This is a genomic window from Cellulosimicrobium cellulans, assembly GCF_016907755.1.
GTDB classification, from domain to species: Bacteria; Actinomycetota; Actinomycetes; order Actinomycetales; family Cellulomonadaceae; genus Cellulosimicrobium; species Cellulosimicrobium cellulans_D.
Genome location: NZ_JAFBCN010000001.1, coordinates 4134051 through 4249393, shown reverse-complemented (window position 1 = coordinate 4249393; position 115343 = coordinate 4134051). Strand labels below are relative to the sequence as shown.

Sequence of the window (115343 nt, the reverse complement as noted above, 5' to 3'; positions counted from 1 at the left end):
GGCCGCCTCACGGGTGGGGGCGGCGGCGACGTGACGGGCTACCTGTCGTTCGACACGTCCGACGAGAAGGTCGTGACGCTGCGCCTCGCGACGTCGCTCATGAGCGTGGACCAGGCGAAGCACAACCTCGACCTCGAGATCTCCGCGGACGACACGTTCGACACGGTGAAGGAGCGCGCGCAGGAGCTCTGGGACGACACGCTCGGCGTGATCGAGGTCGAGGGCGCGAGCCACGACCAGCTCGTCTCGCTCTACTCGAACCTCTACCGCCTGAGCCTCTACCCGAACTCGGGCCACGAGAACACGGGCACGGCGGAGGACCCGGTCTACCAGCACGTGGTGCAGTCCTCGGCCTCCGGCAACCCCGCGCCCGAGGGCACGACGGCGACCCGGACCGGGGCACCCGTCGTGGACGGCACGGTCTACGTCAACAACGGCTTCTGGGACACCTACCGCACCGCGTGGCCCGCGTACTCGCTGCTCTACCCGAGCACGGCGGGCGAGCTCGTCAACGGCTTCGTGCAGCAGTACGAGGACGGCGGCTGGATCTCGCGGTGGTCCGCCCCGGGCTACGCGGACAGCATGACCGGCACGAGCTCGGACGTCGCGTTCGCCGACGCCTACCTCAAGGACGTGCCCGGGATCGACGTGCAGGCCGCGTACGACGCCGCGCTCAAGAACGCGTCGACCGTGCCGCCGGACGCGAGCGTGGGGCGCAAGGGCCTCGACCCCGCGACGTTCCTCGGCTACACGCCGACGTCGACGCACGAGAGCGCGTCGTGGTCGCTCGAGGACTACCTCAACGACTACGGCATCGCGACGATGTCGAAGAAGCTGCTCGACACGAGCGACGACGACGACCTGCGCCACCAGGAGTACGCGGACAACTACGAGTACTACCTGAACCGCGCCCTCAACTATGCGACGCTGTTCGACCCCACGACGCGCTTCCTGCGGGGCCGGACCGAGGACGGCTCGTGGGCACGGTCGGCGGCCGACTTCGACCCCGAGGTCTGGGGCAACGAGTTCACCGAGACCGACGGCTGGAACTTCGCGTTCCACGCCGTGCAGGACGGCCGGGGCCTGGCCAACCTCCTCGGCGGCACCGACGCTCTCGGCGCCAAGCTCGACGAGTTCTTCGCCACGCCGGAGACGGCGTCCAAGCCCGGGTCGTACGGCGGCGTCATCCACGAGATGCGCGAGGCCAAGGCGGTGCGCCAGGGCCAGTGGGGCCTGAGCAACCAGGTCTCGCACCACATCCCGTACATGTACGCCTTCGCGGGCGAGCCGTCCAAGACGGCCGAGGTCGTGCGGACCGCGCTGGCCCGCTCGTTCACGGGCAACGACATGGGCCAGGGCTACCCCGGCGACGAGGACAACGGCGAGATGTCGGCCTGGTGGCTGTTCAGCGCGCTCGGGTTCTACCCGCTGCAGGTCGGCAGCCCGACGTACGCGATCGGCTCCCCGCTGTTCACGCGCGCGACGATCCACCTCGAGAACGGCGAGGACCTCGTCATCGACGCGCCGGACAACAGCGCGGAGAACGTCTACGTGCAGGGCGTGACGGTGGACGGCGTCGCGCAGTCCGCGACGTACCTCACGCACGACCAGCTCGCCGACGGCGGCACGATCGAGTTCGACATGGGCCCGACGCCGTCCGCGTGGGGCACCGGCGCGGACGACGCCCCGCCGTCGATCACGCAGGGCGACGACCTGCCCGACCCGCTCGCGGACGTGACGAGCACGTGGACGGTCACGACCGACGAGGACGGCACCTCCGGCGACGACCTCGTCGACGACACCGCCGCCGCGGAGGTCGCCTTCGGCTCGGCCACGCCGAGCGTGACGTTCGAGGCGACGGGGACGACGGCGCGGGCGGCGATGTACACGCTCACGTCGGCCGCGGGCGACGGGACGGACCCGAGCGCCTGGACCCTCGAGGGGTCGACGGACGGGGAGGAGTGGACGACGCTCGACGAGCGCGCGGACCAGTCGTTCGCGTCCCGCCTCGAGACGCGGGCCTTCGCGATCGCCGACCCGGGCGTGTACCGCCAGTACCGGCTGCGCGTCACGGCCTCGACGGGCGCGACGACGGCGCTCGCGGAGGTCGAGCTCCTCGCGCACACCCCGAAGGTGCGCGAGCTCGCCGACGCCGTCGCCGCGGCGCTCGACGACGGCCGCATCCCGGCGAGCACGGCGGAACGGCTGGGGGCCGTCGTGGCGGCGGCGCAGGAGGCCGAGGACGCGAACGACGCGGCCGGGGTGCTGGAGCAGGTCCGCCTGCTGCGTGCCGCCGTCGACACGACCGCGACCGAGCTCCTCGACGACCGGACGCGCGACGAGCTCACGCTGCTCGTCTCGCAGTGGCTCGCGCCGAGCACCGGCCTGGACGAGATCCGCGCCCAGGTCGGAGCCCTGCAGCGCAGCGGTGACGTGGACCCCGCGACGGCGGAGGCGCTCGTCGGCCTCGTCGACGACGCGGCCGCGCAGCTCGACGGCGCCCACGCGGCGGGTGTCGCGCAGGCGCTGACCGGGCTGCGGGACGCGATCACGGGCGCGTCCCCCGAGGCGGTGACCGAGGACGCCCGCACGGTGCTCCTGCCGCTGGTCGTCGCCCTGATCGAGAACCCGCCCGCCACGCAGCGCGCGGCGAGCGCCGTCCGCACGCTCATGGACGACTACGACCCCGAGAAGGCGTGGTGGCCGTCGAGCTGGTGGAACTCCGCCGTCGCGACGAACACGGTGATCGACTACATGGAGCGCACGGGCGACCGGAGCTATCTGGCCCAGGTCGACCGTACGTTCGAGCGGAACAAGGCCCCGTTCCCCGCTGGCGAGATGTCGAGCGACGAGATCCTCGGCAGCTTCACGAGCCGCGCGATCGACGACGCCGCGTGGTGGGGCCTCACCTGGGCCGCCGCGTACGACCTGACGGGAGACCCGAAGTACCTCGACATGTCGGTCACGATCGCCGAGTACGTGCACGGCTACTGGGACACGGGCACGTGCGACGGCGGCGTGTGGTGGGACGCCGAGAAGACGTACAAGAACGCCGTGACCAACGGGCTGTACGTCCGGCTGGCCGCCGAGCTCCACCACCGCATCGACGGCGACACGGTGTGGCTGGACCGCGCGCAGACCGGCTGGGACTGGCTCCTCGCCAGCGGGATGATCAACGAGGAGGGCCTCGTCAACGACGGGCTCACGGGCGACTGCCGCAACAACGGCGGCACCGTCTGGAGCTACAACCAGGGCCTCGCGATCGGTGCGGGCCTCGAGCTCCACCGGGCCACGGGAGACGCGGACGCCCTGGCGACCGCGGAGCGCCTCGCGGACGCCGCGCTGTCCTCGGACGCGCTCGTCGTGGACGGGGTCCTCACCGAGAGCTGCGACGCCCTCGACCGGACCTGTGACGACAACGGCAAGCAGTTCAAGGGCATCTTCATGCGGTACCTCATGGACCTCAACGACGCCACGGGCGAGACGCGGTACCAGGAGTTCGTGGACCGGCAAGCAGCGACGATCTGGGCGCAGGACCGCGCGGCGGGCGACCGCCTCGGCGTCCGGTGGGCCGGAGGCGAGTCGGCGCAGCACCCGAACGTGGTCGACTGGCGCACCCAGGCGAGCGCGCTGAGCGCCCTGGTCGCCGCGACGCCGCAGGCGCCGCAGGTCCGGGTCGAGGCGCAGGTCCGGTGCCTCGCCGGCACGGCGTACGTCGCCGTCCGCGCCCACAACCAGGGCGCCGGGCCGCTCGACATCGGCGTCACGACCCCGTTCGGCGAGAAGTCGTTCGCCGGGGTCGCCGGCGGCGCGAACGGCTACCAGTCGTTCTCCTCCCGGGGGAACGCCGTCGAGGCGGGCAGCGTCACCGTGACGGCCGTCCCGTCCGGCGGCGGCCCGCGCGTCACGCAGGAGGTGGCGTTCCCCGCGCGGACCTGCTGACGACGCCCTCGGTCGGGCCGACGGGTCTCCTCGACCCGTCGGCCCGACCGCGCTCAGTCCTCCGCGAGCGGGACGGGCAGGAGGTCGGGGGCCTTGGGGAGCCGCCCGTCGCCCGACGACGTCCCCGTGAGGCGACGCTGCGCCCACGGCACGACGTGCGCGCGCAGCCACTGCGCGTTCTGGCGCGCGCGGTCGATGACCGGCGACGGCGGGAGCGGGGTGAGCGGGTCGTCCCACGCCGCGTCGTCGGGCGCGAGGCCCAGCCCGACGAGCGCGGCCTGCGCGACGCGCCGGTGGCCCTCGGGCGTGAGGTGGATGCGGTCCTCGGACCACATGCGCCAGTCCTGCAGCGCGCGCATGCCCCACAGGTCGAGCACGTGCGCGCCCTGTCGGCGCGCGATCGACCAGACGTGCGCGTTGAACACCCCCACGCGCGGGCGCGTGAGGCCGACGAGCGGCGAGCTGGAGGCGTCGAAGCCCGTGCCGAGGAGCACGTCGATCCCCGCTGCGCGCAGCCGGGCGACGGCGTGCTCGAGGTTGCGCGCGAGGCGGTCGACGTCGGCGCCCGGCCGGAGGATGTCGTTGCCGCCACCGATGAGGCTCACGAGGTCGGGCCGCAGCTCGAGCGCCGTCGGGACCTGCTCGGTGAGGATGGAGCGGAGCTTGCGCCCGCGGATCGCCAGGTTGCCGTAGCGCAGCGGGTCGGCGCCCGCCTCGACCCGCCGGAGGGCCAGGTGCTGGGCGAGGAGGTCGGCCCAGCCGCGCTGGTGGTCGTCCTCCCCGGGGTACGGGTCCCACAGGCCTTCGGTGAACGAGTCGCCGATCGCGAGGTAGCTCGTCCAACGGGGCGGTGCGGCGTCGGGGCGGGAGTCGTCGGAGGCGTCACCGGCCAGGGGAGTGGTCGTCGGGTTCTGCGTCGTCACCCGCCCATTCTGCTCCTCCCGGACCGTGCCCCAGGGGACCGCGCCGGGCCACGATCATGCGATCGCTGCCCGCCGAGCACGTGGTCATGGCCCGACGCACGGCGGGGACGCGATGCCACCGCACGCTCGGCGTCGAGACGGTTCTGGGCTACGCCGTCGGGAGGGTCCAGTCGACGGGGGTGGCGCCCTGGGCGACGAGGAGCTCGTTGACGCGGGAGAACGGGCGGGAGCCGAAGAAGCCCCGGCGGGCCGAGAGCGGGCTGGGGTGGGCGCTCGCGACGACGGGGGTGTCGCCGAGCATCGGGCGCAGCGTCGCGGCGTCGCGGCCCCACAGGATCGCGACGAGCGGGGCGTCGCGGGCGACGAGCGCGCGGATCGCGGCCTCCGTGACGGCCTCCCAGCCCTGGCCGCGGTGCGAGCCGGGCTCGCCCGGGCGGACCGTGAGCACCCTGTTGAGGAGCATGACGCCCTGGTCGCTCCACGCGGTGAGGTCGCCGTTGGCGGGCGTCGGTGCGCCGACGTCGTCCGCGAGCTCGGCGAAGATGTTCTGGAGCGAGCGCGGCACGGGCCGCACGTGCGGCTGCACCGAGAACGACAGCCCCATGGGGTGCCCCGGGGTGGGGTAGGGGTCCTGCCCCACCACGAGCACGCGCACGTCCGCGAGCGGCCGCGAGAACGCGTTGAGGATCGCCGACGGCGCGGGCAGGTACTCGCGTCCGGCCGCGACCTCCGCACGCAGGAAGTCCCCGGTCGCGTGGAGCTGCGGCTCGACGGGCGCGAGGGCCTCGGCCCAGTCGGGCGCCATGATGCTCGCGAGCGGGGGGCGGGGGCTCGGCGTCGGAGGGGTGACGGCCGGGGTGCTCGCCGGGTCGACGTCGACGGGCTGGGCGGGTGCGCTCTCCACGACCCCGAGCCTAACCGGCCCGCGGAGCGCCTCGGCAGGCACTCGGGAGACTCTCGGAAGACGTCGGCGGAGACGAATGACACGCGTGTGGTTCGTGCGTACGCTGAGAGGTGGCCGTGCGCCGGGGTGCGCAGGTCTGGTGACGAGAGAGTGCAGGGAGGGAACGATGAGCGAGGCGGCGTACGTGCTCGACGGACCCGACGCGGTCGGCGACCCGACCGTCCAGGAGGACCCGTCGTCGGGCCTGAGCGAGCGGGACCAGGAGATCCTGGCGTTCGAGCGGCAGTGGTGGAAGTACTCGGGCGCCAAGGAGCAGGCGGTGCGCGAGCTGTTCGACATGACCGCGACGCGCTACTACCAGGTGCTCAACGCGCTCATCGACTCCCCGGCGGCGCTCGCGCACGACCCCATGCTCGTCAAGCGGCTGCGCCGGATGCGTTCGACCAGGCAGCGGGCTCGCACGGCCCGCCGGCTCGAAGGTCTCTGACGTGCTGGCCGCCCTCGCCCGTGAAGTCCGGGCGAACTGGGCGTTTATCCAACGGGCCTGACCGGGCTACCCTGTCGCCGTGACGAAGAGCCGCTACCCCTACGCGCCCGACGAGTTCGACGCGCCCGCGCAGCAGGGCTCCCCCGTGGGGGTGCACCGCACGCCGCGCAGCGGGTGGAGCAAGACGTGGCCGTTCCTGCTGGTCGCCGTCGTCTTCGCCGGGCTCGCGTACGGGGGCGTCGCGCTGCTGTCGGACAACGGCGCGACCGAGAACCCGCCGCAGGCGCAGTCCACGGACCCCGCCGCGGAGGAGACCGAGGCGCCGCCCGCCGACGAGACCGAGGAGTCTCCGGCGACCGAGGAGCCCCCGGCGGCCGAGGAGCCGCCCGTCGACGAGACCCCCGCGGCGCCCGACCTCGCCACGCTCATGGCAGCCGCCGACACGTCGGCCAGCGTCCGCGTCCTCAACGCCAGCGGCATCGGCGGCGAGGCAGGCAAGGGCCGCGACGCGCTCACGAGCCAGGGTTTCACGAACGTCGAGGCCGCGGACTACGAGGGCGACCCGGACGAGGTCGCGGCGACCACGGTCTGGTACGGCGAGGACCGCAGCGACAGCGCCGCAGCCGTGGCGGCGATCCTCGGGATCCCGGCCGAGCAGGTGAGTCAGCAGACTCTCCGAGCCGGTGACGTGGTGGTCATCGTCAAGTCGGAGCTCACGCCCGTCGGCTGACGACGGCGTGGTCCGCTCGCGGCGAATCGTGGTGGCACCGGTGTGACCTGCTCGTTCGCTTCGCCGCCTGCCCGTCGCAGACACGTGTTCGACCTTCCGCGGACGCCACGGTCGGGCTAGGCTCGGGCTACCACGGGGCGGGGGTCGCCTCGCGGGCGACGATGCACGAGGAGAACGTCAATGGCTCAGGGCACCGTGAAGTGGTTCAACTCCGAGAAGGGCTACGGGTTCATCACGCCCGAGTCCGGCGGGCAGGACCTCTTCGTGCACTTCAGCGCGATCCAGACCGACGGCTACCGCACACTCGAGGAGGGTCAGGCGGTCGAGTTCGAGCTCGGCCAGGGCACCAAGGGCCCGCAGGCCGAGCAGGTGCGGCCCCTCTGACGCCGCCGGTGAGGGTCGCGTGACGGAGAACCTCGACGCCGTCGTCGTCGGTTCGGGCCCCAACGGGCTGGCCGCCGCCGTGACTCTCGCACGTGCCGGTCTGGCCGTGCGCGTCCTCGAGGCGCAGCCGACGATCGGTGGCGGCTCCCGCACGCTCGATCTCGGTCTGGCGGACGGGGTCGTGCACGACGTGTGCTCGGCCGTGCACCCGATGGCGTGGGCGTCGCCGTTCTTCGAGGCGTTCGACCTGCGCGCGCGGGGAGTGGAGCTGCTCGTGCCCGGGGTGTCGTACGCGCAGCCCCTCGACGGGGGCCGCGCGGGCATCGCGTACCACGACCTCGATCGCACGGCGGAGCGGCTGGGCGTCGACGGCGCCGCCTGGCGTGGGCTGCTCGGCCCGCTGGCGGCGGGCTGGCGCGACGTCGTCGCGCTCGCCCTCGGGGACAAGCGCTCGGTCCCCGGGCGTGCGCTGACGCCCGGCGGTGCCGCGGTCGCCGCGCGGTTCGGCGCCGCCGTCCTCGAGCAGGGGAGCGCGGCCTGGGGCCGACGCTTCCGGACCGAGGAGGCGGGGGCGCTGCTCACGGGCGTCGCGGCCCACGCGATCTCCCGTCTGCCGTCTCTGGCTGCCGCGGGGACGGCGCTCCTGCTCGCCTCGCTCGGCCACGCGCCGGGCGGCTGGCCGCTGCCGCGAGGCGGGTCGGGCGCGATCGTCGCGGCACTCCTGGACGACCTGCGCGCGCACGGCGGCGAGGTCGTCACCGGCCACCGGGTCGGTGCGCTCGCCGACCTGCCGCGTGCGCGGGCGTACGTCTTCGACACCGTGCCCGGCGTCGTCGCGGACGTGTTCGGCGACCGCCTGTCGCCGCGGGCGGAGTGGGCCTTGCGGCGGTTCCGGCACGGCGACGCGGCCGCGAAGGTCGACCTGGTGCTCTCCGGGCCGGTCCCGTGGGCGGACCCGGAGGTGGGGCGGGCCGGGACGGTGCACGTCGGCGGCACGCGCGCCGAGATGGCGCGCGCGGAGTCGGTCGTCGCGGCCGGTCGGCACGCGGTGCGGCCGATGGTCCTCGCGAGCGACCCGACCGTCGTCGACCCGGGGCGTGCCGTGGGCGGCCTGCGGCCGCTGTGGACGTACGCGCACGTGCCCGCCGGCTCGACGCGCGACCTGACCGAGGACGTCCTCGGGCAGCTCGAACGGTTCGCCCCGGGGGTCCGGGACCTCGTCGTGGCGTCCCGTTGCGTGCCCGCCGCCGAGATGGCCGCGCACGACGAGAGCTACGTCGGCGGCGACATCGCGGGCGGCGCGGTGAGCATGTGGCAGATGGTCGCGCGCCCGACGCCCCGGCTCGACCCGTACGCCGTCGGGCTGGAGGGCGTGTACCTGTGCTCGGCGTCGACGCCGCCCGGGCCGGGCGTGCACGGGCTCGGCGGCTGGAACGCCGCGCGGCGCGTGCTGCGCCGGGAGTTCGACGTCCGCGCGGAGCCCGATCTGGCGCCGACGTCGGACGTGGGCGCCAGGTAGCGCTCGCGGTCCGCGTCCACGCCTCTACCTCAGGCGACCGCGCCTCTACCTCGCCGGGTCGGCGGTGGTCGTGTCGAGCTCCACGAGAGCGAGGACGACGAGGGCCGAGCTCCAGGAGAGCGGTGCGACGGCCGCCGGGGACCCGTCCGCGAGGACCTTCTCCGGGATCGCGCCGGACGCGGTGCGGTGGTCGTCGACCCAGCGGAGCCACTCCTGGGCGTCGGCCCGGTCCTCCGGGTCCGACGACGCCGCCGCGGTGAGCGCGTAGAGCGTCGTCTGCGGCGTCCAGGAGATGCCGTCCTCGCGCCAGCCCGCCCCGGGCGCGAGCCCTCCGGCAGGGCGCAGCATCTCGGTGACGGACGCGCGCCACGCGACGTCGGCCCCCGCGAGCGGCTCCGGCTGGAACGGTGGCAGCATGAACGCGGTCGACGCGTCGCGCGCGCCGCCGGTCACGTGGCGCGGGTAGCCCTGCGACCCGAACGACCGCTCGACGGCCATGCGCAGCCGTGCGGCGGCCACCGTCGCGTCGGTGGCGCGGTCGTCCTCGCCCGACGCGGAGTAGACGTCGGCCGCGGCCTCGAGCCCGGCGAGCAGGGGGCCGGCGGTGCCGAGGGTGAGCGCCGTCGGCTCGACCTCCCAGTAGTCGCTCGACGGCGGGGGCAGCGGGTCCTCGCCGTCAACCAGGGAGAGCGCGTGGTCGGTCGCGGCGTCGACGAGGGGTCGCAGCTCCGCGGTGACCTCGCGCTGCTCGGCGGGGGGCGTCTCCTCAAGCACGACGTCGGCCGCCCACAGGACCCAGCCGACGCCGTCGGACTGGAGGCCGCGGTCGTCGGGCACGCCCGAGCCGTCGGGCAGGTAGCGCGCGTGGAACGACCCGTCCTCCTCCTGGACGCGGGAGAGGAACCCGAGGACGTCGCGGGCGTCGTCGACGTGCCCGGTGCGCGCGAACGCCGCGGCGGCGAACGACGCGTCGCGCGGCCACACGTAGCGCCACTTGGGCGAGGCGGCGGCGAGCGCGGCACCGTCGTCGAGGGTGAGGGCGCGCAGGTCGAGGAGCGCGGCCTCGCCGAGCGCGGCGAACGGCCCGTCCGCGCCGGGGACGACGCCGGACGCGAGCCACGCGCGCGACGCGGCGGCGGCGTCCTGCGCCCGCCCGGTGTCGAGGAGCGCCGACGCGTCGAGCCGGGCGCCGGCGACCTGCGCGAGCCGGTCGGCCTCGCCGTCCGCGGGGTCGACGCCGTCTGCGAGCGCGGCCGGGTTGAGCGCCGCGGGGTCGAGCACGCGGCTGCCGGGGAGGTACGTCGCCGCGGCCCCGGGGGCGAGGCGCAGGACCGCGGTGCCGCCGTCGGGCCCGGTCGAGACGGCGACGCCGTCCTGGTACAGGTCGATGTGCTCGCCCGTGGGGGCGGCGACGGCGGTCGCGGCGGTGAGGCCGAGGGCAGGGACCAGCACGAAGCCGGCCAGGGCTGCTGCGAGGCGCCACGACGGTGTTGCGCGGATCACACCGCGCATCCTAAGGGGGCCGCGCGGCACGGCGGGTTTCGCCCGTCGCGATACGGGGCAGGGCCGCGAGGGGCTGTCTTGCACTCGCACCCTGAGAGTGCCAATAATGGCGTTAGCACTCTCGTCATGAGAGTGACAGAAGTGACCAGCGCAGGCAGCCGCTCACCGCGGGTGCGGCGCAACCCACCAGGTCGACAGGTGAGGCCCGCCCCGGCGGCGTGACATGAACGCCGCCCGTCGCGGGCCGTCCGTCGCGGGCGCCGGCCGACCGCCACACGCCACCAGCGGAGGATCATTCCCCATGGCCAAGATCATCGCCTTCGACGAGGAGGCTCGTCGGAGCATGGAGCGAGGGCTCAACATCCTCGCCGACACCGTCAAGGTCACCCTCGGCCCCAAGGGCCGCAACGTCGTGCTCGACAAGAAGTGGGGCGCGCCGACCATCACCAACGACGGCGTCTCCATCGCCAAGGAGATCGAGCTCGAGGACCCGTACGAGAAGATCGGTGCGGAGCTCGTCAAGGAGGTCGCCAAGAAGACCGACGACGTCGCGGGTGACGGCACCACCACCGCGACCGTGCTCGCCCAGGCGCTCGTGCGCGAGGGCCTGCGCGTCGTCGCGGCCGGCGCCAACCCGATCGCCGTCAAGCGCGGCATCGAGAAGGCCGTCGACGCGGTGACCGAGCAGCTGCTCAACGCCGCCAAGGAGATCGAGACCAAGGAGGAGATCGCCGCCACGGCCGCCATCTCCGCCGGCGACCCCGCGATCGGCGAGCTCATCGCCGAGGCCCTCGACAAGGTGGGCAAGGAGGGCGTCATCACGGTCGAGGAGTCGAACACGTTCGGCCTCGAGCTCGAGCTCACCGAGGGCATGCGCTTCGACAAGGGCTTCCTCGCGCGCTACTTCGAGACGGACCCCGAGCGCCAGGAGGCCGTGCTCGAGGACCCGTACGTCCTCATCGTCGAGTCCAAGATCGCGAACGTGAAGGACCTGCTCCCGGTCCTCGACCAGGTCATGAAGGCCGGCCGCTCGCTCCTCATCATCGCCGAGGACGTCGAGGGCGAGGCGCTCGCGACCCTGGTGCTCAACAAGATCCGTGGCACGTTCAAGTCCGTCGCCGTCAAGGCCCCGGGCTTCGGCGACCGTCGCAAGGCCATGCTCCAGGACATCGCGATCCTCACCGGCGGCCAGGTCATCACCGAGACGGTGGGCCTCAAGCTCGAGAACGCGACGCTGGACCTGCTCGGCCAGGCGCGCAAGGTCGTCGTCACCAAGGACGAGACCACGATCGTCGAAGGTGCGGGCGACGCCGACCTGATCCAGGGTCGCGTCAACCAGATCCGTGGCGAGATCGAGAAGTCGGACTCCGACTACGACCGCGAGAAGCTCCAGGAGCGCCTCGCGAAGCTCGCCGGCGGCGTCGCCGTCATCAAGGCGGGTGCCGCGACGGAGGTCGAGCTCAAGGAGCGCAAGCACCGCATCGAGGACGCCGTGCGCAACGCGAAGGCGGCCGTCGAGGAGGGCATCGTCGCCGGTGGTGGCGTCGCGCTCATCCAGGCCGGTGCCGTGGCGTTCGAGAAGCTCGAGCTCGAGGGCGACGAGGCGACCGGTGCGCAGATCGTGCGCGCCGCGATCGACGCCCCGCTCAAGCAGATCGCCGTCAACGCGGGCCTCGAGGGTGGCGTCGTCGCGGAGAAGGTGCGCAACCTCCCCGCCGGCCAGGGCCTCAACGCCGCGACCGGTGTGTACGAGGACCTCCTCGCCGCCGGCGTGAACGACCCGGTCAAGGTCACGCGCTCCGCGCTCCAGAACGCCGCCTCCATCGCGGCGCTCTTCCTCACGACCGAGGCCGTCGTCGCCGACAAGCCGGAGAAGACCCCGGCCATGCCGGGTGGCGACGGTGGCATGGGCGGCATGGACTTCTGATCCACGCCTGACCCTCTCCCGGCCTGGCCGGGAGGTCGCAGGACATCGAAGGCCGTCGGCCGGGTTCGCCCGGTCGGCGGCCTTCGTCGTGCCCGCGGGTGGTCGTCCTGACGGACGTCGCGCCCGGGGATCGTCGCGGTACACGGACGTATAACGCGGTGTATACACGCCGGAAACGAACGCGCGGCAGGATCGCGGCCATGCACCTGACGCCCGCGGACACCGAGAAGCTGCTGCTCGCCGTCGCGGGCATGGTCGCGCGCGACCGGCGCGAGCGCGGCGTGCTGCTCAACTACCCCGAGACGGTCGCCCTGCTCACGACGTGGGTGATCGAGCGGGCGCGCGAGGGAGCGAGCGTCGAGGAGCTCATGGTCTCCGGGCGCGCGGTGCTCGGCCGCGACGACGTGATGGACGGGGTCGCGGAGATGCTGCCCGACGTCCAGGTCGAGGCGACGTTCCCCGACGGGCGCAAGCTCGTCACCATCCACCAGCCGATCGCCTGACCCGGCCCGGTCCGGCGCACGCACGAGGCTCAGCGAGAGCGAGGCGACACATGGCAGGCATCAGCACGAGCGGTCCGGGCGCGGTCCGGCTGAAGCGCGGCACCGAGGACGTGCCCGTCGTCCTCAACGCCGACCGCACCGACGACGAGCGCGTGACGCTGGTCGTGACGAACACCGGGGACCGCCCGGTCCAGATCGGATCCCACCTCCACCTGCCCGACGCCAACGCCGCGCTCGCGTTCGACCGCACCGCCGCGCACGGGTTCCGGCTCGACGTCCCGTCCGGCACGTCGCGCCGCTTCGAGCCGGGCGCCTCCGCGGAGGTCGAGGCCGTCGCCCTCCGGGGACGACGCCGTGTTCCGGGCCTCCAGCGCGGCAAGCCCGACGGCGGGGCGCTGGACCGCGCGACCGAGCCTGCCGAACCCGGGGTCGCTCCCCAGCGGCGGCCGGACGTGGGGACCGACCCAGGGCTCGGCACGCAGGTCCGGACCACCACCGAGGAGGACTGACGCATGGTCGCGATCTCGCGCGAGCGCTACGTCGCGCTGTACGGCCCGACGGCGGGCGACCAGGTGCGCCTCGGCGACACCGACCTGTGGATCGAGGTCGAGGAGGACCGCACGTTCGGGGGCGAGGAGGTGGTCTTCGGCGGCGGCAAGTCGATCCGCGAGTCGATGGCGCAGGGGTCGACGACCCGCGCCGAGGGCGCGCTCGACACGGTGGTCACGAACGCCGTCGTGCTGGACTGGTGGGGGATCGTCAAGGCGGACGTCGGGATCCGGGACGGGCGGATCGTCGCGCTCGGGCGCGCGGGCAACCCCGACGTCGCGGACGGGGTGCACCCGGACCTGCACATCGGGCCGAGCACGGACGTCGTGAGCGGGGAGGGCAAGATCCTCACCGCGGGCGGCATCGACTCGCACGTGCACCTCATCTCGCCGTCACAGGTGGTCGAGGCGCTCGCGACGGGCATCACGACCGTCGCGGGCGGCGGTACCGGACCGAGCGAGGGCACCAAGGCCACGACCGTCACGCCCGGGGCGTGGCACCTCGAGGCGATCCACCGCTCGCTCGACCGCCTCCCCGTGAACGTGCTGCTGCTCGGCAAGGGCAACACCGTGAGCGCGGAGGGGCTGCGCGAGCAGGCCTTGGCGGGCGCGGGCGGCTACAAGGTCCACGAGGACTGGGGGTCGACGCCGGCCGCGATCGACGCGGCCCTGAAGGCTGCCGAGGACTGGGGTCTCCAGGTCGCGCTGCACTCCGACTCGCTCAACGAGGCCGGGTTCGTCGAGTCGACGCTGCGCGCGATCGGCGGCCGCTCGATCCACGCGTTCCACGCCGAGGGCGCAGGCGGTGGCCACGCGCCCGACATCCTCACCGTCGCGAGCCACCCGAACGTCATCCCGGGGTCGACCAACCCGACCCTCCCGCACACGGTCAACACCGTCGCCGAGCACCTCGACATGCTCATGGTGTGCCACCACCTCAACCCGCAGGTCGCGGAGGACCTCGCGTTCGCGGAGTCGCGCATCCGCGGCACGACGATCGCCGCCGAGGACGTGCTCCACGACCTCGGTGCCATGTCCATCACGTCGTCCGACGCGCAGGCCATGGGCCGCATCGGCGAGGTCGTCACGCGCACGTGGCAGGTCGCGCACGTCATGAAGGCGCGGCGCGGCGCGCACCCCGGCGGCGCGCGCGGGCCGGAGCTGCCGGCGGACAACCTGCGCGCGCGCCGGTACGTCGCGAAGTACACGATCAACCCGGCGGTCGCGCACGGGATCGACGCGTACGTCGGGTCGGTCGAGCCGGGCAAGGTCGCCGACCTCGTGCTGTGGGAGCCCAAGTTCTTCGGGGTCCGGCCGAGCGTCGTCATGAAGGGCGGCGCGCTCGTGTGGGGCGCGCTCGGCGACCCCAACGCGTCCATCCCGTCACCGCAGCCCGTGCTCATGCGCCCGGCGCTCGCCGACGCGATCGGCGCGGACGTGTCCATGTCGTTCGTGTCGCCCGCCGCGCTCGACGACGGCCTGGAGGAGCGGCTCGGGCTCGCCCGGCAGCTCCTCCCGGTCGCGGACACCCGCGGCGTCGGCAAGGCGCAGATGAGGAACAACGACTACCTCCCGCAGATCGACATCGACCCGGAGTCCTTCGCGATCGAGGTCGACGGCGAGCTCGTCGTCCCCGCCCCCGCCGACCGGCTGCCGCTCGCACAGCTCTACTCGCTGTTCTGAGCCATGAGCGAGACGTGGGAGGTCGACGCGGAGGGACGCGCGGAGCTCATGCTCGCGCTGCTTGCGGACGCGCGCCTGCCGACCGGCGGGCACACGCAGTCCGCGGGCCTCGAGCCGGCGCTGCGGGCGGGGATGACGGCGGCACGCGTGCCCGACTACGTGCGTGCCCGGCTGGCCACCGTCACCCGGACCGAGGCGGCGACGGCGGTCGTCGCGCGGCATGTCGCGCTCGCGGCCGGTCCCGTGCCCGACGGCGCGGGGTCGCCTCCCGCGGGTGGCGCGCCGTCGGCTGGGGTGCTCGACGGTGGCTCGTCGCCCGCGGCGCGCGCGCTCGCCGACACGTGGCACGCGTGGGCGGCCCGGACGCCCTCGCCCGCGCTCCGGGAGACGTCGCAGCGGCTCGGCCGCGGCTACCTTCGGCTGCTGCGCCGCCTGTGGGCGGGGCATCCCGCCGTCGTCGCGCTGGACGAGGCGGCGTCGGTCGTCGCCGGCGAGCGCCGCGCGGAGCAGGCGCCCCCCGATCCCGGCTCCCTGGCCACGCCGGGCGACCGCGCGTCGTCGGGCCCCGGGAGCGCCCAGGGCGGCCGGGCGCGACGGGCGCCGCAGCCACCGCGACCGCTCGTGCTGGGCGTGACGGCCGCGTGCGCGGGGCTGTCCGCGCTGCAGGTCGCACGCCTCGTCGGGTATGAGGACGTGCAGACCGTCGCCGCGGCGACGCTCAAGCTCGAGCCCGTCGATCCGGTCGTCGCGACGGGCTGGGTGGTCGCGGCCCAGCCCGCGATCGACGCGCTCGCCCACGACGTCGCCCACCTGACCGACCCCCGCGCGATCCCTGCGCACGGCGCACCGCTCGTCGAGCAGTGGGCCGAGATCCACGCCCGTACCACCGAGAGGCTGTTCAGTGCCTGACAACCTGCCTGAGAACACGACCACCCGATCGCTGCGCCTCGGCGTCGCCGGACCCGTCGGCACGGGCAAGAGCTCGCTCATCGCGCTGCTGTGCCGCGAGCTGTCCGGCGTGCTGCAGCTCGGCGTCATCACCAACGACATCTACACCGACGAGGACGCGCGGTTCCTGCGCTCCGCGGGCGTGCTCGACCCCGAGCGCATCCGCGCGGTCGAGACCGGCGCCTGCCCGCACACCGCCATCCGTGACGACGTGACCGCCAACCTGCTCGCCGTCGAGGACCTCGAGGAGGACTTCGCGCCGCTCGACGTCGTGCTCGTCGAGTCGGGCGGCGACAACCTCACGGCGACGTTCTCACCGGCGCTCGTCGACGCGCAGATCTTCGTGCTCGACGTCGCGGGCGGCGGGGACGTCGCGCGCAAGGGCGGGCCGGGGATCGCCCGGGCGGACCTGCTCGTCGTCAACAAGACGGACCTCGCGCCGTACGTGGGCGTCGACGTGCCGCGGATGGTCCTCGACGCGACCGCCGCGCGCGACGGCGCCCCGGTGCTCGCTCTCTCACGCCTCGACCGCGAGTCGATCGACGCGCTCACCACGTGGGTGCAGACCCTCCTCGTGGCGCACCGCGCGGGCGCCCACGTGCCGCAGGACCCGGGACCGATGGCGCCGCACTTCCACGCGGACGAGGACGGCAACGGTGTCCTCCACACGCACGACGACGGCGACGCCGCGCACTCCCACCTGCACGACCACGCGCACGGCGACGTGCCCGCGGAGCCGGTGGCCGCCGTCGGGCGCGACTGAGGGCGACGGGGCGCTGATGGACGACGTGACGCGCGTCGGCGCGTACCGGGAGGCGGGACGCGTGCGGTGCGACCTGCGCCCCGGCGCGCTGAGCCCGCGCGTCCTGTCCACCGGTCCGGGGACCGCGCGGGTGGCGCTCGTGGCCACGCGTGCGCTGCTCCTCGGCGGCGACCGCGTGCGCGTCGAGGTGCACGTGGGGGAGGGCGTCGAGCTCGAGCTCGTCGAGGTGTCGGGCACCGTCGCGTACGCCGGGCGCGGCCGGTCGGCCTCGTGGGACGTGGACGTCCGGGTCGACGCCGGCGGGCTCCTCGTGTGGGACGCGCTGCCGTTCGTCGTGGCGGACGGGGCCGACGTCGAGCGCGCCACACGCGTCTCGCTCGCCGACGGCGGAGCGCGGGGCGAGCGGGGCGCCGTGCTGCTGCGCGAGACGCTCGTCCTGGGGCGCTCGGGAGAGGCGGGCGGCCGGCTGCGGACGAGCACGCGCGTCGACCTGTCGCCACCCGGTGCCACCCGGACGTCCCGCGGTGCCGGTGGGACCGGTGAGTCCGCGGCGCCGGACGGGTCGGGACCCCCATGGCGGAGCGACCCGGCACGGCCGGAGCACGTGCGCGAGCTCTTCGTCGAGGACCTCGACCTCGGCGACGACCGCACCCTGCCCGGAATCCTCGGCGACCTGCGCGTCGTCGACTCGGTGCTGTGCCTCGGCACCCGGCCGCCCGCGTCCGCCCCGCTCTCCGACGCGACCACCGCGCCTCGCCGCCCGCCGCTCCGGACGTCCGCTCCTGTCGGGCCGCTGCGGCTCGACCTCGACGGACCCGGCGCGATCGGCCGCCACCTCGGCGCGAGCACCCACGACGCCGGGATCGACGCCGTCGTGGCGGCCTGGACGACGGCGGTGCGTCGCGCGCACGCCGCCCGAGCCGCCGACCGACCTGGTGACGCGCCGCCGCCCGTCCGGGGCGCGCCGTCGACCACCGACCACACCGACCGCCGCACGACACTGCTGACGACAGGAGCCTGACATGCACGTCCCCGACCACTTCCTCAACGACCCCACCTCGGCGACGACCGCCGTCGTCTCCCTCGCCGCCGTCGGCTACGCCGCGTACCGGGCGCGCGAGGACCTCACCCCGCGCCGCGTCGCGCTGACGGCCGCGACGACCGGGTTCGTCTTCGCCGTCCAGATGCTCAACTACCCCGTCGCGGCGGGCACGAGCGGGCACCTCATGGGCGGGGCGCTCGCCGCCGCGCTCGTCGGGCCGTGGCTCGGCGTGCTGTCCGTGACGCTCGTGCTGCTCGTCCAGGCGCTCGTCTTCGCCGACGGCGGGATCACCGCGCTGGGCACGAACGTGCTGCTCATGGCGGTGATCGGGACGCTCGTCGGCTGGGCGGTGACCCGCGGGGTGCTGCGGCTGACGCGCGGACGGGGTGCTGCGGCGGCCGCCGGGGCGGGGGCGCTCGCGAGCGTGCCCGCGTCCGCGGCGGTGTTCGCCGGGCTGTTCGCCGTCGGCGGGACCGTGCCGGTGCCGGTGGGCGAGCTCGTCGGCCAGATGCTCTCCGTGCACGCGGTCATCGGGCTCGGCGAGGCGCTCGTCACGGCGGGCGTCGTCGGTCTCGTGGTGGCCGTGGCCCCGGGCGTCGCGGCGGTCGACGGCGCGGCACGCTCCGCTGCGAGCCGCGCCGTCGCGCCCGACGCCGTGGCCTCGCACGCTGCGGCCGCCTCGCCCCGTGCTGTCGGGTCGCTCGCGGCAGCGCCGGTCGGTGCGGTGCGTCGCGCCGTGCTCGCGCTCGGGACGGGCGCGCTGCTCGCCGCGGTCGTCGTCTCGTCGTTCGCTGCGGCGACCCCGGACGGCCTCGAGGCGACGGCCGAGTCGGTCGGCTTCGCCGACGCGGCGCGCGACCACGCGTTCGCGGGGATGCCGCTCGCCGACTACGGCGAGGCCGGCGGGATCTTCGTCGGCGTCGCGGGCCTCGTGGGCGTGGCCCTCGTCGTCGCGCTCACGGCCGGGCTCCTCACCGCCGCCCTGCGCGCAACCGCCCGCCGCCGCGCGGCGACCGCACCGGCCGCGTGACCGGATCGTGACCGCGTGACACGTGCCGTTAACAGGACGGGCAGATCGGCCGAAACACGGCGTCACTAGCGTCGACACCAGTGGGCACCACCACGGGCACATGTACGTATACATGGCTGTACACGGTGTCTGCGGCGAGCGACCGCCTGCCCGGCGGCCGCCGGCCTCCTGCTGAGAAACCTGCGGAGAACTCCGCTGTGCGAACCTCGCTGAAAGGACTCTCGTGACACCTACACGCGCCACGACCCGTCTCGCCCCGGCTGCCGCTCTCGTCGCCCTCGCGCTCACGCTCACCGCGTGCGGCGCGAAGACGGAGACCGGCGACGGCGCGGGCGCCGCGACCAGCGCCGCCGAGAGCTGCGTCGACACGTCCGGCGACACCGTCAAGATCGGCTTCCTCAACTCGCTCTCCGGCACCATGGCGATCTCCGAGCAGACCGTCGCCGACTCGCTCGCCCTCGCGGCGGAGGAGATCAACGCCGACGGCGGCGTGCTCGGCAAGCAGCTCGAGATCGTCCAGGAGGACGGCCAGTCCGAGCCCACCGTCTTCGCCGAGAAGGCGGAGAAGCTCATCACGAGCGACTGCGTCGCCGCGGTGTTCGGCGGCTGGACCTCCGCGTCGCGCAAGGCGATGCTCCCCGTCTTCGAGGCCCAGGACTCGCTGCTGTTCTACCCGGTCCAGTACGAGGGCCTGGAGTCGTCGCCCAACATCTTCTACACCGGCGCGACGACCAACCAGCAGATCGTCCCCGCGCTCGACTACCTCAAGGAGCAGGGCGTCGAGTCGATCTTCCTCGTCGGGTCCGACTACGTCTTCCCGCGCACGGCGAACAAGATCATCAACGCCTACGCGGAGGCGAACGGCATCGAGGTCCTCGGCGAGGAGTACGCGCCGCTCGGCCACACCGACTTCTCCACGATCGTCAACAAGGTGAAGTCCGCCGGTGCCGACGCCGTGTTCAACACGCTCAACGGCGACTCCAACGTCGCGTTCTTCAAGGAGTACAAGAACGCCGGGCTCGGCCCGGACACCATGCCCGTCGTGTCGGTGTCGATCGCGGAGGAGGAGGTGGGCGGCGTCGGCGTCGAGAACGTCGAGGGCCAGCTCACCGCCTGGAACTACTACCAGACCATCGACAGCCCGGAGAACGCCACGTTCGTCGAGGCGTTCCAGGCGAAGTACGGCGCCGACCGCGTGACGTCGGACCCGATGGAGGCCGCGTACACGTCGCTGTACCTGTGGAAGGGCATGGTCGAGAAGGCCGAGTCGTTCGACGTCGCCGACGTCCAGGAGGCCGCCGACGGCGTGACCTTCGACGCGCCGGAGGGCTCCGTCACCGTGAACGGCGACAACCACCACATCGCCAAGACCGCGCTCATCGGCAAGATCGGCCCCGACGGCCTCATCTACACCGAGTGGAGCTCGGGCGAGCCGATCGAGCCCGACCCGTACCTCGAGGGCTACGACTGGGCCGAGGGCCTCTCCTGACCCCGTGAGTGCTGGGTATCTGTCGCCGCCGCGCCGTCGGGACGACAGATGCCCAGCACTCGAGCGGGGCCCTGTTCGCACTCACCGGAAGGCACGACGCCCATGGATGTGCTGTTCTCGCAGCTCTTCGCGGGACTGAGCCTCGGCTCCGTCCTGCTCCTCGCCGCCCTCGGGCTGGCGCTCACGTTCGGCCAGATGGGCGTCATCAACATGGCGCACGGCGAGTTCATGATGGCGGGCGCCTACACGGCGTTCGTCGTGCAGGGGGTCGTCGGGAACGCCGGCGTCTCGCTGCTCGTGTCGCTGCCGCTCGGGTTCCTCGTCGGCGGCCTGCTCGGCCTGCTCCTCGAGGCGACGCTCATCCACCGCATGTACAAGCGGCCGCTCGACACGCTCCTCGTCACGTGGGGCGTCGCGCTCGTGCTGCAGCAGGTCGCGCGCGACGTGTTCGGCGCCCCGAACGTGGACGTCCGCGCGCCGGCCTGGCTGAGCGGTGCCGTCGACCTGTTCGGCCTGGCCGTGCCGAAGACACGCGTGTTCATCCTCGCGCTCGCCGTCGTCGCGGTCGTCGCGCTGGCGGTCGTGCTCAAGGTGACGCCGCTCGGGCGGCGGATCCGCGCCGTCGTGCAGAACCGTGACCTCGCGGAGGCCAGCGGCGTCTCCACGCGGACCACGGACCGCCTGACCTTCTTCATCGGCTCGGGCCTCGCCGGGATCGCGGGCGTCGCGCTCACGCTCCTCGGGTCCGTCGGCCCGACGCTCGGCACGAGCTACATCGTCGACGCGTTCCTCGTCGTCGTCGCGGGCGGCATCGGGCAGATCAAGGGCACGGTCATCGCGGCGTTCGCGCTCGGGCTGCTGCAGGCGACGTTCGAGTACTCCACGACGGCGAGCATCGCCAAGGTGCTCGTGTTCGTCGTCATCGTCGTCTTCCTCCAGGTGCGACCCCAGGGCCTCGTGTCGGTCCGGACGAGGAGCCTTGCATGAGCGCCGTCACCACCGGGAGCACGTCCCGGCTCACCGCCCTGTACCGTTCCTCGCGCGCCCGCGTGATCGTCGGGTTCGCCGTCGCGGCGGTCCTGCTGTTCGCCGTCGCGCCCGCGACGCTCTCCACGTTCCGCCTCGGCCTGCTCGGCAAGTTCCTGTGCCTCGCGATGGTCGCGGTCGGCATCGGCCTCGCGTGGGGCCGGGGTGGGATGCTCACGCTCGGGCAGGGCGTGTTCTTCGGCCTCGGCGCGTACATCATGGCGATGCACCTCAAGCTCGCGGACGCCGGACCGGACGGCGTACCGGACTTCATGATGCTGTACGGCTCGGGCGAGGTGCCGGGCTGGTGGGAGCCGTTCCGGTCGCCGGTCGTGACGATCCTCGCCATCGCGGTCGTGCCCGCGGGCCTCGCCGCGCTGCTCGGGTTCGCCGTCTTCACGCGGCGCGTGCGCGGCGCGTACTTCGCGATCCTCTCGCAGGCGCTCGCCGCGGCGTTCGCCATCCTGCTCATCGGGCAGCAGGCGACGACGGGCGGCACCAACGGGCTCAACGGGTTCCGGTCGTTCTTCGGGTACGACCTCGCCGACCCCGTGAACAAGCGCATGCTCTTCTTCATCGCCGCCGGCGCCCTGCTCGTCATGGTCGCGATCGCGCGCCAGCTCATGGTGTCCCGGTTCGGCGAGCTGCTCGTCGCCGTGCGCGACCAGGAGAACCGCGTGCGGTTCCTCGGCTACGACCCGGCGAAGGTCAAGGTCGTCGCGTACGCCGTCGCGGCGTTCATGGCGGCGGTGGGCGGCGCGCTGTTCGTGCCGATCGTCGGGATCATCTCGCCGGCGGACGTGGGCGTCGTGCCGTCGATCGGGTTCCTCATCGGCGTTGCGATCGGCGGCCGGGCCACCCTGCTCGGTCCCGTGCTGGGCTCGATCGCGGTGAGCTGGGCGCAGACGAGCCTGTCCGAGACGTTCCCGTCCGGCTGGATCTACGCGCAGGGCGCGCTCTTCATCCTCGTCGTCGCGTTCCTGCCCGGCGGGCTCGCCGAGCTGTTCACGCGGTGGCGTCGCTCGCGCCCGGGTGCGGTGCCCGACGGCGGCGCACCCGCCCCGGCGGGTGGAGGAGCCTCGGACGGGAGCCACCCGGGCGCGACGCGCACGGGCGAGCCGGGCACCGGCGACCCGACCACCGAGGCGCCGACCGCCGTCGACCACGACCCCGCGACCACCGGGAGGACCGCATGACCACGCAACCCACGGGACCGGCGTCCGGCTCGGGCCCCGAGGCGGCGGGTGCCGCCGTCCTCGAGACCGGCGTCGCGGGCGACGGGCTCGACCTGGAGGCCGCGCAGTCCGTCCTCGGCGTCGACGACTCGCGCTTCCGGCACGACTACCTCGAGGTCCGCGGCCTGCGCGTCGAGTTCGACGGGTTCGTCGCCGTCCAGGGCGTCGACCTCACCGTCACCGCAGGGGACCTCCGGTTCCTCATCGGGCCCAACGGGGCGGGCAAGACGACGATCGTGGACGCGATCACGGGTCTCGCCAAGGCGTCGGGATCGGTGCAGTTCGGCGGGGTCGACCTGCTCGGCAGGAAGACGCACCGCATCGCCCGCGCGGGCGTCGGGCGCACGTTCCAGACGGCGAGCGTGTTCGAGGAGCTCAGCGTCCTGCAGAACCTCGACATCGCGGCGGGTGCACGGCGCGGTCCGCTCACGCTGCTCCGGCGGCGCAGCGGGACACCCGAGGCCGTCGAGCAGGCGCTCGAGACCGTCGGGCTCGCGCACCTGCGCGACGTCCAGGCGGGCATCCTCGCGCACGGGCAGAAGCAGTGGCTCGAGATCGGGATGCTGCTCGTCCAGGACGCCCGGCTGCTGCTGCTCGACGAGCCCGTCGCGGGCATGAGCCAGGCCGAGCGCGAGCAGACGGGCGAGCTGCTCCAGCGTATCGGCGCCCAGCGGACGGTCGTCGTCGTCGAGCACGACATGGAGTTCCTGCGGGCGTTCGCGTCCTCGGTGACCGTGCTGCACCTGGGCCAGGTGCTCGCCGAGGGCACGTACGCCGAGGTCCAGGCCGACCCGCGCGTCCAGGAGGTCTACCTGGGCAGCGCCGGCGCGACCCGCGGCGCACGGCGGCGCGCCACCACGAACGCCGAGGAGGCATGATGCTCGAGCTCACCGGACTGCACGCGGGCTACGGCCGGACCATGGTGCTGCACGGCGTCGACCTCACCGTCCCGGCGGGCGGCGTCGCCGCCGTGCTGGGGCACAACGGCGCCGGCAAGACGACGCTCCTGCGGACCGCGCTCGGGCTGCTCAGGGCCCGGTCGGGGAGCGTCGTGCTCGACGGCGAGGACGTCACCCGGCTGCCGACCCACCAGCGGGTGCGGCGCGGCCTCGCGTACGTGCCGCAGGGGCAGCAGTCGTTCGGCGACCTCACGGCACGCGAGAACCTCCAGCTCGTCGCCGACACGTCGCGCGAGGGGCCGCGGCGCCTCGACGAGGCGCTCGACCTGTTCCCGGCCCTGCGCGGGCTGCTCGGGCGGCGCGCCGGACTGCTGTCCGGCGGGCAGCGCCAGCAGCTCGCCATCGCGCGCGCCCTCATCACCGGACCGCGCGTGCTCGTCCTCGACGAGCCGACGGAAGGCATCCAGCCGTCCGTCGTCACGGAGATCGAGGACGCGATCCTCACCCTCACCGACGCCGGCGGGCTCTCGGTGCTGCTCGTCGAGCAGCACGTCGGGTTCGCGCTCGGCGCCGCGCGCGACTACGTCGTCCTGCAGTCCGGGCGCGTGACGAGCCGCGGGTCGGGCGGCGAGGCGGCCGAGGAGAGCGTCCGTGCGGCGATGGCCGTGTAGGCGGGGTGCGTCGTGCGGGATGATGGCAGGACAGGACCACGACGCACGGGCCGGACGAGCAGGAGACCCCGCATGGACATCGTGACCGCGCCGGAACCCGCCGCGACCTCGCTGCGCGACGCCGTCTACACGCGGTTGCGCGCCGAGATCCTCAACGGCCGGGTGGACCCGCGCGAGCGGCTCACCGAGCCCAAGCTGAGCCGGCGGTTCGAGGTGTCGCGCACGCCCGTGCGCGAGGCGCTGTCCCGGCTCCTGTCCGACGGGCTCATCCAGCGCACCGACTTCGGGTACGCGGTCGTCGTGCCGAGCCTCGCCGAGCTGCGCGACCTGTACGAGCTGCGCGTGACCCTCGAGCTGCGCGGCGTCGAGCGCATCATCGAGAACACCGAGCTGCACTACGACACCGACGCCCTGCGCGACGAGCTCGGCCGGTGGGTCGAGCTCCGCGGCGCACCGCCGGAGCCCGACCCGAGCTTCGTGCTCCTCGACGAGCGCTTCCACACCGTGCTGTCCCGCGCCGCGGGCAACGAGCGACTGACCGAGGCGCTCGTCGAGGTCAACGAGAAGGTGCGCGCCGTGCGCATGTACGACTTCGTCGAGTCCGAGCGCATCCGCATCACCATCGACGAGCACATCGAGATCCTCGAGCTCGCGCTCGCCGACCGCCTCCCCGAGGCCCGCGCCGCGCTCCACCTGCACGTCGGCGAGTCGCTCGCCGTCGTCATGGAACGCGCGGCACGCGCGCTCTCCCGCATGGCCCTCGCCGGCTGACAGGGGTCCTGCGCCGAACAGGTGGTCTGGGCTCGGACGGGTCCTAGGCTGGGGCCGTTCTGTCCGACGGCGAGGCGCGGCCTCGTCCGCGCACCGGCCCGGGGAGGGCGATGGCTGCCACGCTGCTCGTCGCGAACCGCGGCGAGATCGCCTGCCGCGTGCTCCGCAGCGCGCGGGAGCTCGGGCTGCGCACGGTCGCGGTGCACTCCGACCCGGACCGTGGAGCGCGGCACGTCCGGCTCGCCGACGAGGCGGTGCGGATCGGCCCGGCGCCGGTCGCCGCGTCGTACGACGACGGGCGGCGGCTCCTCGACGCGGCGCTCGCCTCGGGCGCGGACGTCCTGCACCCGGGCTACGGCTTCCGTGCGGAGGACGCCGCCTTCGCCGCAGCCGTCGAGGCCGCGGGCGTCGCGTTCGCCGGCCCGACGCCCGAGCAGCTCCGCGTGCTCGGTGACAAGGCCCGCGCCCGCGCGCTCGCGCAGGAGTGCGGACTGCGGGTGCTGCCGGGGTCGCCGGTGCTCGGCGGCCTCGAGGACGCGCTCGGGTGGGCGGAGGAGATCGGCTTCCCGCTCGTGCTCAAGGACGCCGGTGGCGGGGGCGGGACCGGCGTGCACGTGTGCCGCGACGCGGCGGGCCTCGCCGCGGCGTGGCGGCGGGAGTCGTCGCGCCCCGGCTCCTCGGGGCGGTTGTTCGTCGAGCGGCACGTCGACACGGCGCGACACCTCGAGGTGCAGCTCTTCGGTGACGGTGCGGGCCGGGTCGTCTCGCTCGGGGACCGGGACTGCTCGCTCCAGCGCCGTCACCAGAAGGTCGTCGAGGTCGCGCCCGCGCCCGGCATCGACCCCGGCGTCCGGGCGGCCCTGCACGACGGCGCCCGTCGCCTCGCGGCGCGGGTCGGGCTCCGTTCGGCCGCGACGCTGGAGGCGCTCCTCGACGTCGGTTCCGGTGAGGTCACGTTCCTCGAGGTGAACCCGCGGATCCAGGTCGAGCACACGGTGACCGAGGAGGTCACCGGTGTCGACCTGGTGGCCTGGATGCTGCGCCTCGCGCTCGGCGACGCGACCGTGCTCGACGAGGTGCCGCCGTCGGGCCCCGCCGTCCGGGGGGTGGCGGCGCAGGCGCGCGTCTACGCCGAGGACGTGCGCCACGGCCGACCCGTCGCGGGCACGCTCGCGCGGCTCGACCTTCCGAGCGCGGGCGCCGGGACGGACGTCCGCGTCGAGACCGGTGCTGCCGCGGGCGACGAGCTCGGTCCCGACGCCGACCCGCTGCTCGCGAAGGTCGTCGTGCCCGCGGCGTCGCACGAGCGCGCGGTCGCGGGGCTGCGCACCGCGCTGGGTGACGTGCGCGTCGACGGCGTCCCCACGAACGTCTCGCTGCTGCGCGCGGCGCTCGACGACGCTGCCGTCGTCGCGGGCTCGGCGACGACCACCACGCTCGCCACGGTGCGTGACCCCGAGCCCTGGGTCGACGTGCTCGACCCGGGCGTCCTCACGACGGTGCAGGACTGGCCGGGACGCACCGGGTACTGGGGCGTGGGCATCCCGCCGTCTGGCCCCATGGACGACCTGTCGTTCCGCACCGGCAACCGCGCGCTCGGCAACCCCGAGGGCGCGGCGGGGCTCGAGTGCACCCTCACCGGCCCGACCCTGCGCTTCTCGCACGCGGCGACGGTGTGCGTCACGGGGGCGCCGGCGCCCGTGACGGTCGACGGCGGGCCCGTGCGGCAGTGGGAGCCCGTCACCGTCCCCGCGGGCGGCGTGCTCGCCGTGGGTGCGCCGCACGCCGTCGGGCTGCGGACGTACGTGCTCGTGGCCGGCGGTCTGGACGTCCCGGCGTACCTGGGGTCGGCGTCGACCTTCGTCCTCGGTGCCGTCGGCGGCCCGGCCGGGCGCGCGCTCGTCGCGGGCGACGCGCTGCACCCTCGTGACCTCGGTCCCGGGTCGGGGGGTCGGCCGGGCGAGCCGGTGCCTCCCGGGCTCGGCGCGGCGGGTGCCGTGCCATCCGATGCCCGACCCCGGATGGGGCACTCGTGGGAGCTCGCCGTGACGACGGGACCGCAGTCCGCGGCGCTCACCGCCGCCGCGCTCGGGCGGCTGCGGACGTCGTGGTGGCGGGTGCTGCCGCACGCGGACCGCACCGGGGTGCGGCTCGCCGGGCCGCCGCTGACGTGGGTGCGGCCCGACGGCGGGGACGCGGGGCTGCACCCGTCCAACGTGCTCGACAACCCGTACTCGGTGGGGGCGCTGAACGTCAGCGGAGACATGCCGATCCTGCTCGGACCGGACGGGCCGAGCCTCGGCGGCTTCGTGTGCGCGCTCACCGTCGTCGCCGGCTCCCGGTGGAAGCTCGGGCAGATGCGGCCGGGCGACGTCGTGCGGTTCGTGACCGTCCACGACGACGGCGCCGACCGGCTGCGTCGCGACGACGCCGCCCGGGCGGCCGCGCGCGTCCCCACCGAGGTGCGCGCCGTCCGGCGCCGTGACACCGGGGCGTTCGCCGGCGACGACCTTCGCCCGGCGGACGGGCCGACGTCGCGTGCCGTCCGCCGGCCCGCGGTCCGCTACCTGCGCGGCGGCGACGACGCGGTGCTCGTGGAGTACGACGGCGGAGCGGGGATCGACCTGCACGACCGGCTGCGCGTGCACGCCCTGGCGAGCGGTCTCGGGGCCGCGGCCCCGCGGGGCGTGCTCGACGTGACTCCGGGCGTCCGCACGCTCCACCTGCACGTCGACCCCGAGACCCTGCCCGTGACACGGCTCGTCGGGCTGCTGCGCGAGCTGGAGGAGGACCTGCCGGCGAGCGACGAGATCGAGGTGCCGAGCCGCGTGCTCCGCCTGCCGCTGAGCTGGGACGACCCCGCGATCCGGGAGGCCGTCGAGCGGTACGCGGCCGGGGTCCGTTCCGACGCGCCGTGGCTGCCGTCCAACGTCGACTTCGTCCGGCGGGCCAACGGGCTCGCGAGCGTCGAGGACGTGCGGCGCACCGTCCTCGACGCCGAGTACCTCGTGCTCGGGCTCGGGGACGTGTACCTGGGCGCGCCGCTCGCCGTGCCGGTGGACCCGCGACACCGCCTGCTCACCACGAAGTACACCCCGGCGCGCACCTGGACGCCGTCGGACGCCGTCGGGCTCGGCGGGGCGTTCCTCTGCGTGTACGGCATGGCGAGTCCCGGGGGCTACCAGCTCGTGGGCCGGACCGTCCCGGTCTGGTCGGCGCACGCGCAGCGCCCGCCGTTCCGCCCGGGCGTCCCGTGGCTGTTCCGGTACTTCGACCGGATCGTGTGGGAGCCGGTCGACCCGGACGAGCTCTCCGAGCGCCGCGCGGCCGCCCGGGCGGGGGTCCTGGAGGTCCCGGTCGAGGACGGCGTGTTCTCCGGCCGGGAGCACGCCGCGCTCCTCGCGCGGGAGGCGGACGACATCGCGGCGGTGGCGGCGGCGCGCCGCGCCGCGTTCGGGCGCGAAGCCGCGGCCTGGGCGGAGGCGGGCGAGCTCGTCGGGTCGGCCGCGCGCGCGACCGCGCGCGGCGGACCCGACGGCGGTGCGCACGACACCGACGAGGACCCCGCCGACCTCGACGACCCGGCGCGCGTCGTGCTGCGCGCCCCGCTGGGTGGTGTCGTGTGGCGCGTGGAGGCGCGGCCGGGACGGTCCGTCACGGAGGGGGCACCCGTGGTCGTGCTCGAGGCGATGAAGCTCGAGCTGCCCGTCCTGGCGCCGTCCGACGGCACCGTCGTCGACGTCCGCGTGCGCCCGGGCGACCACGTGCGCGCCGGCGACGGGCTCGCCGTCGTGCACCTCGAGGCGTGACGCGCGGAGCGCCCGCGGTCTGTGTGCCCTAGCGCGTCGTGAACAGTCGCGAGGCCTGCGACTCGGCGTCCGCATAGGTCTGGGCGGCCGCGCCGAGCGCCGCCGTGATGTCGTCGAGCGCGAGCTCGACCTGGTGCTGCGTGGTCTGCCACTGCGTCATCACGCCCGTGAACGACGTCGCCGCACCGCCGCGCCACGACGCCTGCAGGTCCGTGAGGTGGCGCATCATGGCCCCGACCTCGGCCCGGATCGCCGTGACCGACCCGTTCACCGCCGCGCTCGCCTGAGCCACGCGTGCGCTGTCGACCTCGTAACGGCTCATGTCGTCCTCCGTCGTCTCGTCGGCCCGCAGACCGCCCTGCACACGGCAGGTGCCGGTGCGACGACGACGCTAGCCACGAGACGCGCGGCGCTGCGGGCAGCGACGGCGTCCCTGTGGACGACGGATCAGGAGGTGGGACCTGTGGACGGCGTCGACGCCTCTGCCAGCTTGACCTGCTCCTTACGCAGCCGCTGCAGCTCCGCGTCGAGGTTCTGTCGCGCGGGCTCCTCCCACGCCGCCCCGAGCGGGCTCGAGAAGAGCGAGCGGCGGTCGAGCAGCTTCGTGAGGATCGCGATGCGCGCCCGCACGTAGTCCGGCTTCGGGATGTGCGCGTACTCGTCGCGCACGTCCTTGAGGTACTCCTTGTAGCGCTGCGGCTCCGCGGCGAGCATCGCGAGGTCGGCGTCGCACAGCACCGCGCAGTCGAAGTCCGAGGCGTCCGGCGCGTGCCGCACGAGCGCGTTCACGAGGTACGCGACGCGGCGGACCGCCGGCTCGGGGACCCCCAGGCTCGTGAGCTCGGTGGTCGCGAGCGCGGCGCTCGCGGACTCGTCCTCGCCGCCCTTGTTCGCGTAGGTCGCGCGGCCCTTCGCGTCGAAGATCGCGCCGTGGTACCAGGCTGCGAGGCGCACCAGGTCGGGGTCGTGCGTCTCCTGGGAGAGCTCGTCGACCCGGCCGAGCACGTCGGCGAGGTGGCGCAGGTTGTGGAAGTGGCGGTCCGGCAGGTCCCAGCGGTCGAGCAGCCCCTGCCCGACGGCGCGGACCTCGTCGTCCGGGGCGGTCGCCCCGGCGCCGCGGGCGCTGCGGACGAACGAGGAGAGGAACCACTGCGGTGCGTCGGCGCTGTTGACGCCCATGAACTTTCGCCTTCTTCGACGGACACTTCGACGGACACGAGGAGATGACGGGGGTGGTCGTCACCAGGCGTGGTGCCTGGCACGGAGGCCCCCGCGTCGCCGCGCGGCCTCACCACCAGCCTAGGTCTCGCGGGACGACCCGCCATCGTAGCCGCAGTCGGCGGTGCCTCGGGACCGTGGTGACGGCCTCCGCGCGTCACGTCGGGCGCGCCGGAGCAGACCCGCAGGTGAGGCGGGGTGCGGGCAGGTCAGGGTGCGAGCGGGAGGTCCACGCGGACGGTGAGCCCGCCGCCCGTCGTCTCACGGACCGACACCCGACCCTGGTGCGCACCCACGATCGCGGCGACGATCGCCAGGCCCAGGCCCGAGCCGCCCGACGCACGGTTGCGCGAGGAGTCCGCGCGGTAGAACCGCTCGAACACCCGGCTGCGCTGCTCGCCGGGGACGCCCGGTCCGTGGTCGCGCACCTCGAGCACGGCGACCGCGTCGCGGGGGCCGCCCGGCGCGTCGTCGGGCGGCGTCGCGGGGCGCACGGCGCCCAGCGCGATCTCGACCGGCGTCCCCGCGGGCGTGTGGCGCGCGACGTTCCCGACGAGGTTCGCCAGCACCTGCCGCAGCCGGTCCTCGTCACCCACGACGCGCAGCGCCGCGGGCGCCTTCGCGCCGGACCCCAGGCCTACGAGCCGGACGTCCCGGGTCGGGTCGAGCGCGTGCAGGTCCTGCGCGGAGTCGCGCGCGAGCGACACGAGGTCGACGGGCTCGTGTCGCAGGGGCCGGCCCTCGTCCAGCCGTGCGAGCGCGAGCAGGTCGTTCACGAGCGTGCCCATGCGGGTCGCCGAGTCCTCGATGCGCCCCATCGTGTCGTCGACCTTGTCCGGGGTGTCGAGCGCCCCCATCCGGTACAGCTCGCCGTAGCCGCGGATCGTCGCGAGCGGCGTGCGCAGCTCGTGGCTCGCGTCGGACACGAACCGCCGCATCCGCTCCTCCGACGCCTCCTGGACCGCGAACGCCTCCTCGATCTGGGTGAGCATCGCGTTGAGCGACGCGGCCAGCGAACCCACCTCGGTCGTCGGCGGGGCCGGACGCACGCGCCGGGACAGGTCGCCCGCGGCGATGTCCGCCGCCGTCTCCTCGATCTCCCGCAGCGGGCGCAGCGCGCGGTGGACCGCGAGGTAGGCCACGGCGCCGCCGACGAGCGCGATCCCCAGCGCCGAGAGCGCGAGCGCGCGCCCCAGCACCTTGACCGTCTCGTGGATGCCGGTGAGGGGAAGGGCGACGAACGCGGTGCCGCGGAGCTCGCCGCTGAACCTGTCGTAGAAGAAGAACGGCGTGACCCGCCACTCGGCGGGGTCGGTGCCGCCCACGGAGCCGACGGTGAACTGCGTCCCGACCGCGTCGGCGACCTCGGGGTTCGACATCGCCGGGATGTCGGGGGTGCCGTAGCGCGAGGTCGTCTGGGGCCAGCCCAGAGTGCTGCTGTTGCCGTCGAGGTAGCGCACGAGCACGTAGTAGTCGCTCGGGAGCGACGTCGCCGCCGCGGGAGTCTGCCGGATCGTCGAGCTGGCGACGTCCTCGGCCGAACGCTCGAGCTGCGAGTCGACCTGGCCGACCAGGTAGCTCGACACGACCGTCGTCGTGACCGCCGACGCGAGCCCGAGCCCCGCGGCCAGCAGGAGCACCGTGATCGCGACGAGCCGGGCGCGCAGCGGCACGCGCGCGAACCAGCTCCACCCCTCGGTGGGGACGGGCCGGCCGTAGGGGCGCTCCGCCGTCGGGCCCGCCTCGCCCGGTCCCCCGGACGACGACGCCTCGGAGGGAGGACCGCCCGGTCCCGACGTCGCGGTGCCGGCCGAGATGTCGGCCGAGAGGGCGCGGCGCCCCGGGGGAGGCGGCGGGACAGGGCGGGCGCCCGCCTCCGCGCGGTCGGGGCCGGCCGTCATGTCGTCGACGCGCCGGGGGGCTGACGCAGCAGGTAGCCCACGCCGCGCTTGGTGTGGATGAGCGGCGGGAGCGCGACGGGCTCGCCGTCCGGGCCGGGCACCGTGAGGTTGTCGATCTTGCGGCGCAGGTAGGAGATGTACGACTCGACGATGTTCGCGTCGCCGCCCCAGTCGTACTGCCACACGTGGTCGAGGATCTGCGCCTTCGACAGCACGCGGCCCGCGTTGAGCATGAGGTAGCGCAGGAGCTTGAACTCCGTGGGGGAGAGGTCGACGTCGATGCCCGCGCGGCGGACCTCGTGCGAGTCCTCGTCCATCTCCAGGTCGGCGAAGCGCAGCACCGCGTCCTCGACGGGCTCGGCGTGCGTGCGGCGCAGGACCGCGCGGATGCGCGCCACGACCTCCTCCAGGCTGAACGGCTTCGTCACGTAGTCGTCGCCGCCGACGGTGAGGCCGGTGATCTTGTCGCGCGTGTCGTCCTTCGCGGTGAGGAAGACGACGGGCGTGTGCTGCCCCTTCTCGCGCAGGCGGCGCGTGACGGTGAACCCGTCCATGTCCGGCAGCATGACGTCGAGCACGACGAGGTCGGGCTCGACGTCGCGCACGAGCCGCAGGGCGCTCTGCCCGTCCGCGGCGGCGTGGACCTCGAACCCGGCGAAGCGCAGGGACGTGGCCAGCAGCTCGCGGATGTTCGGCTCGTCGTCGACGACGACGAGGCGTGCCTCAGGGGTGGTGCTCATGCCCTCCAGTGTCCTCCCGCGGTCTGGGAGTCGCCTGGGAACGGGCTCCACCCGCGGCCCGCTCCCGGGCCGGTTCTCGCGCGGTGCGCGTGGGCGGCGTCAGGCAGGATGGCGGCGTGCGGATCACGGTGGACCAGAGGCGACGGCGGCTCGTCGCGCAACAGCTCGCGCTCGCGACGGACCTGCCCGGACGTCCGGCGGCCCGCACCCCCGAGGACGTCGTCGACCGGCTGCTCGCGCTGCACGCCACCGACGCCCCGAGCGTCTACCTCTCCGTCCTCGCGCGCGTCCCCGGCCTCGTGCTCGACGACGTCCGGGACGCCGTGTTCCGGCGGCGCACCCTGGTCAAGGTGCTCGCCATGCGGCGCACGATGTTCGTCGTGCGCCGCGAGACCGTGCCCGTCGTGCACGCCGCCGCGGCGCTCGCGGTCGCCCGACGGCTGCGCGCCCGCCTGCTCAAGGAGCTCGCGACGCTGCCCACGGACCCGCCCGTCGACGACGCGGCGACCTTCCTCGCCGCCGTCGAGGCCCAGGTGCACGGCGCGCTCGCCGAGCACGGACCGATGGACGGCGCGAGCCTGTCGAGGGCCGCGCCCTTGCTGCGCACCGCGTTCCTGCCCACCACCGCCAAGACGTGGGACGTGCGTCGCACCATGACGTCCCAGCTCACGGCGCTGCTCTCCGCGGAGGGCGCCGTCGTGCGGGGCGAGCCGCGCGGGTCGTGGTCGTCCAACCGGCACGTCTGGTCACCGGTCGAGGACTGGTTCCCGGGCGGCATCCCCGCGATGGAGGAGCCGGCCGCGCGCGTGGCGCTCGCCGGATCCTGGCTCGAGGTGTTCGGCCCCGCGACGGTCAAGGACCTCGCGTGGTGGACCGGCTGGAACCAGCGGGACACGCGCGCCGCGCTCGCGGAGCTCGACGTCGTCGACGTGGAGGTCGAGACGGGTGCGCCGGACGACCCGGCCCCGCAGCCCGGCGTCATGCTCGCCGGGACGGACCTGCCCGGCGTCGCGGAGTCGCCGCTGGAGGGGAGCGTCGCGCTCCTGCCGTCGCTCGACCCGACGACGATGGGCTGGGCCGCGCGCGACTGGTACCTCGGCCCCCACAAGGCCGCGGTCTTCGACACGATCGGCAACGCCGGCGCGACGGTCTGGTGGGAGGGCCGGATCGTCGGGGCGTGGGTCGTGCGCCCCGGCGGGGAGCCCGCGTTCCGGCTCCTCGAGGACGTGGGGTCGGACGCCGAGCGCGCCGTCGCCGCGGAGGCCGAGCGGATCGCGGCGCTCCTCGGCGGCGACGGCGTGACGGCGTCGTTCCCGACGCCCCTGTACCGCGAGCTCCACGCCTGACCGCGGAGCCCCGGCTGAGTGCTGGGTATTCGTCGTCGACGGGAGCCGCGACGACGAACACCCCGTACTCAGCAGGTCGGTCAGAGGTAGCGCAGCGGGTCGAACTCGTCGAGCGGGATGATGCGCACGCGCGGCAGGACGGTCGTGAACGCCCCCGCGTGGTCCTCCAGGTCGAACACCTGCAGCCCGCGCCCCGTGAGCTCCGTGAGCCGCACGTTGACGAACTCACGGAAGGCGAGGACGCCGACGCGGCGGTCGGGGTCGTCGAGCAGCGTCTCGACCTGCGGCAGGAAGTCGCCGTCGTGGCTCGCGAGGAGCACGTCGCCCGGCTGGTCGACGATCGCGTCCAGCATGCGCTGGATGCCGATGTCCACGACCTTCTCGCTGCTCGAGCCGGCGAGCGGGATCGGCCGGTAGCCCATCGCGAGCAACGCCTGCACGAACGACATCGGCATCTGGCCCGACGACGCGTTGAGGAAGAACAGCGGCGTGACGTCCTGGCCCCAGGCCTGGCGGGCGAACTCCACGATGCGGTCCCACCGTGGCCGCTCCTCCGGCGCGGGCCGGTGCCCGAGGACGTTCATGCCGAGCGTCGCGTCGATGTTCTCGCCGTCGACGACGAGGTAGGTGCGGCGCGGCGTCGTCAGCGTTCGGCCGTCGGGGGTCTGGAGGTCGGACATGCTGGTCAGCCTATCCGCGCGACGGTCGCCTGCCATGTCCACGACGTGGGTGTTTGCGTCGGGGTACCCCGGAGTGGGTACCGTCGGACCTCGTGACCACGTACGACACCGACGCCACGGCCGCAACCGGAACCGTCCGGATCACGGTCGTCCAGAACTCCCCGGACGTCCGGCTGGACGCCTACGCCGACCTGCTCGCCGCCGACCTGCGGGTCGTGCGCGCGTTCGAGGGTGACGCGATACCCCCGGCGGACGCGCTCGGCGACGGCCTCGTCGTCCTCGGCGGACACATGTCCGCGCACGACGACGTGCGTGCAACCTGGCTGCCCGCGCTGCGCGAGACCCTGCTCGCCGCCGCGACGACCGGCGTCCCGACGCTCGGCATCTGCCTCGGTGCCCAGCTCCTCGCCGTCGCCGGGGGCGGCCACGTCCAGGTGAGCGCGCCTCCGGGGCGCGAGGCCGGCGCGACCCGCGTCTTCTGGCGGGCCGACGCCGAGACCGACCCCGTGCTCTCCGCGCTCGCGGGGCCCGTCGCGGGGGACGCGCCCGTGCGGTACGTGACGAGCATGCACGCCGACGCGATCGTCGACCTCCCGCGCGGCGCCGTCTGGCTCGGGTCGTCCAACATGTACCCGTACCAGGCGTTCCGCCTCGGCTCGGCGCTCGGTGTCCAGTTCCACCCCGAGACGACGCGCGCGGGCTTCGAGGCGTGGTGCGACGCGTACGACGACGTCGACACCGCGGCAGCCCTGGCCGGGTTCGACGAGCACGCGGCGGAGATCCTCGACGGCGGGCGTCGCCTCGCCGAGGCCTTCGTCGCCGAGGTCCGCACGACGGTCGGGCAGAGCGTCCCGGCCTGACGTCGCCGGCCTCTACCTCGGCGGACCTGGGTCCTACCTCGCCACGGTCACCTACCAGTCGGAGGTCGGGGCGTCCTGGGTGGTGGTGCCGGACTCGATCGCGGGCGTGACCTGCGTGGGTGACACCTGCGGTGCGGGCGACGAGCCCTGCTTGAGGGCGGCGAGGCGTGCCTCGATCTCGACGGCCTCGCCGGACGTCTCGAGCTCGGCGAACTGGGAGTCGATGCTCGACGCCGCGACCTCGGCCTGGCCGATCGCCTGCGCCTCCTCGCGGCGCACGATCTCCTCGTAGCGGGAGATCTCGCTCGTGGGGTCGAGCACGTTGATCGAGCTGATGGCGCCCTGGACGGTCTGCTGCGCCTGGGCGCTCTTCTGGCGGGCGACGAGCGTGTCGCGCCGGGACTTCAGCTCGCCGAGCTTGTCCTTCATCATCGCGAGGCCGGACTTGAGCTTCTCCACCGACTCGCGCTGCGAGGCGATGAGCGGCTCGGCCTGGCGGACCTCGCCCTCGGCGGAGATCTGCTTGCCGAGCGCGACCTTGGCGAGGTTGTCGAACTTGTCGGCGTTGGCCGTGTCGCCCTGCTGCCGGTAGCGGTCGGCCTGCGCGGAGGCGGCGACGGCCTTCTGGCCCCACTCCTGGACGGCGGCGACGTCCTCGTTGTAGTCCTGCTCGGCGAGGCGCAGGTTGCCGATGGTCTGCGCCACGGCCTGCTCGGCGTCGGCGATGTTGTTCGTGTAGTCGCGCACGAGCTGGTCCAGCATCTTCTGCGGGTCCTCCGCGTTGTCCAGGAGCGCGTTGATGTTCGCGCGGGCGAGCTGCGCGATCCGTCCGAAGATGCTCTGCTTCTCCGCCATGGTCGTCCCTCTCTGGTGAGCCGTCTCGTGCTGGTCGGTGCTGTGTGCTGGTCGTTCGTCCGTCTCGTCAGAAGCGCCCGCCGCGGCCCGAGCGCCCGCCCGACGAGCGGCCGCCGGAGCGCCCGCCCGACCGGCCGCCGCCGAAGCCGCCGCCCCCGGACCCGCCGCCGAAGCTTCCGCCACCGAACCCGCCGGACCGGCCGCCGCCCCCGCCGCCGCGCAGGATCGAGTCGAGCAGGATGCCGCCGAGCACCATGCCCCCGACGTTGCTCCCGCCGCCGCCACCACCGCCGAACATCCCGCCGCCCTGCGACGACTGCCAGCTCGACGCGTCCTGCTGGGCGCGCTGCGCGGCGGACTGGGCCTGGGCGTCGGCCTGCTGCGCGCGGTCGAGCGCGGCGACGGGATCGGTCGGCTGGAGGGCGCGGGCCTCGCCGAGCAGGCGGATGGCCTCCGAGAGCCGGGTGCGCGCCTCGGGCCCGACGGCGCCGCGCCGGGTCTCGATGAAGTCGTTCGTCGCGCGGACCTGCGAGTCGACGCGCGCGAGCGTGTCGCGCAGGAGCGCGTTCGCGCGCGCTGCCTGCTCGGCACGCTCGCGGAAGGGGGCGAGCGTGGCGTCGAGCGCGGCCTCGGCCTCGGTGAGGCGCCGTAGTGCGGCGAGGGGGTCTCCGCCGTCGCGCGCTGCTCCGGCCGCGGCCGCGGCGGCCTGCGCCTCCGCGAGGGCCGGGGCCACGGAAGGGTCCGCGGGGGCGAGCCGGCCGGCGTCGGCGATGTCGGACGTGATCGAGGCGAGGCCCCGGTCGAGGCGCGGGCCCGACTCGGCGAGGTCCGTGCCGGCCCGGTCGACGGCGTCGAGCAGCGTGACCGCCTGCCCGACGGCGTTCTGCGCGGCCCGGGCGAGGGCGACGGCCGCCGCCCGGTCCTTGCCGGCGAGCGCCTCACGGCCGCGCGCGACAGACTCGCGCGCGTTCGCGACGAGCGCCTGCGCCTGGTCGGGGTTCTGCGCGACGGAGGCGAGCGACGTCGGGGGGTACGTGCGGGCGAGACCCTCGACGGTCGCGCGTGCAGGCTCGACGCGGGCGAGCACCTCGCTCGCGCGCTGGTCGGTCTCGTCGAGCACCTGCGGCGCGCGCGCCTGGAGGTCGCGCAGCTCGTCGAACGTGCGCGACTGAGCGTCGAGGGACTCCGCGACGTCGTCGCACAGTGCGACGATGCGGGCCATCGCGTCCCGGGCCTGAGGCTCGGTCTCGGGCCGGTCGTCGTCGAGCTGCTGGCGCAGCGCGAACGCCTCGGACACCTTCTGCTTGGCCTCGGCGAGCACCGCGGAGAACTGCTGCGTCGCTTCGAGCCCGAACTGGGCCTGGGCGAAGCCGAGCTCCTGCTCCGAGGTCTTCACGGCGTCGTCGATCGCGACGAGCGCGGCGCTCGCGCGCCGGTTGAGCTCGTCGGTGGGCAGGGCCGCGAGGCCACCCTCCGCGGGAGCCCCGCCCGGGGCGGCGCGGCGGCGCCTGGCGACCGCTCGCACGACCAGCACGACCACGAGGACGAGCACGCCGAGGCCGAGCAGGACCCAGAACCAGGACACGCCCCCGGAGCCCTGGCTCGCGCCGCGCGCGACCTCGGCGGCGGCGATCGCGGCACCCGGCCAGTCGTCGTCCCGCAGCTCGTCCTCCACGGCGGCGGAGATCCGGTCGAGCTCTGCGTCGGTGAGCGACACGTTGTTGTCGTAGGAGAGCCCGTAGCGGCGGTCCTCGGTCGCGACGGCGAGGAGCAGGTCGTCCACCCCGAGCCCGGACGTGTTGGCCGTGGCGTTCGCCCAGTCGACGCCGTCCATGCCGTCGAAGCTCGGCACGTACACGACGAAGAGCTGGAGGTCGGTGTCCTGCGCGAGGCGGTCGAGCGCGTCCTGGACCTCGTCGGTCCGGTCGCCCAGGACGCCGTCGGGGTCCGTGATCTCGCCGGCGACGTCCATCGGAGGGACGGCGTGCGCGGTCCCGGCGGGAGCCAGCAGCGCGAGCCCGGTCAGCAGCGCGACCGCCGTCAGAGCGAGGCGCGTCGCGACGAGGGCGCGGAGCGCGCGGGCGCCACGGTCCGCGGCGGCGCGGGGGAGCGAGGGACGGTGGGCCGTGCTCACGCGCCGATCCTTTCCCAGCCCCCGGGGTCCCGCAATCGCTACCGGTGGCTGCTCGCGTGCCGTCGTCATCCGCAGACGACGGCGAGGCCCGCCTCCCCCTCGGGAGACGGGCCTCGCGCTCAGGAGACGCTGTCGGTCAGCCGCACGTCAGCGCCGCGTACGGCGCGCTGACCTCGCTCGTGACCCCTCCGACGACCGCGCTGACGACGGCGTCGCCCGCCGCCACCGAGGCGGCGCGCACCGCGAACGACTGGTACGCGTTCGCGCCCGGGGTGACGCTCGCGACGGTGCGCGACCCGAACGGCGTCGAGAGCGTCACCGCGAGCGGCGCCGCGCCCCCGTTGGTCGCCCGGACCGCGACGTACGCCTTGCCCGCGAGGCAGCGGGTCGAGGCCTCGACCGTGACGTCCGCCTCCGCGGGGAGGTCGGTCGGGTACGCGACGACCTGCGGGGAGGCGAACGAGCCGACGGCGGGCGCGCCCGTGTCGTTGACGACGTGGTCGATGCCGCCCGAGCCGTTGAGGAAGACGCTCGTCATCGACCGGAACGTCACGCCCGCGCGGACCGGCGTCTGGACGCCGCTCGCGACGCGTACGTCGACGCCCTGGTTGAAGAACGAGTACACGCCCAGGCCGACGGCGTCGTGCCGCTGGACGTGGTCGCCCACCCGGTACGACGCGTACCCCTTGCGGTCGCCGTCCATGAACGCGGCCTGGCTCGGCACGTCGTAGGGGATCTCGCTCTGGTAGAAGACCGTGCGGCCGCGCTCGCCGTTCCAGATCGTCTGGTTCTTCTGGTAGTGCTCGACGAACAGGCCCGTGGCGGTCACGTCGTCGCCGTTCACGACGACGCCGTGGTCACCGGTGTTCTGGTCCCACCCGATGCCGGCGCCGTGGTCGCCGCGCCAGGCCCAGATGTGGTCCAGGAGCACGTGGTCGCTGTTGACCTCGATGCTCGTCGTCGCCTTGCCGACCCACGGTCCGCCGACGCGGACGAACACGTCGGTGAGCGTGGTCGGGTCGGCGGCGTCCGCCACGTGCGCGTCCGCCGGACCGACGCGCACGAGGACGTCCGACTCGACCGGTCCGGCGTCGACCGTGATGCCCGCGACCTTCACGCCCGCGACGTCGCCGATCTCCAGCGCCGCGGTGCCCGACGTCGGCGCGAGGGACGCGTAGCCGAGGCCCAGCACGACCGTGTCGGGGTTCTCGACCTGGATCGCCTCGTCGAGGTGGTAGACGCCGGGGGTGAGCAGGAGGTTCTTGCCGGTCGCGAGGGCCGCGTTGATCTCCGCCGCCGAGTCGCCCTCGTGGGCGACGAAGAAGCTGTCGAGGGACAGCTTCTGGCCCGCGTCGGCGTCGGTCGACCAGTCGACGCCGCGCGTCTCGGTCCGCGCGTTCGGCACGAACACGGCGAGGTCCTCGCCGTCGCGGAAGAGGAACGGCGCCTCCCGGCTCAGCGGGGTCGTGTCGAGCGTCGTCTTGTTGCCCGCGGTGCCGTCGGGCTGGGGGCCGAAGTCCGTGGCGGGGGCGCCCTCGACGCCGGAGAAGACCATGTTCCACACGCCGCCGTCCCAGGTGCCGACCTCGGAGTTGCGCGTGTACCACTGCTGCTGCGAGCCGGTCACGAGGCGGCCGGAGACGCGCGAGTTGGCGAGGTAGCCACCGCTCGCGTACTCGCCGAACCGGCCGAACACCGTGAGGTCGCCCTGGATGTCGACGCGACGCAGCGGCGCGGCCTGCGACACCGCGAACCGGAGCTGGTGCGGGTCGGTGATCCCCGCCGGGAACGGGCGGTTCACGTCCTCGTCGACCGGGCGCTGGATCGGGTTGATCGCGACGTTGCTCAGCGAGCGCCAGAAGCGCGTGAGCGAGCCCGGGTCCTGGCAGCTCCACGGGTTGTTCGGGCAGCTCACGACCGGCTGCACGCTCAGCGCGCCGTTGATGAGCACGTCGTCCGGCTGCGCGCCGAGACCGGCGATCGCGGTGTAGTAGCCGACCTCGGCGTTGACGATGCCCGTCGCCGTCGCCGGGTCGTTCGCGCCGGACGCGTCGCCGTAGACGCCGGGCTCGAAGAACACGGCGTGCCGGTCCTGGCTGAACTCCGCCTCGTCGTTGATCGACGCGAGATAGGTGTTGATCTGGTCCACCGACCACGAGTCGTCGATGAAGACGACGTTGGGTCCGAGGTCGGGGTCGGTGGCGGGGGCGGCCGTCGCGGGCGCGCCGAGAGCCACGCCCGTCGCGGCCACGGCGAGCGCCGCCACGCCCGCGCCTGCGGCACGGGCACGACGGGCCGGCCTGCTCGCGCCGGGGATGGTCGTCGAGAGGGTCACGGTGGGTGTTCTCCTTCGAACGGGGGGTCGGCGCAGCGCACCGACGCCGGCGCGACGTCGCGCCGATGCGGGGAGCCTAGGGCACAACTGACTGTCTTGTCAGTAACTCGCTGGGAGCGCTCTCACATCGTGGGACGAACCCGTGAGTGCAGGAAAAATGTCGCCCCGAACCGGTTCGGGACGACAGATTTCACGCACTCGACGGGGAGCGGTCACTGCACGACGCCCAGGTCCCGGTGTTTTCGGTCGGCCCTGGGCGTCGTTCCGTGCCGGGCGGGTGCCGCGCTCCTGCGTCGCGGGACCCCCACCCGTCACTGCACGACGCCCAGGTCCTCCGCGTCGACGATGCGGTAGGCGTACCCCTGCTCCGCCAGGAAGCGCTGGCGGTGGGCGGCGAAGTCCTGGTCGACCGTGTCGCGGGCGACGACGGCGTAGAAATGCGCGGTGCGGCCGTCGGACTTGGGGCGCATGACGCGGCCGAGGCGCTGGGCCTCCTCCTGGCGGGACCCGAACGACCCCGAGACCTGGATCGCGACGGACGCCTCGGGCAGGTCGATGGAGAAGTTCGCGACCTTCGACACGACCAGCCGCGAGATCTCGCCCGAGCGGAACGCCTCGAAGAGGCGCTGGCGCTCGCGGACCGTCGTCGCACCCGTGATGAGCGGCGCGTCGAGGTGGTTGCTCAGCTCCTCGAGCTGGTCCAGGTACTGGCCGATCACGAGCACCTGGTCGTCCGGGTGCTGCGCGACGATCTGCTCCACGACCCGGTTCTTGCCCGCGGCGGTGGCGGCGAGCCGGTACTTGTCCTCCGGTTCAGCGACGGCGTACGTCATGCGGTCGGACTCGGGCAGCGTGAGGCGCACCTCCACGCAGTCCGCGGGCGCGATGTACCCCTGCGCCTCGATGTCCTTCCACGGGGCGTCGTACCGCTTGGGCCCGATGAGCGAGAACACCTCGTCCTCGCGGCCGTCCTCGCGCACGAGCGTCGCGGTGAGCCCGAGGCGGCGGCGCGCCTGGAGGTCCGCCGTCATGCGGAAGATCGGCGCGGGCAGCAGGTGCACCTCGTCGTAGACCACGAGGCCCCAGTCGCGCGCGTCGAGCAGCTCGAGGTGCGTGTACACGCCCTTCCGCTTGGTCGTCAGCACCTGGTAGGTCGCGATCGTGACGGGCTTGATCTCCTTGCGCGCACCGGAGTACTCGCCGATCTCGTCCTCGGTGAGCGTCGTGCGCCGCACGAGCTCGTCGCGCCACTGCCGCGCGCTCACGGTGTTCGTCACGAGGATGAGCGTCGTCGTCCCGGACTTCGCCATGGCGCCCGCGCCGACGATCGTCTTGCCCGCGCCGCACGGCAGCACGACGACGCCGCTGCCGCCGTGCCAGAACCCGTCCACGGCCTGGGCCTGGTACGGGCGCATCTCCCAGGGCTTCGGCTCCTCGCCCTCGACGCGCGGCGGCGTCGTCGGGCTGAGCGCGATGGCGTGCTTCTCGCCGTCGACGTACCCCGCGAGGTCCTCGGCGGGCCAGCCGAGCTTCACGAGGACCTGCTTGAGGTGGCCGCGCTCGGACGGGTGCACGACGACGGTCGTGTCGTCGATCCGGTCGCCCACCAGCCCGGCGGTGCGCTTGGACTTGAGGACCTCGGCGAGGACGGCGCGGTCCGTCGCCTCGAGCACGAGCCCGTGCGTCGGGTGCTGCGCGAGCGTGAGCCGCCCGTACCGCGACATGGTCTCCGCGACGTCGACGAGCAGCGCGTGCGGCACCGGGTAGCGCGAGTACTCGATGAGCGTGTTGACGACCTGCTCGGCGTCGTGCCCGGCCGCGCGCGCGTTCCACAGGCCGAGCGGCGTGAGCCGGTAGGTGTGGACGTGCTCGGGGGCGCGCTCGAGCTCGGCGAACGGCGCGATGGCCCGCCGCGCGTCGTCGGCGCGGGGGTGGTCGACCTCGAGCAGCAGCGACTTGTCGCTCTGGACGATGAGGGGTCCGTCGGTCATGTGTCTCCTTGCCGAGGTAGAACCGTGGTGCCGCGAGGTGGAGGCGTGGTCGTGACCAGGGCTCTACCTCGGCGGGGCGTCCGGGGTGACGGAGGCGATGCGGTGGACCGCGACCGTGAGCTCGGCGTCGCGCGCCGGGTCCTGCGCGCGCAGCCGTCCCGCGTCGAGGGTGAGGGGTCGGACGCGGCGGCGGTCCTGCCCTCCGGTCGGCCCCACCACCTCGAGCCAGACCATCGCCCCGTCCGCGATGGCCTCGCGCAGCAGACCCAACGCGGCCACCGGGTCGGATGTTCCCTCCCCGAGGTCGTACCCGCTGGACCCGCTGTGCCCGTTCGTGCCCGACGGCGCCCGGTCGCCCCCGCTCGACACGCTGCGGTCACCCGTGGCCCGGCCCGTGCCGCCGTCGGCCTGCGCGGCGGCGCGGGAGTCGGCGGCGCGCAGCCGCGCCACGAGGTCCGCGAAGCGCGCTTCCCCCCGGTCGGGGCCAGAACCGGGTTCGTCGACGCGCGCACCGGACCCCGGGACGACTCCCGTCCGCGCCCGTCCGCGTCGGCCCGCGGTGGCGAGCCGTCCGCGCCGGGGCGGTGCGACGTCGTCGGGCCCGCCCCGACGTGCCGCCCGGTCCGCGACGAGCACGCGCCCGTCCGGGCCCTCCACGACGGCCGGGACGCCGCGCGCGCGCAGCGCCTCCTGCAGCTCCCCGGCGGGTGCCGAGGACGCGAGGACCGTGGGCGCGAGGAGCACGAGGCCCAGCCCGCGCAGGACCGGGTCCTCCGCGATCCCCGCGAGCAGCACCGGGTCCTCGGCGCGCACGTACGACGACGCCGTCCCCACACGGACCCGACCGTGGCGGCGGGCCGTGTCCCGCACCAGGTACTCCAGCGGCTGGGGCACGGGCGTGCGCGAGTGCGCCGCGAGGTCGCCCAGGAGCTCGTCGGCCGTCGCGCCCCGGTCGAGCGCGCGCAGGACGGAGTCCGGGGTGAAGCGGACCGTCGTCGCGGCGCCGCGCGACTCGACGTCGGCCGCGACCTCCACGAGCCGCTCGAGCGTGCGCGACGGCCGCCCCGGCACGATGCCCGTGAGGTCGCCCTGGAGCAGCAGGTCGTCGACCTCGGTCGGGAGCACCGCCTCGAAGGCGGCGCCGAGGTCGGCCGGCCCGGTCCCGGACGGCGACGCCGCGTCGTCGGCCCCGAGGAGGACCCGGCCCGGGGGAGCGAGGGCGCCGGCCCCCGTCACCCCGAGCAGCGCGGCCTCGCGCAGCAGCCCCGCGACCGCCTGCTCCGGCGGCACCGCGCGCGGCGTACGCCACCGCAGGACGGCGACGACGTCGGCCGCGGCGAGCGGGCGCCCGGGGGCGAGGTCGAGGACGTCCAGGACGGACCGGCGGAGCCGGGGCACCCACGGGCGCCACAGCTCCGGGTCGAGCGCGGCGCGCAGGGCTCCCTTCTCGTCGCGGCTGCCCACGAGCCAGGGAGTGCGGCGCGAACGCCACCAGCCGCGGGCGAGCGTCGCCCACCGGTCGCCCAGGTCGTCGTCGAGCCAGTCCTCCGCCGCGAGGGTCGGGGTGAACGTGGGCGGGTCGTCGCCGTCGTCGGCCACGAGCCCGGCCGCCGCCGCCAGCTCGACGACCGCGGCCGCCGTCGGGTCGTCCACCTCGAGCGCGACGGCGGCCCGCCGCAGGTCGCGCACCCCGAGCCCGCCCGCGCGCAGCACGCCCGGCGGGTGCTCGGTCCAGTGCGTCACGAGCCGCGCGACGAGCCGCACGGCCTCGAGCCCGGCGCTCGCGGACTCGGCGGCGACCGTCGCCGTCGGGAGCTCGCGGACGTCCGGGACGGGCGGCGCCGTCCGGACGTCGCGGTGGGTGCGGTCGCCGCGCAGGGCGAGCCCGACCTCGCGCGGCAGCACCACGTGGCGCTCGTCGGTCGCGCGCAGGTAGCCGTGGCCCACGAGCCAGTCCGTCGCACGCCGGGCCGACGGGTCCGACCGGGGAGCGACGCCGACGGGCGGTCCCCACGTCAGCGCGTCGAGGATGGCCCGGGCGCCCGGCGGCGCGTCGTCGGGCAGGTCGGACGGAGGGCCGGCGGCCGACGCGCCGGGCGCGGTCGCGACCGGGCCCAGGCCGGCGGGGTGCGGACCCAGGACCTCGGCGAGACCCGGCGCCGGGCGGGACCCGGCCGCCCGCGCGCCCGGCGTCCACACGAGCGCGAGCTCGTCGAGAAGGGCGAGCGCCGCGGTGACACGCGCCCGGTCGACGCCCGTCGCGCGGGCGACCGTCGCCGCCGTCGCGGACGACCCCACCGAGTCGAGGACCAGCACCGACTCCAGGACGTGCAGCGTGAGCTCGTCCAGCCCCGCGAGCGCCCGTTCCAGGCTTGTCCGGTTCATCGCGCGCGCGGCGAGCGAGAGGAGTGTCGAGGGCGACGGGGTCGCGAGGTCGGGCCGCCGCCGGAGCAGCGCGACCAGGGCGGCGTCGTCGCGCTGGCGCAGCGACTCGCTGTACGTCGGAGCCCGCTCGGGCCGGGAGGTGGCCATCCGTTCGATGTTACGCGCCGCTCGGCCACGGCCGGCGGACGGTCCGGGTGCTCAGCCGCGGGCGGTGCGCCGGCAGACCTCGTCCCAGGGCGTCGGCTCGATCCCGAAGCGGGCACGCGCTGCCGTGTCGTCGAGCACGTAGGGGCGGTCCCACTGGTAGGCGAGGTCGCGGAGCTCGCGCAGCAGCGGCGAGAAGAGTCCGGCGGCGGCGAGGCCGGCGCCGCGCAGCGAGCGGACCCGGACGGGCGGGTGCCCGGCGCTCGCGAGGACGTCGGTGAGCGCCTCGCGCTGGGTGCGGGGCGGGTTGCTCGGCGTGTGCCACGTGCGGCCGTGAGCGTCGGGGTCGGCCGCCGCCGCGACCAGCGTGCGGGCGGCGTCCTGGACGTCGGTGAACGAGTGCGGCAGGTCGGTGCGCCCGATCATGGTCACGGCACGCCCGCGCAGGGCGGCCGGGACGACGCGCGAGACGTGCCCGTTGCTCCCGACCCCGGGCCCGACGAAGTCGGAGCTGCGCACCTCGACGACGCGCGCGCGACCGGCGCGGTGCGCGGCGAGCGCGTCGGCCCACAGCCGGGCGCGCAGGACGCCCTTGTGGTCGGTCGCGACGTCGGGCAGGTCTTCGGTCATCGGCCCGTCGACGGGGCCGTACGGGTAGAGGTTGCCCGTGATCGCGTAGACGGCGCCGGTGCGCTCGACGGCGGTGAGCATCGCCGTCGCGAGGGGCGGCCACACGCGCTCCCACTGCGTGTAGTCGCCGGGGTTGGCGCAGTTGTAGAGCACGTCGGCGCCCTCGGCGACACGGGCGAGGGCGTCCGCGTCGGAGGCGTCGAGAGCGAGGTGCGTGGCGCCCGCGACGCCGGTGTCCCGGCCGCTACGGGTGACGACGGTGACGTGCGACCCGCGGGTGGCGAGCTCCGCGGCGACGTGCCGGCCGACGGGCCCGGCGCCGACGACGACGTGCCGGTCGGCCGAGGAAGGTGCGCTGGACATGGGGTCTCCTTTCCGAGAGCAGTGCTCTCGCTTCGTCGAGGAGCATGGCACGCACCGTCCGCTTGCGCAAGAGCGGTGCTCTCGTTTGTGGGCGGCGCTCTCGTCTGCCACCCTGACGGGATGACGGCTCCTCGCACGGCACGCGCCCTCGCGCGCGAGACCCTGACGCGCGACATCCTCGACGCCGCCCGCGCGCGCCTCGTGGCCGACGGCCCCGCCGCGCTCTCGCTGCGGGCCGTCGCGCGCGACGTCGGCATGGTGTCGTCCGCCGTCTACCGGTACTTCCCGAGCCGCGACGCGCTGCTCACCGCGCTCCTCGTCGAGTGCTACGACGAGCTCGGCGCCGCCGTCGAGGCTGCGGAGGCCGCCGTCGCGCGCGACGACCTGACCGGCCGGTGGCTCGCCGCCTGCCGGGCGCTGCGGTCGTGGTGCGTCCAGCGCCCCGGCGACTTCGCCCTCCTCTACGGCACGCCCGTCCCGGGGTACGCGGCGCCGCAGGACACCGTCGAGCCGGCGACGCGCGTCGTGCGGACCCTCGTCCGGGTCGTCGCCGACTCCTGGGCGGACGGCGAGGGCCCCGCGCCCGCCCCGCCGTCGGCCGGTGACGCGGGCGCGCTCGTCGCTCCCGCCGTCGCGTACGTCGCGTCGCGCGGGCTCGTCGGCGCCGACGCCCCGGCGGAGGCCGTCGTACGCACGCTCGTCGCCTGGACGACCCTGTTCGGCACGGTCTCCTTCGAGCTGTTCGGCCACCTCCACCGCACCGTCGCGGACTACGCGCAGTGGTTCGACGCCGTCGCCCTGCGCGTCGGCGCCGACGCCGGGGTCGTCCCACGCGGGACGGATGCGGCCTTGCCGCCGTCCGGCCGGTAGCCTGGGGGTTCTGGTTCCTACGAGCACGAACGAGGTCCACGTGCCCACCGGCAAGGTCAAGTGGTTCGACACCGAACGCGGGTTCGGCTTCATCGCCAACGACGACGGCGGCGAGGTCTTCCTGCACGCCTCCGCGCTGCCCGCGGACGCCCCCGCGCCCAAGCCGGGCGCCCGGGTGGACTTCGGCGTCGCCGACGGGCGTCGCGGCCCGCAGGCGCTCGCGGTCACGCTCCTCGACCCGGCCCCGTCCGTGGTCAAGGCGAAGCGCCGCTCGGCGGACGAGATGGCGGTCATCGTGGAGGACCTCATCAAGGAGCTCGACCGGATCCGCGACGGGCTCGGCAAGGGCCGCTACCCGGAGAAGGGCAAGGCCACGATGGTCGCCAAGGTCCTGCGCGTGGTCGCCGACGAGATCGAGGGCTGACATGGTCGCCGTGGCTGCCGCCGAGGAGCGTTCCCGGGGAGTGTCCGCGCGTGCCGCGCGGGACGCCGTGCTCACGGGCGCGGTCGAGCTCGCGCGCGCCGCGGCCCAGGAGGTCGCCGAGCGCCCCGAGGACGTCGGGGAGCACCTCGGCACGTTCGCGGAGGCGGACCGCCTCATCTCCCACCGGTTCGCGTGCACGATGCGCGGCTACCGCGGCTGGCACTGGACCGTCACCCTCGCGCGCGTGCCGCGCGGCCGGACGGCCACGGTGTGCGAGGTCGAGCTGCTGCCGGGCGACGGCGCGCTGCTCGCGCCGTCGTGGCTCCCGTGGTCCGAGCGCCTGCAGCCGGGCGACGTGGGGCCGGGCGACGTGCTCCCGTTCCGCGCCGACGACCCGCGTCTCGAGCCCGGCTACGTCCCCACCGGCGACGAGGAGCAGGACGCGGTCGCTATCGACGAGCTCGCCCTCGCGCGTGCCCGCGTGCTGTCCCCGCAGGGCCGTGACGAGGCCGCCGAGCGCTGGTACCGCGGCTCTCGCGGACCGACGGCGCGCGGCGCCGTGGCCTCGGCCGCCGAGTGCGGGTCGTGCGGCTTCCTCGTCACGCTCCAGGGCAGCCTCGGCCAGGTGTTCGGCGTGTGCGCGAACGCGTGGTCGCCCGACGACGGCAAGGTCGTGAGCCTCGACCACGGCTGCGGCGCGCACTCGGAGACCGACGTCGAGCCGCACCGGAGCGACTGGCCGGACGCCGACCCCCTGGTCGACGAGCTGCACGTCGAGATCGTCTCGCTGCTCGAGTCCGTCGCCCCGCCGGCAGAGCCCGCCGAGGAGACGGTGGCGGAGCCGGAGGCCGACGCCGTCGCCCCCGAGCCGACGGCCGACGCCCCGGAGCCGGGAGCCGCGCTGGAGTCCCGGCCGGCCGACGCCCAGCCGGCCTCCGAGCCGGCGGCGGACGAGCCGCAGGAGTGACGGACGACGTCTTCGGGACGGCCGCGCTGCGCCGTGCGGTCCTGGAGGCGTGGCGGTCGTCGCCGACGCGTCTGCGCGAGGACGCGAACACCGAGGAGGACCACGCCCACGGGTCGTACCGGGGGCGGGTCGTCGTCGAGCTCGCGCAGAACGCCGCGGACGCCGCGGCCCGCGCCGGGGTCCCGGGGCGGCTGCGCCTGAGCCTGCACGCGCCGTCGGGCCCGGACGAGCCCTGGGTGCTGCGCGCGGCGAACACCGGCGAGCCGCTGGACGCCTCGGGCGTCGCGTCGCTCGTCGCGCTGCGCGCGTCCGCGACGGGGCGCGGTACGCGCGACGCCGACGGCCGGGCGTCCACGGTCGGCCGTTTCGGGGTCGGCTTCGCGGCGGTCCGGTCGGTCTCCGACCGGGTGCGGGTCGGGGCGGGGGAGAGCGCCGTCGAGCTGTCGCTCGAGCGCACGCGCGCCGCGGTCGACGACGTGGTCGCCGACCGTCCCGACCTCGCCGCCGAGGTGGCGCGCCGCGGCGACCGGCTCCCGGTGCTGCGCCTCCCGTTCCCGACCCGCGTCGAGGTGCCGGCGGGCTACGACACGGTCGTCGAGGTCGAGCTGCGCGACGCGGACGCGCTCGCCGCGGTCCGCGCGGAGCTCGCCGACGTGGGCGACCCGCTCCTGCTCGCGCTCCCTGCCCTCGCCGAGGTCGTCGTGACCGGGGACGGCGTCGAGCAGCGCCGTGTCGCGGACGTCGCCGACCGGTGGACCGTCCTGCGGCGCGAGGGGTCGATCGACCCGGCGCTGCTCGCGGACCGCCCGGTCGAGGAGCGCGCGACGACGCGGTGGGCGGTCACGTGGGCGCTGCCCGACGACGGTGCGCGCACCGAGGTCCTGCACGCCCCGACCCCCACCGACGAGCGCCTCACGTTCCCCGCGCTGCTCCTGGCGACGTTCCCGCTGGACCCGGCGCGCCGCCACGTCCCGCCCGGCCCGGTCACCGTGCACGTCGCGCGCGCGGCCGGGCGGGCGTACGCGGAGCTGCTCGCGGAGCTCGCGCACACGCGTGGCGCGGACGTGCTCGCCCTCGTCCCGACCGGGCTCCCGGCGAGCACGGTCGACGCAGAGGTCCGAGCAGCGGCGGAGGCGGCGCTCGCCCGGACCCCGCTCCTCCCGCTCGACGCGCTGCCCGCGCGGGGTGCCGAGGAGCCGCTCGGGGTGGCCGACGACGAGGCCGGGGCTGCGGCCGACCGGCGAGCCCTGGTCACGCCCGCCGAAGCGCGCGTCCTCACGGGGGACGTGGGCGACGCGCGCGTGCGGGCCGAGCTCGGGCTCGCGCACCTCGTGGACGTCCCGGGGCCGCTCCGCGCGGTCGCGCGGTCGCTCGGTGCGCAGGTCGTGGACCTCGCGGACGTCGTGGACGACCTCCCGCTCGTCGCCGACCCGGCGCGCTGGCGCGACCTGTACGACGCCCTCGCGCCGCACGCCGGCGACCGGTCGGTGCTCGAGGCGCTGGGGGCGCTCCCCGTGCCGCTGCTCGGCGGGCGGGTCGTGCGCGGTGCGCGGGGCCTGCTGCTCCTGGACGCCGGGTCGGGCGCGCCGTCGGACGGCGGGGTGATCGATGCGCGCGACGCGACCGGGCTCGGGCTGCGCGTGGTCGACCCGCGCGCCGCGCACCCGCTGCTCGAGCGCCTCGGGGCACGGGTGACCGACCTGCGGACGGTGCTCTCCGACGGGGCCGTGCGCGAGCGCGTCCTCGCGGCGGCGGACACGGCGGACGCGGGCGACGACCCGACGGCGGACGTGGAGCGGCTGCTCGCGCTGGTCGCGACCGCGGTGCGTGCGGCACCGGACCCGGCACGGGCGGGGCTGCCGTTCTGGTGGGGTGAGCTGCCCGTCCCGACGGCCGACGACGAATGGTCGCCCGTGCGCGGCTGCGCGCTGCCCGGGACGTGGGCCGCGGACGCGCTCGACACGCTCGACCTGGTCGATCCCGCGGTCGTCGACCGCTGGGGCGGGCCGGTGCTGCGCGCGGTGGGCGCGGCCGACGGGCTGGGGGTGCTGCAGGTGCGCGACGTGCTCACGCCCGCGTCGGCCGACGACGAGCCGGACCTGGACCCGCACGCCCCGGAGGGCTGGCTGTCCGACTGGGGCGGGTACCTCGCGTACCTCGCGGCGACGCTCGGTCCCGAGGCGTACGTGGGCGACGTCGTCGCGGTCGCGGACCTCGACGCGGTCGCCGACGCGGCGTGGCCGGACGCGCTCGCGCGCCTCTCCACGGATCCCGCCACCCGGGAGGCGCTGCTCGCCCCGGTGCGGGCCGAGGGAGGTCGGACCACCACGGCGCGCTCCTACACCGCGTGGTGGCTGCGCGAGGAGCTCGGCGGGGCGTTCGCGCTCGGCTCGGGCCCCCGGTACGTCCCGTTCCTGCGTCCGGCCCCGCCGGAGGTGGCAGGGCTCGACGACGAGGTGCTGGCCGCGCTGGGCGGCGTACGGGACCTCGCGGAGCTCGAGCCGGACGAGTGGGTCGAGCTGCTGGACGACCTGCCCGACGTCGGAGAGGCGGTCGACGCGCGGGCCGCGCTGACGCTCTGGCGTGCGCTCGGCGTCCTCGCGGCCCGGGGCGAGCGGCTGGACCCGCCGCCCGACCGGGTGCCCGCGCTGCGTGCCGGCGCCGTGGTCGTGGTCGGTGCGGACGACGTCGCCGTCGCCCCCGACCCGATGTGGTCACCCGTCCGTGCGGTCCTCCCGGCGCCGCCGGGGCTCCTGGCCGAGGTCGCCGACCTCCTGGACGTCCGGACCGTCCCGCGCACCGCTCCCGCCCCCGACGCCCCCGGCCGTCGTGGCGACGTCCCCGAGGCGGTGCGCGCGGTCCTCGACGGTCCGGCGCCTCGCACCTGGGAACGTCACGACGACCTGCGCGTGGGCGGGGTCGCAGTCTCGTGGTGGGTGGAGCGCGGCGGGGGAGCGGACGCCGTCGTGCACGCGACCGGGCCGGCCGGGCTCGCGGCGGGGCTCGCGGTCGCGACGGGACGCCACGGCGCGCGGTTCGTGCTCGAGGAGGCGCTCCGCGACCCGGACGCGGCGCAGGACGCGCTCGCGCGGACGGCCTGGGACGACCCTCAGTCGTCCGACGACGCCCCGTAGCGGGTGCGGTTCCGGCGCTCCCACACGAGGCCGAGCAGGCCGAGGACGAGGCCGACGCCGCACGTCGCGACGGCGCGCGGGGCGATCGTGCCGGTCACGAGCAGGACCGTGCACACGACGAGCGCGACCGTCCAGAGGCCCATGCCGACGAGGATCACGACGCGCAGGTCGACCCGCCAGGGCCCGGGGTCGGGGCGGCGGCGGTCGGGGTGGAGCAGCAGCGTGACGAACGAGGGCACAGGGGCATCGTAGCCACCGCGCGGTTTTTCACCCGCACCCGGGTGTCACACCCGTGACCTGCACCACATCTCCTTCTGGTGTGAACACACGTCGGGACCACTCGCAACGGCACGCTAGGATGCAGGCGCCGCGCTACGGCCTCCACAGATGGTCACTCGTCCAGGTGGATCTGGCCGGCGCCGGGCCGCACATCGCTTCGGGACCTTCGTCGGATGTATCCGGACCTTCGGCAGAACGTGGAATCTGGACACCCGTCCAATCTATTTCTCCGAGCGGCTAGTGCGACGTCGGATCCGCAGGATCCTGCCCCTCAGGACGACTCCGACCGAGACTGTGCGGAACGTCTTCTCACCCGGGTGAAACCCCCTGGCAACCCTCGTTCCCACAGTTTCTAAACCCTAGGATGAGTCGCCATGCAGGGTGTGGAACCGACCGGAGGTGGACGCATGTCCCACAGCGTCACCGAGGACGCCAGGCGGAGCCTGCGCACCCTTCTCGCCACGACTCCCGCGGCCCGGATCCGGGCTGCGCGCGCCGCGTTCGCCGCGCAGGGCTGGGAGGTCGCCTACCGCCGCCGCCTCCTGCTCACGGACACCGCCGTGATCGTCGTCGCCGTCCTCGTCGCCTACTTCCTCCGCTGGGACCAGTTCATCGACGAGCCCGTCCGCGAGGCTCGCGTGCCGTACGTGGTGCTGAGCCTCCTCGTCGGCGTCGCCTGGTCCCTCTCGCTCGTCGCGAGCCGGACGCGCGACCCGCGGGTCATGGGGAGCGGTCCCACCGAGTACCACCGGATCTTCGACGCGTCGTGGCGCCTCTTCGCGGTCCTCGCGGTCCTCGCGTTCCTGCTCCGCTTCCCGGAGGCGCGGGGCTACCTCGCGTTCGCGTTCCCGATCGGCCTCGGCGGCCTCCTCCTCGGCCGGTACGCGTGGCGGCAGTGGCTGCACGGTCAGCGGGCCCACGGGCGCATGCGCTCCGCGGTGCTCGCGATCGGCCACCGCGACCAGGCCGAGCGGCTCATCCGCGACCTCAACGGCCGCGACGAGTCGGGGTACCGCGTCGTCGGCGTGTGCGTCCCGTCGGGCGGGTTCGGGGCGGGCGAGGAGATCCGCGGCGTCCCGGTCCTCGGGGAGCTGCGGCACGCGGGCGAGGTCGCCACGCGGGTCGGTGCGGACGTCGTCGCCGTGTCGGGCTCGGACGCCATCACGGCCGAGGTCGTCCGGCGGCTGGGCTGGGAGCTCGAGCCGTACGGCGTCGACCTCATGCTCACGGCAGAGCTCGCGGACGTCGCCGGGCCCCGCATCACCATCACGCCCGCGGAGAGCGTCTCGCTCCTGCACGTCGACGCGCCCCGCTTCACGGGCCCCAAGTTCGCCGTGAAGTCGGTCATCGACTGGGCCGGCGCGGCGCTCATCACGCTCGCCGCGCTGCCGGTGCTCGTGCTCGTCGCGCTCGCCGTCCGCATCACCAGCCGCGGCCCGGTGCTGTTCCGCCAGGAGCGCGTCGGCCGCAACGGTCGGACGTTCCCCATGTTCAAGTTCCGGTCGATGCGCTCCGGCGCCGACCGCGAGGTCCAGCACCTCGAGGAGCAGAACGACGGCGCCGGGCCGCTGTTCAAGATGCGCGACGACCCGCGCGTCACGCGCGTCGGTCGCGTGCTGCGCCGCTACTCGCTCGACGAGCTCCCGCAGCTCTTCAACGTGCTGCGCGGCGACATGAGCCTCGTCGGACCGCGGCCACCGCTGCCGCGCGAGGTCCAGAAGTATGAGAAGAAGGTGCGCCGTCGCCTCCTGGTCAAGCCCGGCCTCACGGGACTGTGGCAGGTCGGCGGCAGGTCGGACCTGTCGTGGGAGGAGAGCGTCCGCCTGGACGTCTACTACGTCGAGAACTGGACGATGTTCGGCGACTTCCTCATCCTCGCGCGCACGGCGCGCGCGGTGTTCTCCGGCTCCGGGGCCTACTGAGGCCGGCGGGGTGCAGGGTCGGGCGCGGGGAGGTGCGTCGTGCGGGTCTCGGTCTCGGGATGCGGTCGCCGCGGCGTCCTGCACGCGGCCTGCCTCGCCGCGGCGGGCCACGAGGTCGTGCTCCACGACACGAACCCCGGCGCCCTCGACGCGCTCCGCACGGGTCTGAGCCGTACCGCTGAGCCGCGTCTCCACCGGCTCCTCGCGCTCGGCCTCGTGAGCGGCCGGCTGCGCCCCACGACGGACCGGACGGCGGTCGCCGGTGCGCGCGTGCACGTCCTGTGCGTCGGTGCCGGCCCGGACCCCGACCCCGACGGCGTCTCGCGCGTGGTGACGCTCCGCGACGCGCTCGACGACCTCGCCCCGCACCTCGGCCCCGGGGACCTGGTCGTCGGGCGCGCCCGCGTCCCGGCCGGGACCGCGGAGTGGCTCGCGGCAGGCCTCGTCGCCGACGGCGTCCGGGCGACCGTCGCGTGGGTGCCCGACGAGCACCGGACCGGGCACGCCGTCGTCGACCTCCTGCACCCGCCGCGGCTCGTCCACGGGGTCCCCGCCGGCCCGGCCGGGGAGCGGGCGGCCGCGATCCTCGACGCGCTCCACGCGGTGCAGCTCGCGACGGGCGCTCCCCGGACCGTCACCGACCTCGCGACGGCGGAGGGGCTCGGGCACGGCGCGGGCACACCGCGCCTCGCGACCCTCGACGGACTCCGCGACGGCGGGCGCGACGACGCCGACGTGGCGTCGAGCACACCCGTCGCGGCGCTCGTCGCGGTCGGCGCCGCCTGACGTGCGCGGACACCCCCCGGGGGCGATGCCGGACCGTGTCCCCCGTGTTACCGCGCGGTCACAGGGTTCTGGCAGCATTCTCACCATGTCCACACCCACCTCCGTCCACGAGGACGAGCAGGCGCCTGCCCCCGCGTCCGGCGCGATCGACCGCTTCTTCAAGATCACCGAGCGCGGCTCGACGATCGGCACCGAGATCCGTGGTGGTCTCGTCACGTTCTTCGCGATGGCCTACATCATCGTGCTGAACCCGCTGATCATCGGGACGGTCCAGGACGGCACGGGCCAGTTCCTCGGTGGTGGCGACGCGCCCGACTTCGGCAAGATCGCCGCGGCGACCGCGCTCGTCGCGGGCGTCATGACGATCGCCATGGGCGTCTTCGCGAACTTCCCCCTCGGTCTCGCGGCCGGGCTGGGCCTCAACGCGGTCGTGGCGTACTCCATCGCCTCGCTGCCGGGGGTGACCTGGGCGGACGCGATGGGCCTCGTCGTCATCGAGGGCCTCATCATCCTGCTCCTCGTGCTCACCGGGTTCCGCGAGGCGGTCTTCCGCGCGGTCCCGGTCGAGCTGAAGACGGCCATCAGCGTGGGCATCGGCCTCTTCATCGCGCTCATCGGCCTCGTCAACGCGGGCTTCGTCACGGCGGGCAGCGGCACGCTCCTCGCGCTCGGCAACCTCGGCACGTGGCCGATCCTCGTGTTCGTGGTCGGGCTCGTGCTGACGATCGTGCTGTGGGTCCGCAAGGTCAAGGGCGCGCTGCTCGTCGCGATCCTCACGGCCACCGCGCTCGCCGTCGTGCTGGAGAACACGCTGCACATCGGCGCCAAGGCGCCCGACGGCTCCAACCCGGACGGCTTCAACCTCAACGCGCCCACGTTCGACGGCGTCGTGCAGGTCCCGGACTTCGGCCTCCTCGGCCAGTTCTCGCTCCTGGGCTCGTTCCAGAACATCGCGACCGTCACCGTGATCCTGCTGGTGTTCTCGCTCCTGCTCGCGGACTTCTTCGACACGATGGGCACCATGGTCGCCGTCGGCGCCGAGGCGCGGCTCAACGACGCCGACGGCGTCCCGCCGCGCTCGCGCGCGATCCTCGTGGTCGACTCGCTCGCCGCGGCCGCGGGCGGCGCGGGCTCCGTGTCGTCGAACACGAGCTTCGTCGAGTCCACGACCGGCGCGGGCGAGGGGGCGCGCACGGGTCTCGCCTCGGTCGTCACGGGCGTCGCGTTCCTGCTCGCGACGTTCCTGTCGCCGCTCGTCGCGCTCGTGCCCTACGAGGCCGCCGCACCGGCGCTGGTCTTCGTCGGGTTCCTCATGATGACCCAGATCGCCGGCATCTCCTGGAAGAACGTCGAGATCGCGATCCCGGCCTTCCTCACCATCATCGTCATGCCGTTCACCTACTCGATCGCGGACGGCATCGGCGCGGGCTTCCTCGCGTTCGTCGTGATCAAGCTCGCGCTCGGGAAGATCCGCGCGATCCACCCGCTCATGTGGGTCGCGTCGGCGATGTTCCTCGTGTACTTCCTCCTCGGCCCGATCCGGGAAGCACTGGGCGTCTAGGCTCGGCCCATGACGAGCGCGGCGGACGAGCGGTCGGGAGAGGTGTCGGTCGACGACGCCGTCCCCGCCGGTCGTCCGCCCGCGTTCTACCGGCTGGACAACACGGTCCAGCCCTACGACTGGGGCTCGACGTCGGCGATCCAGGAGCTCCTGGGGGTGGACCCGGACGGTCGTCCGGCGGCCGAGCTCTGGATGGGCGCGCACCCGCTCGCGCCGTCGCGCGTGGTGCCCGACGGCGAGGATCGCCCGGGCGGGGCACCGCGCCCGGGCGGGGCGGCAGCGTCGGGCTCGACGCTCGCCGACCTGGTGCGCGCGGACCCGGTGGGGGTGCTGGGCCAGCGCGTGCTCGACCAGTACGGTCCCCGGCTGCCGTACCTCCTCAAGGTGCTCGCCGCCGAGCGCGCGCTCTCGCTGCAGGTCCACCCACGACCGCACCTCGCGCGCGCCGGGTTCAACCGCGAGAACCGGGAGGGCGTGGCGCGCGACTCGCCGCTGCGCAGCTTCCACGACGACCAGCACAAGCCCGAGATGGTCGTGGCGGTGTCGCGCTTCGAGGGCCTGTCGGGCTTCCGTCGGCCGACCCGCATCCTCGAGCTCCTCGACGGCCTCGACGGCGACCTCGTCGGGCGCATGCGGGCGGCCCTCGTCGCGCGCCCCACGGAGGCGGGCGTCCGCGCGGCGTTCACGCTGGCGCTGCACGCGCGGTCCGAGCCCGACGTCGCGGCGGACCTCGCACGGACCGTCGCGTCGGTGCGGGCCCGGGCCGACGCTCCGGCCGGGACCCCGGCCGGTCCCGGTGCCGCGGCGGCTCCCGGCGCCCCCCGCCGCACGTCGAGGCGTGCCGACGCCACGGTGCTCGCGCTCGCCGAGCAGCACCCGGGCGACCCGGGCGCCGTCGTCTCTCTCATGCTCAACCGGGTCACGCTCGCGCCCGGGGAGTCGATGTTCGTGCCGTCCGGCCACGTCCACGCCTACCTGTCCGGCTGCGCGGTCGAGGTCATGGCGAGCTCGGACAACGTCCTGCGCGCCGGGCTCACGAGCAAGCTCGTCGACGTCGACGCGCTGCTCGAGTGCGCGACCTGCACGCCCGGTCCCGCGGCGCGCCCGCGGCTGGTCGACGACGGGTCCGGACTCGTCACCTACCGCCCGCCCGTCGCGGAGTTCGCGCTGCGGGCGGGTCGGATCACGGGTCCGGTGCCGCTGCCCGACGCCGGTCCGCGCGTCGTGCTGTGCCTGGACGGTGCGGTGACGCTCGCCGGAGGCTCCGGCGCGCGCTCCGTCGAGCTACGCCTGGCGCGCGGCGAGTCGGTCTTCGTCCCGCACGGGACGGGTCCGGTGGTCGCGCGCGGCGACGGCCGCGCCGTCGTCGCCTACGTGCCCTGATCAGGGCGCGGACCTCTCGCCTCCGCCCGCGAGGGTGACGTGCGCCTCTTTCATTACTCTAGGTAATGAGTTAAGGTAACTATCATGCCTGCTGCGGACCCCACTGCCCCCTCCCGGAGCCAGTGCCGGCCCGCCACCCTCGGCGGCGAGCTCCGCGTGGCGCTCACCCGTATCTCGCGCCGTCTGCGCGCCCAGCGCGGCGAGGCCGACCTGCCCGAGGGTCGGTTCGGCGTCCTCACGGTGCTGCACAAGCACGGCGCCATGTCGCCGAGCGAGCTCGCCGAGCACGAGCGCGTCCGGCCGCCGTCGATGACCCGGGCCGTCAACGCCCTCGTCGAGATGGGGCTCGTGGAGAAGAGCGAGCACCCGAGCGACCGCCGCCAGGTCGTCGTGCGGCTCACCGACGCCGGTGTGCGCGAGGTCAAGGAGACCCGCCGCCGCCGGGACGCGTGGCTCACGCAGCAGCTGTCCTCCCTCACCCCCGATGAAAGAGAGACCTTGGCCCGCGCCAGTGAGCTGTTGACCCGGATCGCCGCCCGATGAGCGCGACGTTCTCCTCCCTGAAGTACTACAACTACCGCGTCTGGTTCGGTGCCGCGCTCGTCGCGAACGTCGGCACCTGGATGCAGCGTGTCGCGCAGGACTGGCTCGTCCTCACCGACCTCACCGACAACTCCGGCATCGCCGTCGGCGTCGTGACAGCGCTGCAGTTCGCGCCCGTGCTCGCCCTGTCCGCGTGGGCGGGCCTGCTCGCCGACCGCCTCCCGCGCCGCCGGCTCCTCATGGCCACGCAGGGCGCGATGGGTGTGCTCGCCCTCGGTCTCGGTGCCCTCGTCCTGTCCGGGCGCGTCGAGCTCTGGCACGTCTACGTGTTCGCCGGGCTCCTCGGTGTCGTCACCGCGTTCGACAACCCGGTGCGCCAGACCTTCGTCGCCGAGATGGTCCCCGCCGACAAGCTGTCCAACGCCGTCGGGCTCAACAGCGCGTCGTTCAACGCCGCGCGCCTCGTCGGGCCGGGCGTCGCCGGGCTGCTCATCGCGGCCGTCGGCTCGGGCTGGCTCTTCATCCTCAACGGCGTGACGTTCGGGGCGACGATCCTCGCGCTCATGTACATGCGCACGCGCGAGCTCCACGTCCTGCCCAGCGCACCCCGCGAGAAGGGACAGATCCGCGAGGGCATCCGGTACGTGCGCCGGCGCACCGACATCATCGTCATCATGGTCGTCGTCGGCGTCGTGTCGACGTTCGGGCTCAACTTCCAGCTCACGTCCGCGATGATGGCCAAGGTCGAGTTCGGCAAGGGGCCGGGGGAGTACGGGATCCTCGGGTCCATCCTCGCGATCGGGTCGTTGACCGGCGCCCTGCTCGCCGCACGGCGCGAGCGGCCGCGCGTCCGGCTCGTCATCGGGTCCGCGTTCGGGTTCGCCGTCGCGACGGGCGTCATGGCCCTCATGCCGACCTACCCGAGCTACGCGATCGCCTGCATCCCCGTGGGTCTCGCGTCGCTCACGATGATGACCGCCGCCAACTCCACGATCCAGATGTCCGTCGACCCGGTCATGCGGGGGCGGGTCATGTCGCTCTACATGATCGTGTTCCTCGGCGCGACGCCGGTCGGGTCGCCGCTCGTCGGCTGGATCGCCGAGGCCTGGGGCCCACGCTGGGCCATCGGGGTCGGATCGATCACCGCCGGCCTCGTCGCCGTGGGCGCGGCCGTGTGGGCGGTGCGCAACTGGCACCTCGAGGTCCGCTACCGCGTCCTCCAGCGCCCGCACCTGGTGGTGCGCTACCTCGACGCGGGCACCCCGGCGGACCGCTCGGCCCGCGCCGAGACGAGCCGTCGCCTCGGGATCGAGGACGCGGAGGAGGCGGCCCGCGCCGCCTGACCCCCCGGTCCCTCCGCCGAACACGACCTTGGTGTCGCTCTGGCCCCCAGAGCGACACCAAGGTCGTGTTCGACGCGGGGGAGGGTCGTGGTCGTCAGGCCAGGTGCGCGACGACGTGGTCGACGCACGCGGTGAGGGCGCGGACGTCGTCAGGCTCGATCGCCGGGAACATCGCCACGCGGAGCTGGTTGCGGCCGAGCTTGCGGTAGGGGAAGACGTCGAGGATCCCGTTCGCGCGGAGCGCGGCCACGATGGCGGTCGCGTCGATCGCGTCGTCGAGGTCGATCGTGCCGACGACGGTGGAGCGCTGCGCCGGGTCGGTGACGAACGGCGTCGCCCACTCGCGCTCCTCGGCCCAGCCGTACAGGTGGCCCGCCGACTCGGCCGACCGGGCCGCGGCCCAGGGGAGACCGCCGTTGCCGAGGATCCACTCGACCTGCTCCGCGAGCATGACGAGCGTGGCGATCGCAGGCGTGTTGAGCGTCTGGTCCAGGCGCGAGTTCGCCGCCGCCGTGCGCAGCGACAGGGACTCCGGCACCCAGCGCGTGCCGCTCGACTCGACCTCCTCCGACCGCGCGAGCGCGTCGGGCGAGCACAGCGCGAGCCATAGGCCGCCGTCAGACCCGAAGACCTTCTGCGGCGCGAAGTAGTAGACGTCGGTCTCGGCGACGTCCACGGGGAGCGCCCCCGCACCCGAGGTGGCGTCGACGAGCGTGAGGGCGCCGCGCTCGCGCGACCCCTCGACGCGGCGGACCGGGGCCATGGCCCCGGTCGAGGTCTCGTTGTGCGGCCAGGCGTGCACGTCGACGTCGTCCGCCGGCGCGGGCAGCGCGACGGACCCGGCGGGGGCCGAGATCACCTGCGACGGCTCGAGGAACGGCGCCGACGTCGTCGCGGCGGCGAACTTCGCGCCGAACTCGCCGAACGCGGCGTGCTGCGCCTTGGTGCGCACGAGGCTCACCGTGGCGACGTCCCAGAACGTCGTGGAGCCACCGTTCCCGAGCACGACCTCGTAGCCCTCGGGCAGCGCGAAGAGCTCGGCGAGCCCCTCGCGCGTCCGGCGCACGACCGAGCGGACCGGTGCCTGGCGGTGGGACGTCCCGAGCAGGGACGCGCCGGCGTCGGACAGGGCGCGGACCTGGGCGGCGCGGACCTTGCTGGGCCCGGAGCCGAAGCGGCCGTCGGCCGGCAGCAGGTCCGAGGGGATCGTGATCGGGGCGTTCGCGGGATCGGGCACGCCGTCACACTACGCGCGTGGCACACGGGCCGGGAGCGGTGTCCGCGGACGAGCGACGACGGTCGCCGGGTCGCGGCCGGGTGCCGGAGCGTCCGGTACGGACCGGCACCACGGGTTCTCCCGCGCGGCCCCCGGGCCGGGTCACGGGCTCGCCATAGACTGTCCCCAGCGGCCCGCCGGTGCGGGCAGGCGCCCCGCGGCGACGACGACCGGGCGCCCCGAGCCGACGAGCGACTGGGAGCGTGACGTGACCGATCTGATCGATACCACCGAGATGTATCTGAAGACGATCTACGAGCTCGTGGAAGAGGGCATCGTCCCGCTGCGCGCGCGCATCGCGGAGCGCCTCGGCCACTCGGGACCCACGGTGTCGCAGACGGTCGCGCGCATGGAGCGCGACGGTCTCGTGGTCGTCACGGGCGACCGCCACCTGGAGCTCACGTCCGTCGGCCACGACAAGGCCACGCGCGTCATGCGCAAGCACCGGCTCGCGGAGCGGCTGCTCACCGACGTGATCAAGCTCGACTGGGAGTACGTGCACACCGAGGCGTGCCGCTGGGAGCACGTCATGAGCGAGCTCGTCGAGGAGCGCCTGATCGGGTTGCTCGACCACCCGCACTTCGACCCGTACGGGAACCCGATCCCGGGCCTGCCGGAGCTGGGGGAGCAGTTCGAGGAGGTCGACTTCCTCGACGGTGTCGTCTCGCTGCCCGTGTTCCTCGCGGAGCACGGTCGGGACGGCGCGGAGGCGCGCGTCGTGCTGCAGCGGATCGCCGAGCCGATCCAGGTCGACGTCGAGCTGCTCTCGCGGCTCGCGGAGGCCGAGGTGCTGCCCCGCCGGACCCTCGTCGTGCGGTCGACGGGCGACGGCGGCGTGACCGTGCAGGGAGAGGGCGCGGGGGTCGTGCTGGACCTGCCCGACGACGTCGCGCGGCACCTCTTCGTCGCCCGGGGCTAGCCGTCCGTTCACCGGCAAAATGGCGCTGACCAGCGACGATGCGATCGTCCGCATCGATTCGTAATGGGAACGTGACTTTTGCCGAGGCGTCCTGTACGGTCGGTGCTGCTCCATCGGAATACCCATTCGACGGAGTCCTCGCGCGGAACGCCTAACCCTGTCACCGCAAGAGGCCAACGACGACCCGATGACAGGGACGGGGGACCCACTTCCGGGTGCTGGAGACAGCGCCCTTGGGGTGAAGCCCGACGGACCTCGGTCCGGCGGGCCGGGTGACTCTTCCACCCGAACCCGACAGCTGACCTCGCAGGCGTCTTGGAGAGGCACAAAGTGACCGTGAGCACGACTCGCGCCCGCCACCGCGCGGCGCGGCGTCCCGTGACGCCACTCAGCTCAATCGCCCAGGCCGCGTCGGACCAGATGTCGACCGTCGGTCGCCGCACCGCCGTCGTCGCCGCGTCCTCGGGCCTCATCGTCTCGATGATCGGTGCCGCCGCCCCGGCGACCGCGGCCCCCGTCGACAACGAGTCCGGCAAGCTCAACGCCGTCGACCTCAGCGCCCTCACCGCGCAGGCGCGCCAGGCGCTCGAGGCCGCACCCGCAGTGACCGTCGCGGCTGACGCGGCGTTCACGATCGAGCAGGCGGCCGCCCCGGTCACCGTGACCCCGGCCCCGGAGCCGGAGCCGGAGCCGGAGCCCGTCCGCACCCAGCAGACGAGCCGCACGCAGGAGCGTCAGTCCACCCAGTCCGAGGCCCCTGCCCAGCAGGAGGCGTCCGTCGACGTCCCGGCCTCGGCCTACGGCTCGACCATCGTCTCGATCGCCGCGCGCTACGTGGGTGTCCCCTACGTCTACGGCGGCACCACCCCCGACGGCTTCGACTGCTCGGGCTTCACCAGCTACGTCTACGCGCAGGTCGGCATCAGCCTGCCGCGCACGTCGAGCGCGCAGGGCTCCGTCGGCACCAAGGTGTCGCGCGACCAGGCGCAGCCGGGCGACCTCATCTGGACGCCGGGCCACATCGCGATCTACGCGGGCGACAACATGATGATCGACGCCCCGCGCCCCGGGAAGACCGTCCAGTTCCGTCAGATCTGGCAGTCGAACCCCACCTTCATCCGCGTGGCCTGATCCCCACGCTCTCAGGGCCCCAGCGGTCACTGGCCTGACGAACCCCGTCACCTCGCGCGTCGTCGCGAGGAGGCGGGGTTCGTGGCATTCTTGACGTGTTCGTGACTCGTGGCAGACGGACGGGCGCGCTGGTCTCGGCTAGGTTGGTCGTCCGATGGCACCGGGCCGTCGAGAGGAGAGTCGCTCATGACCCGCACGGAATCCGTCCTCGTCGGCGTCGACGGCTCGGCACCGAGCCTCCACGCCCTGGACTGGGCCGCGGCGTACGCGCTGCAGGTGGGCTGGCCGCTCCACATCGTCTGTACCTATTCGCTGCCGTCGTTCACGGCGGCCTCGCTCGACGGCGGCTACGCGGCGCTCGACGACTCGGCCATCCAGGAGGGCGCCCGTGCCGTCCTCGAGGAGGCGCGCGCCCGCTCCGAGTCCGCCGGGGTCCGGACCACCGCCACCGTGACGACGGGCGACGCCGCGGGCGTGCTCGTCGAGATGTCGCGCGAGCACTCGCTCGTCGTCGTCGGCACGCGCGGCCGGGGTGGCTTCACCGAGCGCCTGCTCGGCACCGTGTCGTCGGCACTGCCCGCGCACGCCCACTGCCCGACCGTCGTCGTGCCGTACCGCTCCGACGCGAAAGACGCAGAGGGCGAGCCGCAAGAGGCGTCCGCCGTGAAGCCGCTACGACGCATCGTCGTCGGCGTCGACGGGTCGCCGTCCGCGGAGATCGCCCTGCGCCACGCGATCCGTCAGGCCCAGGCGTGGGACGCGGAGCTCGTCGCGGTCGCCGGCGTCCCGGTCGGGGCCGGCGCTGGTCTCCTCGCGTGGCTGCCCGCGTCGATCGACCACGAGCAGGTCCTCGCGGACATCACCGAGGGTCTGAACGTCATCATCGACCGGCACGAGTCGGAGCACCCGGGGCTCACCATCAAGCGCATCGTCCTCGACGGCACGGGCGCGGAGCTGCTAACGGAGTTCTCGACGGCCTCCGACCTCATCGTCGTCGGGTCCCGTGGCCGTGGTGGCTTCCGCGGGCTCCTCCTCGGTTCCACGAGCCAGGCTGTCCTGCACCACTCGGCGTGTCCCGTCATGGTCGTGACCAAGAAGTGCGACGACGGCGCGCCGGCCACCCCCGAGGACGGCTGAGCCGCTCGGCGACCATCGCGAGCGCCGGATCCGCGGTGCGGTGCGCCCCGCGGATCCGGCTCCAGGTGCCCCGGCGACCCGTCAGCTGCGGTTGCGGTAGAGCCGCATCGTGATCGGCGCGAGGACCGCGGTGAGGACGACTGACGCGACGAGGACCCAGACGATCCCCTCCGTCGCGGGCTCTCCCGCCATGAGGCCGCGGACCGCGGTCACGAGGTGCGTGACGGGGTTGACGTCCACGAACCGCTGCAGCACGACGGGCATCGTCGACGGGTCGACGAAGATGTTCGACGCGAACGTCAGCGGCATGAGCACGAGCATCGACGTGCCCATCACGGCGTTGGGGGAGCGCAGCACGAGCCCGAGCGCCGTGAACACCCAGCTCAGCGCGAACGCGAACACGAGCAGCAGCACGATCCCGAGGACCACCCCCACGACGCCGCCCGGCGGGCGGAAGCCCAGCACGAGGCCGAGCGCGAGGGTCACGACCGACGCGATCGTGTAGCGGACGGTGTCGCCGAGCAGCGCTCCGACGATCGGGGCAGGCCGCCACACCGGCAGCGACCGGAACCGGTCGAACACGCCCTTGCTGATGTCCGTGTTCATCGTGTACCCGGTGTAGATCGTCGTGAAGAGCACCGCCTGCACCAGGATGCCGGGCAGCAGGAACTGCAGGTAGCTCTGCACGTCCCCGGCGAGCGCGCCACCGAACAGGTACGTGAACATGAGCGTGAAGATGATCGGCGAGACCGTGACGTCGAAGAGCTGCTCCGGCACGTGCTTGATCTTGAGCAGCGCGCGCCACGTGTAGGTGAAGGTCGCGGACACGGGCGAGGGGCGCGAGGGCCGCTGCTCGAGCGCGACCGCGGCCCGCAGCGCGTTCGCCTCCGGCGCGCGCAGCTCCGCGGCGGTGATGGTGGGGTCCGCGGCCATCAGGCCACCTCCTCGGTCGTCTCGTCGTCGTCCATGGGCTGGCCTGTCAGCGCGAGGAACACCTCGTCGAGGCTCGGCTGGCCGAGCGTGAACTCGGGGACCACGATGCCCTCGTCCCCGAGCGCGGGCAGGATGCGCGCGACGTCCGCGGCGCCGTCGTCGGGCACGCGCGCGGTGAACGCGTACGGGTCGTTCGCGAGCGTGATCTCCGTGCCCAGCAGCACCCCGACGACCTCCGCCGCGCGGCCCCGCTGCGTCGCGTCCGCGAGCCGCACCTGGACCGCACCTTCGCCCACGGAGCGCTTGAGCTCCGTCGCGGTGCCCTCGGCGATGACCTTCCCGTGGTCGATCACGGCGATCCGGTCGGCGAGCTGGTCCGCCTCCTCCAGGTACTGCGTCGTCAGCAGGACCGTCGCGCCGTCCGCGACGAGCACGCGCACGATGTCCCACACCTGGTTGCGGCTGCGCGGGTCGAGCCCGGTGGTCGGCTCGTCGAGGAAGATGACGCGCGGGCTCATCACGAGGCTCGCCGCGAGGTCGATCCGGCGCCGCATGCCGCCCGAGTACGTCTTCACCTGGCGGTCGCCCGCGTCCCCGAGGCCGAACGCCTCCAGAAGCTCCGCCGAGCGCCCGCGTGCCGTGCCGCCCAGGAACCCGTAGAGCCGCGCGAGCATCACGAGGTTCTCCGTCCCCGTGAGGTCCTCGTCCACCGACGCGTACTGGCCCGTGAGCCCGACGACGGAGCGCACCTTGTCGGCGTCGTGCACCACGTCGTGGCCCAGCACGCGCGCCGTCCCCGCGTCGGGGCGCAGGAGCGTCGCGAGCATGCGGACCGCTGTCGTCTTGCCCGCGCCGTTCGGCCCGAGCACGCCGAACACGGTGCCCTCCGGGATGAGCAGGTCGATGCCGTCGACCGCCTTGGTCACGGACTTCCCGGTCGTGAAGTGCTTGACGAGGCCGCGTGCCTCGACGGCGAGGTCGCCGCGTGCAGTGTCGGTCATGTCCCCTCCGCGGGTGGTCGTTCGCCGGAGCCGGCGAGCCGCCCGGCTCTCCGGGCCACCCACCCACCGACCGTCGGGGTCGGCAGAACTCATCGGTCGCGCACGTCTTCCATCCTGCGCCGCGGAGTGTGGTTGCGCGAAGTAGAGCCTCCGGTCGCGAGGTAGAACCCGTGGGGCTCTACCTCGCGACCGGAGGCTCTATCTCGCGGGTCGGAACCCTCTACCGCGCGGCGGCCTCCGCCGCGGCGAGGAGGACGCACGTCGCGACGCCGTCCATGGCGACGCGGACCTCCTCGATCGGAGGGAGGGTCGGGGCGAGGCGCAGGACCTTGTCCTCGGGGTCCTTGCCGTAGGGGAACGGCGCGCCGGCGGGCGTGAGGGCGATGCCGGCGGCCTTCGCGAGCTCGACGACGTGCGACGCGGTGCCGGGGACGACCTCGAGGCTGACGAAGTAGCCGCCCTTGGGCTCGGTCCACGACGCGACGCCGGTGCTGTCGAGGCGCTCGGCGAGGATGCTCGTCACGGCGTCGAACTTGGGCGCGATGATGTCGCGGTGCTTGCGCATGTGCGCGCGCACGCCGTCGGCGTCGCCGAAGAACAGCGCGTGGCGGAGCTGGTTGACCTTGTCCGGGCCGATGGACTGCACGGACAGGTGCTTCTTGTACCAGGCGACGTTCGCGGGCGACGACGCGAGGAAGGCGACGCCCGCACCGGCGAAGGTGATCTTCGACGTCGAGGCGTAGAGGATCACGCGGTCGGGGTGCCCGGCCTCGGCGGCGAGCGAGAGCGCGTCGGCGCTCCGGACCTCGTCGTCGGTGAGGTGGTGCAGCGCGTACGCGTTGTCCCAGAGGATGCGGAAGTCGGGGGCGGCGGCGGGCACGGACACGAGCGCGCGCGCGACGTCCTCGGCGACGACCGACCCGTCGGGGTTCGCGTAGGTCGGCACGACCCACATGCCCTTGATGGTGGGGTCGTTCGCGACGAGCTCGGCGACGGCGGCGGCGTCGGGGCCCTCGGCCGTCACAGGCACGGTGACCATCTCGATGCCGAGCGCCTCGCACACGGAGAAGTGGCGGTCGTAGCCGGGCACGGGGCAGATCCAGCGGACCTTCTCCTCGCGGCCCCACGGGCGCTCGGAGCCGGGGACGCCGAAGAGGGTCGCGTACGCGAGCGTGTCGTACATGAGCGTGAGGCTCGCGTTGCCGCCCGCGAGGAGCTGCGCGACGGGCACGCCGAGCAGCTCGGCGAAGATCTCCCGGAGCTGCGGGAGGCCGTCGAGGCCGCCGTAGTTGCGGACGTCGGTGCCGTCGGCGTCGGTGTGCACGCCCTCGCCCGGGAGCGCGAGCAGGGCCTCGGAGAGGTCGAGCTGCTCGGCCGAGGGCTTGCCGCGCGTGAGGTCCAGCTTCAGTCCCAGGGCCTGCAGGTCGGCGTACGCGCGACGCAGGTCGTCCAGGGACGACGCGAGGGTGGTGGTACCGGGTGCGGGGTGCTCGGGCGTGGTCACCCTCCGGACTCTACCGACCCCGCGCAAGGCCCGTGAGCGCGTCCTCCAGGGCGGACAGCCCGGTCTCGAGGTCGTCGGCGGAGATGGTCAGCGGGGGAGCGAGGCGGATGGTCGAACCGTGCGTGTCCTTGGCGAGGACGCCGCGCGCGAGCAGCGCCTCGCACAGGTCACGACCCGTCCCGCGCGCGGGGTCGAGGTCGAGCCCCGCCCACAGCCCGAGGCCGCGGACGTCGTCGAGCAGGCCGGCCTCCACGAACCCGGCGAGCCGCCCGTGGAACCGGGCGCCGAGCTCGCGCGCCCGGCGCTGCGGCTCGCCGCTCGCCAAGAGGTCCACGACCGCGAGCGCCACCGCGCACGCGAGCGGGTTGCCGCCGAACGTGCTGCCGTGCGTGCCCGGGGTGAGCACCTCCAGCACGTCGCGGCGGCCCACCACCGCGGACACGGGCAGGATCCCGCCGCCGAGCGCCTTGCCGAGCGTCACGAGGTCGGGGCGCACGCCCCACGTCTCGACCGCGAGCGTCGTGCCGGCGCGGCCGAGCCCGGACTGGATCTCGTCGGCGACGAGCAGCACGTCCCGCTCGGCCGTGAGGGCACGCAGGCGCGGCCAGTAGTCGGCGGGCGGCACGACGACGCCCGACTCGCCCTGGACCGGTTCCAGCAGGACGGCGACGGTGGTCTCGTCGATCGCGGCGGCGACCGCGTCGGCGTCGCCGTACGGCACGAGCCGGAAGCCGGGCGTGTACGGGTCGAACCCGCGGCGCGCGTCCTCGTCGTCGGAGAAGGACACGATCGTCGTCGTGCGGCCGTGGAAGTTCCCGGAGCCGACGACGATCGTCGCCTCTCCGGGGCGCACGCCCTTGACGTCGTACCCCCACTTGCGCGCGGTCTTGACCGCGGTCTCGACGGCCTCGGCGCCGGTGTTCATCGGGAGCACCAGGGAGCCCGTCCCTCCGGTGGTGAGCGGCCCGACGAGCGCGGCGAGCGCGGTGGCGAACGGCTGCAGGAGGTCGTGGTCGAAGGCGCGTGACGTGAGCGTGACGCGCCCGAGCTGGTGGGTCGCGGCGGCGACGAGCGCGGGGTGCCGGTGCCCGAAGTTGAGGGCCGAGTAGCCCGCGAGGAAGTCGAGGTAGCGGCGCCCGTCGACGTCGGTGACCCACGACCCCTCGGCGGTCGCGACCGTCACGGGCAGCGGGTGGTAGTTGTGCGCGAGCGCGTCGCGCGGGCCGTCGTCCGCCGCCCCGGCGACCGGGCGGACGTCCTGCGCGGTCACGACGCGCTCCCCGTCGTGGACCGCGACCCGGGCGTCAGCTCGCGGATCTCCAACGTGCAGCACTTGGCGCCGCCGCCTCCGCGCAGCAGCTCGGACGTGTCGACGGCGATCGTCTCGTAGCCGCGCTCCCGCAGCGCGGCGGCGAGCCCCTCGGCGCGCGGGGCGTGCACGACGTGCGCCCCGTCGCTCACCGCGTTGAGGCCGAGCACGACGGCGTCCTCCTCGGTCGCGAGGAGCGCGTCGGGGTAGCGCTCGCGGAGCACCTCCTGCGCCGCGGGCGAGAACGCGGGCGGGTAGTAGACGACGTCCACGGGCGGCGGGCCGGTGAGGCCGGGGTGGGCGTCGCCGTCGGGCACCTGGGCACCGGGGGCCGAGCCGGATCCTCCGCGCAGCACGGTGAGCGCGGTGTCGAGGTGGTAGAAGCGCGGGTCGACGAGCTCGAGCGTCACGACCTCGCGCCCCCACAGCGCGGCGGCCTCGGCGTGCGCGGCGCGCTCGGTGCGGAAGCCCGTCCCGGCGAGCACGACGTCGCCCGCCACGAGGAGGTCGCCCTCGCCCTCGTTGACGTGCTCGGCGAGGTGGGTGACGTAGCCGTGGTCGGCGAACCACTTGAGGTAGGCGGGGCCCTCGGGGCCGCGCTCGGGGTGGGCGAAGCGCGCGGAGTAGACGAGGCCGTCGACGACGGTCGCGCCGTTCGCGGCGTAGACCATGTCCGGCAGGCCTGGGACGGGATCGATCGTCTCGACGGCGTGGCCGAGGTCGCGGTAGGTGTCGCGCAGGCGCTCCCACTGGGCGACCGCGAGCGGGGTGTCGACCGGGGTGCGCCGGTCCATCCACGGGTTGATCTCGTAGCTCACGGTGAAGTACGTGGGCCGGCACATGAGGTAGTGCCGGGGCTGGCCTGGGCGCATCGCCGCCTCCTCGCGGGAGCCGGGCCCGCCGGGGTGGTGCGGCCCGGGTGGTGGCCGGACGAGGGTTGGCGTCCGGTGGTGCTGGTGGGCTGCCGGTTGGCTGCTGGATGCCAGCGTACGTCCGCCGCCCGCGCGCGTCCTGGGGCGACGCGCTCGTGCATAGGGTGTTGACATCGATAGTCTAGCGATATATCGTTACCGTATCGCTGAGCCGAGACGCGGCTCGCGACCACCGCGAGGCCGCACCGGCCCGCCACCGCTCCGCGGATCACCCGGAGCCCCACGAACACAGGAGACACATCCCATGAGCTACACACACCAGCACCGGGGCAGGACCCCGGACAACGTCCAGAACATGTCCCAGCCGTTCGGCGAGCGTCCCGGGCCGCGCCCGGACCGCCGTCGTCGCGACGGCTTCCCGCCCGTGCCCGACGACGCGGCCTGGTTCCGCGGCGACGGTCCCCGAGGTCGGGGCGGCGCGCGCCGCGGCGGTGGCCGCGGGTTCGGCGGCCCGGCCGACGGCGGACGGGGCTTCGTTCCCGGCGGGCCGGCCGACGACCGGCGAGGGTTCGGCCCGGGCTTCGGGCCGGGCGGACCCGGCGGTCCCGGGTTCGGCCCGGGCCACGGCGGCCGTCGTCACGGCGGTCGGGGTCGCGGTCCCGGTCGCGCCGGCCGCGGCGACGTCCGCGCCGCCGTCCTGCTGCTCCTCGCGGAGCAGCCCATGCACGGCTACCAGGTCATCCAGGAGATCGCCGAGCGGAGCGAGGGCCAGTGGCGCCCGAGCCCCGGCGCGGTCTACCCGGCGCTGAACCTGCTCCAGGACGAGGGGCTCGTCGAGCTCTCGGCCGACGGCGGGCGCCGCCTCGCGACGCTCACCGAGGCGGGCACCGCGTACGTCGCGGAGCACGCGGCCGAGCTGGGCGACCCGTTCGCCGACGCCGCCGGTCGCGGCGGGCGCTCGCGGCGCGAGCTGCGCGCGGGCGTCGAGGCCGTCGCCGCGGCGGTCCACCAGGTCGCCCGCACGGGTACCGACGAGCAGGCGCAGGCCGCGGCGGAGCTCCTCGAGCGCACGCGCCGCGAGCTCTACCTGATCCTCGCGGGCCCGGCGGTGCCGGACGCCTCGGCGCCGAGCGACGACCCCGCGCCGTCGGGCGCCGCGGTCGAGGACGCTCCCGTCGCGGACGCCCCGGCCGAGGACGAGCCCACGGCCTGACCCTCGCCGCACCCCGCCGAACCCGGGGTTGCCGGCCACCCGCAGCCAGGGGTGGCCGGCAACCCCGGGTTCGGCGTCTCTGCGTCCGCCGACCCGGTGGGCGTTCAGTCCTCGCCCGGGCCGAACGCCGCGAGGAACGTGTCCACGCCGTCGTCGATCGTGCCGCGCAGCTCGCCCGGGTCGAGCACGCGCGACCCGTACCCGCTCGTGACGAGCGCGTCGTCGGCCACGAGCGCGAGGAGCTGGCGGGCCGCGCGACGCGGGTCGCGCACGCGCAGCCGCCCCGCGGTCGCGAGCTGGGCGAGCTTGCCCGCGAGCCGGTCGATCGTGCGTTCCCGGCTGCCCCGGCTCACCTCGTCGACGACCTCGGGGAACCGCGCGCGCTCGCCGAGCTGGAGCCGGATCACGGCGGCCCCGTCGTCGTGCGTCACGCAGCCGACGAGGGCGTCGCCGAGCCGCGTCAGCTCGCCGCGCAGGTCGTCGCCGTCGAGGTCGATCGCGTCGATCACGGTGTCGACCCGCTCGTTCGCGCGCCGCGCGCCGCGGCGCAGGGTCTCCTCGAACAGCGTGGCCTTGTCGCCGAAGTGGCTGTAGACGGTCGGCTTCGCGACGCCCGCGACCCGCGCGATCTCGTCGATGTTGCCGCCGTCGTAGCCGTCGCGGGAGAACACCTCGAGCGCGGCGTCGAGCATCGCCTCGCGGCGGTCGGTGCGGGGCTGGACGGTGACCATGACCCGATCCTACCGGGGGGTTGTGCAGACTGAACTCGTGCGTATAGTGAACGCATGAGTTCAGTAGAGACTACCGACGAGTTCACCGCCCGCCGCGGCGCGACGAGCTCCAGCGCCGGCATCGTGCTCCTCACCGCGGGCGGGGTGCTGGCCCTGCTCGCCACGACGGTCGTCGGGGCCACGGTCCCCGCGCTGTCGGCCGAGCTCGGCGCGGGAGCGTCGGTCCACTGGGTCACGACGGCGTACCTCCTCGCGACCGCCGTCGCGATCCCGCTCGGGGGGTGGGCGAGCCTGCGGTTCGGGGTGCGCGCCACGTGGCTCACGGGCCTCGCGGTGTTCGTCGTCGGGGCGACGGCGGCGGCGCTCGCCCCCGACCTGGGGACGCTCGTCGTCGCGCGCGGGGTCCAGGGACTCGGGGGCGGCGCGCTCGAGCCGCTCATGCTCACCGCCGTCGCGCGCGCCGCGGGCCCGGCGCGGATGGGCCGGGTCATGGGCGTCGTCGCTGCCGCGATGTCGATCGGCCCGCTCGCCGGGCCGGTGCTCGGCGGCGTCGCCGCGGACACCGTGGGCTGGCGGTGGTCGCTCGGGCTCATCGCCGTGCTCGGGGTGGTCGTGCTCGTCGGGTCGGTCGTGGCGGTCCGCGACGCCGAGCGGACGCCGGTCCGGCTCGACGTGGTCGGCCTCGCGCTCCTCGCCACCGCGACGTCGACCGCGCTCGTCGCGCTCTCCCGCGGGGCCGCGGCCGGTGTCGACGGCGGGCTCGTCGCGTTCGTCGTCGTGTCGGCGCTGGGCTTCGTCGCCTTCGTGCTCGTCGCCCGGCGTCGCGGGGCGGCGGCGATCGTCGACCTCGGCACGTTCCGGTACCCGGGGTTCGCCCCGGGCATCGTCATCATGGCGCTGCTCGGCCTGTCGATCTACCCGCTGTTCTTCGGCCTGCCGCAGTACCTCGTGAGCGTCGCCGGGCTCTCGGCGTCCGTCGCGGGCGCGATGCTCGTGCCGTACGCCGTCGGGACGCTCGTCGCGATGCCCGTCGCGGGTCGGTTGAGCGACCGGCTCGGCGCGCCCCGCCCGGTCGCGGCGGGCGCGGTCGTCGCCCTGGTCGGAGCGGTCCTCCTCGTCACGAGCGGACCTTCGACCCCGTTCGCGGTGTTCGTCCTCGCGTCCCTCGCGATCGGGCTGGGCCTCGGCTCGATCGGCAGCCCGACCGTCTCCGCGGTCTACCGCGCGCTGCCGGTCCCGCTCGTCCCCTCGGGCAGCACCGTGCTCTTCATCGGCAACCAGCTCGGCGGGGCGCTGGGGGTCGCCGTCCTGGCGGCGATCCTCGCTGCGGCCGGCGGCTCCGGCGCCGGAGGGTGGCCCGCTGCCGCGGGCGCCACGCCGTTCTGGCTCGCCGTCGTCGCCGCAGCGCTCGTGGCCGTGCTCGCCCCTGCGCTCCGCGCGCCGGCGGTCTCACCGACTTCCGGTGCTGCCGCGTGAGCGCCCGGCACGACGGCGGGACGCACCCGAGCGGCGGGCGGACAGACGGTCCTCGAGGCGTCGCAGCGACACGTGCATCATCACGCGCAGCGCGAGCCCGACGAGCGGTGCGGTCACCGCGCGGGGGACCGGTCCGGCGAGGTACGCCTCCTCCCACCACACGACGCGGCAGCGACCGCGGCCGAGCGGGACGACGTCGAACCCCGCGTCGCCGAGCAGGACAGGACCGAGCTTGTGCACCCGCGTGCTCCCGGTCGGGCCCGCCGCGACGGACGGGCGGTCGAGCGACTCGACCACCATGCGGTCGGTGAAGCCTCGCCCCGTGCGCCCGACGCGCGGCCCGCTCACCATCGTGAAGCGGTCGCCGACCTCCGGGCCGCGGGCCGCGGGGGTCGCCAGGACGGTGAGCGGGATCCAGCGCGGGTGCGTGCGCGGGTCGGCGACCCACGCGAACGCGACGGACGCGTCGACGTCGAGCTCGCGTGCCACGGCGACCCGCCGCACGGCTCGGCCCGGGCGCGTCACTCCGCGTCGCGCGCGGGGGAGTGGTCCCGCCGCCCGCGCCCGGGCAGGAGGCGACGGCGGCGCCGAGGGCTCGCCGCGTCGTCGGGCACGGGGACGAGCCGCGGCGGCGCGTCCTCGACCGGTGACTCGACGACCTCCAGCAGACGCCCGAACACCGACGGCGGCGGCCCGAACGCGCGCCGGGACTGGCCGATCACGCCGTGCCCGAGCGCTCGCGCCCCGGCGACGCCCACGACCGCCCCGATGCCGAACGGGACGAGGCGGCCGATCGCGAGGCCGGACTGCTTGGCGAGCTGGGTGCGCAGGAAGCGGTTGCCGAGCGCCTTGTTCACCTTGACGAGCGTCCCGGCGGGCATGCTCGTGAGCAGGACCTTGCCCCACGCGAGTCCGGAGCCCTGGGTGGCGCGCTCGACGTCGCGGGCGCCCTTCTCGCCGAGCACGGTCGCGAGGAGGAGGGCGCGGCGGCGCGCGACGTCGTCCACGGCGATCCCGTGCACGTCCGCCACCGCGAGCGCGAACGCGGCCGACGACGCGAAGAAGGTCGCGATGTCGCTCGACGTCAGCGCGATCCCCACGCCGGTGCCCACCGACGGGATGGCTGCGGCCGCGCCCACGGCGCCGCCCGCGGCCTGGATGACGAGCAGGTACTCGCGCTCGAGGATCCGCACGACCTGCGCGGGGCTCGCCTCCGGGTTCCGGCGGCGCACGCCGTCCACGTGCGCCCGGATCACGTGGGACGGGATCGTCACGGCCTTGTCGAGCGCCGCGTCGAGCAGCGGCGTGGGCCGGTAGGCGGCCCAGTCCGTCGCGTCGACGGGCGCGTCCTGCGGGGCCCGGACGCCGCGGCGACCGCGCCGCGCGACGGCGTCCGACGGGGGAGTCCCCTGGGGGTCCCACGTCCCGTAGTCCGGCGTACCGGACGGCTGCTCGTGCGCCATCACGCCTCCCGTCGTCGGTCGGGCCTCACGGCCCGGTCGTCACTCGACGCTGCCGCCCGGCTGCTGGAACACCGTGTGCACGGTCGCGCCGGCCTTGATCGTCCGTCCCACTGTGCAGGTCTTCTCGATCGCCCGCTCGGCGACCGTGAGCAGGCGCTCGCGCGCCTCGTCGTCGAGCGAGGACAGGTCGATCTCGAACCGCTCCGTGATCTCGGGGTAGCGGTCCTCGGGCAGGTCCTTGACGCCCTCGGCGTGGATCGTCACCGCGTAGTCGTCGCCGAGGCGGCGCGCGAACGTGCGGTCCGAGCTCATGCCCGCGCACGCGGCCAGCGCGATCTTCAGCAGCTCGCCCGGCGTGAACACCGCGCCCTCGCTCGCGGGCCCGATGAGCACCTGCGCGCCGCGCGCGGAGTGGCCCGTGTACGTGCGCACGCCCGTGCGCTCGACCCACAGGGCGTCCGTGGGCGACGGCGACGACGGGGCGATCTCGTCGGTGCCCGTCTGCGGCGTGGTGGCTGGCTCGGTCGTCATGCGTCGATCCTCGCACTCGTGCGGTGCCGGTGCGCTCGTCGCCCACCGGTCGGTCGCCCGGAGAACGCGGACGGCGGGCGCGTGATCCCCGTGGCTCTCCCCGTTCTCCGGCGCCTCTCGGTGCAGCCGTCCGGGGCCGGCGGTCGGGGCGGGCCGTCGGACCCGGACGGCGGTCTCAGGCCGCGCGCAGAGGTTCTTGCGCGGCGGGTTCCGGTACCTGTCGCGCCGGCGTGGTGGTGACGCTCGCGGTGGCGGCGGTCGCCGTCGCCCCGGCGACGAACGCCTCGCGCGGGCGCTGCACCGCGGCGAGCGAGACGACGTCGCGCCCGAACAGCGCGCCCGTCGCCCACACGGCGACCACGCGGGCCGTGCGCTCCCAGGTCGGGATCGCGAGCACGTGGTACCCGCGGTGCATGAGCCACGCGAGGCGCCCGCGCACGACGATCCGCCGGTACTCGAACACGCCCGAGCCGAGGCCGAGCGTCGCGACGACCCCGAGGCTGCCGTGCACGTAGGGATGCGTGGCCCGACCGCGCCGGGCCGCGACGAGGTTGCGGGCCAGGAGCCGGCCCTGCCGCACGGCGTGCTGCGCGTTAGGGACCGTGAGCGCGCCCGGCCGCGGGACCGCCAGGTCGGGGACGGCGGCGCCGTCGCCCGCGGCCCACGCGTCGGGGACCGTGTCGTCCACGGTGCCGACCCGCAGATCGGGCCGGGTGACGAGGTAGCCGCGCGCGTCCACGGGCAGGTCCGTGTGCGTCGCGACGACGGGGTTCGCCGCGTTGCCCGCCGTCCACACGAGCAGCCCCGTGGCGAACGACTCGCCGGTCGAGAGCGTCACGACCCCACCCTCGGCGGACACGAGCCCGGCCTCCAGGTGCACGTGCGCGCCCCGGCGCTCGAGCTCGCGCACGACCCACCGCCCCGGGCGTTCGGTCACCTCCGGCAGGAGGCGCGGGTTGCGCTCGACGAGGTGGAACCGCAGCTCCGCCGGGTCGATCTCGGGGTAGACGCGCGTGAGGTCGTGCGCGAGCGACAGGAGCTCGGCGAACCCCTCGACGCCCGAGAACCCGCCACCGACGAACGTCACCGTGAGCAGCCGCTCGCGCTCCGGCCCGACGGGCAGGCTCGCGGCGCGGTCGAACGACGTGAGCAGGCGGTCGCGGATCGCGACGGCCTCCTCGACGTGCTTCATGCCGATCGCGTGCTCGGCGACGCCCGGCACGGGGAACACGCGCGTCACGGCGCCCGCGGTCACGACGACCGTGTCGTACGTCAGGTCGTACGGTTCGCCCGAGCGCGGCCGCACGACGACCGTGCGGCGTGCGTGGTCCACGCGCTCGACCGTCCCGTCCACCAGGCGGGTCCGGCGCAGGTGGCTGCGGTGCGCGACGGCGGCGTGCCGCGCCTCGACCGAGCCCGCGACCACCTCCGGCAGGAACGGCTGGTACGTCATGTACGGGCGCGGGTCGACCAGGACCACCTCGACCTCGCCGCGGCGCAGCTCGCGCCGCAGGCGCTGCTCGAGCTCCCGGGCCGCCGTGAACCCTGCGTAGCCCCCACCGACGACGACGATGCGTTCCATCACTGCCTCCTGGTTGCCCACGAGCGTCCGTCCGGCGCTCTACCCGTACGACCGACCGGAGGCGCTCCGCGTGACATGACGTGCGTCACCCCGCCGACGTGCGCCCGCGGCCGTGCGCGGGCGAGGTCGGGACAGGCCGGTGGCGGTGTTTGACCCGCCCCGCGGCGACGACCCACACTGACGACCGTGGCCCCCGACGCAACCTCCCCGACCCTCGCCGTCGTGACCGAGGGCGAGCGTGCGCCGTCGGGCAGCCCTGCCGGGCCGGTCCCGACCCCGTACGAGGACCTCCTGCGCGACGTCCTGGCGCACGGCACCCCCAAGGGCGACCGCACCGGGACGGGCACGCGCAGCGTGTTCGGGCGGCAGCTCCGCTACGACCTGTCGCAGGGCTTCCCGCTCGTCACGACCAAGCGCGTCCACCTCCGGTCGATCGCGTACGAGCTCCTGTGGTTCCTGCGCGGCGACTCGAACGTGCGCTGGCTCCAGGAGCGCGGCGTGAGCATCTGGGACGAGTGGGCCGACGCCGACGGCGAGCTCGGCCCGGTGTACGGCGTGCAGTGGCGCTCGTGGCCGACGCCGGACGGCCGCCACGTGGACCAGGTCGCCCAGGTGATCGAGCAGATCCGGTCCAACCCGGACTCGCGCCGCCACATCGTCTCCGCGTGGAACGTCGCGGAGATCGAGGACATGGCCCTGCCGCCGTGCCACGCGTTCTTCCAGTTCTACGTGGCCGACGGGAAGCTGTCGTGCCAGCTCTACCAGCGCTCGGCCGACCTGTTCCTCGGAGTGCCGTTCAACATCGCGTCGTACGCGCTGCTCGTCCACATGGTCGCGGCGCAGACCGGGCTCGAGGTCGGCGACTTCGTGTGGACCGGCGGCGACGTGCACATCTACGACAACCACGTCGAGCAGGTGCGCGAGCAGCTCACGCGCGACCCGTACCCCTACCCGACCCTGCGCCTCGCGCCGCGCGACTCGATCGACGCGTACGAGTACGAGGACATCGAGGTCGTCGGGTACCAGCACCACCCGACGATCAAGGCCCCGATCGCGGTCTGACGGCGGTGGGGGAGGAGGCGCCCGCCGAGCCGACGCTCGGGCTGGTCTGGGCACAGGCGCGCGACGCCGCGGGGCGGCCGGTCATCGGCGCGGGCGGCGCCATGCCGTGGCACCTGCCCGAGGACCTCGCCCACTTCCGGCGCGTCACGTCGGGCCACCCCGTCGTCATGGGACGCCGCACGTGGGACTCGCTCCCGCCCCGGTTCCGCCCCCTGCCGGGGCGGACGAACGTCGTCGTGACGCGGCAGGCCGGGTGGTCGCCGGCGGAGCCGTCGCCGCGCGTCGGTGCGTCCGGCGGTGCGGTGCCCGACGGCGGTCGCCCGGCGGCCGAGGGCGGCGCGCCCGTGCGCGTGGCCGGGTCGGTCACCGAGGCGCTCGCAGCCGCCCGCGCGGCGGCGCGCGACACCGGGTCGGGCGAGGTGTGGGTCATGGGCGGCGCGCAGCTCTACGCGGCGACTGTCGCGCTCGCGGACCGGTGCGTCGTCACGGAGATCGACGCCGTCGTCGAGGGCGACACCTTCGCGCCCGAGATCCCCGCCGGGTGGGCCGCGCACCCGGGCGACTGGGCGACGTCGTCCACCGGCCTGCGCTACCGCTTGGTCACGGCGATGCGCCCCTGACTGGTTGTGGGCATGAGATGGGCCCGGTTTCCTCGACGGAACCGGGCCCATCTCATGCCCACAACCCAGTCAGGCGGGGAGGTGTCGGAGGGCGTCGAGGACCAGGTCCCAGAAGCGGGTGTGGTCGAGGGTGACCGCGACCTGGGTGCGGCACTCGTCAGGGGCGGGCTCGTCGCCGCGCAGGTCCGCGACCGTCATGCCGGTGGTCAGCGCGCCGTGGAGCTCGACGTCCAGCGGGGCGCGGCGCGTCGTCATCACCTCCGGGTCGATGACGTACGCCACCGCGCACGGGTCGTGGACGGGCGGGTAGAGGAAGCCCTGCGCGGAGCGGTACGTCGCCCCGTAGAAGTCGAGCAGCTCGCCGACGAACCGCGCGGCGGCGGTGTCGAGCCCGGAGAGCAGGTCGCGCACGTCCGGCGTCGCGACCGCCTGGTGCGTGAGGTCCAGCCCGACCATCGTCACCGGCCACGGCTCGTCCAGCACGACGTGCGCGGCCTCCGGGTCGGCGAGCACGTTGAACTCCGCGACCGGCGTGCGGTTGCCCACGTGGTAGCCGCCGCCCATCATCACCACCTCCCGCACGCGCGGCACGATGCGCGGCTCCTTGCGCGCCGCCATCGCGACGTTCGTCAGGGGTCCGGTCGGCACGAGCGTGATCTCGCCGGGCTCTGCGCCCATGACCGTGTCCACGATGAGGTCCACCGCGTGGCGGCGGTCGACGGCGCGGCGTGGTGAGGGCAGGACCGGCCCGTCCATCCCGGAGTCGCCGTGGATCTCCGGTGCGACGATCCGCGGCCGGACGAGCGGCCGGTCGCACCCGGCCGCGACCGGGGCGTCGATCCCCGCGAGCTCGGCGACGGCGAGCGCGTTGCGCGTGACCTTCTCCAGCGTCTGGTTCCCCGCGACCGTCGTCACGGCCACGAGGTCGACGACCGGGCTGCCGTGCGCGAGCAGCATCGCGATCGCGTCGTCGTGGCCGGGGTCGCAGTCGAGGAGGACGCGTCGTGGCGCGTCGGCACGTCCGGTGGGCATGCGCCCATCCTCGCGTGCGCGCCGCGCGCCGGCCCGACGGTCCCCGTCGGCGCGAGCGCGCTTCGCCTCGGACGGCCGCCGACGGCTAGGCTGTCCCCCGGCCCGTTCCCCGGGGCCGCGCGCCTGTAGCTCAGGGGATAGAGCACCGCTCTCCTAAAGCGGGTGTCGCCAGTTCGAATCTGGCCAGGCGCACCGAGAGTCCGGCACGGGCCGCCCCGGCCGACCGCCACCTCGCACGACCAGACCGGGAGCGAGGTTCCATGAGCCCGTGGGCACTGCTGCGCGACGCGACACGGCGGTCGTACGTGCTGCGCGGCGTCACGGTCCGCGTGCTCGTCCTCGCCGTCGTGCTCTCCGCGGTCACCGTGCCGGTGGTGTCGTGGCTCGCGCGGGCGAGCGCGGCGGCGGCGGGTGTCCAGGCACTGACGCACCAGAACGTGGTCCATGTCCTGACCACCCCCCTGTCGGTGCTGCTGCTCGTGGTGCTCGCCGTGGTCGTCGGCGTCGTGGTCCTCGTGCAGCACGGGGCGTTCGTCGCCGTCGCGTGGAGGGCCGACCAGGGCGAGCCGGTGACGCTGCGCGGAGTCCTGCGCGACCTGGGCCGTGCCGCCCGAGGCCTGCGCAGCCCGCAGCTCGCCCTGTTCCTCGTCTACGCGGTCGTCCTGGTCCCGCTCGGCGGACTCGGGACGGCGGCGCTCCTCGTCCGGGGAGTCGCGATCCCGGACTTCGTCATCGCCGAGCTCCTGAAGTTCCGGGGCGGCCTCCTGGTCTACGTCGCATTCCTGGTGGCGGTGCTGTGGGCGAACCTGCGGCTGGTCCTCACGACGACGTTCCTGGTGGAGGACGGCGGCACGGTCGCGGCCGCGATGCTGGCGAGCTGGCGCGCCACGCGCCGGGCCACCCTGCGGCTGCTCGTCGTGCTGGTGCCCGTCGGGCTCGCCGCCCTCGTCGTCGCGGGGGCTGCGGCCGCCCTCGTCCTGGTCCCGACCCGGGTCGCCGACGCCCAGGCGCCCGGCGCGGCGGCGGTCGTGGCGGGAGTCGGGCTCGCCGTCGTGCAGATGCTGGCAGTCGTTCTCGCGGGCGCGGTCGCGGCGACCGTGGCCCACGTGCTCGTCGCCGTGGCGCGGGAGCGACGGCCCGGGCGCGCGGGGTCCGAGGAGGCCGTGACGACGCCCCTCGTGCCGGTACCCGCGGCCGGGGGCCCCGCCGTCGTCCCGCCCGGCCCGACGCGCGCCCTCCTCGTCGCGGGGGCGGTCCTCGGCGCCCTGGCGCTCGTCGCCACGAACACGCTGGCCGTCTCCCGGGTCACGGAGCACCTGCCCGGCGTCGTCGCCCACCGCGGGCACCCGGCCGCCGCGGTCGAGAACTCGATCCCGTCGCTCGAGGCCGCGGCCGCGCTGGGCGTGGACTACGTCGAGCTGGACGTGCTGCAGGCCTCCGACGGGGGGCTCGTGGTCTTCCACGACACGACGCTGCGCCGCCTCGCCGGGTCGGGGCGCGCGGTCGGGGACCTCACGCTCGACGAGCTCACCGCGACGACGATCCGGCAGGGCGGGCACGAGGCGACGATCCCGTCGCTGCGGGACTTCGTGCGGCGCGCGAAGGAGCTGGACCAGCCGCTCCTCGTCGAGCTGAAGCTCCACGGCAGGGAGACGGCGTCGTACGTGCCCGACGTCGTCGCGCTGCTGCGCGAGGAGGGCGTCGCCGACGAGTACCTCGTCCAGGCGATCTACCCGGACCTCGCCGACGCGGTGAACGCCGCCGCCCCGGAGATCGAGGTGGGGTACGTCGTCCCGCTCGTGCGGGGCGTGCGCGAGGTCCCGGACGTCGACTTCCTCGCCGTGGAGCAGTCCTCGCTCGGCGCCCGGACGCGCGCCGTGGCGCGCGCGGCGGGGGTCGACCTGCTCGTGTGGACCGTGAACGACACCGCGGGGCTGCGGGCCGTGCTGCGCGCGGGCGACGTGGACGCGATCATCACGAGTGCGCCCGAGACCGCGGTGCGGGTGCGGGGCGAGGTCGAGGCGGAGACGGGTGTCGCGCCGCGGCTGGAGCACCAGGTCCGAGAGGCGCTCCGCTGGTGACGTGACCGCCCGACCGCGGTGCTAGGCCGAGGCGCCGGTCGGCGGTCCGGTCGACGGTGTCGGCGTGGGCGCCGTGCCCGCGCTCCCGCCGGTGCCGGTCTCGGCCTCCGAGCCCTCGCCGCTGCCGGTGCCCGTGCCCGTGCCCGGGTCGGGCGTGGTCGAGGGATCGGGGTCCGGGGTCGTCGGTTCCGGCGAAGGCTCCTCGGTGGGGCTCTCGGTGGGGTCCGGGGTCGGGGTGGTGGACGGCTCGTCCGTCGGAGTCGGGTTCGGGGCAGGGTCCTGGGTCGGCACGGTCGACGGGTCCACGGCCGGGCCCGACGGTGCGGGCGTCGCGGGGTCGTCCGTGCCGGCGGAGCGCTCGCGGCTGATCGTCGTCCCCGAGCCCTCCACACCCCGCACGGCGTCGGAGATCGGCTTGCCGATCGCGAGCTCGACCACGAGGACGACGCCCATCACCACGACGAACAGCGCGAGCGCCGAGACCGTCAGGACCCGCCCACGGCCGTAGCGGTCGACGAGCCGCAGCCAGGCGTTCTGCGGCTGCTCCGGCTCCGTGCTCTCCGGGGCCACGGGGTCGCCGTCGGTGGGGAGGGTGCTCGTCGCCTCGGCGTCCGACGCACCGTCCGGATCGGGCGCGGTTGCCGTGTCCGCCACGACCACCGTCCCGCGCGGCACGCTCTCGACGGCGGTCGTGACGGTGGTGGTCGTCGCGCGGTCGCGCGGGGTGCTCCCACCGGTGGTCACCTGCACGACCTTGCCGACGACGGGCACGAGCTGCTCGCGCGTCTTCTGGATCGAGCGCGTGTAGACGTAGTTCGCGACGACGGTGAGGGCGCTCGCGATGCCGGCGCCGATGATCGTGCCGGCGGTCCCGAAGTACGACAGCAGCACCGTGGTGCTCACGGCGGCGAGCGAGCTCGCGACGACCTGCGTGAGAGAGAGCCGGGCGGGGGCCTCGCGCTCCTTCGCGGGCGCGGTCTCCGCGGCGGCACGCCCCGCCTCGCGGCCGGCGTCGTGGGGCGCGGGGCGCGAGGCAGGGGAGTCGTCGTTCTCGGGGCGGGGCGCGGGGGGTGTCGTCACGTGGTGCGGGTTTCCGGTCGTCGGCGGGGCAGGACCACCCGCCGCCACCGGCCGTGGACGACGGCCGCGCGCCAGGGACCGGCGTCGGGCCACGGGCGTCCTCCCACGGTAGGCCGCTCGTGTGGACCTTGCTCAGGGGCGTCGTGCCGGGGGCTCAGAGGAACGGGAGAGATCCTGTGACGCCGCCGGTCGGAGCGCCGCGGTGGTGCGCGCCGGCGCCCGTCGTCGCGCCCGGGTGGCCCGGGGACGGGGCGACGAGGAGGGCGGCCCGACGACGGCGACGTATCCTGCCGGGGGTTGCGCGGGCCGTCGTCGGCTCTCACGCGAACCCCGTCGCATGCCGCGCGGTGTGGTGTGCGCCACAGGGTGCAGGCAGTGGTGCGCGGTCGCGAATTCGCGGAATCCCGCGCATGTTGTGGACGCTCGTCCAGGTGGTTCTCAGACGCCTCCGGGGTCACGCGGGTGATTTACCCGTCCAGGACCGTGGGCCGTGTTGACGCCCGCCATCTCGCCGTGCAAGATAGTCCTCGACAGCGCGCATCGCCTGCCCCCTGCGCGGTGCGCGCTGTTTCATACTTCTCCGGGAGAACACCCCGGAATAGCTCGGAACGACGGCCTCGGAACACGAATTCTCGTGATCCGGGGCCGTTCGTCGTCTCGTCGTCAGTCGGCCGCGCGCAGGACCCGTCGGAGGGCGGCCCCGGCCCGCCGCCGCCCGGTGCACCGGGTCGCCGACCCTCCGGCGCGCCGCGCCGGGCCTCGCGAGGCGGACGGTTAGCGTCGGAGGGTGAATGCCGCAGCCCGCACCAGCTCAGCCGCCCGGAGCGTGGCCGATCCTGCTCGGCTGCCCGCGACCGCTCCCGGTGGGACCGACCAGCCCGACGCCGCGACGGACGACGGCGTGACAGCGTCCCGCCCCGTGCTCGTCCCCGAGCCCACGACGGCGGACCTCGTCGACGAGGCCGTCACGCGGTGGCGCGCGGGCCTCGTCGAGCTCGCCGGGGGCTCGTCGCTCGCCGACGTCTCGCTCCTCGGCGACGCCGTCGTCGACCTGACGGCCGCCCACCCCTCGGGCGTCGCCCAGCTCTTCGCCGGGCGGCCGACGCGGCTTTCGAACCTGTTCCGCGAGGGCGGGTCGCTGCCCGCCGCGCGGCGCCGCGCACGGGCCGTCGTGGTCCGCGCCGCCGAGCACGCCCAGCGCTACGGCGTCGCGCCCACATACCTGGCGATCGGGGTCGCGACCTGGACCCAGAGCCTCTCGGTGCCGCTGGCCGAGGACGACGTCGCGGTGCTCGCCCGGGTCGCGGGCCGCGCCCCCGCGACGGTCGTCCCGAGCGGGGACGACGACGTCGCGGGCCCCGGCGAGGCCGGATCCGGCACCCGCCCCGGTGACGGCGCGAGGGAGGACGAGCCCGCGCTCTCGGACGAGCGGGACGGGTCCGACGGCGTGCACGCCCCCGAAGCCGGCCGTCAGCCCCGGGGCGAGGTCGACGAGACCGAGCAGGAGCCGACGTCCCGGACGGTGCGCGCCCCCGTGCTCCTGCGTCCTCTGACCGTGACCCCGCGCGGGGACGGCGAGACCGACTACGAGCTGACCCTCGAGCCGACGGCCGAGATCAACCCGCTCCTCGCGCGCACGCTGCGCGCGCACGGCGCGCTCCTCGACCCGGTGACGCTCGCGCGCTCCACGTTCACCGGCGCGGGCTTCGACCCCGGCGACGCGACCCGTCGCATCGCCGCGCTCGGCCAGGCCGTGCTCGACGACTTCGACCTGACCCACCGCGTCCTCGTCGGCACGTTCGTGCACCCCGGGCAGGTCCTCGTCGACGACCTCGACGAGCTCGCGCCGGCGCTCGAGCGGCACGAGGTCGTCGCCGCGCTGGCCGGGGACGAGCGCTCGGCCGTCGCGCTGCGTGCCGAGCTGCCCGCGCCGCGCGTCGGCGACGCGGACCCGGTGCACGAGCGCGGCGCCGGCGACCTCGACCCGTCCCAGCGCCACGTCGTCGACGTGCTCGCGAGCGGTTCGCACCTCTTCGTCGACGCCCCGGCCGGGTCCGACGTCGCGGGCACGCTCGCGGCCGTCGTCGCCGAGGCCGCGGCGTCCGGGCGCCACGTGCTGTACGTCCCGGGCCACCGCCGGGCCGCGGACGCGCTCCTCGCGCGGCTCGACGAGCTGGGCCTGGGCGGCCTCGTGCTCGACGTCGTCCCCGAGCCGACGTGGCGCGAGACGGCGTCGCACCGACTCCTGTCCGCGATGGCCACCGAGCCCGAGCCGGGCGAGGACGAGGACCTCGCGCGCACGCGCGACGCGCTGCTCGGCGCGCGCGCCCGGCTCGCCGGGTACATCGAGGCGCTGCACCTCGTGCGCGACCCGTGGGGCGTGTCCGCCTACGACGCGCTCCAGGCGCTCGCCCGGCTCACCTCCGAGCGACCGGCCCCCGACACCCGGGTGCGCCTCACGACCGAGGTCGTGCTCGGCGTCGGGCCGCAGCGGGAGCGGATCGCAGCGGAGCTGCGCGAGGCCGCGCTGCTCGGCGCCTTCACCGCGCGCGCGACGTCGACCCCCTGGTACGGCGCCGCCCTCACCACGCCGCAGGAGGCCCACGACGCGCTCGTGCGCGTCGAGCGCCTGCGCACGCACACGCTCCCGCAGCTGCGCGCGCAGGTCGACCAGGTCGCCCAGCGCACCGGGCTGACGCCCGCGACGACGCTGCGCCAGTGGGGCGACCAGCTCACCATGCTCGGCGGCATGCGCGGCACGCTCGACGTGTTCCAGCCCCTCATCTTCGAGCGCACCGCGCAGGACATGGTCGAGGCGACCGCGACCAAGCAGTGGCGCGCGGAGCGCGGCATCGAGATGGGCTGGTTCGCCCGCCGACGGCTGCACCGCCAGGCGCGCGACATGGTCCGGCCCGGCGTCCGCGTGCCCGACCTGCACGCCGCGCTCGTCGAGGTGCAGGCGCAGCGCGCGGTCTGGCAGGAGCAGTGCCCGCGCGGCGGCTGGCCCGTGCTGCCCGAGGGGCTGTCCGCGATCGAGGACACGCACGAGGCCGTGCGCATCGACGTGGAGGAGCTCGAGCCCGCGCTCGACGGCACCCCCGGGGGCGGGGACCTCCTCGACGCCCCGCTCGACGCGCTCGCGACGCGCCTCGACGCGCTCGCCGAGGACGCCGAGTCCCTCGACTCCCTCCCCGCGCGGACCGCGATCCTGCGCCGGCTCACCGACCTCGGCCTCGGCGAGCTCCTCGCCGACCTCGCCGTGCGCCGCGTCGAGCCCGACTTCGTCGGCCCCGAGCTGGAGCTCGCATGGTGGAGCTCCGTGTTCGAGCAGGTGCTCGCGCAGGACCAGGCCCTGGCCGGTCAGGACGGCGCCGGCCTCGACGCGCTCGCGCGCCGGTTCCGCGACCTCGACCGCACGCACGTCGCGTCGCTGGCCGCGCCCGTCCGCGCGGCGGTCCGCGACCACCTCGGGACCGCGATGCGCGAGCACCGGGACGAGGCCGAGGACCTGTTCACCGAGCTGCTCGAAGGCCGCCTCGTGAGCCTTCGGGAGACGGCCGAGAAGCACCCCGCCGTGCTGCGGCGCCTGCGCCCCGTGCTCGTCGCCACGCCGACCCTCGTGCCGCACCTCGTCCCCGCGACGCGCACCGTCGACCTCGTCGTCCTCGACGCGATCGAGCACGCGCCCGTCGAGCTCGTGCTCTCCGCGCTCGCCCGCGGGCGGCAGGTCGTCGCGGTCGGCGACCCGCGCGCCGCCTCGACCGAGACCGTGCGAGAGCTCGCCGAGCTGCTGCCCACGGTCGAGCTCCTCGCCGACGGGTCGCGGCGCGACCCGTACGTCACGACCTTCCTCGCCGAGCACGGCTACGACGGCGTGCTGCGCCCCGCGCCCCTGCCCCGCGCCGAGGTCCTCGTCCAGCTCGACGTCGTCGACGGCGCCGGCATGCCCGACCCGACGTCCGGCGCGGTCGAGAGCACCCAGGCCGAGGTGGACCGCGTCGTGGAGGTCGCCATCGAGCACGCGCTCACGCGGCCCGACGAGTCCCTCGCGATCGTCACCGTCACGCCCCTGCACGCCGACCGCATCCGCGACGCCCTCCTCGTCGAGGTGCGCCAGAACCCCGCGCTCGCCAGCTTCTTCTCCGGTTCCCGCGCCGAACCCGTCGTCGTCGCCGACGTGTCCGGCGTCGCCGGGCTCGTGCGCGACACGATCGTCCTGTCCGTCGGGTTCGGCCGCACGCCGCACGGGCGGGTGCTCCACCGGTTCGGCATCCTCAACACCCCCGGGGCCGAGGCCATGCTGCTCGACTCCGTCGGCGCCACCCGCCGTCGCCTCCACGTCGTGTCGTGCTTCACCGCGGGCGACCTCGACCCGGAGCGGCTGCGCGGGGCCGGCGCCCGGCTGCTCGCCGAGGTCCTCGACCTCGCCGAGCAGCGCAGCGGCGCCGCCGACCAGGTGACCCTCGGCAACGGCGTCGACCTCGGCGGCAGCCCCGACCGGCTCGTGCTCGACCTCGCCGAGCGCCTCTGGCGCGCGGGCCTCGTCGTCGAGACCGACTACGGCATCGGCGACGGCGACCGCATCCCGCTCGTCGTCGGCCACCCCGACCTGCCCGGCGAGCTCCTCGTCGCCGTCCTCACCGACGACGCCGCGTACGTCGCCGAGCGCAGCGTGCGCGTGCGGGACCGGCAGGTGGCCGAACGCCTCGAGCGCATCGGGTGGACCGTCGCGCAGGTGTGGTCCGCCGCCGCGTTCCTCGACCCCGCCAAGGAGGCCGAGCGCATCCGGAGGGTCGTGCAGGCGGTGCGCGACGAGCGGCTCCCGGAGACCGGGGGCGTCGCGCAGACCGGAGGGGGCGACAGGATCGTCGTCGTGCCGGTGATCGACGACGACGAGCAGCACGGCGACGACGACCTCTGACTCTCGGCCGACCCGTTCGGGGTCGTCACCGTGGGCGCGGGGTCGGCGGGGGAGCGACTGCCCGCCTGGTCGGGTTGGGTGCGGGGTGGGAGGCGGCGCCGGGTCTACCATCCGCCGCTCGTTCCTCGCGGCTCCCGCCAGGCCCGCCACGACCCGGCGCCGCCTCCCACCCCGCCACGTCGTCACACCGTGGGCCGCGCTGCCGGCGATCACGCGTGCTGGTCGTTGTGCAGGTCTGCTTGTCGCGCGGCTCCTGTGTGTGGGGGGTCCTCGCGAGTCTCGTCGGCTTGGGCGGTGGTGGCTGACCTCTGACGCTCCTGCGGTGCGACGATGGAGGCGTGAGCACCGCGTCCGACCCGAGTCCTGACCGCACGCACGACGCGCCCGACGGCGCGGGGCGGCGTCGGCGGCCGCGGCGGGCCGTGCGGCGGGGGACGGAGAGCGAGGTCGTGTCCGGGGTGAGCGCCGACGAGCGGTCCGAGGGCTGGGGCGACGAGGCCGCGCCCGGACGTGGGGTCCGGGGCGAGAACGACGACCGCCTGCTCGGGGACGTCCCGCCGCACTACGGCCGGCACTGACCACGCACTACGCTTCCTGCGCTACGCGCTACGCGCTACGCGCTACGTGCCCTGCGCGTCGGCGCCCGGCGCCGGCACGACCACGGTCCGGACGGCGCCGAACCCGGGGTCGTTCCCCGCTCTCGGCGTGAGGTGAGGAGCGACCCCGGGTTCGTCCCGGGCGCGCCGCGCCGCGTGAGCTCAGGCGGCGGCGGGGTGGGACGTGCTCAGAAGCCGCGCGGCGGCGTGGGGCCGCCCGGTGCCGCGCCGCCGGGACCGCTGGCCGCCTGGGCGGCGAGGAGGTCGCGGATCTCCTGGAGGACGCGCACGTCCTCCGCCGGTGCCTCGGGCTCGGGCTCGACGTCCTGCTTGCGACGCTCGGCGAGCTTGTTCATCGGGAGGACGATGACGAAGTAGAGCGCGATCGCGATGATGAGGAACTGCAGGATCGCGTTGAGGATGCCGCCGACGGAGAGGACCGATGCCTCGATCCCGTCGTGGGCCGGCCGCAGCGTGATGTCCCACAGGTTCGAGATGTCCGGCTTGCCAAAGATGGCGCCGATGATCGGGTTGATCAGGTAGGTGACGATCGCGTCGACGAGCGAGGCGAACGCCGCCCCGATGACGACGCCGACCGCCAGGTCGATCGCGTTGCCTCGGAGCACGAACTCCTTGAATCCCTGGAACACGCCCTTCATGTGCTGCTTCCCTCTCAGGTCGGTGGTCCGCGTGGCGGCGGGGCCACGACAGGTGCGCACGCGATCCTCCCAACGCGGGTGCCGACGGGCAACGGCCTGGCCCGGCGGGTCGGGCACCGGCGTCCGGTTCACCCGTCGGCGCGCCGGCCACCTCGCCCGTCAGGGCACGAGGACGGCCGTGACGCTCGTCTGCCCGCTCACGGCGGCGAGCCGGACCGCCTCCTCGGGCCGGACGGCGACGAGCGTCACGGCGTCCGTGCCCGACCCGCCCGTGCCGAGCAGCCCGCCCCCGCCGTCGGGTTCGGGTGCCGGCACGACGACGGCAGCGCGGGCGAGGTAGGGGTCGGCGGCGACCGGGTCCTGGCCGTCGCCCGGCACGTCGGTGAGCGCCGTCGTGAGCGCCTGGTCACCGGCGGCGAGGAGGTCGACGCGGTCGCCCGGGCCGAGGAGGGCCGCGACACCGGGATCGAGCCGGACGGGTGCGACGACCGTGCCCGGGGGAGCCGCGGCGGCGAGCTCGCCGCCGGCGACGAGCGCGTCCTGCAGCAGGGTGCCCGCAGGCAGGGCGACGGTCGCGCGGCGCCCGAGCACGTCGTCGGGCCGTGCCGCCGAACCGGCCGGGACGAGCTCGGCGGACACGTGGTCCACGCGGAGGTCCGCCGCCGCCAGCACGGCGCCCGCCGGCACCTCGCGCGTGGTGACGACGGCCGGTGCGGTCGGCGGCGGGGGAGGGCGGAGCGCCCCGACGACCACGGAGGCCGCGACCCCGCAGCAGAGCGCGGCCACGACGAAGCGGGACCGCCACCACAACCCGCGCAGCAGCCGCCGTCGCGCGGGCGAGCGGTCAGGGCGCGGACGGGGATCCGGCGAGCGGGGGGAGCGGAGCATGGGCGCGACCGTAGCCGCGCTCCGGGCGACGGCGGGCGCCGGCCGGTGCGGACCTGTGGACGGAACGCGGCGTCGACGCCCGGACGGGCCGTCCGGAGCGGGCTGTGGTCGACCGACGTCGGAACGACCGTCGCGGACCCGCCCGCGGGGCGTCAGATCAGGAGGCGGTCGAGCTTCCGGACGAGGACGAGGTGCTGCTCGCGCCCCCGGACGTGCTGCTCGCGCCGGACGTCGCAGAGGAGGAGGCGGGCTTCGAGGCGGCAGGTGCCGTCGACGACTTCCCGCCCGAGCGCGAGTCCGTGCGGTAGAAGCCCGAGCCCTTGAACGTCACGCCGACAGAGGAGAACACCTTGCGCAGACGGCCCGAGCACTCGGGGCAGACCGTGAGGGCGTCGTCGCTGAACGACTGGTGGATGTCGAAGGCGTGACCGCAGGCGGTGCACGTGTACGCGTAGGTGGGCACGGGTTCTCCTCGTTCACGAGACGGCCGTCGGGCGGCCACCGGCGGGTCGGGATCGGGTCGGTCTCGGCCGGGTCGTCGGTGTCAACACCGCCTGGCACTCGAAACTTCCGAGTGCTAATCATACGCGGCCCGGCGCTCGCCCCCGGCCGGGTAGTCTCGCATCCGTGTCTGCGCACGAACCCACCGAGGCCCCCGCCGGTGACGCCGTCCCCGGTGCCGACCCCGCGACCCCGGTCGAGACCACGGCTCCGCCCCGCCGCCGTCGGTCCGGCCGTCGGCGCGTCCTGATCGGTGTGGCCGTGCTGCTCGTCCTCGCGCTCGTCGCGGGTGCCGCGTTCGTGGTCGTCACCGTGCGCCGACCGTTGCCGCAGACCTCCGGCCAGATCGAGGTCCCCGGGCTCGAGGGCCAGGTCACGGTGCTGCGCGACGCCCAGGGCGTGCCGCAGATCTACGCGGACACCCCCGAGGACCTGTTCCGTGCCCAGGGCTACGTCCAGGCGCAGGACCGCTTCTTCGAGATGGACTACCGCCGGCACGTCACCGCGGGCCGGCTCGCGGAGCTCGTGGGCGACAACCCCGACGCCATCGCCGCCGACACCGTGACGCGGACGTTCGGCTGGCGGCAGGTCGCCGAGGAGGAGTGGGACGTCGTCTCGCCCGAGACCAAGGCGTACCTCCAGGCCTACGCCGAGGGCGTCAACGCGTACCTCGAGAACCGCAGCCCGTCCGAGATCGCGATCGAGTACACCGTGCTCGGCCTCCAGGTCGACGTCGCGGAGCCCGAGCCCTGGGACCCCGTCGACTCGCTCGCCTGGCTCAAGGCGATGGCGTGGGACCTGCGCGGCAACTACGACGACGAGCTCGAGCGCGCGCTGTCGTACAGCACCCTCCAGGACACCGGGCGCGTCGCCGCGCTGTTCCCCGCCTACCCGTCCGACGTCAACGCGCCGATCCTCGACCCCGGCGAGCTCGACAACCCCCAGCAGGTCGCGCTCGAGCTCGGCCCCGAGGCCCGCGCCGAGTACGGCTCGGACCACCTCCGGAGCGCCCTCGAGGCCGCCGACCGCGCGCTCGACGCCGTCCCCGTGCTCATCGGGCGCGGCGAGGGCACAGGCTCCAACTCGTGGGTCGTCTCCGGCGACCACACCGCCAGCGGCAAGCCGATCCTCGCCAACGACCCGCACCTCGCACTCGGGGCCCCTGGGATCTGGGCGCAGGTCGGGCTGCACTGCAACGAGGTCGGGCCGCAGTGCGCGTTCGACGTCGCGGGCTTCTCGTTCGCCGGGTTCCCCGGCGTCATCATCGGCCACAACGCGCAGCTCGCGTGGGGCCTGACGAACATGGGCGCCGACGTCACCGACTTCTTCGTCGAGCGCGTGCGCGACGACACCTACCTGCGCGGCGACGAGTGGGTGCCGCTCGAGACCCGGACCGAGACGCTGCACGTCGCCGGCGGCGAGGACGTGGACCTCGAGATCCGCTCGACCGTGCACGGGCCGATCGTGTCCGAGGCGATCCCCGCGACCGAGACGGCCGTCGACACCCCCGCCCTCGACACCCGCCTGGGCGAGTACGCCGTCTCCCTCCAGTGGACCGCGCTCGAGCCGGGCCGTACCGCCGACGCGGTCTTCGCGTTCAACCTCGCCCAGGACGCCGACGACATGCAGGCCGCCGCGGCGCTCTTCGAGGTGCCCGCGCAGAACATCGTCTTCGCGACGGCGGACGGTCACATCGGCTACCAGGCGCCCGGCAAGATCCCCGTCCGCCAGGCGGTGCCCGACGCCGAGGTGCCCTCCGACGGCACGTGGCCGCGCGACGGCTCCGACGAGCGCTACGACTGGCAGGGCTACGTCCCGAGCGAGCAGATGCCGCGCGTCGTCGACCCGGCCGAGGGGTTCATCGTGGCCGCCAACCAGGCGGTCCTGCCCACCGGCGTCGCGCCGTTCCTCACCACCGACTGGGACTACGGCTACCGTTCGCAGCGCATCCGCCAGCTCCTCGAGGCCGAGATCTCCGCCGGACGACCCGTCGACGTCGACACGATGAACGAGATCCAGACCGACGACCGCAGCCCCTACGCCGAGGTGCTGGTACAGCCCCTCCTCGACCAGGAGATCGACGACAGCTTCGCCGCCGAGGGGCAGGCGCTCCTCGCGGACTGGGACTACCGGACCGACACCGACTCCGCCGCGGCCGCCTACTTCGCCGCCGTCTGGCGCAACCTGCTCCAGCTCACCTTCTGGGACGACCTGCCCGAGTCGGCGCTGCCGAACGGCGGGAGCCGCTGGCTCGCCGTCGTGCAGAACCTCCTCGAGAACCCGACCGACCCGTTCTGGGACGACCGCCAGACCGTCAGCGTCGTCGAGACGCGTGACGAGGTCCTCACCCAGGCGCTCGTCTCGGCCCGCCTCGACCTGACCGTCGAGCAGAGCAAGCAGCCCTCCGACTGGGCCTGGGGCAAGCTTCACGTGCTCGCGCTCGAGCACCCGATCCTCGGCGGCGAGTCCATCCCCGGCCCCGTCCGCAACTGGGTCAACCCCGACCCCGTCGGCATGCCCGGTGGCTCCTCGATCGTCAACGCGACCGCGTGGGACGCGGCCTCCGGGTCGTTCGACGTCACGGCAGGCCCGTCGATGCGGATGGTCGTCGACCTCGACGACCTCGACCGCTCCACCTGGGTCACCGTCACCGGTACCTCCGGCCACCCCGCGTCCACGCACTACTCCGACCAGCTCAAGACCTGGGCTCGCGGCGAGACCTACGACTGGCCGTTCTCCACGCAGGCGGTCGCCGACGCCAGCCAGGACGAGCTCACCCTCGTCCCGTAGTCCCCGGGTCGGTGCACGGCCCGCAGGGTCGGGTCCGCCGCCGTCGGTGGGTCCTGCTGCCCGCTGGGTCGGGTCCGCGGTGGGGTCGGACCGTGTGCTCGGACTGGCGCACCGTCACCTCGGTCGTGTGGGCGGGGGTTCTAGGAGTGCGCCTTTGACGGCCTTCGCACACGGTCCGACCCCACCGCTCTTCCTGCCCGTCGCCGCACGACCCGCGGCCCGGGTCCAGCGGTCGCGCTCGACCCGGGCGCGTGGTCGTGGCCCGGCCGAGATGCGAGTAGTGGCCCCTGCGGGCCTCGTCCTCGGGGCCACTTCTCGCTTCTCGTCACCATGCGCGGCTCGTGACGGGACGAGGCGACGTCGGGCGCGGGGCCGCCGAGCGTGAGAGCCGCGCTCCTCGAACCTACGGCCGAGAGATCTCGGCGACGGCGCGGCAGCCCGAGCGCATCACCCACCCCAACCCGACCCGCGGGCGGGCTGGCCTGAACCGACCGACCCGGCCCGACCGTGCGGGTCGTGGAGGTGGCCCGGGCGGCGGTGCTACGGGAGCCAGCGCCAGCCGAGGGGGGTCGCGACGGCGTCGACGGTCTTGTCGTGGGACTCGACCGGGAGCGGGCGGTCGGAGGCGTCGTAGACCTCCTCGGGGAAGACGACGGCGACGACCTTGGTCCCGGGGCTCAGGTGCTCGAGGGCGCGGTCGTACCAGCCGCCGCCCTGGCCGAGCCGGACGCCGCGCGAGTCGACGGCGAGCGCGGGGGCGACGACGACGTCGGCCTGGGCGATCGCCTCGGCGCCGAGCGGCGGCGTGCCGGGTTCGGGCGGTCGGCCGGGGGCGCGGACCTGGAGGTCGGCCGGGCCGTCGTACACGGCCCAGTCGCGCTGCAGGCCGGCGCCGAGCACCGGGAGCAGGACGCGTACGCCGCGCGCGGAGAGGCGTTCGAGCATCTCCGCGGTGCCGGGCTCCGCGGGGCGGGCGGCGTAGGTCGCGACGCACGTGGCGGTCGCGACCTCGGGGATGGTCGCGACGACGTCGGCGATGGCGGCGGCCGCTTCCTTGCGGAGCCGCTCGGACCGCGCCTGGCGGTTGGTGCGGATGGCCTTGCGGAGGATCTCCTTCGCGTCCTCGGCTTCGATGCTTCCGTGCAGGGGGTACGGCTGGACCGGGCCACTCATGTCCCTATTGTCACCCGGCTCGCGGTTCCGTGCGGACACGGCGCGGGTGACCTTCGGCCCTGGTGGGTCGGATCGGGTTCCGTGGACGGGCCCGGGGTGCCTATGATCGGGGAGAGCCAGTAGTTCGGACTCCTGACAAATGAGTCGTTGTCCGGCAGAGGTCGACCAGTGAGGACGCCATGACCGCGACGACGCCCGCGAAGCCCAGCGCCACGACCCCGCGACCGCGAGGGGGCGCGCACAGCCGGACCGCGAGGGCCGCCGTCGTGCTCGCCGCGGGGCACGACGCCGCGTCGCGCGAGCTCCTGTCCCGGCCGCTGGGCAGCGCGACGGTCGTCGAGCTGGCCGTGGCGAACGTGCGTCGCGTGGTCGACGCGAGCCGCATCGTCGTCGTCGTGGCGCCGGACGACCCGACCGTGCGCGAGCTGCTCGGCGAGGACGTCGTCTACGTGGAGCAGGAGGCGCCGCTCGGCACGGGCGACGCGGTCCTCGCCGCGCGCGGCGCGGTCGCGTCGGTGCTGGGGCTCGGGGTCGACGAGCCGGTGCTCGTCGCGTACGCGGACACGCCGTTGCTGCGCTCGGAGTCGCTCCTGGGCCTGCTCACGCGCCACACGCTCACGGGCGCCGACCTGTCGCTCCTCTCGGCCGTCGTGGACGACCCGGACGGCTACGGCCGCGTGGTCCGCGCCGAGGGCGAGATCGCGGCGATCCTCGAGTCGTCCGAGGCGGGCGGCGTCGCCGAGCCGCGCACGGAGATCAACGTCGGCGCCTACGTCGCGGCGCCGGGCCTGCTGTTCGGCGAGCTCGAGCGCATGGCGTCCGACGGCGAGCACCGGCTCACGGAGCTCGCTCGCCGCGTCATCGGCGCGGGGAAGCGGATCTCGTCGTACCGGATCGTCGACGTCGACGAGGTGCGCGGCATCAACACGCCGGACGAGCTCGCGCAGGCGGCGGACATCGTGCTCAAGCGCCTGTTCGTCCCGAAGAAGAACACGGACACCAAGATCGTGTTCGGCACGGGTGGCTGGCGCGCCGTCATCGGCGAGGGGTACACGCTCGCGAACGTGCGCCGGCTGTGCCAGGCGATCGCGAACGAGACGATCCGCCGCGGCCTCGACGGCAAGGGCGTCGTGATCGGGGGCGACCGTCGTTTCCTCTCGCGCGAGTCGGCCATCGCGGCGGCCGAGGTCTTCGCGGGCAACAACATCGCGGTCACGCTCCTGCCCGACGACGTCCCGACCCCGCTCGTGACGTTCGCCGCGCCCTACCTCGGGGCGGCCTACGGCATCATCGTCACGTCGAGCCACAACCCGCCCGAGTGGAACGGCATGAAGGTGTTCCGCCAGGACGGCTCGCTGCCGCTCGACGACGAGACGGACCGCTACCAGGACGAGGCCAACGCGCTGTCGGTCGACGACGTCATCACGCTCGACATCGACGTGGCGCGCCGCACGGGCGTCGTGGTCGACCGGTCGCTCACCGACCCCTACGTCGACGCGATCGAGAAGATCATCGACGTGGACGCGGTGCGCGGCTCGGACCTGCAGGTGATCGTCGACCCGATGTACGGCACGAGCCAGCTCACGCTCGGCACGATCCTGTCCGACATGCGGGTGCGCTCGGAGTTCATCCACGCGGCGCACAACCCGCTGTTCGGCGGGGTCGCCCCCGCGCCGGACCTGCAGCGCCTGAGCACGCTCGTGACGATGATCCAGCAGGGCGGGGGGCGCTACGACCTCGGCATGGCCACCGACGGCGACTCCGACCGCATCGGCATCGTCGACGAGACCGGCGAGTACATCTCGACGAACGACCTCCTCCTCCTCCTCTACTGGTACCTGCACGAGGTCCGCGGCGAGAAGGGCGGCGTCGTGCGCAACCTCGCGACGACGCACCTGCTCGACCGGCTCGCCGCCCACTTCGGCGAGGAGTCGCGCGAGGTCAAGGTCGGCTTCAAGCACGTCACGGCGGGCATGGAGGAGATCGGCGCCGTGCTCGGCGGCGAGTCGTCGGGCGGTCTGACGATCCGCGGCTGGATCCTCGGCAAGGACGGCATCTTCGCGTGCGCCCTGGTGGCCGAGATGCTGGCCCGCACGGGCAAGCGGATCTCGGAGCTGCGCGCGATGGTCTACGAGATCACGGGCCGCCTGTACACGCTCGAGGCGGGCGTGCCGGCGACGCCGGAGATGCGCGTCGAGGTGCCCCGACGCCTCGAGGCGGAGCCGCTCACGCACGTCGGCCCGTACCCCGTCGTCTCGGTCTCCCACCTCGACGGCACCAAGATCCTCCTCGAGAACGACAACTGGGCGCTCCTGCGGTTCTCCGGCACCGAGCCCGTCCTGCGCATGTTCGTCGAGGCGGACTCTCCCGAGAAGGCCGCCGAGCTCCTCGAGTGGCTCCAGGGGTTCGTCACCGCCGGCGTCTGACGGCGCCGAACCCTTCCCGCCCCCGCCCCACCCAGCCCCACCCCCCCCACGACAGGAACCAGAGCAACGATGCGCTACGGCCACTTCGACACCGCGCACGACGAGTACGTCGTCGAGCGCCCCGACGTCCCCGTCTCGTGGACGAACTACCTCGGCAGCAAGAACCTGTGCACCGTGCTGTCGCACACCGGCGGGGGGTACTCGTACTACAAGAGCTCGCAGTACGGCCGGATCACGCGCTTCCGGCAGAACGGCGTCCCGGTCGACCGGCCGGGCCACTACGTGTACCTGCGCGACGACGCGGACGGCGACTTCTGGTCGGTGTCGTGGCAGCCGGTCGGCAAGCCGTTCGTCGGCCCCGGTGAGGAGCTCGACCCGGCGGGCGGCGCGGGCCGGTGGACGACCCGGCACGGGCTCGGCTACTCGACGTTCCGCGCCGAGTACAAGGGCGTGGACGCCGAGCAGACGGTCTTCATCCCCGTGGACGACGACGTCGAGGTCTGGGACGTCCGGCTGACGAACACGACGGACGAGGTGCGCGAGCTCACCGTCGGGTCGTACGTGGAGTTCAGCTTCCACACGATCACGATCGACAACCAGAACCTGCAGATGTCGCTCTACGCGTCCGGGTCCTCCTACGAGGACGGGATCATCGAGTACGACTTCTACTACGAGCCGTGGACGTACCACTTCTTCGCGTCGAGCGAGACGCCGTCGTCGTACGACTCGCTGCGCGACAACTTCATCGGCCCGTACCGCTCCGAGGCGAACCCGATCGCGATCGAGCGCGGGCACGGGTCGAACGAGTCCGCGACGACGCAGAACCACTGCGGCTCGCTCCAGCACAAGATCACGCTCGCGCCGGGCGAGACCAAGCGCCTCGTCTACATGCTCGGCTACGGCTCGCGCGACGCGGCCGGTCGCGCGATCCAGGCGAAGTACTCGGACGTCGCGACGGTCGACGCCGAGCGCGCACGGCTCCGCGCGTTCTGGCGCGCCAAGCAGGACAAGCTGCGGATCCGCACGCCCCACGAGGGCATGAACACGATGATCAACTCGTGGACCCTCCTCCAGGCGGAGACCTGCGTGCAGTGGTCGCGCTTCGCGTCGTTCGTCGAGGTGGGCGGTCGCGCGGGCCTCGGCTACCGCGACACCGCGCAGGACGTCATGAGCGTCATCCACTCGAACCCGACGAAGACGCGCCAGCGCATCGTCGAGCTCCTGCGGGCGCAGACGGAGGCCGGGTACGGCCTGCACCTGTTCGACCCGAAGGCGTTCGACCCCGACGCCGAGAAGCTGCCCGACGTCCCGTCGCCGACGATCGTCCCGACCGTGGACCCGAAGGACCTCATCCACGGGCTCGAGGACACGTGCTCGGACGACCACCTGTGGCTCGTTCCCTCGGTCGTCGAGTACGTCAAGGAGACGGGTGACCGCTCGTTCCTCGACCTGGAGATCCCGTTCGCGGAGGGCACGCCGGCCACGGTCTACGACCACCTGGTCAAGGCGCTCGAGTTCTCCGCCGAGCAGGTGGGCCAGAACGGCGTCGCCCTCGGCCTGCGTGCCGACTGGAACGACTGCCTCAACCTCGGCGGCGGCGAGACGTCGCTCGTGACGTTCCTGCACGCATGGGCGATCGGCGCGTTCCTCGAGATCGCGGAGCCGCTCGCGGCGGCGGGCGACGAGCGGGCCGAGGCGGACGTCGCGCGCTTCACGGCGGAGCGCGAGCGCATCGCCAAGGTCGCGGACGCCCAGCTCTGGGACGGCCGCTGGTGGATCCGCGGCTACACGCGCGACGGCGTGAAGATCGGCTCGGCCGAGAACGAGGAGGGCAAGATCTTCCTCGAGCACCAGGCGTGGCCCGTCATCGCGGGCATCACGAGCCAGGAGCGCGGCGAGGCGTCGATGGACGCGGTGCGCGAGCTGCTCGGCTCCGAGTACGGCAACCACCTCAACTGGCCCGCGTTCACCAAGGTCGACGACACGGTCGGGTTCGTCACGCGCGTCTACCCGGGCATCAAGGAGAACGCCGCGATCTTCTCGCACCCCAACGCGTGGCCGATCATCGCCGAGGCGATGCTCGGGCGCGGCGACGAGGCCGTGCAGTTCTACGACGCGATCCTGCCGTACCACCAGAACGACAACATCGAGGTGCGCGGCGCGGAGCCGTACGCGTACGTCCAGTTCCTCTACGGCCGCGACCACGAGTGGTTCGGCAAGGCGCAGAACCCGTGGCTCACGGGCACGGCCGGCTGGATGTACACCGCGGTCACCAAGTACGTCCTCGGCGTGCGCCTCGCGCTCGACGGCCTGGTCGTCGACCCGTCGATCCCGACGGACTGGGACGGGTTCGAGGTGCGCCGCGAGTGGCGCGGCGCCGTCTACGACATCGAGGTCCGCAACCCGGACCACGTGTCGAAGGGCGTGCGCTCGGTGACGGTCGACGGCGTCGCGCACGACCCGGCGGCCCCGATCCCGCCGCTGCCCGAGGGCACCGAGGCGAAGGTCGTCGTCACGCTGGGCTGACCCACGGACCGCCGACGACGCGGACGCCCGGGATCCACGGTCCCCGGGCACCCGCGCGTCGACCAGGACACGACCCGACGGTCCGTGCACCACCACGCGGTGGCGCGCGGGCCGTCGGTGGTGCCACCCTGTGCACCGAGGACCGGGCGACCGCCCGCGCCCGCCGACAGCTCCCGAGGACGGTCACCGCCGCATGACGCACAAGATCACGCGCGGCTGGACCGTCACCAAGCCGTGGCCCGTGACCCTGCGGGACGACACGCTGGGCGGGTCGATCGTCCTGCGGCCGCTGCGCCGTCGGGACGCGAACGCGTGGATGCGCCTGCGCGCGCACAACGCCGATTGGCTGGAGCGCTGGGAGGGCACCTCGCCGCGCCCGGGCACCGGGGGAGGGCCGCCGACGTTCGCGGAGTACGTCCGCGTCCTGTCCGCGCAGGCGCGCGCCGGGTCGTCGCTGCCGTTCGCCGTCGAGCTCGACGGCGAGCTCGTGGGGCAGCTCACGGTCTCCTCGATCACCTACGGGTCGCTGTGCGGCGCGAGCATCGGCTACTGGGTGAGCGAGCACGTCGCGGGCCGGGGCGTCATCCCCACCTCCGTGGCCATGGCGACGGACTACTGCTTCGCGGTCCTCGGGCTGCACCGCATCGAGATCAACATCCGTCCGGAGAACGGCCCGAGCCTGCGCGTCGTGGAGAAGCTGGGCCTGCGCGACGAGGGCGTGCGCGAGCGGTTCCTGCACATCCAGGGGGCCTGGCGCGACCACCGCACGTTCGCGATCACGAGCGAGGAGGTCCCCGACGGGCTCCTCGCGCGCTGGCAGGCCACGCGCCGCGAGAGCATCTGAGCCCACCGACACGCCGGAGCGCGTGCGGACCGTGGCCGCGCGCCTCGCCTACGGTCGGGATGTGGAATCGGCCTCGGGGATCGTCGCGCTCGCGGTGTTCCTGCTGTGGGTCGGGTTCTACGTCCCGCACCGGGTGCGCCACCGGCAGCAGCTGCTGGAGGCGCGCACGGACGACCGCTTCTCCGGTTCCCTGCGTGTCCTGGCCGTCGCCGGCCCGGGTGGCGGGGGCTCGGGCGGCTGGGACGCGCGGCTCGACGGCGTCGCCGCCGTCGCGTCGATCGGCCCGGGTCAGTCCGCGGACGGGGGTCGCGCCCTCCTCGGGGGAGCGGCGACGCAGGACCGGCCGGACGGCCGGACGCACGAGGAGGAGGGAACGCACGCCATGGGGAGCACCGACAGCGCGTCACCCTCGCGCGGGGCACCGCCGCGCCGTCAGCCGGCGTCCGAGCAGTCCCGCCTCGCCCTCCTCGAGCGGCGCGCCGCCGCGGCGCGCCGCCGTCTCGCGCTCACGGTCGTGCTGCTGCTCGCGAGCGTCGCCGTGTGGGCCGTCGTCGCGCTCGGGTATCTCCCGTGGTGGTCCGGCGCGGTCCCGACGGCGGTCCTCGGCCTCGTCCTCGTGCTGGGCCGTCGTGCGGTGCTCGCCGCGCAGCGGTCCGACGCCGCGTGGCTGGCCGAGCGCCGCGCCGCCGCCCGTGCCGCACGCGGGACCGTCCTCGGCGCGCCGCCCGCGCCCCGGGGTGCGCGTCCGCGCGTCACCGGCCGCGCCGTGCACGGGTCGCAGGTGAGCACGCAGATGATCCCGCGCGTCACGCCCCAGGACCTCGCGCGGGCGAACGCCACCGCGGCCGCACTCTCCGGAGGTGGCCCCGTCGGGTCGTCGCCGCGCGAGCGGGTCACGGCGCCGAGCACGACGACGGCCGAGGACTCCGGCTCCGAGGAGCCTGCGTCTGCGCGCGCCGGGTCGTCCGAGGCTCCGGCGGTCGCGACGGACGTGGCGGACGAGGCCGCGCCGGTCGTCGAGGTCGAGGCCGTCGACGCGGACCGCGTGCCGTCGGGTCGCGCCTGGGACCCCGTGCCGGTGCCGCCGCCGACCTACACGATGAAGCCGACGGCCCCGCGGCGCGAGCCCGCCCCGCTCACGGACGACGACGTGGTCTCGCCCGCCCGGGCGGGCGCAGTCCCTGCCCCGGTCGCCGCGGTGGAGGTCGCCGTGGACGTGCCCTCGGGCGCGCCCGAGCCCGCCGTCGGGGACGAGCGCAAGCCGTCGACCGAGACGCTGGGGCTCGACCTCAACGAGATCCTCGCTCGGCGTCGGGCCGCGGGGCAGTAGCTCCCCCGGGGGTGGCCGGTTTGGTAGACCCCACCCCCGGGGTGCTAGTCTGTTCCTCGCTTGAGGGGCTATGGCGCAGTTGGTAGCGCGTCTCGTTCGCAATGAGAAGGTCGGGGGTTCGAATCCCCCTAGCTCCACCCTCTGAGAGGGCCGCTGACACGGTCAGCGGCCCTTTCTGCTGCTCAGGGCGCGTCTCAGTCCCACCAGAACGACCAGGCGTGGGTCCCGACGAGTGCGTGGGCGTACCCGTCGAACGTGTCGTGGGCACCCTGCCAGACGTTGTCGGGGCAGACGGCGAAGTGCTCGACGGCGAGAGCGCGGGCGTGCTCGAGGTCCTGGGGCGGTCGCGCGACGGAGACCAGCAACGTGTCCGTCCCGACGCCGACGACCCGGGCGCCGAAGCGATCGGCCCAGGAGCGCAGGACCGCCGAGACCAGCTCCGTGTCGTTCGTGTGGTTGCAGGGCCCGTCCCAGCCGGCGAGGGTCAGGGCACCTGCGCCGTCGGGCGCGGGAACCAGGCCGAGCCTCCACGGTCGCGGTCGGCCGTAGGGGTCGACGTCGTCCTGGAGATGGCGGGCGAAGGCGTCGGCGAGCGCCTCCGGGTCCTCCCCGGCCTGCCCGGGCCGAGCCAGGCCGGGCCAGGGCCCGCTCGGTTCTCCCGCCCCGGGCACCTCGTCCGCGTCGGATCCCGCGTCGTCCTGGAGGTCGTCCCAGAGCGACCGGAGGGCCGTCTCGGGATCGACGGCGTCGAGCACCTCGGCGGGCTCGGGGAACGACCACCGTCCGACCCAGGCGTCCGGGTGGTCGTCGTCGTGCTCCAGGAGGAGAGGGACGAGGCCGGTCTGCGCGTGCGCGCCGCGCAGGCGCGCCCAGACCTCGCCCGCGTCCTGGGCGGGTGCGTCCGAGACCCAGAGCAGCGCCGTGCCGTGGAGCTCGGGCGGTGCCCAGTCGCTCTCGTCGGCGAGCACGAGGCGCCCGGGCGGGAGGTCGTCGGGCAGGGTGGGAAAGTGAGGTGTCATGACGCGCAACGTACGACGTCCCACCGACAGGGTGGCGCTCTTATGCTGGCCAGCGTGGCCCTCACCGAGCTCGTCCCCGTCCCCGGCGGGACGTTCCGCATGGGTTCCGACCGCCACTACCCCGAGGAGGGGCCGGCGCACGACCGGGAGGTCGCGCCGTTCCTGCTGGAGCGGCACGCGGTGACGAACGCGCAGTACGCGGCGTTCGTCGCGGACACGGGGTACGTCACGGTCGCGGAGCGCGCGCTCGACCCGGCCGACTTCCCGGGGGCCGACCCGGCGGACCTGGTGCCCGGGGGCCTCGTGTTCACCCCGACGGCGGGTCCGGTCGACCTGCGCGACTGGCGGCAGTGGTGGCGGTGGCAGCCCGGGGCGTCCTGGCGCTCGCCGCAGGGACCGGGGACCGACGTCGACGACCGCCCGGACCACCCGGTGGTGCTCGTCGCGTTCGAGGACGCGTCGGCCTACGCGACGTGGGCGGGGCGCCGACTCCCGACGGAGGCCGAGTGGGAGCGCGCCGCGCGCGGCGGGTTGGCGGATGCCGAGTACGCGTGGGGCGACGAGCTCGCGCCGGGCGGGCGGCAGATGGCGAACACCTGGCAGGGCCGGTTCCCGTACCTCGACGAGGGCTGGGGCGGGACGTCGCCCGTCGGCTCCTACGCGGCGAACGCGTACGGGCTGGTCGACCTCGTCGGAAACACCTGGGAGTGGACGGTCGACACGTTCACGCCCCGCCACGTCGTCCCCGGCACGCGCGGGCCGGACGCCGGGGCGCGGCCCAATCTCCTGGCGCCGACGACGTCACCGCAGGTCGTGCGCGTCACGAAGGGCGGCTCGCACCTGTGCGCGCCCGAGTACTGCCGCCGGTACCGGCCCGCGGCCCGGTCCCCGCAGTCGGACGACAGCGCGACGACGCACCTCGGGTTCCGCTGCGCCGCGGACGCGGGCTGACGGACGACGAAGGCCCCCGTCGGTCGGCGGGGGCCTTCGTGGCGCGTGCTCGGATCGCGCGGAGCGTGCGAGTCGCCCGTCAGCCCGGGCAGGTGTACTCGATGCCGTTCTCGTAGTGCGTGCCAGGGCCGAGATCCTCGCACTTCTCGAGGAGTGCGGACGTGGTGACGCCGAGGATGATGCCGACGACGATCGAGATCACGAGCACGATGGCGCCGACGATGATGCCCGCGAGGGCGACGCCGTTCTTGTAGCCGGCCTTCTTCGACTTGTTGAAGGCGATGATGCTGAGGATCAGGCCCACGATCGACAGGCAGCCGAGGAACGACAGCACGAGGCCGACGATGCCCATCGTCTTGCCGGGGTCCTGGGCCGGGGCCTGGTACCCGGGCGTCCCGCCCGGGACGGGTCCGGCCTGCGGGGCGTTGTACTGCGGCGCCTGCGGCGCGCCGTACTGGGGTGCCTGCGGGGCGCCGTACTGCGGGGCCTGCGGCGGCTGCTGCGGCTGACCGGGCTGCGGCGCGCCGTACGCGGGCGGTCCGGAGGGCGTCCCGCCGGGCTGCTGCGGGTTCTGGTCGGGCTGGTCGGGGGTCGACATGCGATCTCCTCGGCGGTGGGTTCGGGCCCGGCCAGTATGCCGGTCGGTGACGCCGGGCGTCCCGTGCGCCCGCGGCGCGTCCCGAACACGGGTCACCCCACCGGCGGGCGTCCACCCGACGGGCCGACCGTCACGACTCCTCCACATCCCCCGTTCTGCGGGGCGCGCGGCGTACGCGATGATGGGGGCGTGAACTCTCGGAAGGTCCGATTCGTCCCTGTCGCCCTCCCCGTCGTCCTCAGCCTCGGCACCGTTGCGGTGCTCGGTGGCTGTGCCGCGGAGACGGCGAAGGCCGACGGACCTTCCTCGGGCGAGACGGGGCTCGTCGCGCGTGCCGCGGAGCCCGGCGACGGCGTCCTCGTGCTGGACTCGACCGACCCGGCGGAGCTCGCGCTGACGAGCAGCCAGGCCTTCTTCACGTCCGCGCCCGTGGTCGTCCTCGCCGTCGTCGACGACGAGGCCGCGCGGGCCGTGGCGGCCGCCGCGGCGGTCGAGCTCGCCGCCCCCGTCCTCCTGGTCGGTGGGGGGATCTCCGACGGCGGGCTGCGCACGGAGCTCGCCCGGCTCGGCACGGCCGCCGTCGTCGAGGTCGGTGAGGCCGACGCCCCGCCCGGGCAGGAGGAGGACGCCGACGAGGCGCCCCAGCGTGCGACGGTGGGTGACGTCGAGGGCGTCGAGCAGGTCCTGCTCGACGTCGGCGCGCTCCGCGCGGACGGGACGCTCGACGAGCACGACCTCGACGACGTCCGCGCCGCGCTCCCCGAGCGCGGCGAGCCGGAGACGCTCACGGAGGTCCTCGCGCTCACGGAGCCGGGGAGCCTCGACGCGCCCGGCGGCCCGCAGTCCGCGGCCATCGCGACGGCCCGCGCGGCCGGGGCGGTGCCGCTCGAGGTGCCACAGGGCGACCCGCGGTCCTCGGCGGAGGTCGTCGACGCGCTCGCGGCCGCGAAGGCGCTCGCGGTCGTGGGCATCGGGGCGAGCTTCGGGTCCGCGGACGACCTCGCGTGGCGGCTGCGCACGGCCGAGGCCGGCGCCCTGCTCCCGAGCGGGTCGCAGCTCGTGCTCGCCGACGGGGTGCGGTACGTGGCGGTCGAGGCGGACGCGGTGACGTCCGGGCTCGTGGCGGTGGGGGAGCGGTCCGTGTCCGACGCCGTCACGCGCGCGCAGGACGCGGCGGCCGCGTACGTGGAGGCGGCCCCGGACGAGGTCGTGGTGCCGGTTCTCGAGGTCCCCGCGACCCGGGCGTCGTCGAGCGCGGGGACGGACCGCGACTACTCGACGGAGATCCCTGCCGACGAGCTGTTGCCGCTGGTGGACGCCGCCGCGGCGGCGGGGGTGCTGGTCGTCCTGCGGTTCGAGCCGGGGCGCGCGACCTTCGACGAGCAGGTGGCCGAGTACGCGGACGTGCTCGCCCGCCCGACCGTGGGGGTCGTCCTGGACGTCGATGCCCGTCGCGGCGAGGACGTCCCGAACGGCACCGTGGACGCGGACGAGCTGGGTGCCGCGATCGGCGCGGTGGGGGAGGTCGTGCGCACGTCCGGGCTCCCGCAGAAGCTCGTCGTGCTGCAGCGCTCCGACGCGGACGCGATCCGCGACGTGGCAGGCCTCGACCTGGGGGCCGGCGAGACGGCGGTCGTGCTGCAGCCCACGTCCGGCGACGGTTACGGCGCGCGCGTCCGCGAGTGGGGCGTGCTGCTCGACGGCCTGCCGCAGGGGTTGGTCGGCGGGTGGACCACCGGTTCCTCGGACCCGGCCCGCGACGTCGAGGGCGTGCTCGGCCTGGACCCGAGTCCGCGCTACGTCGCGCCCTCGCACTGACCCGAGGCGCTTGGCCGTCCCTGCTGACGCGGGTTAGGGTGTGGCGCTCGCAAAAGCCGAATCGATTCGATCCCAGCCCCAGACGACGAGGTACCCGATGGTCTCGGTCATCCCCCAGCCCCTGCAGGTCGAGCCCCGTGGGGGACACGTCCCCGCCACCACGCTGGAGGTCCACGCGCTCGGTCTCGAGCGGACCGCCCCGTGGCTCGGGGACCTGGCCGCGACGCTCCTGAGCGGCGTCGACGGCGTCGTCGCGACGCACGACGACCCGGCGTCCGGCGGTGCCGCGGCGGGCGTCGCGACCCCCACCGCGCTCGTGCTCCGGATCGACGATGCGGCCGGTCCGGACGGCTCCACGAGCCCGGAGCGGTACAGCCTGGTCGTCGACCAGGGCGGTGTCACCGCGACCGCCGCCGAGCCCGCCGGTCTGCTCCACGCGGTGCAGACGCTGCGGCAGCTCGTCGAAGCCCCCGGTCCCGGCGACGAGCCCGCACGGGTGCCCCACGTCGTCGTGCACGACGCGCCCCGCTACCCCTGGCGCGGCCTGTCCGTGGACCTCGCGCGGACGTTCTTCGGTCTCGACGCGCTGCGTGCGGTGATCGACGTCGCGGCGGCGTACAAGCTCAACGTGCTCCACCTGCACCTCACGGACGACCAGGGCTGGCGCATCGAGTCGCCGTCCCGGCCCGAGCTCGCCAAGCTCTCCTCGGGGAGCGACACGTCCGGCGGGAAGGGCGGGCACCTCTCGCTCGCGGACTTCCGCGCGCTGCAGGACCACGCGGCGGAGCGCTTCGTGCGCGTCGTGCCGGAGATCGACGTCCCGGGCCACATCAACGCGGCGACGCACGTCTACGGGGACCTCATGCCCGACGGCGTCGCGACCGACGCCTACTCCGGCATCGAGGTCGGGTTCTCGCGCCTCACGTTCGACCTGCCCGCCACCGAGTCGTTCCTGCGCGACGTCTTCACCGACCTCGCCCACGCGACGGACGGCGAGCACGTGCACCTGGGCGGCGACGAGGTGCTGAAGATGGAGCCCGCCGAGTACGCGCGGTTCGTCGAGCTGTGCGAGCGGGTGATCCTCGAGGCCGGCAAGAAGCCGGTCGCGTGGCAGGAGGCCGCGAAGGCCCCGCTGCGCGCGGGCACGATCGTGCAGTACTGGGACACGCACCCCATGGACCTCACGTACCTGGTCGACGCCGCGAAGGGCGGGGCGCGCATCATCTTGTCGCCGGCGAACCGCGTCTACCTCGACATGCGCTACACGGCCGAGTTCGACCCTGCCCTGGGGCAGGACTGGGCGGGCCTCGTCGAGGTGCGCGACTCCTACGACTGGGAGCCGGAGGAGGTCGTGCCGGGTCTGCCGGCCGAGACGATCGAGGGCGTCGAGGCGGCCGTGTGGACCGAGCGGATCCCGACGCTCGACGCCCTGTTCACCATGCTCCTGCCGCGCCTGAGCGCCGTCGCGGAGGTGGGCTGGACCGCCCCGGACCGCAAGGACTGGGACGACTACCGCCGTCGTGTGGCGCGCGAGGCGGACGCCTGGCGCCGCGCGGGGATCGCGTTCCACGAGTCGGCGCAGGTCGACTGGTGACGCGTCAGATCCAGGTGGGCAGCCACATGTGCAGGCGCCAGAACCAGTACGGCACCTGCCACGCCGTCCAGATCGGGTAGAAGAAGACGCTGACGGCGCCGATCGTCGTGAGCAGGACCGTGAGCCCCACCTTCACGCGCGCCCGCGCGACCGGGCGGTGCTCGGTGCGTTCGAGCGCGAGCGTCATCGCGTACACGAGCGTGAGCACGACCCACGGGGTGAACACGATCGAGTAGAACGTGAAGATGGTCCGCTCGGCGTAGAGGAACCACGGGGCCCACCCGGCGACGATCCCGCTGAGGACGGTGAGCGCCCGCCAGTCCTTGAGGCGGACGAGCGCCCAGAGCGCGACGAGGATCGCGAGCGCCGCCGTCCACCACAGCACGGGGTTGCCGAGGGACGTGATCGCGCGAGCGCACCGCTCGACCTCGCACCCGGCCTCGCCGGGGTCGTAGGAGCGCCAGTAGAACGACGTCGGGCGCCACTGGAGGATCCACCCGAGCGGGTGCGCCTCGTACGTGTGCTCGGACGTGAGCCCGTTGTGGAAGTCCCACATCTTGAGGTGGTACTCCCACAGGGACCGCAGCGCGGGCGGCAGCCACTGCACGCCCTCGCCGGGATGGTCGAGCGCCCACTGGCGCATGTACGCCCCGGGGGTGCGGAACCACGACGTCCACGCACCGAGGTAGGCGAGCGCCGCCGTCGGGAGCATGACGAGCGCGGCGGGGATCGCGTCGCGCACGAGCGCGTCCTCCCACCAGCGCCCGACGCCCGCCGTGCGCCGCGCCGTCGCGTCCCAGAGCACGGACACGACGGCGAAGACGGCGAGGAAGTACAGCCCCGACCACTTGACCCCGCACGCGAGTCCGAGCGCGACCGCCGCCGTGAAGCGCCACCACCGCCACCCGAGCCCGGGCCCGTAGCGACCGATCTTCCCGCCGGCGTCGAGGATCGCGCCGCAGCGGTCGGCGAGGCGACGCCGCGCCTGCTCGCGGTCGAGGAGCAGGCACCCGAACGCGACGAGCACCCAGACCATGAGCATGTTGTCGAGCAGGCCGGTGCGGGAGTGCACGATCGCCTCGCCGTCCACGGCCATGAGCGCGCCCGCGACGATCCCCATCGCCGTCGAGGCGAACAGGCGCCGTGCGATCCGCGCCACGAGCACGACGGCGACCACCCCGACGACGGCGGACGCGATGCGCCACGACCACGGGTTCTCGGCACCGCCGAACGCCTTCATGCCGAGCGCGATCATCCACTTGCCGAGCGGCGGGTGGACCACGTAGTCGGCGGTCGGGAGGAACGAGCTCACGTCCCCGGCCTCGAACGCCGGGTTCGGCTCGTCGGGCCAGTCGGCCTCGTACCCGACCTGCAGCAGCGTCCACGCCTGCTTGACGTAGTACGTCTCGTCGAACACGAGCGTGCCCGGTCGGCCGAGGTTCCACAGCCGCAGCACCGCCGCGACGGCGGCGACGATCGCGACCCCGAGCCACCCCCACAGGCGGTCGTGCGCGGTCGCCCCCAGGGCCAGACGCCGCGGCCCGAGGAGGGCGAGCAGGAGGCGCTCGCGGTGCGTCAGGTCGGACGCGGCGTCGGGCTCGGAGCCCGCTGTCTCGTCGGCTCGCTCGCTCGCCGTCTCGCCCGGCGACTCGGCGGCCGAGTCCTCCGACAGGTCGGACGCCTCGGCGTCGGGCGGCGGTCGGGTCCCGGCGTCGTCCGAGCGGTCGTCGGGGGCGTCGGACGCGGGCCGGGGCCCGGGGTGCGCGTCGGCGGGCGGCTGGGACACGCTGGCCATCGTAGGGGCACACGGGTGTGGAACCCTGGGAACCATGTCCTCCTCGACCGACGCGCCCGACGCCGACCGGCCCACGACCTCGCGGGAGGCCGGGCACCTGGTGCTGGGCGGCACCCCGATCGGCAACGCGGAGGACGCGAGCCCGCGGCTGCGGCGCCTGCTCGCGGAGGCCGACGTCGTCGCGGCGGAGGACACGCGCCGGCTGCACGCGCTCGCAGGCCGGCTGGGCGTGCAGGTCGGCGGGCGCGTCGTCAGCTTTCACGAGCACAACGAGTCCGACCGTGCGGACGACCTGCTCGACGTCGTCGACGGCGGCGGGACGGTGCTCGTCGTCTCCGACGCGGGGATGCCGAGCGTGTCGGACCCGGGGTTCCGCGTCGTCGCGCGCGCGGTGGAGCGCGGGGTCCCGGTGACGACGGCGCCCGGGCCGAGCGCGGTGCTCACGGCCCTCGCGCTGTCGGGGCTCCCGACGGACCGCTTCTGCTTCGAGGGGTTCCTGCCGCGCAAGGCGGGCGACCGGTCGCGCGCGCTCGCCGCGCTCGCCGACGAGCCGCGCACGCTCGTGTTCTTCGAGGCGCCGCACCGGGTGGCGGAGACGCTCGCCGCGATGGCCGAGGCGTTCGGCGCGGACCGTTCGGCCGCCGTCGCGCGCGAGCTCACCAAGACCTACGAGGAGGTGCTGCGCGGACCCCTCGCCGCGCTCGCGGAGCGCGCCGCCGAGGAGCAGCTCCGGGGGGAGATCTGCGTCGTCGTCGGCGGGGCGCCGCCCCGCGGCCCGGTCCCGCTCGCCGAGCTCGTGCCGGACGTCCTCGCGCGCGTCGATGGCGGGGAGCGGCTCAAGGACGTCGTCGCGGACGTCGCGCAGGACGCCGGCGTGCCCAAGCGCGACCTCTACGCTGCGGCCCTGGAGGCACGGCGCCGCTGACCGACCTCCAGCGCCCCCAGCGCCGTCAGCGCCCGACGGCGGTGCTCGGCTCGAGCGCGACGCCCGCCGCGGCGAGCTCCTCGCGCGCCGCGGCGCCGAGCTCGGGCGTGACCGGCACCGTGAGGTCGGTGAGGACCCGGGTGGCGAGGCCGAGCGCGTGGGCGTCGAGCGCCGTCGCGCGCACGCAGTGCGACTCGGCGATGCCGACGACGTCGACCGCGTCGATCCCGGCGTCGCGCAGGACGTCCACGAGCGGCCGGCCGCCGACGTCGACCCCCTCGAACCCGGAGTACGCGGCCTGGTACTCGCCCTTCTTGACCCCGGCGTCGGGCGCGAGGTCGGCCAGCGCGGGGTGGAGCTCGGCGTTCGGGGTGCCCGCGATGCCGTGCGGGGGCCACGTGTCGACGAAGTCGGGCTGCGGGCTCCAGTGCTCGCCCGGGTCCACGTGCCAGTCCTGGGTCGTGACGACGAGGTCGTAGGCGTCGCGGTGCTCGCGCGCGTGGTCGGCGATGCGCTGCGCGACGGCGTTCCCGCCCTCGACCCCCAGCTCGCCGCCCTCGCAGAACGTGGGCTGGACGTCGACGACGATGAGGGCCCGGCGTGGCGCGGGGGTGTGCTCGCTCATGCGCCCACTCTGCCACCCGGGACCGGGCAGCGGGGGAGCGCCCGGACGGAGCGCCGGGCCCGCCGGGCGCGTCCCCCGCGCGGGTGCGAGAGTGGGAGCAGCCGTGACCCGAGCACCCGGGAGGTACCCGATGAGCGACGCCGCGACCCCGCCGACCGGCCCGCCGGAGCGCCCGATCGGGTACTGGCTCAAGCTCGTGGACCGGCTCATCGACGAGAGCTTCGACGGCGTGTTCCAGCACTCGGGGCTCACGCGCCGGCACTGGCAGGTGCTCAACACGATCCGGGACGGCGTGAGCCAGGAGACGAGCGTCGACGGCGTGCTGTCCCCGTTCACCGGGGCGGCCCCGGTGGCCGGGCACGGGGCGAGCGCCGTGACGGCGGAGATCGACGACCTCGTGCGCCGCGGCTGGGTCGCGCGCGACGCCTCGGGCGGCCTGTCGGTGACCGTCGCCGGGAACCACGCGTACCACGACCTCCTCGACGCCGTGTCGGTCTCGCGCGAGCGGGTCGCCGACGGCATCAGCCGCGCGGAGTACGCCCAGACTGTCGCGACGCTCGAGCGCATGGCGCGCAACCTCGGCTGGGACGGCTGAGCTCCGCTCCCACGACGGGCGGCCGGGACGTCGCCGCGACGAGACACGACGCGCGGCGTCCGGCAGCAGGCGTACCCTGCGAGACCCGCGACCCGCGCGCACCTCCGCGCCCGGGCGCGCCGCACAGAGCTGGAGCACTGCGATGGAGTTCCGCCGGATCCCCGGTCTGCCGCCCTACGTCTTCACCATCATCGACGGGCTCAAGATCGAGGCACGCCGAGCGGGCCGCGACGTCGTCGACCTCGGGTTCGGCAACCCCGACCTGCCCAGCCCGCAGATCGCGGTCGACAAGCTCGCCGAGGCCGCCCAGAACTCGCGCAACCACCGCTACTCCGCGTCGCGCGGCATCCCCAAGCTCCGCGAGGCCGTCGCGGGCCTGTACCAGCGCCGGTTCGGCGTGAGCCTCGACCCGGACACCGAGATCATCTCGACCATCGGCGCCAAGGAGGGCTTCAGCCACCTCATGTGGGTGCTGCTGCAGCCGGGCGACGTCGCGCTCGTCCCCACGCCGAGCTACCCCATCCACATCTGGGGTCCCTACTTCGCGGGCGCCGACGCGCGCCAGGTCCCCATCGGCGACGGGACCGACGCCGCGGGGTACATCGACCGGATCATCGAGGCGTGGGAGCTCGGCTGGCCCAAGCCGCGCGTCGTGGTCCTGTCGTTCCCGCACAACCCGACGACGACGGTCGCGACCAAGGAGGACCTGCAGCGCCTCGTCGACTGGGCGCGGGACAAGGACGTCGTGCTCGTGCACGACCTCGCGTACGCGGACATGACGTTCGACGGGTTCGAGCCGCCGTCGATCATGCAGTGCGAGGGCGCGCGCGAGGTCGCGGTCGAGCTGTACTCCATGACGAAGTCGTTCTCCATGGCGGGCTGGCGCGTCGCGTTCCTCGTGGGGCGCCGCGACGTCGTCGGGGCGCTCGCGAAGCTCAAGAGCTACCTCGACTACGGCACGTTCCAGCCCATCCAGATCGCCGCGACCGTCACGCTCAACGAGGCGACGGAGTTCCCGCAGGAGATCTCGTCCGTCTACGCGTCGCGTCGCGACGCCCTGTACGACGGCCTGCAGCGCATCGGCTGGGACATCCACAAGCCCGGCGGCACGATGTTCGCGTGGGCCCGGATCCCCGAGCCGTACCGCGACATGGGCTCGATCGAGTTCGCGACGCACCTCGTCGAGGAGTGCGACGTCGCCGTCTCCCCGGGCGTCGGGTTCGGCCCGGGGGGCGACGAGTTCGTGCGGTTCGCGCTCATCGAGAACGAGCACCGCATCGGCCAGGCGATCCGCGGCCTCAAGCGCGGCCTGACCCGCCTCTGACGGTCAGGCGGGCGCCGCCGTGGGCGGCGTCCGCCCGTGCCGGCCCTGGTACCTGTCGACCTGACGCCCCGCCGCGGCGACGGCGCGGTCGTCGACGAGGTCGTACACGACCGTGCCGACCCAGACGATGAGCGTCGCCCACACCCAGGTCCAGAAGCCGTCGATGTCGAAGCCGCTCGACGGGGACAGCAACGTGGTGACGACGAGCGAGCCGAGCACGGTGACGATCCCCAGCGTCCACGTCCAGCCGTGGACGTGCTTGCCGAGCAGCCGCACCACGAGCGGCCGCAGCAGGGTGATCGTCACGGTGAAGAGCGCGACCGCGACCAGCCCCCACAGCCAGCTCATGGTCATCCCCTCGAGCACCAGGTTGGCGATGACGAGCGTCACCCCGTACGCGACCGCGGCGACGACGAAGCTGAGCACCTTCGGGTTCATGGCGCCCCTCCCTTGGGGCCGGTGAGGCGGGAGGACCCGCCTCCTTGTCTCCAGTGTGGCGCGGATCCGCCGTCGTGCGCGGGGAGCGCGGCCCGTGCGACGGCGCCCGCGGCGCGCGACGATGGCCCCATGCCTGCCCACCCGTCGACCGCGCGTCGGTGGTGGCCCGCGGTCGTGGTGGGGGCCGCCGTCGTGCTGCTCGCGGCGTGCACGCCCGACGACGGCCCGGAACCCGCCCCGGGGCCGTCGGTCACGACGGCCGCCCCCGGGACCGGCGAGCCCACCGCGACCGGCGGGTCCGTCGAGACGACCACGCCGGCGCCCGGTCCCGGCCTCGTCGTCGTGCCCGAGGTGCGGGTGGACGTGACCGAGGTGGCGACCGGGCTCCCCGCGCCGTGGGGGCTCGCGGCGCTCGCGGACGGGACGCTGCTCGTCTCGCTGCGCGACGAGCGCGGCCTCGTCGTCGTGGACCCGGCGTCGGGCGCTGCCGAGCCCGTCACGGGAGCGGGCGCGGACGACCTGCGCGACGGCACGGTCGCGACGGGCGAGTCGGGCCTGCTCGGGGTCGCGGTCGGGCCCGAGGGCAGCGCGGCGCCGGGGGAGGTGTTCGTCTACCGGACCGCTGACGGCGGCAACGAGGTCCTGCGGGGGACGCTCGCCGGCCGCGAGCTGTCGGCCCTCGCCCCGATCCTGCAGGGCGTCCCCGCGGCGTCCACGCACGACGGCGGCCGGCTCGCGTTCGGGCCCGACGGCTACCTCTACGTGACGACGGGGGACGCGCAGCAGCGCGGCGCGGCGCAGGTCGCGGGCGCGCTCAACGGCAAGATCCTGCGTCTGACGGTGGACGGCGCGCCGGCGCCGGGGAACCCGGACCCGGCGTCGCCCGTGTGGAGCCTGGGGCACCGCAACGTCCAGGGCGTCGCGTGGGACGTGACGGGCCGGATGCTCGCGTCGGAGTTCGGCCAGGACACGTTCGACGAGCTCAACGTCGTCGTGCCCGGCGGGAACTACGGCTGGCCGGAGGTCGAGGGGGTGGGCGGCGCCGTGTCGGGGTTCGTGGACCCGGTGGCGACGTGGTCGACGTCGGACGCCTCGCCCAGCGGGCTGGCCGTGACCCGCGAGGGCGCGTACCTGGCGGGGCTGCGAGGCCAGACCCTGTGGCGTGTGCCGTTCGCGACTCCTGACGCCGGGGGGTCGGCCGACGCGTTCGGCCCGCCCCAGGCGTTGCTCACGGACCGGGGTCGGTTGCGCGCCGTCCTCGTCGACCCGGCGACGCCGCTCGGGGACGACGGGAGCTCCGTGCTGTACGTGCTGACCAACAACACCGACGGACGCGGGGACCCGCGCGCCGGCGACGACCGGCTGCTGCGGGTCGTGGTGGCTCCCGCGGGATGACGCCGTCGCGAGCCTGCAAGGTGCCGGGGGGATCGCTGTCGCAGGTCCGCCCGAGCGACTGAGATCGACCCTCGGGAGGCCGATCTGAGACGGACGGGTCGATGTGGGTGGACGTGCGGGCTGACCAGTCGGTTTGGAGCGTGATAACGAATCGGTTACGGTCGAGTGTCTCGCGTTGCCGCTCACCGGGGACAGGTGTAATGGCCGGCCGTGGGACGCGGTCTCCACAGGGCACCCAGGGTGCCGGGGGTCCGCAGGACGGCCGGATCGGCTGGTCGAACCGGGTGACGCCCGCGCCGCGGTGCGGAGCGCCCCGGGGCGCGCGTGCGCCGTCGACCCCCGTGCCCGGGACCCCCGACGACTGGACCAGAGTGCACAACCCCTTCCGCTCCCGCGCGCCCCAGAACCGTGACGTCGAGACCGACGCCTCGGACGCCACCCTCACCGAGACCGCTCTCGAGACCGCCGAGACGCCCAGCCGTCGCGCCGCCCGCTCCGCGCGGACCCTGCGCACGACGCGTCGACGCCGCTGGTCCGTCGTCGGAGCGGCCACCGCCGTCGTGCTCGTCGGCTCGGGCGCCGTCGCGTACGGCGAGGCCAGCAAGACCGTGACCATCGACGTCGACGGCGAGCTGACGACCGTCAGCACGCTCGCCGGCTCGGTGTCCGGCGCGCTCGACGCGGCCGGCGTCGAGGTCGGCGCGCGCGACCAGGTCGCACCCGACCCCGCGTCGGCCCTCGACGACGGCGACGAGGTCGTGGTGCGCCTCGGCAAGCAGGTCACCGTCCAGACCGACGGCGAGCAGTCCGACGTCTGGCTCACCGCGCTCGACGCGGACGAGGCGCTCGAGACGCTCGCCGAGCGCGGCGGCGACGTGCGCCTCGTCGCGTCGCGGTCCGGTGAGCGCGCGTCGCTCGACCTGCGCCTCGACACCGACGGCCCGGTGAACGTCGTCGCGGACGGCGAGACCACGGTCGCCCCCGACGGCAGCATCGGCATCCCCGCGATCCTCGAGCAGCAGGGCATCGCGCTCGGCGAGCTCGACCGCGTGAGCGTCCAGCGCGTCGACGCGGCCGAGCCGGGCGCGCCGACGGTCTCGCTCGTCGTCCAGCGCGTCGTCGTCGAGCA

General features: G+C 74.6%; 92 protein-coding genes, 2 tRNA genes and 1 riboswitch (2 of these 95 cut by a window edge). Of the genes, 57 read left to right on the top strand and 37 right to left on the bottom strand.

What is annotated here, in order from left to right:
- A protein-coding gene (locus JOE63_RS18335) for a GH92 family glycosyl hydrolase (protein ID WP_204542936.1) crosses the window boundary here: on the top strand, positions 1-3942 show its 3' portion. It extends 2274 nt beyond the left edge of the window; the window shows 3942 of its 6216 coding nt (coding positions 2275-6216); its start codon lies off the left edge, out of view; the stop codon is at positions 3940-3942.
- Positions 3943-3995: 53 nt separating this feature from the next.
- Here the strand turns inward: JOE63_RS18335 and JOE63_RS18330 are convergent, their stop codons facing one another.
- Both JOE63_RS18330 and JOE63_RS18325 read right to left on the bottom strand, forming a co-directional pair.
- Positions 3996-4865: an SGNH/GDSL hydrolase family protein gene (locus JOE63_RS18330; RefSeq protein ID WP_374059056.1), complete on the bottom strand. Its 870-nt coding sequence runs from the start codon at positions 4863-4865 to the stop codon at positions 3996-3998.
- 148 nt (positions 4866-5013) lie between these two features.
- Positions 5014-5673, bottom strand: coding sequence for a uracil-DNA glycosylase (locus JOE63_RS18325; protein ID WP_307840327.1), 660 nt, complete (start codon positions 5671-5673; stop codon positions 5014-5016).
- Between the two features lie 262 nt (positions 5674-5935).
- Here JOE63_RS18325 and JOE63_RS18320 point away from each other — a divergent pair, with 262 nt between their 5' ends.
- From JOE63_RS18320 to JOE63_RS18305, 4 genes are all read left to right on the top strand, one after another.
- On the top strand, positions 5936-6256 hold the full coding sequence (locus tag JOE63_RS18320; protein WP_087469826.1) for a DUF3263 domain-containing protein: 321 nt from the start codon (positions 5936-5938) through the stop codon (positions 6254-6256).
- 79 nt (positions 6257-6335) lie between these two features.
- Positions 6336-6986, top strand: a complete 651-nt coding sequence (locus tag JOE63_RS21750) for a LytR C-terminal domain-containing protein (RefSeq protein WP_087469825.1) — start codon at positions 6336-6338, stop codon at positions 6984-6986.
- A 180-nt stretch (positions 6987-7166) separates the two neighbouring features.
- Positions 7167-7370, top strand: coding sequence for a cold-shock protein (locus JOE63_RS18310; protein ID WP_087469824.1), 204 nt, complete (start codon positions 7167-7169; stop codon positions 7368-7370).
- A gap of 19 nt (positions 7371-7389) precedes the next feature.
- A complete protein-coding gene (locus JOE63_RS18305) occupies positions 7390-8889 on the top strand; it encodes a phytoene desaturase family protein (protein ID WP_204542935.1) in 1500 nt (499 codons plus the stop codon).
- A 45-nt stretch (positions 8890-8934) separates the two neighbouring features.
- Here JOE63_RS18305 and JOE63_RS18300 read toward each other — a convergent pair whose 3' ends face one another.
- Complete coding sequence (locus tag JOE63_RS18300) at positions 8935-10401, bottom strand: glycoside hydrolase family 15 (protein WP_374059055.1); 1467 nt, start codon at positions 10399-10401, stop codon at positions 8935-8937.
- A 292-nt stretch (positions 10402-10693) separates the two neighbouring features.
- Between JOE63_RS18300 and groL the strand changes: the two genes are divergently transcribed.
- From groL to uca, 15 genes are all read left to right on the top strand, one after another.
- The gene (gene groL, locus JOE63_RS18295) at positions 10694-12319 is read left to right on the top strand and encodes a chaperonin GroEL (protein WP_087469821.1); all 1626 of its coding nucleotides are present in this window, start codon (positions 10694-10696) and stop codon (positions 12317-12319) included.
- 200 nt (positions 12320-12519) lie between these two features.
- The gene (locus JOE63_RS18290) at positions 12520-12822 is read left to right on the top strand and encodes an urease subunit gamma (protein WP_087469820.1); all 303 of its coding nucleotides are present in this window, start codon (positions 12520-12522) and stop codon (positions 12820-12822) included.
- Positions 12823-12872: 50 nt separating this feature from the next.
- Entirely contained in the window at positions 12873-13331 is a 459-nt protein-coding gene (gene ureB / locus JOE63_RS21180) for an urease subunit beta (RefSeq protein WP_239576756.1), read from the top strand.
- 3 nt (positions 13332-13334) lie between these two features.
- Positions 13335-15053 carry an urease subunit alpha gene (locus JOE63_RS18285; protein ID WP_239576755.1) on the top strand — a complete coding sequence of 573 codons (1719 nt, stop codon included), beginning with the start codon at positions 13335-13337 and terminating at the stop codon, positions 15051-15053.
- A 3-nt stretch (positions 15054-15056) separates the two neighbouring features.
- Positions 15057-15962 carry an urease accessory UreF family protein gene (locus JOE63_RS18280; RefSeq protein ID WP_239576754.1) on the top strand — a complete coding sequence of 302 codons (906 nt, stop codon included), beginning with the start codon at positions 15057-15059 and terminating at the stop codon, positions 15960-15962.
- A gap of 4 nt (positions 15963-15966) precedes the next feature.
- Positions 15967-16764 (top strand): urease accessory protein UreG, encoded by a 798-nt coding sequence (ureG, locus tag JOE63_RS18275; protein WP_204543827.1) that lies wholly within the window; start codon positions 15967-15969, stop codon positions 16762-16764.
- Positions 16765-16780: 16 nt separating this feature from the next.
- Complete coding sequence (locus tag JOE63_RS18270; RefSeq protein WP_087472517.1) at positions 16781-17785, top strand: urease accessory protein UreD; 1005 nt, start codon at positions 16781-16783, stop codon at positions 17783-17785.
- A 1-nt stretch (position 17786) separates the two neighbouring features.
- Positions 17787-18836, top strand: a complete 1050-nt coding sequence (locus JOE63_RS18265; RefSeq protein ID WP_204542932.1) for an energy-coupling factor ABC transporter permease — start codon at positions 17787-17789, stop codon at positions 18834-18836.
- Positions 18837-19059: 223 nt separating this feature from the next.
- Positions 19060-20325 carry an urea ABC transporter substrate-binding protein gene (gene urtA / locus JOE63_RS18260; protein ID WP_087469817.1) on the top strand — a complete coding sequence of 422 codons (1266 nt, stop codon included), beginning with the start codon at positions 19060-19062 and terminating at the stop codon, positions 20323-20325.
- A 102-nt stretch (positions 20326-20427) separates the two neighbouring features.
- On the top strand, positions 20428-21312 hold the full coding sequence (gene urtB / locus JOE63_RS18255; RefSeq protein ID WP_087469816.1) for an urea ABC transporter permease subunit UrtB: 885 nt from the start codon (positions 20428-20430) through the stop codon (positions 21310-21312).
- Complete coding sequence (gene urtC / locus JOE63_RS18250; RefSeq protein WP_087469815.1) at positions 21309-22547, top strand: urea ABC transporter permease subunit UrtC; 1239 nt, start codon at positions 21309-21311, stop codon at positions 22545-22547. The genes urtB and urtC overlap by 4 nt, the downstream gene beginning before the upstream one ends.
- Positions 22544-23464: an urea ABC transporter ATP-binding protein UrtD gene (urtD, locus tag JOE63_RS18245; protein ID WP_087469814.1), complete on the top strand. Its 921-nt coding sequence runs from the start codon at positions 22544-22546 to the stop codon at positions 23462-23464. The genes urtC and urtD overlap by 4 nt, the downstream gene beginning before the upstream one ends.
- A complete protein-coding gene (gene urtE, locus JOE63_RS18240; RefSeq protein ID WP_204542930.1) occupies positions 23464-24156 on the top strand; it encodes an urea ABC transporter ATP-binding subunit UrtE in 693 nt (230 codons plus the stop codon). The genes urtD and urtE overlap by 1 nt, the downstream gene beginning before the upstream one ends.
- 72 nt (positions 24157-24228) lie before the next feature.
- Complete coding sequence (locus JOE63_RS18235) at positions 24229-24927, top strand: GntR family transcriptional regulator (RefSeq protein WP_087469812.1); 699 nt, start codon at positions 24229-24231, stop codon at positions 24925-24927.
- 110 nt (positions 24928-25037) lie between these two features.
- Positions 25038-28736 carry an urea carboxylase gene (gene uca, locus JOE63_RS18230; protein WP_204542928.1) on the top strand — a complete coding sequence of 1233 codons (3699 nt, stop codon included), beginning with the start codon at positions 25038-25040 and terminating at the stop codon, positions 28734-28736.
- A gap of 28 nt (positions 28737-28764) precedes the next feature.
- Here the strand turns inward: uca and JOE63_RS18225 are convergent, their stop codons facing one another.
- The 4 genes from JOE63_RS18225 to JOE63_RS18210 form a co-directional block, all read right to left on the bottom strand.
- Positions 28765-29058: a WXG100 family type VII secretion target gene (locus JOE63_RS18225; RefSeq protein ID WP_087472516.1), complete on the bottom strand. Its 294-nt coding sequence runs from the start codon at positions 29056-29058 to the stop codon at positions 28765-28767.
- 125 nt (positions 29059-29183) lie between these two features.
- Positions 29184-29915: an HD domain-containing protein gene (locus JOE63_RS18220; RefSeq protein ID WP_087469810.1), complete on the bottom strand. Its 732-nt coding sequence runs from the start codon at positions 29913-29915 to the stop codon at positions 29184-29186.
- 248 nt (positions 29916-30163) lie between these two features.
- The gene (locus tag JOE63_RS18215; protein ID WP_204542926.1) at positions 30164-31855 is read right to left on the bottom strand and encodes a sensor histidine kinase; all 1692 of its coding nucleotides are present in this window, start codon (positions 31853-31855) and stop codon (positions 30164-30166) included.
- Positions 31852-32595, bottom strand: coding sequence for a response regulator transcription factor (locus JOE63_RS18210; RefSeq protein WP_087469808.1), 744 nt, complete (start codon positions 32593-32595; stop codon positions 31852-31854). Before JOE63_RS18210 ends, JOE63_RS18215 begins: the two co-directional genes overlap by 4 nt.
- A gap of 116 nt (positions 32596-32711) precedes the next feature.
- Here JOE63_RS18210 and JOE63_RS18205 point away from each other — a divergent pair, with 116 nt between their 5' ends.
- Positions 32712-33941 carry a winged helix DNA-binding domain-containing protein gene (locus JOE63_RS18205; protein ID WP_087469807.1) on the top strand — a complete coding sequence of 410 codons (1230 nt, stop codon included), beginning with the start codon at positions 32712-32714 and terminating at the stop codon, positions 33939-33941.
- Positions 33942-34021: 80 nt separating this feature from the next.
- Here the strand turns inward: JOE63_RS18205 and JOE63_RS18200 are convergent, their stop codons facing one another.
- Complete coding sequence (locus tag JOE63_RS18200; RefSeq protein ID WP_087469806.1) at positions 34022-34621, bottom strand: NYN domain-containing protein; 600 nt, start codon at positions 34619-34621, stop codon at positions 34022-34024.
- A 92-nt stretch (positions 34622-34713) separates the two neighbouring features.
- Here JOE63_RS18200 and JOE63_RS18195 point away from each other — a divergent pair, with 92 nt between their 5' ends.
- Positions 34714-35481, top strand: coding sequence for a type 1 glutamine amidotransferase (locus JOE63_RS18195; RefSeq protein ID WP_307840211.1), 768 nt, complete (start codon positions 34714-34716; stop codon positions 35479-35481).
- A 51-nt stretch (positions 35482-35532) separates the two neighbouring features.
- Here JOE63_RS18195 and JOE63_RS18190 read toward each other — a convergent pair whose 3' ends face one another.
- From JOE63_RS18190 to JOE63_RS18165, 6 genes are all read right to left on the bottom strand, one after another.
- The gene (locus JOE63_RS18190; protein WP_204542924.1) at positions 35533-36336 is read right to left on the bottom strand and encodes a PspA/IM30 family protein; all 804 of its coding nucleotides are present in this window, start codon (positions 36334-36336) and stop codon (positions 35533-35535) included.
- 67 nt (positions 36337-36403) lie between these two features.
- Positions 36404-38470, bottom strand: coding sequence for a TPM domain-containing protein (locus JOE63_RS21520; protein ID WP_307840209.1), 2067 nt, complete (start codon positions 38468-38470; stop codon positions 36404-36406).
- 136 nt (positions 38471-38606) lie between these two features.
- The gene (locus tag JOE63_RS18180; RefSeq protein ID WP_239576753.1) at positions 38607-40805 is read right to left on the bottom strand and encodes an adenylyl cyclase; all 2199 of its coding nucleotides are present in this window, start codon (positions 40803-40805) and stop codon (positions 38607-38609) included.
- Positions 40806-41116: 311 nt separating this feature from the next.
- Complete coding sequence (locus tag JOE63_RS18175) at positions 41117-42796, bottom strand: DNA repair helicase XPB (RefSeq protein WP_087469803.1); 1680 nt, start codon at positions 42794-42796, stop codon at positions 41117-41119.
- Positions 42797-42859: 63 nt separating this feature from the next.
- The gene (locus JOE63_RS18170) at positions 42860-45328 is read right to left on the bottom strand and encodes a helicase-associated domain-containing protein (RefSeq protein WP_204542919.1); all 2469 of its coding nucleotides are present in this window, start codon (positions 45326-45328) and stop codon (positions 42860-42862) included.
- Between the two features lie 51 nt (positions 45329-45379).
- Positions 45380-46318, bottom strand: a complete 939-nt coding sequence (locus tag JOE63_RS18165) for an NAD-dependent epimerase/dehydratase family protein (RefSeq protein WP_204542917.1) — start codon at positions 46316-46318, stop codon at positions 45380-45382.
- A gap of 120 nt (positions 46319-46438) precedes the next feature.
- Between JOE63_RS18165 and JOE63_RS18160 the strand changes: the two genes are divergently transcribed.
- Genes JOE63_RS18160 through JOE63_RS18145 form a run of 4 tightly spaced genes read left to right on the top strand, consistent with a single transcriptional unit; the run spans position 46439 to position 51713 of the window.
- Entirely contained in the window at positions 46439-47188 is a 750-nt protein-coding gene (locus JOE63_RS18160; RefSeq protein ID WP_087469800.1) for a TetR/AcrR family transcriptional regulator, read from the top strand.
- A gap of 40 nt (positions 47189-47228) precedes the next feature.
- Entirely contained in the window at positions 47229-47612 is a 384-nt protein-coding gene (locus JOE63_RS18155; protein ID WP_087469799.1) for a cold-shock protein, read from the top strand.
- A gap of 1 nt (position 47613) precedes the next feature.
- On the top strand, positions 47614-48579 hold the full coding sequence (locus JOE63_RS18150; RefSeq protein WP_087469798.1) for a DUF3027 domain-containing protein: 966 nt from the start codon (positions 47614-47616) through the stop codon (positions 48577-48579).
- On the top strand, positions 48576-51713 hold the full coding sequence (locus JOE63_RS18145) for a sacsin N-terminal ATP-binding-like domain-containing protein (RefSeq protein ID WP_204542913.1): 3138 nt from the start codon (positions 48576-48578) through the stop codon (positions 51711-51713). The genes JOE63_RS18150 and JOE63_RS18145 overlap by 4 nt, the downstream gene beginning before the upstream one ends.
- Here the strand turns inward: JOE63_RS18145 and JOE63_RS18140 are convergent.
- Positions 51689-51952: a DUF2530 domain-containing protein gene (locus tag JOE63_RS18140; protein WP_204542911.1), complete on the bottom strand. Its 264-nt coding sequence runs from the start codon at positions 51950-51952 to the stop codon at positions 51689-51691. The two genes, JOE63_RS18145 and JOE63_RS18140, sit on opposite strands and share 25 nt — an antisense overlap.
- 447 nt (positions 51953-52399) lie before the next feature.
- On the opposite strand from JOE63_RS18140, the gene JOE63_RS18135 reads away from it, so the two are divergent.
- The 6 genes from JOE63_RS18135 (at position 52400) to JOE63_RS18110 (ending at position 59530) form a co-directional block, all read left to right on the top strand.
- Entirely contained in the window at positions 52400-53914 is a 1515-nt protein-coding gene (locus tag JOE63_RS18135; protein ID WP_204542909.1) for a sugar transferase, read from the top strand.
- Positions 53915-53953: 39 nt separating this feature from the next.
- Complete coding sequence (locus JOE63_RS18130) at positions 53954-54700, top strand: hypothetical protein (RefSeq protein ID WP_204542908.1); 747 nt, start codon at positions 53954-53956, stop codon at positions 54698-54700.
- An 85-nt stretch (positions 54701-54785) separates the two neighbouring features.
- The gene (locus tag JOE63_RS18125) at positions 54786-56261 is read left to right on the top strand and encodes an NCS2 family permease (RefSeq protein ID WP_087469793.1); all 1476 of its coding nucleotides are present in this window, start codon (positions 54786-54788) and stop codon (positions 56259-56261) included.
- A 9-nt stretch (positions 56262-56270) separates the two neighbouring features.
- Positions 56271-57644, top strand: a complete 1374-nt coding sequence (gene manA / locus JOE63_RS18120; RefSeq protein WP_204542907.1) for a mannose-6-phosphate isomerase, class I — start codon at positions 56271-56273, stop codon at positions 57642-57644.
- A gap of 156 nt (positions 57645-57800) precedes the next feature.
- Positions 57801-58187, top strand: coding sequence for a MarR family winged helix-turn-helix transcriptional regulator (locus JOE63_RS18115; RefSeq protein WP_307840208.1), 387 nt, complete (start codon positions 57801-57803; stop codon positions 58185-58187).
- On the top strand, positions 58184-59530 hold the full coding sequence (locus JOE63_RS18110) for an MFS transporter (protein WP_087469790.1): 1347 nt from the start codon (positions 58184-58186) through the stop codon (positions 59528-59530). Before JOE63_RS18115 ends, JOE63_RS18110 begins: the two co-directional genes overlap by 4 nt.
- Before the next feature lie 94 nt (positions 59531-59624).
- Here the strand turns inward: JOE63_RS18110 and serC are convergent, their stop codons facing one another.
- Positions 59625-60767, bottom strand: coding sequence for a phosphoserine transaminase (gene serC, locus JOE63_RS18105; RefSeq protein WP_307840207.1), 1143 nt, complete (start codon positions 60765-60767; stop codon positions 59625-59627).
- 247 nt (positions 60768-61014) lie between these two features.
- On the opposite strand from serC, the gene JOE63_RS18100 reads away from it, so the two are divergent.
- The 3 genes from JOE63_RS18100 to JOE63_RS18090 all read left to right on the top strand — a co-directional run bounded on the left by JOE63_RS18100 (position 61015) and on the right by JOE63_RS18090 (position 63993).
- Positions 61015-61725: a metal-dependent transcriptional regulator gene (locus JOE63_RS18100; protein ID WP_204542906.1), complete on the top strand. Its 711-nt coding sequence runs from the start codon at positions 61015-61017 to the stop codon at positions 61723-61725.
- A 167-nt stretch (positions 61726-61892) separates the two neighbouring features.
- Positions 61893-62053, top strand: a riboswitch (cyclic di-AMP (ydaO/yuaA leader).
- A gap of 2 nt (positions 62054-62055) precedes the next feature.
- Positions 62056-62856, top strand: a complete 801-nt coding sequence (locus tag JOE63_RS18095; RefSeq protein ID WP_307840206.1) for a C40 family peptidase — start codon at positions 62056-62058, stop codon at positions 62854-62856.
- Positions 62857-63042: 186 nt separating this feature from the next.
- Positions 63043-63993, top strand: a complete 951-nt coding sequence (locus JOE63_RS18090; protein ID WP_204542905.1) for a universal stress protein — start codon at positions 63043-63045, stop codon at positions 63991-63993.
- Positions 63994-64074: 81 nt separating this feature from the next.
- Here the strand turns inward: JOE63_RS18090 and JOE63_RS18085 are convergent, their stop codons facing one another.
- The 5 genes from JOE63_RS18085 to ddaH all read right to left on the bottom strand — a co-directional run bounded on the left by JOE63_RS18085 (position 64075) and on the right by ddaH (position 69612).
- Complete coding sequence (locus tag JOE63_RS18085; protein WP_087469786.1) at positions 64075-64926, bottom strand: ABC transporter permease; 852 nt, start codon at positions 64924-64926, stop codon at positions 64075-64077.
- On the bottom strand, positions 64926-65927 hold the full coding sequence (locus tag JOE63_RS18080; RefSeq protein ID WP_087469785.1) for an ATP-binding cassette domain-containing protein: 1002 nt from the start codon (positions 65925-65927) through the stop codon (positions 64926-64928). The genes JOE63_RS18085 and JOE63_RS18080 overlap by 1 nt, the downstream gene beginning before the upstream one ends.
- A 220-nt stretch (positions 65928-66147) precedes the next feature.
- Positions 66148-67431: an aminotransferase class I/II-fold pyridoxal phosphate-dependent enzyme gene (locus JOE63_RS18075; protein WP_204542904.1), complete on the bottom strand. Its 1284-nt coding sequence runs from the start codon at positions 67429-67431 to the stop codon at positions 66148-66150.
- 10 nt (positions 67432-67441) lie between these two features.
- Entirely contained in the window at positions 67442-68701 is a 1260-nt protein-coding gene (rocD, locus tag JOE63_RS18070; RefSeq protein ID WP_204542903.1) for an ornithine--oxo-acid transaminase, read from the bottom strand.
- Entirely contained in the window at positions 68698-69612 is a 915-nt protein-coding gene (gene ddaH / locus JOE63_RS18065; RefSeq protein ID WP_204542901.1) for a dimethylargininase, read from the bottom strand. The genes rocD and ddaH overlap by 4 nt, the downstream gene beginning before the upstream one ends.
- A gap of 304 nt (positions 69613-69916) precedes the next feature.
- Between ddaH and JOE63_RS18060 the strand changes: the two genes are divergently transcribed.
- Entirely contained in the window at positions 69917-70825 is a 909-nt protein-coding gene (locus tag JOE63_RS18060) for a PadR family transcriptional regulator (protein WP_239576752.1), read from the top strand.
- A 104-nt stretch (positions 70826-70929) separates the two neighbouring features.
- Here JOE63_RS18060 and JOE63_RS18055 read toward each other — a convergent pair whose 3' ends face one another.
- Positions 70930-71556: a TetR/AcrR family transcriptional regulator gene (locus tag JOE63_RS18055; RefSeq protein ID WP_204542899.1), complete on the bottom strand. Its 627-nt coding sequence runs from the start codon at positions 71554-71556 to the stop codon at positions 70930-70932.
- Positions 71557-71610: 54 nt separating this feature from the next.
- Between JOE63_RS18055 and JOE63_RS18050 the strand changes: the two genes are divergently transcribed.
- Positions 71611-73032, top strand: a complete 1422-nt coding sequence (locus tag JOE63_RS18050; protein WP_204542897.1) for a DHA2 family efflux MFS transporter permease subunit — start codon at positions 71611-71613, stop codon at positions 73030-73032.
- Here the strand turns inward: JOE63_RS18050 and JOE63_RS18045 are convergent.
- The 4 genes from JOE63_RS18045 to JOE63_RS18030 form a co-directional block, all read right to left on the bottom strand.
- Complete coding sequence (locus tag JOE63_RS18045; protein WP_204542895.1) at positions 73006-73521, bottom strand: SRPBCC family protein; 516 nt, start codon at positions 73519-73521, stop codon at positions 73006-73008. The two genes, JOE63_RS18050 and JOE63_RS18045, sit on opposite strands and share 27 nt — an antisense overlap.
- 32 nt (positions 73522-73553) lie before the next feature.
- On the bottom strand, positions 73554-74495 hold the full coding sequence (locus tag JOE63_RS18040; RefSeq protein WP_239576751.1) for a hypothetical protein: 942 nt from the start codon (positions 74493-74495) through the stop codon (positions 73554-73556).
- Between the two features lie 39 nt (positions 74496-74534).
- Positions 74535-75026, bottom strand: coding sequence for an OsmC family protein (locus JOE63_RS18035; protein WP_087469777.1), 492 nt, complete (start codon positions 75024-75026; stop codon positions 74535-74537).
- Between the two features lie 175 nt (positions 75027-75201).
- Positions 75202-76608 (bottom strand): NAD(P)/FAD-dependent oxidoreductase, encoded by a 1407-nt coding sequence (locus JOE63_RS18030; protein ID WP_204542893.1) that lies wholly within the window; start codon positions 76606-76608, stop codon positions 75202-75204.
- Positions 76609-76830: 222 nt separating this feature from the next.
- Here JOE63_RS18030 and JOE63_RS18025 point away from each other — a divergent pair, with 222 nt between their 5' ends.
- Together JOE63_RS18025 and JOE63_RS18020 are read left to right on the top strand one after the other, a co-directional pair.
- Positions 76831-77670 carry a thymidylate synthase gene (locus JOE63_RS18025; protein ID WP_087472512.1) on the top strand — a complete coding sequence of 280 codons (840 nt, stop codon included), beginning with the start codon at positions 76831-76833 and terminating at the stop codon, positions 77668-77670.
- Between the two features lie 5 nt (positions 77671-77675).
- Positions 77676-78290 carry a dihydrofolate reductase gene (locus JOE63_RS18020; RefSeq protein ID WP_204542892.1) on the top strand — a complete coding sequence of 205 codons (615 nt, stop codon included), beginning with the start codon at positions 77676-77678 and terminating at the stop codon, positions 78288-78290.
- A 69-nt stretch (positions 78291-78359) separates the two neighbouring features.
- Here JOE63_RS18020 and uriH read toward each other — a convergent pair whose 3' ends face one another.
- Positions 78360-79322, bottom strand: coding sequence for a uridine-preferring nucleoside hydrolase UriH (uriH, locus tag JOE63_RS18015; protein WP_204542891.1), 963 nt, complete (start codon positions 79320-79322; stop codon positions 78360-78362).
- Positions 79323-79441: 119 nt separating this feature from the next.
- On the opposite strand from uriH, the gene JOE63_RS18010 reads away from it, so the two are divergent.
- Together JOE63_RS18010 and JOE63_RS18005 are read left to right on the top strand one after the other, a co-directional pair.
- A tRNA-Arg gene (locus JOE63_RS18010) sits at positions 79442-79514 on the top strand.
- Between the two features lie 68 nt (positions 79515-79582).
- Positions 79583-81403, top strand: coding sequence for a glycerophosphoryl diester phosphodiesterase membrane domain-containing protein (locus JOE63_RS18005; RefSeq protein ID WP_204542890.1), 1821 nt, complete (start codon positions 79583-79585; stop codon positions 81401-81403).
- Positions 81404-81424: 21 nt separating this feature from the next.
- On the opposite strand, the gene JOE63_RS18000 is transcribed toward JOE63_RS18005, so the two are convergent.
- Positions 81425-82483: a hypothetical protein gene (locus JOE63_RS18000; protein ID WP_204542889.1), complete on the bottom strand. Its 1059-nt coding sequence runs from the start codon at positions 82481-82483 to the stop codon at positions 81425-81427.
- An 826-nt stretch (positions 82484-83309) separates the two neighbouring features.
- Between JOE63_RS18000 and JOE63_RS17995 the strand changes: the two genes are divergently transcribed.
- Positions 83310-87404: a hypothetical protein gene (locus JOE63_RS17995; protein ID WP_307840205.1), complete on the top strand. Its 4095-nt coding sequence runs from the start codon at positions 83310-83312 to the stop codon at positions 87402-87404.
- A gap of 338 nt (positions 87405-87742) precedes the next feature.
- Positions 87743-87982 (top strand): hypothetical protein, encoded by a 240-nt coding sequence (locus JOE63_RS17990; protein WP_087469771.1) that lies wholly within the window; start codon positions 87743-87745, stop codon positions 87980-87982.
- A 206-nt stretch (positions 87983-88188) separates the two neighbouring features.
- Here the strand turns inward: JOE63_RS17990 and mscL are convergent, their stop codons facing one another.
- The 3 genes from mscL to JOE63_RS17975 form a co-directional block, all read right to left on the bottom strand.
- The gene (gene mscL / locus JOE63_RS17985) at positions 88189-88659 is read right to left on the bottom strand and encodes a large conductance mechanosensitive channel protein MscL (protein WP_239576750.1); all 471 of its coding nucleotides are present in this window, start codon (positions 88657-88659) and stop codon (positions 88189-88191) included.
- Between the two features lie 159 nt (positions 88660-88818).
- Positions 88819-89547, bottom strand: a complete 729-nt coding sequence (locus JOE63_RS17980) for an SAF domain-containing protein (RefSeq protein WP_204542887.1) — start codon at positions 89545-89547, stop codon at positions 88819-88821.
- Between the two features lie 157 nt (positions 89548-89704).
- Positions 89705-90010: an FmdB family zinc ribbon protein gene (locus tag JOE63_RS17975; protein ID WP_204542886.1), complete on the bottom strand. Its 306-nt coding sequence runs from the start codon at positions 90008-90010 to the stop codon at positions 89705-89707.
- Positions 90011-90294: 284 nt separating this feature from the next.
- On the opposite strand from JOE63_RS17975, the gene JOE63_RS17970 reads away from it, so the two are divergent.
- Positions 90295-92838 (top strand): penicillin acylase family protein, encoded by a 2544-nt coding sequence (locus JOE63_RS17970; RefSeq protein ID WP_204543820.1) that lies wholly within the window; start codon positions 90295-90297, stop codon positions 92836-92838.
- Between the two features lie 540 nt (positions 92839-93378).
- Here JOE63_RS17970 and JOE63_RS17965 read toward each other — a convergent pair.
- Positions 93379-94011, bottom strand: a complete 633-nt coding sequence (locus tag JOE63_RS17965) for a 5-formyltetrahydrofolate cyclo-ligase (RefSeq protein ID WP_087469767.1) — start codon at positions 94009-94011, stop codon at positions 93379-93381.
- A gap of 179 nt (positions 94012-94190) precedes the next feature.
- Between JOE63_RS17965 and JOE63_RS17960 the strand changes: the two genes are divergently transcribed.
- The 5 genes from JOE63_RS17960 (at position 94191) to JOE63_RS17940 (ending at position 101274) form a co-directional block, all read left to right on the top strand.
- A complete protein-coding gene (locus tag JOE63_RS17960) occupies positions 94191-96437 on the top strand; it encodes an NTP transferase domain-containing protein (RefSeq protein WP_204542884.1) in 2247 nt (748 codons plus the stop codon).
- Between the two features lie 69 nt (positions 96438-96506).
- Positions 96507-98963 (top strand): GH36-type glycosyl hydrolase domain-containing protein, encoded by a 2457-nt coding sequence (locus JOE63_RS17955; RefSeq protein WP_204542882.1) that lies wholly within the window; start codon positions 96507-96509, stop codon positions 98961-98963.
- Positions 98964-99156: 193 nt separating this feature from the next.
- Positions 99157-99807 carry a GNAT family N-acetyltransferase gene (locus tag JOE63_RS17950; protein ID WP_087469764.1) on the top strand — a complete coding sequence of 217 codons (651 nt, stop codon included), beginning with the start codon at positions 99157-99159 and terminating at the stop codon, positions 99805-99807.
- A 61-nt stretch (positions 99808-99868) separates the two neighbouring features.
- Positions 99869-101137 carry a hypothetical protein gene (locus JOE63_RS17945; RefSeq protein ID WP_157759465.1) on the top strand — a complete coding sequence of 423 codons (1269 nt, stop codon included), beginning with the start codon at positions 99869-99871 and terminating at the stop codon, positions 101135-101137.
- Positions 101138-101201: 64 nt separating this feature from the next.
- Positions 101202-101274 (top strand) — tRNA-Ala (locus JOE63_RS17940).
- Between the two features lie 57 nt (positions 101275-101331).
- Here JOE63_RS17940 and JOE63_RS17935 read toward each other — a convergent pair.
- Positions 101332-102156 (bottom strand): DUF4253 domain-containing protein, encoded by an 825-nt coding sequence (locus JOE63_RS17935; RefSeq protein ID WP_204542880.1) that lies wholly within the window; start codon positions 102154-102156, stop codon positions 101332-101334.
- A 99-nt stretch (positions 102157-102255) separates the two neighbouring features.
- Here JOE63_RS17935 and JOE63_RS17930 point away from each other — a divergent pair, with 99 nt between their 5' ends.
- Positions 102256-103107, top strand: coding sequence for a formylglycine-generating enzyme family protein (locus JOE63_RS17930; protein ID WP_374059071.1), 852 nt, complete (start codon positions 102256-102258; stop codon positions 103105-103107).
- Positions 103108-103186: 79 nt separating this feature from the next.
- On the opposite strand, the gene JOE63_RS17925 is transcribed toward JOE63_RS17930, so the two are convergent.
- Positions 103187-103705, bottom strand: a complete 519-nt coding sequence (locus JOE63_RS17925; RefSeq protein ID WP_087469760.1) for a DUF4190 domain-containing protein — start codon at positions 103703-103705, stop codon at positions 103187-103189.
- A 189-nt stretch (positions 103706-103894) separates the two neighbouring features.
- Here JOE63_RS17925 and JOE63_RS17920 point away from each other — a divergent pair, with 189 nt between their 5' ends.
- Positions 103895-105523 (top strand): hypothetical protein, encoded by a 1629-nt coding sequence (locus JOE63_RS17920; protein ID WP_204542876.1) that lies wholly within the window; start codon positions 103895-103897, stop codon positions 105521-105523.
- 97 nt (positions 105524-105620) lie between these two features.
- Positions 105621-107117, top strand: coding sequence for a family 20 glycosylhydrolase (locus tag JOE63_RS17915; RefSeq protein WP_204542874.1), 1497 nt, complete (start codon positions 105621-105623; stop codon positions 107115-107117).
- A gap of 4 nt (positions 107118-107121) precedes the next feature.
- Here JOE63_RS17915 and JOE63_RS17910 read toward each other — a convergent pair whose 3' ends face one another.
- On the bottom strand, positions 107122-108912 hold the full coding sequence (locus tag JOE63_RS17910) for a dolichyl-phosphate-mannose--protein mannosyltransferase (RefSeq protein WP_204542872.1): 1791 nt from the start codon (positions 108910-108912) through the stop codon (positions 107122-107124).
- Positions 108913-108946: 34 nt separating this feature from the next.
- On the opposite strand from JOE63_RS17910, the gene rsmI reads away from it, so the two are divergent.
- The gene (gene rsmI / locus JOE63_RS17905; RefSeq protein WP_204542870.1) at positions 108947-109837 is read left to right on the top strand and encodes a 16S rRNA (cytidine(1402)-2'-O)-methyltransferase; all 891 of its coding nucleotides are present in this window, start codon (positions 108947-108949) and stop codon (positions 109835-109837) included.
- A 25-nt stretch (positions 109838-109862) separates the two neighbouring features.
- Here the strand turns inward: rsmI and JOE63_RS17900 are convergent, their stop codons facing one another.
- Entirely contained in the window at positions 109863-110462 is a 600-nt protein-coding gene (locus JOE63_RS17900; protein WP_204542868.1) for an isochorismatase family protein, read from the bottom strand.
- Between the two features lie 130 nt (positions 110463-110592).
- Between JOE63_RS17900 and JOE63_RS17895 the strand changes: the two genes are divergently transcribed.
- The gene (locus JOE63_RS17895; RefSeq protein WP_204542866.1) at positions 110593-111057 is read left to right on the top strand and encodes a MarR family winged helix-turn-helix transcriptional regulator; all 465 of its coding nucleotides are present in this window, start codon (positions 110593-110595) and stop codon (positions 111055-111057) included.
- A 142-nt stretch (positions 111058-111199) separates the two neighbouring features.
- Positions 111200-112381, top strand: a complete 1182-nt coding sequence (locus JOE63_RS17890; RefSeq protein ID WP_087469753.1) for an aminotransferase class I/II-fold pyridoxal phosphate-dependent enzyme — start codon at positions 111200-111202, stop codon at positions 112379-112381.
- Between the two features lie 3 nt (positions 112382-112384).
- On the opposite strand, the gene JOE63_RS17885 is transcribed toward JOE63_RS17890, so the two are convergent.
- The gene (locus JOE63_RS17885; protein ID WP_087469752.1) at positions 112385-112819 is read right to left on the bottom strand and encodes a phage holin family protein; all 435 of its coding nucleotides are present in this window, start codon (positions 112817-112819) and stop codon (positions 112385-112387) included.
- A gap of 129 nt (positions 112820-112948) precedes the next feature.
- Here JOE63_RS17885 and JOE63_RS17880 point away from each other — a divergent pair, with 129 nt between their 5' ends.
- On the top strand, positions 112949-114214 hold the full coding sequence (locus JOE63_RS17880; protein ID WP_204542864.1) for a PQQ-dependent sugar dehydrogenase: 1266 nt from the start codon (positions 112949-112951) through the stop codon (positions 114212-114214).
- A gap of 371 nt (positions 114215-114585) precedes the next feature.
- Positions 114586-115343 carry the 5' portion of a G5 domain-containing protein gene (locus tag JOE63_RS17875; RefSeq protein ID WP_307840203.1) on the top strand. The gene runs 526 nt beyond the window's last position, so the window shows 758 of its 1284 coding nt (coding positions 1-758); its start codon is at positions 114586-114588; the stop codon falls past the right edge of the window.

Coding starts and splice junctions, on each gene's coding strand:
- JOE63_RS17980 (WP_204542887.1), bottom strand. CDS start 89,547: ATGCTCCGCTCCCCCCGCTCGCCGGATCCCCGTCCGCGCCCTGACCGC.
- JOE63_RS18050 (WP_204542897.1), top strand. CDS start 71,611: ATGAGTTCAGTAGAGACTACCGACGAGTTCACCGCCCGCCGCGGCGCG.
- JOE63_RS18125 (WP_087469793.1), top strand. CDS start 54,786: ATGTCCACACCCACCTCCGTCCACGAGGACGAGCAGGCGCCTGCCCCC.
- JOE63_RS17890 (WP_087469753.1), top strand. CDS start 111,200: ATGGAGTTCCGCCGGATCCCCGGTCTGCCGCCCTACGTCTTCACCATC.
- JOE63_RS17935 (WP_204542880.1), bottom strand. CDS start 102,156: ATGACACCTCACTTTCCCACCCTGCCCGACGACCTCCCGCCCGGGCGC.
- JOE63_RS18200 (WP_087469806.1), bottom strand. CDS start 34,621: ATGTCCGACCTCCAGACCCCCGACGGCCGAACGCTGACGACGCCGCGC.
- JOE63_RS17915 (WP_204542874.1), top strand. CDS start 105,621: ATGGTCTCGGTCATCCCCCAGCCCCTGCAGGTCGAGCCCCGTGGGGGA.
- JOE63_RS18165 (WP_204542917.1), bottom strand. CDS start 46,318: ATGTCCAGCGCACCTTCCTCGGCCGACCGGCACGTCGTCGTCGGCGCC.
- JOE63_RS17885 (WP_087469752.1), bottom strand. CDS start 112,819: ATGAACCCGAAGGTGCTCAGCTTCGTCGTCGCCGCGGTCGCGTACGGG.
- JOE63_RS18085 (WP_087469786.1), bottom strand. CDS start 64,926: ATGGCCGCGGACCCCACCATCACCGCCGCGGAGCTGCGCGCGCCGGAG.
- uriH (WP_204542891.1), bottom strand. CDS start 79,322: ATGCCCACCGGACGTGCCGACGCGCCACGACGCGTCCTCCTCGACTGC.
- JOE63_RS18280 (WP_239576754.1), top strand. CDS start 15,057: ATGAGCGAGACGTGGGAGGTCGACGCGGAGGGACGCGCGGAGCTCATG.
- JOE63_RS18040 (WP_239576751.1), bottom strand. CDS start 74,495: ATGGCGCACGAGCAGCCGTCCGGTACGCCGGACTACGGGACGTGGGAC.
- JOE63_RS18215 (WP_204542926.1), bottom strand. CDS start 31,855: ATGACGGCCGGCCCCGACCGCGCGGAGGCGGGCGCCCGCCCTGTCCCG.
- JOE63_RS17895 (WP_204542866.1), top strand. CDS start 110,593: ATGAGCGACGCCGCGACCCCGCCGACCGGCCCGCCGGAGCGCCCGATC.
- JOE63_RS18265 (WP_204542932.1), top strand. CDS start 17,787: ATGCACGTCCCCGACCACTTCCTCAACGACCCCACCTCGGCGACGACC.
- urtD (WP_087469814.1), top strand. CDS start 22,544: ATGACCACGCAACCCACGGGACCGGCGTCCGGCTCGGGCCCCGAGGCG.
- urtE (WP_204542930.1), top strand. CDS start 23,464: ATGCTCGAGCTCACCGGACTGCACGCGGGCTACGGCCGGACCATGGTG.
- JOE63_RS17880 (WP_204542864.1), top strand. CDS start 112,949: ATGCCTGCCCACCCGTCGACCGCGCGTCGGTGGTGGCCCGCGGTCGTG.
- JOE63_RS18005 (WP_204542890.1), top strand. CDS start 79,583: ATGAGCCCGTGGGCACTGCTGCGCGACGCGACACGGCGGTCGTACGTG.
- JOE63_RS17950 (WP_087469764.1), top strand. CDS start 99,157: ATGACGCACAAGATCACGCGCGGCTGGACCGTCACCAAGCCGTGGCCC.
- JOE63_RS18225 (WP_087472516.1), bottom strand. CDS start 29,058: ATGAGCCGTTACGAGGTCGACAGCGCACGCGTGGCTCAGGCGAGCGCG.
- JOE63_RS17955 (WP_204542882.1), top strand. CDS start 96,507: ATGCGCTACGGCCACTTCGACACCGCGCACGACGAGTACGTCGTCGAG.
- JOE63_RS18090 (WP_204542905.1), top strand. CDS start 63,043: ATGACCCGCACGGAATCCGTCCTCGTCGGCGTCGACGGCTCGGCACCG.
- JOE63_RS18210 (WP_087469808.1), bottom strand. CDS start 32,595: ATGAGCACCACCCCTGAGGCACGCCTCGTCGTCGTCGACGACGAGCCG.
- JOE63_RS18270 (WP_087472517.1), top strand. CDS start 16,781: ATGGACGACGTGACGCGCGTCGGCGCGTACCGGGAGGCGGGACGCGTG.
- manA (WP_204542907.1), top strand. CDS start 56,271: ATGACGAGCGCGGCGGACGAGCGGTCGGGAGAGGTGTCGGTCGACGAC.
- JOE63_RS18035 (WP_087469777.1), bottom strand. CDS start 75,026: ATGACGACCGAGCCAGCCACCACGCCGCAGACGGGCACCGACGAGATC.
- JOE63_RS17960 (WP_204542884.1), top strand. CDS start 94,191: ATGACCGCGACGACGCCCGCGAAGCCCAGCGCCACGACCCCGCGACCG.
- ureB (WP_239576756.1), top strand. CDS start 12,873: ATGGCAGGCATCAGCACGAGCGGTCCGGGCGCGGTCCGGCTGAAGCGC.
- uca (WP_204542928.1), top strand. CDS start 25,038: ATGGCTGCCACGCTGCTCGTCGCGAACCGCGGCGAGATCGCCTGCCGC.
- JOE63_RS18080 (WP_087469785.1), bottom strand. CDS start 65,927: ATGACCGACACTGCACGCGGCGACCTCGCCGTCGAGGCACGCGGCCTC.
- JOE63_RS18220 (WP_087469810.1), bottom strand. CDS start 29,915: ATGGGCGTCAACAGCGCCGACGCACCGCAGTGGTTCCTCTCCTCGTTC.
- JOE63_RS17930 (WP_374059071.1), top strand. CDS start 102,256: ATGGGTTCCGACCGCCACTACCCCGAGGAGGGGCCGGCGCACGACCGG.
- JOE63_RS18135 (WP_204542909.1), top strand. CDS start 52,400: ATGTCCCACAGCGTCACCGAGGACGCCAGGCGGAGCCTGCGCACCCTT.
- groL (WP_087469821.1), top strand. CDS start 10,694: ATGGCCAAGATCATCGCCTTCGACGAGGAGGCTCGTCGGAGCATGGAG.
- JOE63_RS18170 (WP_204542919.1), bottom strand. CDS start 45,328: ATGGCCACCTCCCGGCCCGAGCGGGCTCCGACGTACAGCGAGTCGCTG.
- JOE63_RS18150 (WP_087469798.1), top strand. CDS start 47,614: ATGGTCGCCGTGGCTGCCGCCGAGGAGCGTTCCCGGGGAGTGTCCGCG.
- JOE63_RS18235 (WP_087469812.1), top strand. CDS start 24,229: ATGGACATCGTGACCGCGCCGGAACCCGCCGCGACCTCGCTGCGCGAC.
- mscL (WP_239576750.1), bottom strand. CDS start 88,659: ATGAAGGGCGTGTTCCAGGGATTCAAGGAGTTCGTGCTCCGAGGCAAC.
- JOE63_RS18055 (WP_204542899.1), bottom strand. CDS start 71,556: ATGGTCACCGTCCAGCCCCGCACCGACCGCCGCGAGGCGATGCTCGAC.
- JOE63_RS18175 (WP_087469803.1), bottom strand. CDS start 42,796: ATGACCGACGGACCCCTCATCGTCCAGAGCGACAAGTCGCTGCTGCTC.
- JOE63_RS18190 (WP_204542924.1), bottom strand. CDS start 36,336: ATGGCGGAGAAGCAGAGCATCTTCGGACGGATCGCGCAGCTCGCCCGC.
- JOE63_RS18060 (WP_239576752.1), top strand. CDS start 69,917: ATGAGCTACACACACCAGCACCGGGGCAGGACCCCGGACAACGTCCAG.
- JOE63_RS17965 (WP_087469767.1), bottom strand. CDS start 94,011: ATGAGTGGCCCGGTCCAGCCGTACCCCCTGCACGGAAGCATCGAAGCC.
- JOE63_RS18110 (WP_087469790.1), top strand. CDS start 58,184: ATGAGCGCGACGTTCTCCTCCCTGAAGTACTACAACTACCGCGTCTGG.
- JOE63_RS18290 (WP_087469820.1), top strand. CDS start 12,520: ATGCACCTGACGCCCGCGGACACCGAGAAGCTGCTGCTCGCCGTCGCG.
- JOE63_RS17900 (WP_204542868.1), bottom strand. CDS start 110,462: ATGAGCGAGCACACCCCCGCGCCACGCCGGGCCCTCATCGTCGTCGAC.
- ddaH (WP_204542901.1), bottom strand. CDS start 69,612: ATGCGCCCAGGCCAGCCCCGGCACTACCTCATGTGCCGGCCCACGTAC.
- JOE63_RS18310 (WP_087469824.1), top strand. CDS start 7,167: ATGGCTCAGGGCACCGTGAAGTGGTTCAACTCCGAGAAGGGCTACGGG.
- JOE63_RS18030 (WP_204542893.1), bottom strand. CDS start 76,608: ATGGAACGCATCGTCGTCGTCGGTGGGGGCTACGCAGGGTTCACGGCG.
- JOE63_RS18320 (WP_087469826.1), top strand. CDS start 5,936: ATGAGCGAGGCGGCGTACGTGCTCGACGGACCCGACGCGGTCGGCGAC.
- rsmI (WP_204542870.1), top strand. CDS start 108,947: ATGTCCTCCTCGACCGACGCGCCCGACGCCGACCGGCCCACGACCTCG.
- JOE63_RS18160 (WP_087469800.1), top strand. CDS start 46,439: ATGACGGCTCCTCGCACGGCACGCGCCCTCGCGCGCGAGACCCTGACG.
- JOE63_RS18300 (WP_374059055.1), bottom strand. CDS start 10,401: ATGCGCGGTGTGATCCGCGCAACACCGTCGTGGCGCCTCGCAGCAGCC.
- urtC (WP_087469815.1), top strand. CDS start 21,309: ATGAGCGCCGTCACCACCGGGAGCACGTCCCGGCTCACCGCCCTGTAC.
- JOE63_RS17925 (WP_087469760.1), bottom strand. CDS start 103,705: ATGTCGACCCCCGACCAGCCCGACCAGAACCCGCAGCAGCCCGGCGGG.
- JOE63_RS18285 (WP_239576755.1), top strand. CDS start 13,335: ATGGTCGCGATCTCGCGCGAGCGCTACGTCGCGCTGTACGGCCCGACG.
- urtB (WP_087469816.1), top strand. CDS start 20,428: ATGGATGTGCTGTTCTCGCAGCTCTTCGCGGGACTGAGCCTCGGCTCC.
- JOE63_RS17910 (WP_204542872.1), bottom strand. CDS start 108,912: ATGGCCAGCGTGTCCCAGCCGCCCGCCGACGCGCACCCCGGGCCCCGG.